At 58.4% G+C, this 115,343-nt stretch carries 77 protein-coding genes and 1 tRNA gene (1 of these 78 running past the window's edge); 33 read left to right on the top strand and 45 right to left on the bottom strand.

Going from position 1 to position 115,343, the window contains the following annotated elements:
- From GSQ80_RS20445 to GSQ80_RS20435, 3 genes are all read right to left on the bottom strand, one after another.
- Positions 1-806 carry the beginning of an amidase gene (locus GSQ80_RS20445; RefSeq protein WP_254059821.1) on the bottom strand. 1,156 nt of this gene lie to the left of the window's left edge, so the window shows 806 of its 1,962 coding nt (coding positions 1-806); it begins with the start codon at positions 804-806; its stop codon lies beyond the left edge, outside the window.
- Positions 807-867: 61 nt separating this feature from the next.
- Positions 868-2,256: a cytochrome P450 gene (locus GSQ80_RS20440; RefSeq protein ID WP_158789514.1), complete on the bottom strand. Its 1,389-nt coding sequence runs from the start codon at positions 2,254-2,256 to the stop codon at positions 868-870.
- Between the two features lie 130 nt (positions 2,257-2,386).
- On the bottom strand, positions 2,387-3,547 hold the full coding sequence (locus GSQ80_RS20435) for a fatty acid desaturase (RefSeq protein ID WP_158789513.1): 1,161 nt from the start codon (positions 3,545-3,547) through the stop codon (positions 2,387-2,389).
- A gap of 541 nt (positions 3,548-4,088) precedes the next feature.
- Here GSQ80_RS20435 and GSQ80_RS20430 point away from each other — a divergent pair.
- On the top strand, positions 4,089-7,406 hold the full coding sequence (locus GSQ80_RS20430) for a fatty acyl-AMP ligase (RefSeq protein ID WP_158789512.1): 3,318 nt from the start codon (positions 4,089-4,091) through the stop codon (positions 7,404-7,406).
- Here the strand turns inward: GSQ80_RS20430 and GSQ80_RS20425 are convergent.
- A complete protein-coding gene (locus GSQ80_RS20425) occupies positions 7,393-8,028 on the bottom strand; it encodes a hypothetical protein (RefSeq protein WP_158789511.1) in 636 nt (211 codons plus the stop codon). The two genes, GSQ80_RS20430 and GSQ80_RS20425, sit on opposite strands and share 14 nt — an antisense overlap.
- A gap of 293 nt (positions 8,029-8,321) precedes the next feature.
- Here GSQ80_RS20425 and GSQ80_RS20420 point away from each other — a divergent pair, with 293 nt between their 5' ends.
- Positions 8,322-10,550 (top strand): MMPL family transporter, encoded by a 2,229-nt coding sequence (locus tag GSQ80_RS20420; RefSeq protein WP_158789510.1) that lies wholly within the window; start codon positions 8,322-8,324, stop codon positions 10,548-10,550.
- A 200-nt stretch (positions 10,551-10,750) separates the two neighbouring features.
- The gene (locus GSQ80_RS20415; protein ID WP_158789509.1) at positions 10,751-13,561 is read left to right on the top strand and encodes a carbohydrate-binding protein; all 2,811 of its coding nucleotides are present in this window, start codon (positions 10,751-10,753) and stop codon (positions 13,559-13,561) included.
- An 83-nt stretch (positions 13,562-13,644) separates the two neighbouring features.
- On the opposite strand, the gene GSQ80_RS20410 is transcribed toward GSQ80_RS20415, so the two are convergent.
- Genes GSQ80_RS20410 through GSQ80_RS20400 form a run of 3 tightly spaced genes read right to left on the bottom strand, consistent with a single transcriptional unit; the run spans position 13,645 to position 18,610 of the window.
- The gene (locus tag GSQ80_RS20410) at positions 13,645-14,862 is read right to left on the bottom strand and encodes a glycoside hydrolase family 105 protein (protein ID WP_158789508.1); all 1,218 of its coding nucleotides are present in this window, start codon (positions 14,860-14,862) and stop codon (positions 13,645-13,647) included.
- Positions 14,859-16,073, bottom strand: coding sequence for an alginate lyase family protein (locus GSQ80_RS20405; RefSeq protein WP_158789507.1), 1,215 nt, complete (start codon positions 16,071-16,073; stop codon positions 14,859-14,861). The genes GSQ80_RS20410 and GSQ80_RS20405 overlap by 4 nt, the downstream gene beginning before the upstream one ends.
- Complete coding sequence (locus GSQ80_RS20400) at positions 16,070-18,610, bottom strand: glycoside hydrolase family 2 TIM barrel-domain containing protein (protein WP_158789506.1); 2,541 nt, start codon at positions 18,608-18,610, stop codon at positions 16,070-16,072. Before GSQ80_RS20400 ends, GSQ80_RS20405 begins: the two co-directional genes overlap by 4 nt.
- 214 nt (positions 18,611-18,824) lie before the next feature.
- On the opposite strand from GSQ80_RS20400, the gene GSQ80_RS20395 reads away from it, so the two are divergent.
- The 4 genes from GSQ80_RS20395 to msrB all read left to right on the top strand — a co-directional run bounded on the left by GSQ80_RS20395 (position 18,825) and on the right by msrB (position 26,867).
- Positions 18,825-20,114, top strand: coding sequence for a hypothetical protein (locus GSQ80_RS20395; RefSeq protein ID WP_158789505.1), 1,290 nt, complete (start codon positions 18,825-18,827; stop codon positions 20,112-20,114).
- Between the two features lie 294 nt (positions 20,115-20,408).
- Positions 20,409-23,984, top strand: a complete 3,576-nt coding sequence (locus GSQ80_RS20390) for a TonB-dependent receptor domain-containing protein (RefSeq protein WP_158789504.1) — start codon at positions 20,409-20,411, stop codon at positions 23,982-23,984.
- 449 nt (positions 23,985-24,433) lie between these two features.
- Entirely contained in the window at positions 24,434-26,197 is a 1,764-nt protein-coding gene (locus tag GSQ80_RS20385) for a cytochrome c biogenesis protein DipZ (protein ID WP_158789915.1), read from the top strand.
- A 43-nt stretch (positions 26,198-26,240) separates the two neighbouring features.
- Complete coding sequence (gene msrB / locus GSQ80_RS20380; protein WP_158789503.1) at positions 26,241-26,867, top strand: peptide-methionine (R)-S-oxide reductase MsrB; 627 nt, start codon at positions 26,241-26,243, stop codon at positions 26,865-26,867.
- Between the two features lie 237 nt (positions 26,868-27,104).
- Here msrB and GSQ80_RS20375 read toward each other — a convergent pair whose 3' ends face one another.
- Positions 27,105-27,446, bottom strand: coding sequence for a CHY zinc finger protein (locus tag GSQ80_RS20375; RefSeq protein WP_158789914.1), 342 nt, complete (start codon positions 27,444-27,446; stop codon positions 27,105-27,107).
- A 332-nt stretch (positions 27,447-27,778) separates the two neighbouring features.
- Here GSQ80_RS20375 and GSQ80_RS20370 point away from each other — a divergent pair, with 332 nt between their 5' ends.
- Positions 27,779-28,030, top strand: a complete 252-nt coding sequence (locus GSQ80_RS20370; RefSeq protein ID WP_158789502.1) for a hypothetical protein — start codon at positions 27,779-27,781, stop codon at positions 28,028-28,030.
- A 150-nt stretch (positions 28,031-28,180) separates the two neighbouring features.
- Positions 28,181-31,744 (top strand): TonB-dependent receptor, encoded by a 3,564-nt coding sequence (locus tag GSQ80_RS20365; protein WP_254059820.1) that lies wholly within the window; start codon positions 28,181-28,183, stop codon positions 31,742-31,744.
- Between the two features lie 186 nt (positions 31,745-31,930).
- On the opposite strand, the gene gyrB is transcribed toward GSQ80_RS20365, so the two are convergent.
- The 4 genes from gyrB to GSQ80_RS20345 form a co-directional block, all read right to left on the bottom strand.
- Positions 31,931-34,597: a DNA topoisomerase (ATP-hydrolyzing) subunit B gene (gene gyrB / locus GSQ80_RS20360; RefSeq protein WP_158789501.1), complete on the bottom strand. Its 2,667-nt coding sequence runs from the start codon at positions 34,595-34,597 to the stop codon at positions 31,931-31,933.
- A 231-nt stretch (positions 34,598-34,828) separates the two neighbouring features.
- Complete coding sequence (gene aqpZ, locus GSQ80_RS20355) at positions 34,829-35,581, bottom strand: aquaporin Z (protein ID WP_158789500.1); 753 nt, start codon at positions 35,579-35,581, stop codon at positions 34,829-34,831.
- A gap of 162 nt (positions 35,582-35,743) precedes the next feature.
- Positions 35,744-37,801, bottom strand: a complete 2,058-nt coding sequence (locus tag GSQ80_RS20350) for a M13 family metallopeptidase (RefSeq protein ID WP_254059819.1) — start codon at positions 37,799-37,801, stop codon at positions 35,744-35,746.
- A gap of 198 nt (positions 37,802-37,999) precedes the next feature.
- Positions 38,000-38,086, bottom strand: a tRNA-Leu gene (locus GSQ80_RS20345).
- Between the two features lie 202 nt (positions 38,087-38,288).
- On the opposite strand from GSQ80_RS20345, the gene GSQ80_RS20340 reads away from it, so the two are divergent.
- On the top strand, positions 38,289-38,546 hold the full coding sequence (locus tag GSQ80_RS20340) for a hypothetical protein (RefSeq protein ID WP_158789499.1): 258 nt from the start codon (positions 38,289-38,291) through the stop codon (positions 38,544-38,546).
- 57 nt (positions 38,547-38,603) lie between these two features.
- On the opposite strand, the gene dacB is transcribed toward GSQ80_RS20340, so the two are convergent.
- Positions 38,604-40,262, bottom strand: coding sequence for a D-alanyl-D-alanine carboxypeptidase/D-alanyl-D-alanine-endopeptidase (gene dacB / locus GSQ80_RS20335; RefSeq protein WP_254059818.1), 1,659 nt, complete (start codon positions 40,260-40,262; stop codon positions 38,604-38,606).
- Between the two features lie 60 nt (positions 40,263-40,322).
- Here dacB and folP point away from each other — a divergent pair, with 60 nt between their 5' ends.
- On the top strand, positions 40,323-41,315 hold the full coding sequence (gene folP, locus GSQ80_RS20330; protein ID WP_254059817.1) for a dihydropteroate synthase: 993 nt from the start codon (positions 40,323-40,325) through the stop codon (positions 41,313-41,315).
- 52 nt (positions 41,316-41,367) lie between these two features.
- Here the strand turns inward: folP and frr are convergent, their stop codons facing one another.
- Positions 41,368-41,952, bottom strand: coding sequence for a ribosome recycling factor (gene frr, locus GSQ80_RS20325; RefSeq protein ID WP_158789498.1), 585 nt, complete (start codon positions 41,950-41,952; stop codon positions 41,368-41,370).
- A gap of 304 nt (positions 41,953-42,256) precedes the next feature.
- Between frr and GSQ80_RS20320 the strand changes: the two genes are divergently transcribed.
- The 3 genes from GSQ80_RS20320 to bamA all read left to right on the top strand — a co-directional run bounded on the left by GSQ80_RS20320 (position 42,257) and on the right by bamA (position 47,446).
- Complete coding sequence (locus GSQ80_RS20320) at positions 42,257-42,448, top strand: PExPT-CTERM protein (protein ID WP_158789497.1); 192 nt, start codon at positions 42,257-42,259, stop codon at positions 42,446-42,448.
- A gap of 80 nt (positions 42,449-42,528) precedes the next feature.
- Entirely contained in the window at positions 42,529-44,169 is a 1,641-nt protein-coding gene (xrtJ, locus tag GSQ80_RS20315) for an exosortase J (RefSeq protein ID WP_158789496.1), read from the top strand.
- Between the two features lie 229 nt (positions 44,170-44,398).
- Positions 44,399-47,446 carry an outer membrane protein assembly factor BamA gene (gene bamA, locus GSQ80_RS20310; RefSeq protein ID WP_158789909.1) on the top strand — a complete coding sequence of 1,016 codons (3,048 nt, stop codon included), beginning with the start codon at positions 44,399-44,401 and terminating at the stop codon, positions 47,444-47,446.
- Positions 47,447-47,540: 94 nt separating this feature from the next.
- On the opposite strand, the gene GSQ80_RS20305 is transcribed toward bamA, so the two are convergent.
- Positions 47,541-48,353 carry a hypothetical protein gene (locus tag GSQ80_RS20305; RefSeq protein WP_158789495.1) on the bottom strand — a complete coding sequence of 271 codons (813 nt, stop codon included), beginning with the start codon at positions 48,351-48,353 and terminating at the stop codon, positions 47,541-47,543.
- Between the two features lie 374 nt (positions 48,354-48,727).
- On the opposite strand from GSQ80_RS20305, the gene GSQ80_RS20300 reads away from it, so the two are divergent.
- A complete protein-coding gene (locus GSQ80_RS20300) occupies positions 48,728-49,573 on the top strand; it encodes a septal ring lytic transglycosylase RlpA family protein (RefSeq protein ID WP_254059816.1) in 846 nt (281 codons plus the stop codon).
- A 3-nt stretch (positions 49,574-49,576) separates the two neighbouring features.
- On the opposite strand, the gene GSQ80_RS20295 is transcribed toward GSQ80_RS20300, so the two are convergent.
- Both GSQ80_RS20295 and GSQ80_RS20290 read right to left on the bottom strand, forming a co-directional pair.
- The gene (locus tag GSQ80_RS20295; RefSeq protein ID WP_158789494.1) at positions 49,577-51,217 is read right to left on the bottom strand and encodes a metallopeptidase TldD-related protein; all 1,641 of its coding nucleotides are present in this window, start codon (positions 51,215-51,217) and stop codon (positions 49,577-49,579) included.
- Complete coding sequence (locus GSQ80_RS20290; protein ID WP_254059815.1) at positions 51,217-53,055, bottom strand: metallopeptidase TldD-related protein; 1,839 nt, start codon at positions 53,053-53,055, stop codon at positions 51,217-51,219. Before GSQ80_RS20290 ends, GSQ80_RS20295 begins: the two co-directional genes overlap by 1 nt.
- 185 nt (positions 53,056-53,240) lie before the next feature.
- Between GSQ80_RS20290 and GSQ80_RS20285 the strand changes: the two genes are divergently transcribed.
- The 4 genes from GSQ80_RS20285 to GSQ80_RS20270 all read left to right on the top strand — a co-directional run bounded on the left by GSQ80_RS20285 (position 53,241) and on the right by GSQ80_RS20270 (position 58,492).
- Positions 53,241-54,587, top strand: a complete 1,347-nt coding sequence (locus GSQ80_RS20285; protein WP_158789493.1) for a M48 family metallopeptidase — start codon at positions 53,241-53,243, stop codon at positions 54,585-54,587.
- A 23-nt stretch (positions 54,588-54,610) separates the two neighbouring features.
- Positions 54,611-54,961, top strand: coding sequence for an HIT domain-containing protein (locus tag GSQ80_RS20280; protein WP_158789492.1), 351 nt, complete (start codon positions 54,611-54,613; stop codon positions 54,959-54,961).
- 338 nt (positions 54,962-55,299) lie between these two features.
- The gene (gene msrA / locus GSQ80_RS20275) at positions 55,300-55,917 is read left to right on the top strand and encodes a peptide-methionine (S)-S-oxide reductase MsrA (protein ID WP_158789491.1); all 618 of its coding nucleotides are present in this window, start codon (positions 55,300-55,302) and stop codon (positions 55,915-55,917) included.
- Positions 55,918-56,044: 127 nt separating this feature from the next.
- Entirely contained in the window at positions 56,045-58,492 is a 2,448-nt protein-coding gene (locus GSQ80_RS20270; protein WP_254059814.1) for a patatin-like phospholipase family protein, read from the top strand.
- Positions 58,493-58,574: 82 nt separating this feature from the next.
- Here the strand turns inward: GSQ80_RS20270 and GSQ80_RS20265 are convergent, their stop codons facing one another.
- Genes GSQ80_RS20265 through GSQ80_RS20255 form a run of 3 tightly spaced genes read right to left on the bottom strand, consistent with a single transcriptional unit; the run spans position 58,575 to position 62,039 of the window.
- On the bottom strand, positions 58,575-59,354 hold the full coding sequence (locus tag GSQ80_RS20265; RefSeq protein WP_158789490.1) for a metallophosphoesterase: 780 nt from the start codon (positions 59,352-59,354) through the stop codon (positions 58,575-58,577).
- A 43-nt stretch (positions 59,355-59,397) separates the two neighbouring features.
- Positions 59,398-60,333 carry an ABC transporter ATP-binding protein gene (locus GSQ80_RS20260; protein WP_158789489.1) on the bottom strand — a complete coding sequence of 312 codons (936 nt, stop codon included), beginning with the start codon at positions 60,331-60,333 and terminating at the stop codon, positions 59,398-59,400.
- Positions 60,306-62,039, bottom strand: coding sequence for a hypothetical protein (locus GSQ80_RS20255; RefSeq protein ID WP_158789488.1), 1,734 nt, complete (start codon positions 62,037-62,039; stop codon positions 60,306-60,308). The genes GSQ80_RS20260 and GSQ80_RS20255 overlap by 28 nt, the downstream gene beginning before the upstream one ends.
- 168 nt (positions 62,040-62,207) lie before the next feature.
- Here GSQ80_RS20255 and GSQ80_RS20250 point away from each other — a divergent pair, with 168 nt between their 5' ends.
- A complete protein-coding gene (locus GSQ80_RS20250) occupies positions 62,208-63,299 on the top strand; it encodes an LLM class flavin-dependent oxidoreductase (RefSeq protein WP_254059813.1) in 1,092 nt (363 codons plus the stop codon).
- 10 nt (positions 63,300-63,309) lie between these two features.
- On the opposite strand, the gene GSQ80_RS20245 is transcribed toward GSQ80_RS20250, so the two are convergent.
- A complete protein-coding gene (locus tag GSQ80_RS20245; RefSeq protein WP_158789486.1) occupies positions 63,310-64,038 on the bottom strand; it encodes a TIGR03435 family protein in 729 nt (242 codons plus the stop codon).
- A gap of 220 nt (positions 64,039-64,258) precedes the next feature.
- On the opposite strand from GSQ80_RS20245, the gene GSQ80_RS20240 reads away from it, so the two are divergent.
- Positions 64,259-65,524 (top strand): geranylgeranyl reductase family protein, encoded by a 1,266-nt coding sequence (locus GSQ80_RS20240; protein WP_158789485.1) that lies wholly within the window; start codon positions 64,259-64,261, stop codon positions 65,522-65,524.
- A gap of 3 nt (positions 65,525-65,527) precedes the next feature.
- Here GSQ80_RS20240 and GSQ80_RS20235 read toward each other — a convergent pair whose 3' ends face one another.
- From GSQ80_RS20235 to GSQ80_RS20220, 4 genes are all read right to left on the bottom strand, one after another.
- The gene (locus GSQ80_RS20235) at positions 65,528-66,574 is read right to left on the bottom strand and encodes a hypothetical protein (RefSeq protein WP_158789484.1); all 1,047 of its coding nucleotides are present in this window, start codon (positions 66,572-66,574) and stop codon (positions 65,528-65,530) included.
- A gap of 46 nt (positions 66,575-66,620) precedes the next feature.
- Positions 66,621-67,604 (bottom strand): VTT domain-containing protein, encoded by a 984-nt coding sequence (locus GSQ80_RS20230; RefSeq protein WP_158789483.1) that lies wholly within the window; start codon positions 67,602-67,604, stop codon positions 66,621-66,623.
- Positions 67,605-67,741: 137 nt separating this feature from the next.
- Positions 67,742-68,731, bottom strand: coding sequence for a VTT domain-containing protein (locus tag GSQ80_RS20225; RefSeq protein WP_158789482.1), 990 nt, complete (start codon positions 68,729-68,731; stop codon positions 67,742-67,744).
- Positions 68,732-68,821: 90 nt separating this feature from the next.
- Positions 68,822-70,552, bottom strand: a complete 1,731-nt coding sequence (locus GSQ80_RS20220; protein ID WP_158789481.1) for a TonB-dependent receptor — start codon at positions 70,550-70,552, stop codon at positions 68,822-68,824.
- A gap of 157 nt (positions 70,553-70,709) precedes the next feature.
- Here GSQ80_RS20220 and GSQ80_RS20215 point away from each other — a divergent pair, with 157 nt between their 5' ends.
- The 3 genes from GSQ80_RS20215 to GSQ80_RS20205 all read left to right on the top strand — a co-directional run bounded on the left by GSQ80_RS20215 (position 70,710) and on the right by GSQ80_RS20205 (position 73,653).
- The gene (locus tag GSQ80_RS20215) at positions 70,710-71,606 is read left to right on the top strand and encodes a serine protease (RefSeq protein WP_158789480.1); all 897 of its coding nucleotides are present in this window, start codon (positions 70,710-70,712) and stop codon (positions 71,604-71,606) included.
- Positions 71,607-71,938: 332 nt separating this feature from the next.
- Positions 71,939-72,721, top strand: coding sequence for a hypothetical protein (locus GSQ80_RS20210; protein ID WP_158789479.1), 783 nt, complete (start codon positions 71,939-71,941; stop codon positions 72,719-72,721).
- A 203-nt stretch (positions 72,722-72,924) separates the two neighbouring features.
- Positions 72,925-73,653, top strand: coding sequence for a hypothetical protein (locus GSQ80_RS20205; RefSeq protein ID WP_158789478.1), 729 nt, complete (start codon positions 72,925-72,927; stop codon positions 73,651-73,653).
- Between the two features lie 125 nt (positions 73,654-73,778).
- Here the strand turns inward: GSQ80_RS20205 and GSQ80_RS20200 are convergent, their stop codons facing one another.
- Together GSQ80_RS20200 and GSQ80_RS20195 are read right to left on the bottom strand one after the other, a co-directional pair.
- Complete coding sequence (locus GSQ80_RS20200; RefSeq protein WP_158789477.1) at positions 73,779-76,814, bottom strand: hypothetical protein; 3,036 nt, start codon at positions 76,812-76,814, stop codon at positions 73,779-73,781.
- 490 nt (positions 76,815-77,304) lie between these two features.
- The gene (locus tag GSQ80_RS20195; RefSeq protein ID WP_158789476.1) at positions 77,305-77,874 is read right to left on the bottom strand and encodes a hypothetical protein; all 570 of its coding nucleotides are present in this window, start codon (positions 77,872-77,874) and stop codon (positions 77,305-77,307) included.
- Positions 77,875-77,960: 86 nt separating this feature from the next.
- On the opposite strand from GSQ80_RS20195, the gene GSQ80_RS20190 reads away from it, so the two are divergent.
- Complete coding sequence (locus GSQ80_RS20190; RefSeq protein ID WP_158789475.1) at positions 77,961-78,518, top strand: hypothetical protein; 558 nt, start codon at positions 77,961-77,963, stop codon at positions 78,516-78,518.
- A gap of 83 nt (positions 78,519-78,601) precedes the next feature.
- A complete protein-coding gene (cas1, locus tag GSQ80_RS20185; protein WP_158789474.1) occupies positions 78,602-80,182 on the top strand; it encodes a CRISPR-associated endonuclease Cas1 in 1,581 nt (526 codons plus the stop codon).
- 297 nt (positions 80,183-80,479) lie between these two features.
- On the opposite strand, the gene GSQ80_RS20180 is transcribed toward cas1, so the two are convergent.
- Complete coding sequence (locus GSQ80_RS20180; protein WP_158789473.1) at positions 80,480-80,728, bottom strand: KH domain-containing protein; 249 nt, start codon at positions 80,726-80,728, stop codon at positions 80,480-80,482.
- Positions 80,729-80,792: 64 nt separating this feature from the next.
- On the opposite strand from GSQ80_RS20180, the gene GSQ80_RS20175 reads away from it, so the two are divergent.
- From GSQ80_RS20175 to GSQ80_RS20155, 5 genes are all read left to right on the top strand, one after another.
- The gene (locus tag GSQ80_RS20175) at positions 80,793-82,148 is read left to right on the top strand and encodes a tyrosine-type recombinase/integrase (RefSeq protein ID WP_158789472.1); all 1,356 of its coding nucleotides are present in this window, start codon (positions 80,793-80,795) and stop codon (positions 82,146-82,148) included.
- The gene (locus GSQ80_RS20170) at positions 82,145-83,113 is read left to right on the top strand and encodes a tyrosine-type recombinase/integrase (RefSeq protein ID WP_158789471.1); all 969 of its coding nucleotides are present in this window, start codon (positions 82,145-82,147) and stop codon (positions 83,111-83,113) included. The genes GSQ80_RS20175 and GSQ80_RS20170 overlap by 4 nt, the downstream gene beginning before the upstream one ends.
- A gap of 91 nt (positions 83,114-83,204) precedes the next feature.
- Positions 83,205-83,534 carry a hypothetical protein gene (locus GSQ80_RS20165; protein ID WP_158789470.1) on the top strand — a complete coding sequence of 110 codons (330 nt, stop codon included), beginning with the start codon at positions 83,205-83,207 and terminating at the stop codon, positions 83,532-83,534.
- 91 nt (positions 83,535-83,625) lie between these two features.
- On the top strand, positions 83,626-83,895 hold the full coding sequence (locus tag GSQ80_RS20160) for a hypothetical protein (protein ID WP_158789469.1): 270 nt from the start codon (positions 83,626-83,628) through the stop codon (positions 83,893-83,895).
- Positions 83,896-83,962: 67 nt separating this feature from the next.
- Positions 83,963-84,739 (top strand): DUF2971 domain-containing protein, encoded by a 777-nt coding sequence (locus tag GSQ80_RS20155; protein WP_158789468.1) that lies wholly within the window; start codon positions 83,963-83,965, stop codon positions 84,737-84,739.
- A 3-nt stretch (positions 84,740-84,742) separates the two neighbouring features.
- Here the strand turns inward: GSQ80_RS20155 and GSQ80_RS20150 are convergent, their stop codons facing one another.
- From GSQ80_RS20150 to GSQ80_RS20135, 4 genes are all read right to left on the bottom strand, one after another.
- Complete coding sequence (locus GSQ80_RS20150; RefSeq protein ID WP_158789467.1) at positions 84,743-86,533, bottom strand: tetratricopeptide repeat protein; 1,791 nt, start codon at positions 86,531-86,533, stop codon at positions 84,743-84,745.
- Between the two features lie 114 nt (positions 86,534-86,647).
- A complete protein-coding gene (locus GSQ80_RS20145; protein ID WP_216850492.1) occupies positions 86,648-88,579 on the bottom strand; it encodes a carboxypeptidase-like regulatory domain-containing protein in 1,932 nt (643 codons plus the stop codon).
- Positions 88,580-89,082: 503 nt separating this feature from the next.
- Positions 89,083-93,180 carry a carboxypeptidase-like regulatory domain-containing protein gene (locus GSQ80_RS20140; protein ID WP_158789465.1) on the bottom strand — a complete coding sequence of 1,366 codons (4,098 nt, stop codon included), beginning with the start codon at positions 93,178-93,180 and terminating at the stop codon, positions 89,083-89,085.
- A gap of 297 nt (positions 93,181-93,477) precedes the next feature.
- On the bottom strand, positions 93,478-96,903 hold the full coding sequence (locus tag GSQ80_RS20135) for a TonB-dependent receptor (RefSeq protein ID WP_254059812.1): 3,426 nt from the start codon (positions 96,901-96,903) through the stop codon (positions 93,478-93,480).
- Between the two features lie 324 nt (positions 96,904-97,227).
- Here GSQ80_RS20135 and obgE point away from each other — a divergent pair, with 324 nt between their 5' ends.
- Positions 97,228-98,364: a GTPase ObgE gene (gene obgE, locus GSQ80_RS20130; protein WP_158789464.1), complete on the top strand. Its 1,137-nt coding sequence runs from the start codon at positions 97,228-97,230 to the stop codon at positions 98,362-98,364.
- 326 nt (positions 98,365-98,690) lie between these two features.
- Here the strand turns inward: obgE and GSQ80_RS20125 are convergent, their stop codons facing one another.
- From GSQ80_RS20125 to acnA, 12 genes are all read right to left on the bottom strand, one after another.
- Positions 98,691-100,160: a serine hydrolase gene (locus GSQ80_RS20125; RefSeq protein WP_158789463.1), complete on the bottom strand. Its 1,470-nt coding sequence runs from the start codon at positions 100,158-100,160 to the stop codon at positions 98,691-98,693.
- Between the two features lie 132 nt (positions 100,161-100,292).
- Positions 100,293-101,177 carry a prephenate dehydrogenase/arogenate dehydrogenase family protein gene (locus tag GSQ80_RS20120; RefSeq protein ID WP_158789462.1) on the bottom strand — a complete coding sequence of 295 codons (885 nt, stop codon included), beginning with the start codon at positions 101,175-101,177 and terminating at the stop codon, positions 100,293-100,295.
- Positions 101,174-102,508, bottom strand: coding sequence for a glutamate-5-semialdehyde dehydrogenase (locus tag GSQ80_RS20115; protein WP_158789461.1), 1,335 nt, complete (start codon positions 102,506-102,508; stop codon positions 101,174-101,176). The genes GSQ80_RS20120 and GSQ80_RS20115 overlap by 4 nt, the downstream gene beginning before the upstream one ends.
- Entirely contained in the window at positions 102,505-103,335 is an 831-nt protein-coding gene (gene proB, locus GSQ80_RS20110; RefSeq protein ID WP_158789460.1) for a glutamate 5-kinase, read from the bottom strand. Before proB ends, GSQ80_RS20115 begins: the two co-directional genes overlap by 4 nt.
- A gap of 19 nt (positions 103,336-103,354) precedes the next feature.
- Positions 103,355-104,398: a 3-deoxy-7-phosphoheptulonate synthase gene (gene aroF, locus GSQ80_RS20105; protein ID WP_158789459.1), complete on the bottom strand. Its 1,044-nt coding sequence runs from the start codon at positions 104,396-104,398 to the stop codon at positions 103,355-103,357.
- A gap of 86 nt (positions 104,399-104,484) precedes the next feature.
- Positions 104,485-104,748 (bottom strand): chorismate mutase, encoded by a 264-nt coding sequence (locus tag GSQ80_RS20100; protein ID WP_158789458.1) that lies wholly within the window; start codon positions 104,746-104,748, stop codon positions 104,485-104,487.
- 166 nt (positions 104,749-104,914) lie between these two features.
- Positions 104,915-105,691 carry a tryptophan synthase subunit alpha gene (gene trpA, locus GSQ80_RS20095; RefSeq protein ID WP_158789457.1) on the bottom strand — a complete coding sequence of 259 codons (777 nt, stop codon included), beginning with the start codon at positions 105,689-105,691 and terminating at the stop codon, positions 104,915-104,917.
- 1 nt (position 105,692) lies between these two features.
- Positions 105,693-106,064, bottom strand: a complete 372-nt coding sequence (locus GSQ80_RS20090) for a nuclear transport factor 2 family protein (protein WP_158789456.1) — start codon at positions 106,062-106,064, stop codon at positions 105,693-105,695.
- Positions 106,061-107,311, bottom strand: coding sequence for a tryptophan synthase subunit beta (gene trpB, locus GSQ80_RS20085; RefSeq protein ID WP_254059811.1), 1,251 nt, complete (start codon positions 107,309-107,311; stop codon positions 106,061-106,063). Before trpB ends, GSQ80_RS20090 begins: the two co-directional genes overlap by 4 nt.
- Positions 107,312-107,535: 224 nt before the next feature.
- The gene (locus GSQ80_RS20080) at positions 107,536-108,216 is read right to left on the bottom strand and encodes a phosphoribosylanthranilate isomerase (RefSeq protein WP_158789455.1); all 681 of its coding nucleotides are present in this window, start codon (positions 108,214-108,216) and stop codon (positions 107,536-107,538) included.
- The gene (gene trpC, locus GSQ80_RS20075) at positions 108,206-109,036 is read right to left on the bottom strand and encodes an indole-3-glycerol phosphate synthase TrpC (RefSeq protein WP_158789454.1); all 831 of its coding nucleotides are present in this window, start codon (positions 109,034-109,036) and stop codon (positions 108,206-108,208) included. The genes GSQ80_RS20080 and trpC overlap by 11 nt, the downstream gene beginning before the upstream one ends.
- A gap of 111 nt (positions 109,037-109,147) precedes the next feature.
- Positions 109,148-112,006: an aconitate hydratase AcnA gene (acnA, locus tag GSQ80_RS20070; protein WP_158789453.1), complete on the bottom strand. Its 2,859-nt coding sequence runs from the start codon at positions 112,004-112,006 to the stop codon at positions 109,148-109,150.
- Between the two features lie 398 nt (positions 112,007-112,404).
- Between acnA and GSQ80_RS23520 the strand changes: the two genes are divergently transcribed.
- Positions 112,405-114,147: a hypothetical protein gene (locus tag GSQ80_RS23520; protein ID WP_254059810.1), complete on the top strand. Its 1,743-nt coding sequence runs from the start codon at positions 112,405-112,407 to the stop codon at positions 114,145-114,147.
- A gap of 96 nt (positions 114,148-114,243) precedes the next feature.
- On the opposite strand, the gene GSQ80_RS20060 is transcribed toward GSQ80_RS23520, so the two are convergent.
- On the bottom strand, positions 114,244-115,343 hold a 1,100-nt coding region (locus GSQ80_RS20060), incomplete at its 5' end, for an Nramp family divalent metal transporter (RefSeq protein WP_158789452.1).

The following is a 115,343-nucleotide window of genomic DNA, read 5'->3' as shown; positions in this document are numbered from 1 at the left end:
GCATCGAGACGCTTGACGACTTCGGCGTCTTCATCGAAGGTCTGGGTCTCGAAACCCGCCGCGCCCCAGGTAGTTGGGTAGCCTTTGACGGCGAGAAGGTCTTTGGCTCCCCAGGGGATGCCGTGCAGCGGGCCGCGGTCATGGCCTGCGGCGAGCTCGCGATCGGCGGCGGCGGCCTGTGCGAGAGCGCGGTCTTCGGTGAGGGTGATGACGAAGTGCAACGTGGGGTCGTAGCGCTTGAGGCGCGTGAGATAGAGCTTGGTTAGCTCGACCGAGGTGAGCTTGTGGTGGCGAAGAAGCTCGCCGATCTGACGAATGGTGGCGAAGGCTACCTTCTCCTCTTCTGACGCGGAGAGACCGGCGATGGAGGGTGCTGGACCGAGCACGACGGGGCGCGCGGGCGCGGGTTGCGGGCCGGGAGTTCCAGCCGGGACAGGATTGAAGACGGCGGTGGGGGCAACGCTGTTGGGCAGGTGCAGGTCGCGGACGCGGAGCGCGGAGTTGCGCTGGCCGAGAACGTCGTCGAGCAGCATCTTGATCTGCTCGGGCGTGACCTTGATGGCGGCGATGGTTGCGGCCGCCTCGATCATCTCCGGGGTGATGGCAGGCCAGCCGCGGAGATCGGTTTGTGTGGGCGCCTGCGCGGCGGAGGCGTTAGTAGCCAGGGCGAGCAGGGCGCCGGGGAAGAGCGTTCCGCCGAGACCGGCGGCGGCGGAAGCGGCTAGAAGGCGGCGGCGAGTGGTGTGGAGATGCTGAGTGGCTGGAAGGGTGGGCGGCTGGTTCGAGCTCATTTCGGCAGGATACATGGAGACAGTTCGGCGTTCGCTGCTGATCGCGGCGGGGGGCGGGCGAGGGAGGTTGGTTTGGTTAGTAAGGACAGCCGGCGGGTACTGGGACTTGGCTCGGTACCGTGTCGGTGAAGGACATGCGGATGCCGTTTTTGGGGCGGAGGATGACCATGGCGCGGGGTTCGATCGTTTGCCCGGGGGGCAGCTCGAGATCGTACTTGCCGAGGAGCGTGCTGAGGATCATTAGGATCTGCAGCATGGCGTAGTTGCCGCCGATGCAGCCGCGCGGTCCGCCGCCGAAGGGCAGATGCGTGAAGGGCGGCTGCGCCGCACTATTCTCTTTGGTGAAGCGGTTGGGGTCGAAGGTTTCGGGATTCTCCCAATAGCGCGGGGCGTGGTGGGCTCCGTAGACGTACACGATGACGGTTGAGCCGGCGGGGATGACTGTATCGCCGACACGATCGTCGGCTACGGCTTCGCGATCGATCATCCAGAAGGGCGGGTAGAGGCGAAGCGCTTCGTTGATGACTTGGGTAGTGAAGACGAATTTCGGGACGGCGGTGAAGTTCAAGGGTTCGCCGTGGAGGATCTCGTCGAACTCGTTGCGGACGCGGTCGAGGACGTCGGGATGGGTGCTGAGGAGATAGAGCAGCCAGGAGAGCGCGTTCGACGAGGTTTCGTGGCCAGCTACTAGCAGCTGCATGCTTTCGCTGAGGATGAGGGAGTCGGGCATGCCTTCGCCGTCGGCGTAGCGGGCGTCCATTAAGGTCTGGAGCAGGTCGCTGCCGGGCTCTTCGTGGCGACGCATGCGGATATATTCGAGAAGAACGTTGTCGGCGGTGGCGCGCATCTCTTCGTGCTTGCGCAGCTCGCCGGTCGCCGCGAACCACGGGTTCAGGTAGGGCTGCAGCGTTTGCCGGACGATGAATTCCTGGACGGTGGAGATGGTGTGGCTGATGAGGTCGATGTCTTCGTCTTTGAGGCGGGCTCCGAAGAGCGATCGCGCGACCATGGCGAAGGTCATCTTCATCAGGTGGGGATAGATGTCGACAGGGCCGTTGTGGATCTGGCTGTCGAACTGGCGTAGCGAGTCGGTGAGCGAGTCTTGCATGATCGAAGACAGGGCTTCGAGCTGCTTGCGGTCAAAACCTTTTTGGATGAGGCGGCGCTGGGTGCGCCAGGCTTCTCCGTGGGTGGTGAGGAGCCCCTTGCCAAGGAAGTGACCCATGCGCTTCACCTGGATGTCCGACTTCTTGTAGTTCTCAGAGTTGGTCTTCAGGACGTGCTGAATGACGGCGGGATCGATAGTGACGATCGCCTCTTTAATGCCACCGAGATAGAAGCGGAAGGTGTCGCCGAATTCCTGATTGTATTTCTGCAGGACTTCGACGGGATTGGCTGCCGTCGCGCGCGAGTCGGCGAAAGAACGAAAGCGGGAAACGGCGGGAATTGATGAGGGCAATGTCATGCCTTGCTGTCCAGATTGTTGCAGAGAACAGTGAAGACTCTCGTGGAATTGTTTGAAGGCCTGGGGTCGTCAGCGGTTTCGGATCAGGCGGACGCAAGAGGCAAACGGATCAGGCAAACCGGCCAGGCAATCAAAGGGAATCCTGGTTGCCCAGTTGCTTCAAAAGGATCAGGTGACGAACGATGGCTCGGCTCATCGTGGGGTGTTGCCGATAGGGTACACCAAACTCCGCTGCCGTCTCCTTCACGATGCGCGTGAGTGGCGCGTAATGGGTGTGGCAGACGAATGGACAGAGGTGGTGCGCGATGTGGTGATTGAGGCCGCCGGTGAGCCAACTGACGACCGGGTTGTCGGTTGCGTAGTCTGCGGTGGTGGCGAAGATGTGATACACGCCGTTATCAAACTCGCCGCGTTCGGCTGGAAAGTAGGTGGTGTCAACGGTGTGGGTGGTCTGGAAGACGAGCGATACGCTCAAGCCGACGACCAGATGGACTAACAGGAAAGCGCCGAGTACCTGCAGCACGGGCATGTGCAGCAGCACTACTGGCAGAACAAGCATGTAAGTGAGGTAGAACGCCTTGCTCGCGAAGAGAATGACGTACTCGCGCAGGGGGTGGCGGGTGCGCTTGATGTAATCGTGCTTGGGAAAGAAGAAGGCCTCGAAGTCTCTGACGAAGACGTAATCGAGCGAGAACATGGCGTAGAAGAGCAGACCGTAGATGTGCTGAAAACGATGCCACTTAGCGCGCGGTTCATGGGGCGTGAAGCGGAAGATGCCACGGCCGGTGAGGGCGTCGTCTTCGCCATGCAGGTTGATGCAGGAGTGGTGGCCGCGGTGGTGCAGGATGCGCCACATGTAAGAGTTGATGCCGCAGAGGTCGAAGGCATAGTTGAGGGCCTTGTTGACCAGCGGGGCTGAGGAAATCGCATTGTGATTGCTGTCGTGCGCGATATTCAGCAAGAGAAATGTCTGGGCGAGGCCTCCCAGAAGGTACAGGCTAATGAAGGCCCAGGAGTTCGGGTGGAGGGCATAGATGGCGATCCAGCTGCCGAAGAGGACGGCGGTGCCAGTGGCAATCTTTGTCCACATCATGGGATTGGCTTTGGGGGAGACTTTGTTTTCGGCAAAGAATCTGTCGAGGCGGCGGCGCAGGACTTTGGGAAAAGAAGCTGCGGCGGCAAGGTCGCTGTGAGGCTGCTGCAGGGCGGCCTCAGAGGGTACAAGGTCTTCTATATCCGGCGCTTGGGTGTCTCTGGAAAGGGTAAGCACCGCTTCGGTATAAGGCGTCAACGGCTACTCCGCGAGGTTGTCATGTAGATCCTGTCCTGTTGGCCCATGCGGGCGGGAAGCAGCGGTTGGGTGATGGCATGGGCCTGCGCTGCGGCTGTCAGCGGTAACCTTGATGGTAGCCCGGGGTAGGACGCTGAATCAAGAGAATTCGGACCGAATGGGGCCGCGAGGGCGCATCGTTTGGACGAGCCACGGTTGATTCAGGGCGCATTGAAATGCTCCTGCTCTGCTAACATAACGTGAAGGATCAGTTAACAGCGAAATGCTCTGTCAGGGGTGATAGGCAGCCCCGGCCGGGACCTCGTACGACCTGACCGTCTCGTGCGTTCGATCGCCCGGGGAACCTGCAACGAAGCGGAGTTACGAACGTATACATAGAGGGCGCTTACCCCATCGTTCTGCAATCGGGCCTACACTATAATCCGATCTCCGGCAGTGCAATGGAATGCGCGCCAACGGCACACAAGGTGCTGCAAGGCGTGTAGAGTTTCTTGGAAACCGGATTTTCCGTATTCAAACCCGAGGGCATTACTGATCAATTATGGTATCGATTTTGGACCAACTCGATAGGCTGGGGAATGAGCACCCGCACAAACTCCTTTATTCGTACCTTGACCTGAACGGCAATCAAATCGAGGGCTATACCTACTCCGAGTTTCTGGAGCGGACAAAAGCGATCGCTTCGCACCTGCTGCGCAATGGGCAGTTCGTTGCGGAGGATCGGCTTCTGCTCGCGTATCCTCCGGGCCTGGAGATGATCTGCGCGTTCTTTGGGTGCGTGCGCGCCGGATTGATTCCTGTACCTGTGTATCCTCCCGGGTCTCGCGGCTTTCAGAGCGCCCTGTACAAGATGGTCCACATCGCCAAAGATTGCCAGGCGGCGGGAGTTCTGACCAGCAAGGACTATCACGGGTCGCTAAAGACGAATCTCGCGAGGAATGGGGTCTCGACGTCGGGTGTGGATGTCGATTACATCTCCGGCCTGCCGTGGATTGTCACCGAAGACTTTCACCATAGCGTTCGGAAGGAACCGTTTCCCGCGCCTTCCAAGGTTTTGTTTCTGCAATACACCTCTGGATCGACGATGGAGCCCAAGGGCGTCATTGTGAGCCACGAAAACATTTTGGAGACCTGTCCGCTGGTCATTGACCATGTGTCGCCTATCGTCGTTTCCTGGCTTCCGCAGTATCACGACATGGGATTGATTGGCTGCTATCTTTATCCAGCGCTGCGCGGCGGAACGACGTACGGCTTCGCATCGATGGACTTTATTCAGCGGCCGTCGCTCTGGTTCGAAGCGATCCATACGTATCGCGCGACGGCGACGGCGGCTCCTAACTTCGCGTATGACTACTGCCTGCGCGCGGGAAGGCTCTCCAAGGAGACGATGGAGGGCTTCGATCTGAGCTCTCTGCGCGTCCTGATGTGCGCGGCCGAGCCAGTGAAGCCGGACACGTACACACGGTTCCTGGAGACGTTTCAACCCTACGGCCTGAAAAAGGAAAGTTTTTACGCTGCCTACGGGCTGGCTGAGAATACGCTGGCTGTTTCGCTGGGCGGGCGGTCCATCATCTCCGTGAACAAGCATGCGCTGGCGCTGGGCAAGGTTCGCAAGACCACCGAAGTTTCGGAGATTGGCGCAGCCACGCAGGTGGTGAGTTGCGGCATCCCGCTACCGGGGCTGGATGTGAAGATTGTGGATCCGGATCAGCACAATGTGTTGGCAGACGGATTGGTCGGCGAGATCTGGCTGGCGGGCAGCGGTAAGTGCCAGGGGTATTGGAACAATCCAGAGCTGACGCTGAAGCAGTTTCGCGCGCGGCTGGTGGATGACACGCCGTATGATGATGGCTTCCTTCGCACCGGCGACATGGGATTCTTCCACGACGGCGAACTGTTTGTTTGCGGGCGGCTGAAGGACATGATCATTCTGCGCGGGCAGAACTACTATCCGCAGGACATTGAAAACGTGGTCGAAAAGGCCTCAGGCTTGATTCGCCATAACTGCGTGGCTGCGTTCCAAATCAATGAAGACAGCGAGCCAGCGCTGGCGATTGTGGCCGAGGTCAAGAATCCGAAACAGCTGCCGGAGGCGCGGAAGATTGCGGCGGCCGTGCGGAGTTTCCTCAACGTGGAGACCGCGTTGATCTCCTTTATCGCGCCGCGTGCGATACCGCGGACAAGCTCGGGCAAGATCATGCGCCACAAGGCGAAGATGATGTGGCTGGACGGGCAGTTCAACGTTCTCTCTGAATTTTCGCGGGAGAAGGACGCGGGCGCCTGCGCGCCGGATACAGAGGTTCAGTCTTCGTTCGACGTGTTGAAGTCGCGCTACAACCTTACGGGCATGGAGTCCTACAACCTCGTTGAAGCGGGGTTGGATTCGCTGGATCTCGTTGTATTCATGCACGAGCTCAAGGAACTACTGAAGGACAAGGGCGCCGAGCTGCTCGCACGGCAGGTGGATATCGGTGTCATTCAGCGGGTGAGCGTTGCCGAATTATTCCAGCTTGCAGAACAGTTGGAGCGCGCCCCGGAAGAGGCGATCGATCTGTTGCGGCATTCGCTTGCGGCGTTCCGCGATGAGCAGCATGCGGCTGAGAAGGAGATGATGAGCAATGACAAGAAGCTCATCTTCACACCAGAAAAGCCAGCGCCGATGCCTAAGCATCCGGTGCTCAAGCAAGTGCTGCTTACGGGAGGCACTGGGTTCATTGGACCGTTCCTGATCAAGAGCCTGCTGGAGCAGACGCAGGCGAAGATTCATGTGCTGGTGCGTTCGTCGGATGAAGCGCAGGGCAGCCAGCGACTCAAGGCAGCGATGGAGTCGATGGGACCGTGTCCGGCCGGGCTGATGGAGATGTTCGAGGCGCGGGTGCTGCCGGTTTGCGGAGACCTTGGACAGCCGAAGCTGGGCCTCACGCAGGAGACGTGGGATTTTCTCGCCACGGAGATGGATTCGATTTACCACAACGGCGCGACGGTGAACTACCTGTTCAACTACGACCGCATGCGCGATGCGAATGTGTTGGGAACCAACGAAGTGCTGAAGCTGTGCTTCGAAGGAAAGGCCAAGAGCCTGAACTACGTTTCGACGACGTTCATCTTTGGCTGGGCATTGAAGAGTGTTCTGTACGAGACCGATTGCAACAAGGACATGGAGTTGCTGGATTTCGGATACAGCCAGTCCAAGTGGGTTGCAGAGCGAGTGGTTGAGGACGCGCAGAAAAAGGGTTTGTGCGTGCGAACGTACCGGCCAGCGCTGGTGAGCCCATCGGTTACCGGTGGCGGCAATAACTTCGATATCGCTGTGCGCCTGGTTGCGTTCATGGTGAACCACGGCATTGGCGTGGATGCGCTGAACCAGATAAGTTTTGTTCCTGCCGACGTTATCGCGAACAACATCGTGGCGATTTCAACCACACCGGGCACGGAGAACAAGACCTATAACCTGGTGCGTGACGATTACGCGAACATGATGGACATCACGAACCTGATCACCAAGTTGACGGGGCGGCAGTTCGAGATCTTCAGCATCACCGACTTTGTTCCGGAGCTGATTCGCCGCTGCCGCAAGGAAGATCTGCTGTTCCCTCTGCTCGACTTCCTGGTGGGCTCGGTGGACAACATCTCGGCGATGGAGTTCAAGCGCTACGACAACACTGAGTACCAGAAGGCGCGGAATGCTGCGACCTGGGGCGTGCCGGAGCCGACGCTCGAGGAGACCGTCAGCGGCATTCTGAAGTTCATGCATCGCAAGGGAATCATCTCGGTGGCGGCGCGCGAGCTGGACACAACGGTCACTACGGCCGATGCGCCCGTCCCAGCGACTTCCGCTACGCAGGTTACTGCTTCTTGAAGGCCAGCTTCTCGTTGATGTGCTGACCGGTTTCGAGAACGCCGGTGGTGGTGACAGTCAACTCTTGACCATCTGGAGAGACGGCCCACTTGTCCTTCTGCGTCACTTGATCGTCGCGCAGGTAGATTGCGGTGACGGTGTGCGGATCGACGAGTTGCAGCTTGACGGTATCGTTGCGGGAGTTTTTGAGGTCGTACGGCTTGCCGTCAAAGCGGGCATCGTAGCTGTAGTCCCATGAGAAGCGGACGCCGCCATTTCCATCAGGGGCGATCTTTAGGGTCAGGCCTTGGCTCAAGCGCGATTTGCTCAGGTCTTCCGTCCATTCGCCCGCGAGCGGATCGTGGGCGACCTTCGCGCCGCCGGTGCGAACCCAAACCGTGACCTCATCGGGTTGGCCTGCGATTGTCCTGGTGGTGGTTAGCTCTTTGCCGTCGGCGGAGGGCTTGACGCGAACTGTGGCGACGAGCGCGCCGTCTTTCATCTCCTTCACCTCAGACTGGCGCTTATCAAGCCGGTGGAGCTGAATTTGATTGAACCCCAGGTTGCCGGGCGCGGGCGCGGGGTGGCCGTTGGCTTTCGCGGTGAAATCAAAGTGCCGATCGCCTGACATGACGACGTGCATCTGATCCCCCACCGGGGTGATGGAGAGTTTGTTGGGAGGATCGAGGGACGCCTGGGCGGAGGTAAGCGTCCAGGAGCCGATGCGCGGGTCCTGCTGGGCGACGAGGGGAGCGGCGGCGGCGAGGCCGACGAAGATCAGCGTACGAATTGTGCCGTTGAGATTGATGGGATCAATGTAGCAGATTCAAAAGCGCTTGAAAGCTGATATATGTGCCAAACCGGGAACACCTAGCGACGAAGAATCTGCATTCCTTTCACTGTTCGTGGGGACGATTTTGTATCATCCAATGTGTGATGCATCTGCGTCGTTTCTGGGTGGCCGGGGTAGTCCTTGTTGCGGTCATTGCCCTTCTTCCCTTCTCCTTTCACGCCGAGCGTCATCTGGAGACGGCAACCCGCGTCGATGGTAGCCAGGCCGAGGTGGTCCGGCAGGAATTGGCCACGCGCTTTCATTCACCGTTCGTTGAGCGCGTGGTTCTTGTGGTTAAGGGGATTCCGCCCGCCAATTCGCCTGAAGGCGAGCAGGCGCTGACGACGATTGTGGCACAGTTGCGACAGCAGCCCGGGGTGTCGGGCGTGGTCTCGTATCTTGAGCTGCGCGATTCGATCTTCCTTGGAAAGGGCGGCGGGACGTTTGTGCTGGTGGGACTCGTGTCTACCGGAGCTCCGGTGGAGTCGCTGGTTCCCATGCTGCATCAACAGGCGCATTTGCTTGAGGACCAGCTGCGGGGGCAGTATCCCGGGGTAAAATTGCAGCTCACGGGCGAGCTTCCGCTCAACTTTGACATCCGCAAGGCGAGTTCGGATGACGTGCGGCGTGGCGAGACGCTGGTGATTCCCGCGACCTTGATCCTCTTGCTGATCGCGTTTGGAAGCGTAGTCGCCGCGATTATTCCGCTGGCGGTGGGTGAGATTGCCATCGCGACCAGCCTGGCGATTACGGGATTGCTGGCGCAGCGCCTGCACCTGTCGATCCTGGTGCAGAACCTCGCGACAATGCTTGGGCTGGGCCTGGGGATCGATTATGCGCTGCTGATGGTGAGCCGCTTTCGCGAGGCACTGTTCGCGGGGAACGATGGATATGCGGCTTCGGTGATTGCGGCGCGGCAGGCGGGTCGGACGCTGTTGATCTCGGCCTCCACAGTGGCCATTGGATTTGTGGCGCTCCTTACTGTTCCCATCAGCGAGATTCGTTCGATTGGGCTGGCCGGAATCCTGGTTGCCGGATGGAGCGTGCTGTTGACCAACACGCTGGTGCCCGCGGTACTGGGCCTGCTGGGACGGCGCATTGATGCGGGGCGACTACCGTTTACGCCGAAGCTCGATGTGGATCGCGCCGCGGCCACGGGTAATCGCTGGAGGCGGTGGGGACGGACGATTGTGGCGCATCCATGGCTGGCGCTGCTGATCGCGGGAACGCCGCTGGTGCTGCTGGCGTGGCAGGCGAAGCATCTGGACACCAGCATTCCGTCGGGAGACTGGCTGCCGAAGTCGGCTGAGTCGGTGCAGGCGCTGCATACGCTGGAGCAGATGGATCGGACCGGCATCGTGTATTCGATGCGCGTGGTGATTGAACTGCCGGGGGAATCCGTTACGCAGACAGATGCAGGGTGGAACGCGCTGAACCGCGTGGCGAAACAGATTGAGAGCGACCCACGTTGCGATCGCGTGATCTCCATTGCGACGATTGCGGGGGGAAACCAAGCGAACCTGACCGATCTCTCGCGCGAGACGAGGCGAACGTTCCTCAGCAGTGATGGGAAGGCCGCGCTTGTCGAGATCCTGCCAAAGAGCTCTCTGTCCTTACGGCAACAGGTGGACTGGGTGCGCGAGATACGCAAGGAGGGAGCGCCGGCACTCACCGGCGCTCCCGACGCCACGATGATGGTGGGCGGCATCCCAGCACTCAACGCTGATTACGAAACCATCATCCACGGCCACGTTATGCCCGTCATGGGGCTGGTAGTTGGCGGCACGCTATTGGCCCTGCTGTGCGGCTTCCGATCCCTGTTTGCCGCAGTGAAGGCCATCATCTTGAATCTGGTTTCGGTGGCCGCGTCCTTCGGTGCGCTGGTGCTCGTGTTTCAGGACGGACATGGGAGCAGTCTGCTCGGAGTGCCTGGCGGAACGGGAAGCATCTTTCCGCTGGTCCCGATTGTGGCGTTCGCGATCGTCTTCGGACTCAGTATGGACTACGAGGTGTTCCTGGTGGCGCGCGTGCTCGAAGCGCGAAGGGCTGGACTGAGTGAGATGGATGCGATTCCTGAGGGGATGGCCAGAACTGCGGGCCTGATTACGAGCGCCGCCGCGATTATGATCGTGGTCTTCGCGGCATTCACCTTCGGAAACTTTCTGGTGGTGAAGATGATTGGCTTTACGCTGGCGATCGCCGTACTGATCGACGCGACACTGGTTCGCATTGTGATTGGCCCGGCGCTGCTGCGAATTGCCGGGGACTGGAACTGGTGGCCGGGTGGGCTCGACAGCAAGTGCGAGACACCCGTAGCGGAGAGCGGCGATTAATTACTGAGCGAGCTCATTAGCCAGGCTCGCGCAATCTTCCCGTCGCGCATAACGGTCTCGGGGGATCTTGAAGGCCTCGGCCGAGTTTGGCTTTTGCAAATTATTTTTACCTGAAGGATTGACGAGCCTGCAGCGGAAGGTGCAGAATCTGTTCGCTTCTCAGTCCGGGCAAGTACGCGGCCCCAAAGGTGAGATCTCCAATGAAATCCAGGCCCATTCACACCCTCCCTCACACGCTCCTGCGCTTCAGGACAAACGTTTGTCTACTCTCCGTATCTCTACTCGTTCTCTTTGCCGCTTGTTCTCCGAATATTTGCGCGCAGACCGTGGGAGTCGTTCAGACAAATCCCGATCAATCCGCGCTCCTGACTCCGCAAACGCCGCTTACGTTTACCGATGGTACGGCTAGTGGCACGGCAATCAACGTCGACGACACGATTCACTATCAGCAGCTCGAAGGTGTAGGCGCGAGCTTCAATGACTCCGACGCATTTCTTGTCTGGAACAAGCTCACGCCGGCGCAGCGCACGCAGTTGATGAGCGATCTGTTCAGCCCGAGCGGAATTCATCTCAGCTATTTGCGGCAGTCGATGGGAGCGAATGACCTCTCGCTGAGCAGCTATACCTATGACGATGTGCCGCCGGGCGAGACCGATCCGCAGATGAAGCAGTTTTCTGTTGCGCACGATGAGGCGTACATCATTCCGACAATCAAGGCGGCCTTCGCGGCGAATCCGGCGATCAAGGTGCAGGCCCTGCCGTGGTCGCCTCCCGCATGGATGAAGACGACGGGGACGCTCGATGGCGGTAGCTTCAACACGGAATATTTTCCAGCGCTGGCACTATACTTCGCGAAATTTGTTCAGGCCTACGAGGCACAGGGGATTCCAATCAATTATGTCTCGGTGCAGAACGAGCCACTGAACGAGACCAGCGGCTATCCATCGATGTTCATGAATCCGCACGACGAGGGGCAGTTCATCGCGCAGTATCTCGGGCCGCAGCTTCGCAACCTGCGCCTGCGGAATCGCGGGTGGAACTTTGCTCGGCAGTCGCACGACCCCATGGACGCGACGCCGGGAATTTTTGGGTATGAGCATAACTGGGATAACCCGAAGTATCCGGAGATCCTCGCGGAAGATCCCGCGGTTCGGCAGTATCTTGCGGGCGTTTCGTTCCACTGCTATGCGGGCAATGTTGCCGATGCGCAGAATGCCGTGCACGACCTTGCCTGGGATGTTCCGGTTTATTTCACTGAATGCACCGGAGGGACATACGCTCCGTACTTCGGGCAGAACCTGGTGAATGATGCCGAAGGCCAGGTAATTAACGTGCTGCGCAACTGGGGTAAGTCGGTCGTGTTCTGGAACCTTGCACTGGATCAGAACAATGGGCCGACGGTGCAGAACGGATGCAACGACTGCCGCGGTGTAGTGACGATCGACGACTCGACTACGCCTGCCACTATTTCGAAGAACGTGGAGTATTACGTGCTTGGCCACCTTGCGAAGTATGTGCAGTCGGGCGCGTACCGGATCGACTCGACTTCGTTCGGCCACGGCAATGTCGAAGATGTTGCGTTCAAGAATCCGGACGGCTCAATTGCTGTGCTGGTCTTGAATGACGCACAAACGTCGAGCCAATTCTCGTTGAATTGGAAGGGCAAGATGGTCAGCTACTCGCTGCCTGCGCAGTCGGTGGCGACATTCTTCTGGCAAGGCTATATGGGCAATACGTTTGATGTGACGGCAGGGCCTGGATCGCAGACAGTCGCGCCCGGAGGCCGTACCTTCTATAGCGTCGACGTGAACGACTACGGCAACGACCATGCGAATGCCGAGCTGAGAGTTGAGGGGCTGCCTGGCGGTGCGTTTGGTGAACCGGTGCCGATTCCCTTCACCAATCAGTACCTGCTTCCGGTTGTGGCAGAGGAGAGTGCCACGAGCGGTACGTATCCTGTGACCATCCTCGGTCGCCAGGGAAATGCGACCGCTTCGTCGACCGTGAATTTCACGATCGGCGGCAAGGAGGCTCCATTCCCCGCGGGGCCGGCTGCGATTCCGGGAATCATTCAAGCCGAGAACTTCGATAATGGCGGCAACTACGTTGGCTACTTCAATCTCGATTCGACGGATCAGGGAAGCGCTCCGACATATCGGCCGGGAACGACCGTTGGCATTGAGGGTACGGGCGACGCTGGCGGCGGCTACGACGTTGGCTATACCAAAGAAGGCGAATACCTGCGCTACACCGTCAACGTAAGCACACCGGGCATCTACAACCTGCAGACCCGCGTCGCTTCGCTTGGACAGGGCGGGTACTATCACGTCTCATTCGACGACGAGAACAAGACTGGAACGCTGTTCGTCCCGGTGACGAACGGGTTCCAGACGTACACCACGCAGGTCTCGCCAGCGTTTCAACTCAGCGCCGGACGACACGTGATGCAAGTGACGCTCGATGGCAATGGACCGACCGGCGGTATGGGTAATTTCAACTGGTTCGGTTTGCAGGCGCCGACGCCAAGCAGCTCATTCACCGGAGGTCCTCAGGCGATTCCTGGTCAGATAGAGATCGAGAACTTTGATACCGGCGGTAAGGGCGTCGCGTACTGGAATGGCGCCATGGCCAATGGCGGCGGAGCGAACTATCGGCCGGGAGAGACGGTGGACATCGAGAACTCGTCGGATACAGGCGGGGGATACGATGTGGGCAATGGGCAGCCTGGGGATTGGCTGAACTATACCGTGGATATTGCTACGGCACGGAACTACACGCTGCGAGTGCGTGTGGCGACTGATGTGGGCGGCGGGGTGCTTCATCTCAACGTCGACGGCCGGCAGGTGACGCCGCATATCTCAGTGCCAGAGACGGGCGGATGGCAGACGTGGCAGACACTTGAAATTCCGGATGTCCCTCTGCCCGAAGGCGTTCATACCTTGCAACTGGTGATAGACAGTGGAGGTTTCTACAATACTGCCGGCAACCTAAACTGGTTCTCACTGAACTAAAAATGCAGATGGGGCACGGCGTTTGCCGTGCCCCGCTAGCGTTGTAGGTTGGCGAAAAATCGTCCGGATTTGCGACTTAGCCGCTATTCTCCTGGATTAGACGGGAGATGTTTCTCACGCGAAAGTCTCTCAAGTTCGGCTCCGGCAAGTAAGAATCCACCCACTCCGTAAACATAGCTCGCAGACGGTTTGAAGATGCCCGGTTGACCGTCGATGGGCTGGATGGAGCCAAGGCGTCCGTCCGCATAAATGTGGCTCAGCATGCCGGCCCACGAGCGCTCAATCACCGGGAGATATTGATTGCGATCGAGGATGTTCTCGTTAATTCCGTAGGCGATGGCGTAGGTGAAGAAAGCCGATCCGGAGATCTCGGGAAGAGGGTAGGAATCGGGGTCTAGCAAGCCAGAGCGCCACAAGCCATCCTTTCCTTGAATGGAAGCCACTTCAGCGGCCATGTCGCGAAACTGTTGGACGAACTCTGGCCGTCGGGGATCTGTCGCTGGCATGGTTTGCAGCACCTTGATTAGAGCGCCCATCACCCATCCGTTGCCGCGCGACCAGAAGATCGGCTGTCCGTTTTGCTCTTTCCTGGTCAGGTAGCGGGCATCACGGAAGTAGAGATGATGGCTCGGGTCGTAGAGGCTTTTGGTCGTGATGGCCCACTCTTGCTCCATGAAGATCCGGTATTTCGGATCGTCGGTTGCCATGCTCATGCGGGTAAGGACCGGCGGCGCCATGAACAGCGCATCGCACCACCACCAGAGGTCTTTCGCAGGATCATCCGGGCGCTGAATCAGCTTGTCGAGAATTGCCTTGGTGTCGGCGATGCGCTCGGACTTGCGCTGTTTCGGCCGGTCGGTCAAATAGAGATCGAGGTAGGCCTGGCCGAGTGCCATGTCGTCTGCGTGGGGGAAACGGTTGTTAAGAAGTTTCCATTGCTGACGGGTTGCGTAATCGATCACGGCTTGCCGGTAACGCGAATCTCCGGTGGCGGCCGAGGCCGCGATCAAGCCATCGTAGAGCGCAGCGAAGGTCCACTGCGAATTGAAGTTGGGCTCCGCGACGCGCAGTTGCCAGTCGGCCACCTTCTTGATCGCGCTGCGGATGGCGGCAGGCTTCAGTGCGGGTGATAGATCAGTTGCGAGCGGACCGGGATCGTCCGGCGCATCGCCGACATGTTCCCGCTCCACGGTTGGAGATGCGGCCGCAGGCTGTTGGACTGTCTGCGGATGGGCTAGGGGTGCAGAAATCAGGAACGCGCCTAGCAGCAGATATACAGCGGTGACGCGTGAAGGTTTCATCGTGCTTTTTGCTTTGATCTCGAAGGCGGCCTTACCCAAAGCAGCGGTTGCCGAACGGGAAAGTTGCGAATAATCTCCGGGTCGGTGGGGTCGGGATTCAGTTTGGTCCATAACTGCAAATACTCCTGGTGGTGGCATGCCAGACCGCTGAAAAGTAGGCCGGGCGAACGGACCGGCAACGATGCGAAGTGCTCGATGTCCTGCTTGTATGGCCACGTGCCTTTGTCCAAGAGGTAGGGGTAGAGAAAGGCGGCTGCTTTGCAGATGCCGCGACCATCGGGCAAGACAAAAGAATACAGGCTTGGGCCATCGCCCTCAAGCGATTGGCAAAGGGTCGCCATGGTATCGAAGTTGAAGATGGAATAGCTGTAGGGCTTGGTGCGGGCAAGCTCCTTGGGGAAGCTTCCGTCGAGCGCCATCTGGCCGGGAACGAAGAGTGTTTTGTATTGCGTGCGCACTTCTTCCCTGGTGTCCTGGTCGCCGATCAAGCGAGCGAACTCCGCAGCCTGCAGTGCCCAGCAGACTGCATGATTATTAACTGTGTCCCTTTCAGCGATACCTTTATCGCTGGTTTTCATCCAGTGGAGGTAGGCGCGGAACCAGTCTTGCAGCGCCTGTTGCTCGGTGGCATTGAGGAGGGTTGGAGAGAGGATGGAGGCGGCGCGGGCGACTTCAACAAGATGCAGCGTGTCGATAATGCCGTAAGAGCGCCCTGTAGATACGCCATGAACCCCTTGGGAATATTCGAGGTTTGGATTCATGCGGGTGTCGGGATCGATGAACCACGCGCGGAGATGGTCGCCAGCCAGTCGGCCGTAACGGCGATCTCCTGTGAGCACCCATGCCGCTGTCAGTGCCGGCATCTGAATAGATAGGGCGATCATTGCTTTGCGATGATCGTTGAAGTTGTCAGGATTGCTTTGGCCGTCTCGATTAATGTATTTGCCGCCCGGGTCTTGCGGGTTGGGCCAAAAATAATCCGCCTGGGAGAAGTAGTCATGCACTCCGCCGGGACTGCGCGAGGTTGGATAGCTCGTGATGGTGTGCGGGCGCAGATCCAAGTAGCGCGTTGCGGCTTCGATGATCCGGGTCCGGTCCGTGCGGGCGACTAGGGCGTAGCCGTCGGTAGGCTTCAGCGCATCCGCAAACGCAAAGTGGGTAAGACAAGCGGCTGTTTGACAGCAAAACATGCGGCGGGTGAGTCGAATCATTTCAAACTTCCATGCGCAGTTGTTGCGCCTAACAGGGTGATGAACGCCGGAGGAAGGTCCTGAACGGTGATGCCGACCACGCAGCTTGCGTTCTTTGCGTTCGCACTGTCTGAACCAGTATCCACTGAAATAGATGCTGTCCCGTTGGTTAGCTGCAGCACCCTTGAAGCGTGGGTTGTTCCCATGTTGTCGATGAGCTTTCCAGATCCTGCGAGGGTGAAGCGCACCTGGTTGCGCGCATCAAGGCAAAGAATGTTCGCTGCATCATAGAGACTTGCGGTGACTCTGACACGACCATCCTTGTCAGGTATTTGGGCCAAACGTAGCTCGGCAGGCGTTCCCCAGGCGTCGGTTTGGTACGTCAGATCAATCTCATCCTGCAAGGTCACATCCCCTGTTTTTGCGATCACCTGAAGATGATTCTTCCCGCTCCGAAAGATCACGTTCCAGCGCAGCCCGGCCGCTGGAAAATCCTGACTGTCACGCTGCCTGATTCCTTGCGAGGCTCCGTTCAAAAACAGTTCAGCGTGCTCGCAGTTCGAATACACCTTTACGATGCGCGGCTCATCCGGCTTACCCCAGCGAATTGGCCAACTGTGTCCATACAGGTGAACCATCGGCTTCTTCGACCAATACGATTGGAAGACGAAGTAAGACTCCTTCAGGCTAAGATCGCGCTGCACGACGCCTTTCTGATTCACGTTCGGGATTCCGTCGTCGGCGCGAAGTGGGGATGCGAAGTCTTTGAAGATCCATTGAGCTGAGCCCGTTAGCCAGTCTAGCTTCTCCTGCGTCTTCAGATGCCAGTCGAAGAGATTGCAGGCGTAGGTCTCGGACCAGTCGCCGTCTTTGGAGACACGAACGTTGCCATCCTTGTTGAGATAGGCGAGGCCACGCTCTTCAGTTCCCTTTCCGATGGGGACCCGCCGCAGCACAGCCTCAGGGTCCTCGGAGTGGCGGCCTGCCTGGCTGTCTGCTCCCCATTCAATATGGATGAACCGGTTGACGAGTTCGCGCTGCTTCAGAAGACTGTCTTCGTACTCGCGATAGTTTCCTCCGTACCAACCGGCCCAAATGGAAGGAGAATAGACGTCCGGGATGTCCCGCGCAAAGTCGCAGCGGCGAAGGGCGGTGAGCCTGGATTTGTCCAGCCGGTGAGCGAGGTCGCGCATCTCGGTCATGAAGGCGCGGATGGCGGCGTGATCGACACTTGGGTATTCGTCCGGCCAGTCGTCTTCATTGCCAAGACCCCAGAGAATGATGGATGGGTGATTGAAGTGCTGTTCGATCATGTGCGACAGCATGTCCTTCGCATTTTGCTGAAAAGATGCATCGCCGACACCGGCACGGCACCAGGGTGCTTCCTCCCAGACCATCAGGCCGAGCTCGTCACACAGGTCGAGTACCAGGCGATCCTGCTGGTAATGGGCGAGGCGAATAAAATTCGCACCCATGTCGCGGATCAGGCGCATCTCTTGCCGGACCTGGTCGTCGCTCATCGCTGCTGCAACGCCGGCGTGGTCGGCATGCCGGTGTGTTCCCTGCAGGAGAACGCGTTTGCCGTTGAGTTTGAATGGCCCGTGCTCTATGAATTCGACATGCCGTATACCAAAGCGCTCCTCCATCGAGGACGTTCCACTTGGAGTTGAAAGGGTCACCCGGCAGCGGTAGAGCGCGGGCGTCTCAGGCGACCAGAGTTGTGGACTTGGGAGGGAAGCGCTGACCGGAGCGTTGGTATCGCTCATGGGGGATATCGAGCCGGACCAGTGATGGATCGACCGACCCTGGGGATCGAAGATTTCTAGCGAAAGCTTGCAGGGAGAGGAGATGCTGCGTGGGTTATACAGCCTGCAGCGAACGGAAACGATAGCCGAGCCATCGGGGCGAAGGATGGGAAGAATGTGAACAGTGTCGAGCGCGAGAGCTGGCAGGTAGACGAGGTTCACGTGTCGATAGAGGCCACCGTACAGGCAAAAGTCGCTCAGGTCGGACGGAACGCGCTCGGGGTCCGGAGCGTTATCGCAAAGAACGGCTACCGGAATCGTGGACGCGGCGCCTTTGGTCCGCTGGAGGGCTGAGACGGCGTCGGTGATGTCAAAGACAAACTCGTCATACCCTCCTTTGTGCGTTCCGATGAACGTCGATCCGACCCAGACGCTGGAGGTCTGGCCGGCACCCTGGAAGTGGAGGATCGTGCGACCACCTTCGAAGGGATTGGCAACGGCGATCGCGGTTCGGTACCAGCCATGCCCCTGGTAGTAGGGCCGATCAGGATCGCAGGCATCCGCATGATTGAAGCAGTGAGGCAGGCTTACCGACTGCCAGAGGCCGGCCTCTTCTTCGCGCCAGACCTCCCAGACGCCCTCAAGCTGACCCCGCCGATATTGCCAGCCAGCGTCCAGTTGCGTGGGAGCCCGTACGGGATCGGCGTTGGGCGAGGAGATGCGAGTGACCGCCCGCAGGGACGGTGCGAGCAGGGCTGCGCCCCCAGCTGAGATTGCTCCTAATAAAAATTGCCGGCGGCTACTCTCAAACATCTCGACGCTTCTTCCTTGGGCGCTCGGACAATTTTCTCTCCAGTGATAGCAATGACAGACTGAGCAAATAACCGGGGTGTGACAAGTGACTCACCGTTTGGTTCATTGCGAGTGCTATAACTTATTTGAAATGTTGAGGAAACCGGCGTGAAACGGGTTGTGTCAAACGTGCCTTGCCCGGCCCTGTAATCGGTAGGTATTATCGCGATACGCAATGAACACCTTTAAATCAGGCTGGGAGACGTGGCATCCCAAGTCCCGGCAGGACGAAGAAGAGATTCTGCAGGAGATGGAGGAGGTCCTCGCCAGTCCTCAGTTCTGCAATAGCAAGCGTTACCCGGCGTTGCTTCGCTATGTCATTCAGAGCACGCTATCGGGGCATAGCGACCTGCTAAAGGAACGCACCCTGGGCGTCGAAATCTTTCATCGGCCGCCAGACTACGACACCAATGCCGATACCGTCGTCCGATATACAGCTGGTGAGGTGCGGAAACGCCTCGCTCTCTACTATCACGAACATCAGTCGCGGCTTCAGATTTCATTGCCGTCAGGGTCGTACGTTCCGGAATTCCTTTGTAATCACGAGGAGGTTGACACTCCAAGCGCAGCGTCGCGCCTGGGACAAACGGATGCGCAGCCAATCGCAAGCACGGCCTTCGAGTCCAACGCTTCTACAGGCGCGCCGGCAATGGCAGAGCATACGCAAACGTCAGATCATTCCATTCCGCTGATTGCGACTCGCAAGTGGTACGGACGGCCGATTCTTTGGATTGCGGCCTCATCCGTGGTGCTTCTCGTGCTGATCGGCGCATTCGCGTGGCAGCATGGACGTGCGCATTCGCAGGACGCGTTGCAGGAATTCTGGGCTCCGGTTTTGGGTGAATCCAACACCACACTTATCTGCTCGGGCGGCGTGGTGTTTGCTCCTGAGAGATTCTCCGGCGTGAAAACAGCGGGGAAAGACATTGAATATCCATTTGTGTCCATGCAGATTGCGACTTCGATCGCGCACATTAGTGGACACCTCGAGCGCCTCGGAGAAACGGTACAAACGCGTTCCTCGGCGTCGACGGTGCTCACTGATCTTCGCGAACGCCCCGTGGTCCTCCTTGGTGGATATAACAACGACTGGACGATGCGCCTGCTCGAACCCCTGCGGTTTCGTTTCGCTCCTGGGCCGGCGGAGGCTATCTTAGATCGCGACCACCCAGCCGCGAAATGGGAGAGGGATCCAGCGCAACCCTATTCAAGTGCCGATGACTACGCGATCGTCGCTCGCTTCCACGATGCGACTACCGGCGGCATTATCGTCATCGTTGCCGGAATTGGACGGAACGGAACAGAGGCAGCCGCTCAATTCGTTACAAGCTCCCACTACATGGAACTGCTGCGACGCCAGGTCGGAGCAAGTCTGGCAGATAAGAATGTTGAGGCGGTGCTAAAGGTTAGCGTCATCGACGGCAAAACCGGCGCCCCGTCGGTTGAGGCGGTCGACGTCTGGTAGGGACTCCTCCCTTTCCCTGGGTTGCAACTTCAAACCACCTACATCCCTGATGTGAGGCACCGTAAAGGTCCTTTCGCCGGCTCCACGGCATGTTTGTCACAAGTGTAGCGTCCATTCTAACTACTTTATTTACAAGCAGATATATTCCAGACGGTGAACCAAACCGTTAGTCACTTGCCAGCGGCATAAAGCAAGGCTGACGGTGTGCGTGCCACTCAAAGAACGAATTCCGCAGCCGGAAAGACACTTCGCAAGCGGAATCGCGTGAGGCCGCAGCACTTCAGGAGAATCGCCATGACGTCACAGAACCAAGCCAGCACGAAGCGAAATGCATCCCTTACGCGACACTCTCAAGGCCCCCGGGGACATGAAACAGGAAATCGCACTCAGCGAGCTTTCCTCTGCTTCCTGGCGGTGGCGGTGCTTCTTCTCATTGCCCCGGCGCATGCCCTTGCACAACTCTCCACGGCGACGGCGTTTGGCGATGTTACCGACTCGTCGGGAGCGGCAGTTCCAGGTGCGACGATCATTTTGACCCAGACGCAGACTAACTTCACCCGTACCGTCATTACGGACAGCCAAGGAGAATATCGCGCGGAGTTTCTGCCCCTTGGGCCTTACTCGGCTAAGGTGAGCGCGCCCGGGTTTACCGAGATCGTGCGGAACGGTATTGTGCTGACCGGCACGCAAGAGGCTGCACTGAACTATGCCCTCAAGGTGGGTTCCGAAAACACCGTGGTCACAGTTACAGAGACGGTACCGCTGGTGAACACAGCGAACTCCGTACTCGGCCGGACCATCTCCAATCAAGAGGTGGATAACCTTCCGCTGGTAAGTCGCGACGCCTACCAGCTCCTCAACCTTACGGCTGGCGTGCAGAGCGTGCAGAACGAAAACTCCATCGGTCTGCCAATGGAACACGTGATCATCAACGGTTCCTCTGACAACATGGTGGGACAGGTAACGTATTACCTCGACGGCGGCATCAACATGACAGGCGTTCGCGCCACAGGAAATTTCATTCCCAATCCGGACGCCATCGACCAGTTTGACGTGCAGACCAACAACTTCAGCGCAGAGTATGGTCGCACCGGAGCGGGCGTTGTTTCAGTCCTGACCAAGTCCGGAACCAACCAGGTCCATGGATCGGTGTACGAGTTTCACCAGGAAACGAACTTCAACTCGGACAGCTATCTTCAGACAACGCGAACCCCGCAACATATCAACCGGTTCGGCGCCACCGTCGGCGGACCCGTCCAGAAGAGCAAGATCTTCTTCTTTGGGAGCTACGGTGGACTGCGGGAGGTGACACCGCAAAACTACAACACAGTTGTGCCCGACGCGCTGCAAAGGGCTGGCAATTTCTCTGAGAATCTTCCTACGTCCACCACAATCGCGCATGGCCTTGGAGCTTGCGCGACTACTCTTTCAGCCGCGGATAAATCAGTGACGAACTACGGTGGGCGATTCATTGTCTGCGACCCGGTGAACCATCAACCAGTACCTGGAAACCGTCTTGATCTGGATCCGAATTATGTTCCCGATCCGGTCGCGGCGGCCGTGCTGGCCAAGAATGTTCCGATGCCCTCGCCCGACCGGCCGACACCGGATAATCGTTTCGTCGGAAACCAGGGCTTGCCACAAGAAAACAACGAGTTCCTGATCAAAGGTGACTTTCAGACCTTCACGAACCATCGTGTGACGCTCTCCTACTTTCAAGCGAACGGATCGCAAATCGAGCTGCCATCAGGAGGCACGCTTCCGGGCTGGGCACTCTCGAATTATGCCTTTCGTCAGCAAAATGCCAATGCCAGCGATGTCTGGACAGTGACGCCGCGCTCGGTAAATCAGGTGTGGATCAACTTCTCGCGCATGCTGGCTGGACGCATCAGTAATCCTGCCGAGACGCTTTCCGCGTATGGTTCTGACATCAATGTGCAGGGAACCCCATCCCTTCCAGACATCAGCGTCTCCAACTTTTTCACGCTTTCGAATGCCATCAGCGGGCCTCTAGCGGGCGATAACATCTACGGTTTCCGCGACGTGTTCAGCACGACACGCGGTCGGCATACGATCAACATCGGCGGAGAGGTCTATCTTGAAAAGGACCGCTTAGAGACGCTGCTGAATAATTACGGCGTCTTCAACTTTACGAGCGCGACGGTTCCAAGCACCGCATCCGGTCAATCAACCTACACCAGAACCGGCGTTGCCATATCCGACTTCCTGATCGGCCACCCCAACACCATGAGCCAGGATTCGCCCGACGACGCGAATGAAAACTACTGGAACTACGGCATCTTTGCTCAAGATGATTGGCGCGTGTTCCCTAAGCTTACGGTGAACCTTGGCCTGCGTTATGACGTTCAAACCGCGCCCACCGATACTCAGCGCCGCATCGCCGTCTTCGAGCCCGGCGTGCAGTCGACAGTTTCCCCCAACGCAATGCTAGGGCAGCTTTTCCCCGGAGATCCCGGCGTTCCCGCCGGCGGTGTCGACACGAACTATAACCACGTCTCGCCGCGTGTGGGCTTCGCGTTTGACCCCTATAACAACGGTCGAACCGTCTTCCACGGAGGTGCTGGACTCTTCTTCGATACCATCTCCGGAAATGAATGGATGCTGTCTCAGAACTTCCAGCCGTTCGCCGTCCGCGAAACGAACGCATTCACGCACGTTGTAAGTTTGCAGAACATCTACTCGACTGACTGCCAGGACTTCGCCGGCTGCACGTCTCCATTTCCCTATGTCTACGACAAGACGAATCCCCGTTACGTATCTCCGGCGTCGCTTGTCTTTGTTCAGAAAGGAATGCGTTGGCCATATAACGTCCAGGCAAACTTCGGCGTGCAGCAACAACTCACTCGCGACCTCGCCCTCGGTATCTCGTACGTCGGAGCGTTCAGCCGCAAACTTCCGCTGTTCATCGATGAAAATGCGCCCATCTACAACACCGCAAACCCGGCCTCCAACACCACGGGCGACGTCAACTGCCGCCGACCCTATGACGCAATCCCCTTTGCTACTGTGAATACCTGCGCCAACCCAGCGGTTGGATCAAAGTACATGAGCAATGCTTACGTGATCACGGATGGCCAGACAACGAACTATAACGGGCTTCAAGTCACCGTCGTCAAGCGCTTGAGCGAACACCTGAGTCTCAACGGCTTCTATATCTGGAGCAAGGGTCTGGCCAGCGCGTCGCTTCAGACAACCGGCAACATAGGCAACAGTGCTGCAACAGAGCCCGAAGATTACCACGACCTCTCATTGGAGCGGCAACGTGAAGACAACGATATGCGTCACCAGCTTGTTGTGTCGGCGGTGTGGAAGCCTGACTACTTTGGGCATGCGAATGTGGTGGTCCGAACGCTGCTCAATGGCTGGTCGATCTCGGCAATTGTCAATCTACACAGCGGCAAACCGTTCAGCATCACCACGGGTACGGATGACAATTTGGACGGCGACACGAATGATCGCCCCAATATTCTTCCCGGGCAAACAGCCCACTTGATTCCCTACCAGCGGTCCGTTCTTACCGCATCCACGGAGAAGTGGTTCAACACCTCCGCATACTGCAAAAACGGTGCAGCAGGATGCCCTGCGGGTGCTGGGCCATCGCATCTGGATGGAACAGTGCGCGTCAACGCCCTGGATGCGCCGGGATATCGGGACGTCGATGCAGCCATCTTTCGGGACTTCACGATCCACGGACGCATCAAGTTCCAATTCCGTGGTGAGGCGACCAACGTCTTCAACATGGTGAGCCTAAGCGCCCCCGCCGGTACGTTCAATAGCGGAACCTTTGGTACCATCACTGGCGCATCCGCTATGCGCGTCATCCAGGTTGGAGGTCGGCTCCTGTTCTAGCAAATCGTTCGAGCGCGACCCGAAGGCCTGATTCGCAGATTGTCCAGCGAGCGCTGGAGCGAATCGGCCTTCTGGTTTCGTGGCACTCGCGATCCTTTCAGTTGTTGGAAGCGGATGTTGCCAATAATCTTCTGTGTGTTCAAACAGATTCTGAGAGCTTCTCGATGATGGTGGTGTCATTCGAAGTAGCTGTGCGGGATAGAACCTCGCGCGCAAACGTGGGCGGTACGCGGTAGCGAGTTCACCGGGGGAAGGTCGGCGGTTTCTTGAAGAGGCCGTCCGTCTGGTGGGAGCCTTTGTCGACAATCCGCGTCTAAATGACAGCGTTTCCAAACCGGAGGCGGTTTAGATTCGTAATCTCTAAGGAAGGTTCGGGCTAAGATGGGCAGTGGTACAAGTAGATCGACGTACACCGGTCTACGGAGAGTTCGAGAGGTTCGGTGAATCTGATGTTTTTGCTATTGTTGGCGTACTTTGGTGGCATTCTTACGATCCTCAGCCCGTGCATTCTTCCGGTGCTCCCGTTTGTATTCGCTCGTTCCGACCAGCCGTTTCGCAAGAGCGGTCTTCCACTGTTGGCGGGCATGGCCGTCACGTTTGCGCTGGTAGCGAGTCTAGCGACCGTAGGTGGCGGGTGGGTGGTCAGAGCAAACCAGTTTGGTCGTATCGCCGCCTTGGTTCTGTTTGGAATTTTCGGTCTCACGCTACTCTTCTCCTCCCTCGCCGAGCGGATCTCGCGACCAATTGTGAGCCTGGGCAGCAGGCTTTCCAGAAATCCTGAAGCCGGCCCGAGCATTGCGAACTCCTTTCTGCTTGGAATTGGGACGGGGCTCCTGTGGGCACCCTGCGCGGGCCCAATTCTCGGCATCATCCTAACCACGGCAGCGCTCGGTGGCGCCAGCGCTCGCACCGTGCTGCTGCTACTGGTTTACGCCGCAGGTGCGGCAACTTCGCTCGCGATTGCCTTGCTTGCGGGAGGCAAGGCGTTTGCTGCCATGAAGCGCTCGCTCGGCGCAGAGGAGTGGATTCGCCGGGTCCTCGGCGTTGCGATCCTCGCAGGTGTTGTGGCCGTTGCGTTCGGCCTGGACCGTGGAGTTCTCTCTCGTCTTTCCCTCGCCAGTACCTCCAGCTTCGAGCAGCGGCTCGTCGACAAGTTTCGTTCCCCAGGCCAACCAACCGGAGCTCCGAATGACCAGGGCAAGAACAATGCAGCCGGTGCCATGACGGGCCCATCAGCCGTCGACGGCTCGAAAGCGCCCGCGCTTGAGAAGATTGCGGGCGCTACTGCCTGGATTAACTCTGCTCCGCTTACTGCGTCAGATCTCCGTGGCAAGGTTGTCCTGGTAGATTTCTGGACGTACTCCTGTATTAACTGTCTGCGCACGCTGCCTTACGTCAAGGCATGGAATGAAAAGTACAAGAATGACGGTCTGGTCATCATCGGTGTGCACACGCCGGAGTTTGCCTTCGAGAAGGACGAGGCCAACGTGCGCAAAGCGGTGAAGGATCTCGGTATTACCTACCCCGTCGCGATGGATAACGACTACCGCATCTGGCGCAACTTCCAGAATGAATACTGGCCAGCGGACTACCTCATCGATGCCCAGGGCCATATCCGCGAGCACCACTTCGGGGAAGGCAGTTACGACGAATCCGAGCAGCAGATTCGCAGCCTGCTCGAAGAAGCCAACCACAAGCCGCTACCCGGAGCGGCGAGTCCCATCGCTGCCGCTGGTGCCGAAGCCGCTCCCGACACCAGCGACCTCCTTTCACCCGAAACCTACATCGGCTACGAGCGTGCCGAGCACTTCGCCTCCCCGGGCGGCTTTAATCAGGACGCCCCTAAGCTCTATGGCGCCCCCACCACGCTGCAACTCAACCAGTGGGCCTTCAGTGGCCAATGGAAAGACGAGGGCATGATTGCCACGTCGCTCAGCGCTTCCGCGGCGATCGTTTACCGTTTCCACGCCCGCGATCTCCACCTCGTGCTTGGGCCTTCGAGCGATGGCAAGCCCATTCGCTTCCGCATCACCCTCGACGGCAAGGCACCGGGTGAAGACCATGGAGCCGATACCGACGCCGACGGCTACGGCACCGTCACGGACAACCGCCTCTACCAGTTGGTTCGCCAGAACGGTACCATCCGCGACCGCACCTTCCGCATCGAATTCCTTAGTCCCGGTGTCGAGGCTTTCTCCTTCACCTTCGGCTGAAACCCTTCGCCCTAACGCTCGTCAAATCGAATGAGGCACTAAAATGCAGATCCCTTCTGATAACAGTTCTCCAGTTCCAGAACTCCAGAACTCTACCCCCGCGCAGCGTACCAGCCGCCGCGCCTTCGTCATCACCGGTGCCGGCGCATGCGGCGCAGCAGCTCTATGGTTCTTGCATCGGCCATCGCTCATCAGCGTGGAGGCGAATGCGAAGCCGGGCACGGTGACCATCATTCAGTTTGCTGCCAACGGCCAAGCTACCGGCAAGGTGACGGTCCCGCGCGTGATCAAGACGGACGCCGAATGGCGCGCGCAGCTCTCGCCCATCTCTTACTCGGTGACGCGCCGCGCCGACACTGAACGACCCTACTCAGGCAGCACGTGGGATCTCCACGACCACGGAATCTTTCGCTGCGTCTGCTGCGACAACGCCCTCTTTAACTCCGACACCAAGTTCGATTCCGGAACTGGCTGGCCCAGCTTCTACCAACCCATCGCCAAGCAAAACATCGTCGAGACAAGTGATGACACGCTCGGCATGGAACGCACCGCAGTTTCCTGTCGCGAGTGCGACGCCCACCTGGGGCACGTCTTCAACGACGGACCAGCGCCCACCGGCCTCCGCTACTGCATGAACTCTGCGGCCATGCACTTCGTAAAACTCGCCTAGCAGCATGTTCATTGATTCGAGTTCAACCTTGCGCTCATAATGGTGCATGCCGCCTCACACGCCTTTGTTCAGACGTCCGATCTGCTCGCTCCTAAGGCGCCAGCTGAAGCTACATTGCCTCGGGATGAAGCGCACTTTCCTGCGGACCGAAGCTCCATCACTTATCGCAAAGGACTCGCCGCGCTCGGTCTGGGACGAACCTATACGGCCTAGACATCGCAGCCGGAAACACCCGCTCTATACGCTCTGGTCAGACGAGCCGATTGTTTCGAAGTAGAGATGAGCGTGATTCTGGCATCCGGGATTAAACGAAGCCGCGCATTGAGGGCAGCGGCTCGAACTGTCCAGGTACTGCCTTACGGTCAACTCCGTACCGCACGCACCGCATAACACCGCCTCTTGATCCCATTCGCTCAGAGGCCAAACCTTCGGAGCATGATCCGCGAGCGCGTCGTGGCATTCCCTGCACGCATAGTAAAGCCCGCAACACTTCATCCTGATTGCAACGATGTCGAGACGACTGTGGTAGTGGAGACAGCGAGTCTGCGCGTCCAGATCAATCCCGTAGACATCGGGCATATCTTCAGACATAAATGCCGCGGGATTTGACGAAGAGCACAGATATTCCTTCTATCAGGGCCCCTTGATATCAGACCATGCTTGTCGTATATTGATCTCGGACCTACTTAGTCGTATATCAATTGATCCGCCGGAGGCTAGAGACAAGCGCCTCAGACATAGACCAGATCCCCGCGGCTGACTCTTGGCAGAGACCGCGAGGATCTGGAAGACCACAGCCGTAAGCTGCGGGCTTCCCTCACTATAGGGTTCCCGCCCGCAAAACTTCAACTGTCACAATGGCCAACGATCTTTATGGCCAAGGACGAACGTGTGCGCTTTGAGGCAGGGCGATGAGTCGTAAGACATTTAGCTATGGGCGCTTGAAAGTTAGTTCTCTATTTCTTGCAATTGCGGTTTCTGTGAGCACGGTCGGAGCGCAGACCAGCGCGCCGGCACATCTTGGGCGCGGCGGTATGTCGGCTCAGGTCACGGCGAAGACGGTCGCACACGCCACGTCCGGGTTCGGACGCGGCAGAACTGCGGTCGACTGCAGCGGTGGCACGGGCACAGCCAGCGATCCCGGTCCGCCGAAAGGAACCTAGAACGTCGCGGTCACTGGAACCGCCGGGAGTGGGACTTCGCAATCCCAGGTGAGCGCGAGCGTGCCCATCACGATCGATTAACAGTTCAACGCCAACCAAATCATTCACCTTCACGAATCAGGAATAGCACAAGAAAGACTGGACAGAGTAATGAGTAGGATCATCAGGAAATTGGTTTCCGCAGGGGTAAGAGCGTTGTTGGTGGTGATTGTCTTCTCTTCTGCAATGGCATGGGCCAGCGTCGGCGGGAGCATCTCGGGCACCATCAAGGATCCCTCGGGACGAGTCGTTGCAAAGGCGAATGTGGTCGTGCGCGAAGTGAATACCGGACTCTCTTATCAGAGCCACACCGATGGCCGAGGAACCTATACCTTCCCGGTGCTGCCAGTGGGCCGGTATGAGCTCGATGTGCAAGCGACTGGATTTCGCGGATATCAGCGTACGGGGATCACGCTTGACACCAATGCTGCCCTGACTCTCGACGCTATCCTGGAAGTGGGCAGTGTTGCTGAGACGGTAATTGTGGTTGACGATGCATTGCATGTCGAGACGACGAGCACGCAAATGGGCCAGGTTATTACTGGCAGACAGATGACAGCAGTGCCTCTCGATGGCCGTAGCTTTACGGACCTTCTTTCATTGCAGGCCGGCGTAGCTCCCGCGACGTCGATTACTTCCACCACTGTGCAGGACGTCGGAGCGACCGTCCTTAATCCTTCAGGAACCCTCAATCCTGGAACAATCTCGGTCAACGGTCAAAGGGAGTTCGCCAACTACTTCAGTGTGAATGGAAGCGATACAGAAGAGGACGTAAACGCTGGTACTTCGATCGTTCCCAACCTTGATTCGATCGCAGAGTTTCGTATTGTGACTAGCAACTTCGACGCAGAGTACGGGGAGTTCAGCGGTGGTCAGATCAACGTGATCACCAAATCTGGAACAAATCGGTTTCACGGCAATGCCTTCGACTTCCTTCGCAACACGGCTCTGGATGCGCGCAACTACTTTTCGCCTACTCGTGGCGCATTCAACCAAAACCAGTTTGGCGGCACCTTCGGCGGCCCCATTCATCATGACAAAGTCTTTTTCTTCGTCGATTATCAAGGCACTCGGCAGACCCAGGGCATCGATACCGGAAACATCGGCGTGCCCTCCAATGCCGATCGCACAGGAAACCTTGCAGACCAAGCAGCGAACCTTGTCGGGACCGTCGGCGGGCCCTACTTCGCCACACTTCTTACGCAGGAGTTAGGTTATAGCGTCGTTCCAGGCGAACCCTATTACGTCGCAGGATGCACGACTTCGGCCGAGTGCGTCTTTCCCAATGCCGTGATTCCTACACAAGCGTGGTCCGTTCCGGCGCAACGAATGCTGCAGTATATTCCGGCTCCAAATACCGCCAACGGGTCATTCGCCACCTCTGCGTATAACCAGATCCTCCGCGACGACAAGGGTGCGGTTCGTGTCGACGCGCAGACCCACGTGGGTCTGCTGTCGGCCTATTATTTTATCGATGACTTCAGCCTCAACAACCCTTATCCTGTCGCGCAGAGCGGAGCCAGCGTCCCGGGTTTCAACGCGCTCACGACAGGCCGCGCTCAGCTCATCTCCCTTGGCGATACCAAGATGCTGAATGCGACAACATTCAATGAACTCCACCTCAGCTATACGCGCGACTACACGAATCTCGGCCAGCCCATCGGTGGCGTCGGCGTCAGCCTCGTCTCGCAGGGCTTTGAGAATGCGGATGGAACACCAAGTATCGTCTCTCTCGATCCGAAGGGTGAGAGTGTCGAGAATCTTAACTTCAATAGCTATTCCACGGGCGCTGCGGCAAACCAGCTCACACAGGCTAACAACACTTATGAGGTAACCGATGCCTTCTCCAAGGTGCTCGGCGCCCACACCCTCAAGTTTGGCGGCGAGACACATTTCGACCAGGTTAACGCGCATCCCATTGCCCAATTCAACGGCAGCTTCGTCTTCTCCGGACAAGAGACGGGCGTCGACTTCGCCGACTTCCTCATCGGCGTACCCAATCAATACAACCAAAGCCAGCTGAACCCGTTTTATGCGCGTAACAAATACGTTGGCCTCTTCGCGCAGGACAGCTGGCGCCTCGCGCCAAACCTTACGCTGAACTATGGTTTGCGCTGGGACCGCATCGCTCCATGGACTGAAAAGTATAACCAGATCTCGACCTTTGTTGCGGGTGCGCAGTCGGCGGTCTTCCCCGGTGCGCCGGCGGGAATCCTCTATCCGGGCGATCCTCTGCCGGGTGGCGGAACGGTACCCGATACCCTTGCGCCAATCAGCAACCGGAGTTTTGCCCCGCGTGTTGGTTTGGCATGGTCGCCAGAAGGACCGTCGGGTAGCTTGCTTGCGAAAGTTCTCGGCCCTGCCGGGACGACAAGCATTCGCGCCAGCGCTGGCATGTTCTACACCGCCATCGATGCACTCTCGATCGGAGTGCTTGCGGCCAATGCTCCATATGGAACGACCTATACGAGCCCTCTGCCCCCACTCTTCGCGACACCGTTCATTACGGCTTCTACAGGCGAGAATAATGGTCAGCCGTTTCCGTATACCTTCGCTCCGTTGGATTCATCGCGCAGCAACCCTGACGCGAATATCGACTGGGCCAACTTCGAGCCAATCAGCGGCATTCCCGGATATGACGTTCACGGCAAAGTTCCTTACACGGAGGAATGGATGCTCTCGATCGAACGCCAGGCCGGTCCCGATACCGTCTTCAGCGCGAGTTATGTCGGTACCGCCAGCCATCATCAGCGGGTGCTGATCGAGCCGAATCCCGGCGATCCCGCGTTGTGCCTGAGCCTCAGTCAGGCCAGCGAGGTAGTTGCGGGCACCCCAACTTGTGGTCCCGGTGGCGAGAACGGCGTCTACTATCCAGTGGGTGGTGGGGTTGTGAATGGAACCCGCGGACCGCTGGGACCGAACTTCGGTAGCAACGCGTTGCAATCGACGATTGGCAACGCGAACTACAACGCTCTTGAACTAAGTGTGCGCCACACCAGTGGACGGCTCGAGTTCGCCGTTGCTTATACCTATGGGAAGTCACTCGATCAATCGTCGAACCCAGCTGAGGAAGTAAATCCTTTCAACCCCGCGCTGAGTTATGCGATCTCCGCGTTCGACGTGAAACACAACGTCGTTGTCAGCTACGAATACCAGCTGCCTTTTGATCAACTCTTCCATCCGAACCGCCTGACCGAGGGCTGGTCCCTCTCTGGCATCACCCATTTTGCCAGCGGGTTTCCGGTGACGATGGTCAACAACGGCGATAACTCACTCATCGGGACAAATCCAAACGGAATCAACAACAGCAGCATCGACGAGCCTGATTACGACGGCGGCCCTCTGCAACTAAGCCATAATCCCCGCACCAATGGGAATAGTTATTTCAGCACCACAGTGTTCAGCATGAACGCTCTCGGCACTCCGGGGAATGCGAAGCGGCGTTTTTTCTATGGCCCGGGCGAGGACAACTACGACATGGCCATTGCGAAAAAGTTGAGGCTCACCGCGACAACGTCTCTCTTATTTCGTCTGGATGCCTTCAATGTCTTCAATCACACCCAGTTCAACGGCCCAAGTTCCGTGGATGGGGATATCGGCAGCTCAACATTCGGCGAAGTCATCAGCGCTGCAGCTCCTCGCATCCTTCAAGGTGCAGTAAAGTTCAACTTTTGATTCGCAGTGCTTAGGAGGTCTTCATGATGACGAAAGAGTTCGAGATCTTGAGTCGGATCTCGTACGCCTGCTCGTCACATATGACGATCGAGTCGACCGCCCACTAAACGGTCTATACCGCAGTGAGCGATCGGCTGCTACATGCTGACCTGGACGATATCGATCCGGCTACACACACTTCTCCGGTTAGATGTCTAGGTTCTTGACGTCCAGCGCGTTGTCTTCGATGAACTTGCGGCGGCTCTCGACATCTTCGCCCATCAGCGTCGTGAAGATCTCTTCGGTGGCTGCAATGTCTTCGAGCTTGACCTGCACCAACGTGCGGCGGGCAGGATCCATCGTGGTTTCCCAGAGCTGCGGTGCGGTCATCTCTCCGAGGCCCTTGTAGCGCTGGACTGAGTATTCCTTGCGACCCTGCTCGATGACATATTCGAAAACCTCGCGAGGGGTCTTCTTCTCGACCGGATCCTGCGAGACCTTGGCGGAGCGCTTGACGGGCTTCGCAACGGCCTCGACTGCAGCGGCACCGGCATCCATGGCGCCCTCGAGCTCAACCTCTTCGGTATCCTCGAGCTCCTGCTCGGCCTGCTCTTCGACAGACTTGGAGGCGGCCGAGGCGGCTTTGCCGGCATACTCGACCAGGAACGGTCCAACGAGCTGCTCGCGGATCTGCGCGTGCTTTGCCAGCAGCTGGCGCGACTCAGGTGCAGCAGCGAGCGTCCAGTCGATGTGACGGGGCGCACCCTGCGCGTCGACGTAGGTGATCGAGTAGGTGCGATGCTCTTCGTCGAACTCGACGGCAGAGACCGACTTGAACTGATACGTGCGCTCGATCGCCTTCAGGCGAGTTTGCATCTGCTTCAACTTGGCGTCGGTCTCAAAGTCCGCGCGGCGGATGGAGTCCTTGCCTTCGCTCGCGAAGATCTCGGCGAAGATGCGAACTACTTCTTCGTTGCGCAGGCGCTTAGCGACCTTGTCGAAGAAGCCGAGGTAGTCGTTGAGCGAGGCCATGTACTTGGTGAGCTCTTTGCCCTCGAGCTTCGCGCCGCCCTCACCGTAGCGAATGATCATGCCATCAGAGGCGCGCTTCACCATCACCTGCACGTACTCGCGCTCGTCCTTGATGTACTGCTCGAACTTGCCCTTCTTGATCCGGTACAGTGGCGGCTGCGCGATGAAGACGTGGCCGCGCAGAATGAGCTCCTGCATGTGGCGGAAGAAGAAGGTGAGCAACAGCGTGCGGATGTGCGATCCGTCGACGTCGGCATCGGTCATCAGGATGAGCTTGCCGTAGCGCAGCTTCGCGATATCGAAGTCGTCCTTGCCGATACCACAGCCAAGCGCTGTGATCATGGCGCGAATTTCCTCGTGTCCGAGCATCTTGTCGTAGCGGGCCTTCTCCACGTTGAGGATCTTGCCCTTCAGCGGAAGGATGGCCTGGAACTTACGATCGCGTCCCTGCTTGGCGGTTCCACCGGCCGACTCGCCCTCGACCAGATACAGCTCGCACAGCTCAGGCTTGCGCTCGGAGCAATCGGCTAGCTTGCCGGGAAGGCCGCCGCCATCGAGAGCACCCTTACGGCGGGTGAGGTCGCGAGCCTTGCGAGCAGCTTCTCTCGCTCTCGCAGCATCAATCGCTTTGTTGATGATCTTCTTCGCAATCGGGGGATTCTGCTCCAGGAAGGCACCCAGGCGCTCGTTCACGAATGCCTGCACGATGCCGGCGATGTCGGAGTTGAGCTTGCCCTTGGTCTGGCCTTCGAACTGCGGCTGCGGAAGCTTCACGCTGACGACCGCGACGAGACCTTCGCGCACGTCATCGCCGGAGAGATTCTCTTTGACGTCCTTGAAAAGCCCGAGTTGCTGGCCAGCGACGTTGATGGTGCGCGTGAGCGCGGTGCGGAAACCCGAAAGGTGGGTTCCTCCGTCGACCGTGTTGATGTTGTTCGCGAAGCTAAAGACCGTCTCGGAGTACGCGTCGTTATATTGCAGCGCAATTTCCATGACGACGTTGCCCTGCTCGGTCTCCATGTAGATAGGCTTTTCGTGCAGCACCTGCTTGCCCTTATTGAGCAGCTTGATGAACTCCGCGATACCGCCGGTGTACTTGTAGGTCTGCGACTTGGGTTCACCCTTGGCGTCGGCCTGGCGCTCGTCGGTGAGTGTGATCTCGATGCCCTTGTTGAGGAACGCAAGCTGGCGGAGACGGTTGGCGAGCGTGTCGAAGTTGTACTCGACGACGGTGAAGATGGTGCGATCCGGAAGGAAGTGAATCTTGGTGCCGCGACGCTTGGACGGGCCCATCTTGCGAAGCTCCGAGATGGGGTCGCCCTTGGAGTAGTCCATCTCCCAGGTAAAGCCGTCGCGCCAGATCTCGACCTCGAGCGCTTCGCTCAGCGCATTGACGCAGCTTACGCCGACGCCATGCAGGCCGCCCGAGACCTTGTAGTTGGAAGCGTCAAACTTGCCGCCAGCGTGCAGCATGGTGAGGACCACCTGCACGGCGGGCATGGTCTCGCCAGTGGGTAAGGTTTTATTGTCGACAGGAATGCCGCGGCCATCATCAACGACGGTAATGGAGTTGTCGACATGGATGGTGACATCGATGCGCGTGGCATAGCCAGCAAGCGCTTCGTCGACCGAGTTATCGACAACTTCGTAGACCAGATGATGCAGACCCATTTCGCCAGTTGAGCCGATGTACATGGCGGGGCGCAGGCGGACAGCGGCAAGGCCTTCGAGGATCGTAATATTTTCCGCGGAATAGCTTCCCGGATCGACTTGAGCCGCGGACGCGGCAGGCGGAGGAGGGGTCTGGCTGGCGGCTGTGGCAGGGGTAGTTTCTTCAGGCACGAACGGGACGCTCCAATGGGTTCAGGCTGGGGTCACAAAAAGTTGCAAAACCCTTGAAAATACTGGCGATTGACCAGTTTTCTCGACTCCTAAGTATAGCACGTTCCGGCCCCTTTTTGGAGGCTCGCGCGACCCATGGAAAGCACCCCTTTGGGGGTCTTGGGAGAGACGCAGAAAAGGCCCCGGAACGTGCGGCTCCAGGGCCTTTATCTGGTGCAGTTAGAGGTTCGGTCAGGCTGAGAAGGTGATCGGCTTTTCAGCAACCGGTGGCGGCAGGTGCTCGGCCAGAATTGCGTTGTAGAAGAGCCCTGCCAGCAGGCCGCCGATCAGTGGCGCGACCCAGAACAGCCACAGTTGACCCAGCGCCCAGAAATCGCCCCCCGCGGCCACCACGATCGCCGGGCCGGTAGAGCGCGCCGGGTTTACGGAGGTGTTCGTGATGGGAATGCTGATCAGGTGAATCAGCGTGAGGCAAAGACCAATAGCCAGCGGAGCGAGACCTTTCGCCGCCCGCTCGTCGGTCGCGCCGAGGATGACGAGGATGAAGAAGAAGGTGAGCAGCATCTCCGCAACCAGGCACGCGAGCAGGTTGTAGCCGCCGGGAGAATGGAGGCCGTAGCCGTTGGCAGCGAACCCGTTCAGGGCCCAGGTATCGCGGCCGGTAAAGATGATGTACAGCACGCCGGATGCGACCAGAGCTCCAGCCACCTGCGCAACCCAGTAAGGCAGAATCTCTTTGGCCGGAAAGCGCTTGCCCGCGACCAGGCCGAGCGTCACAGCAGGGTTAAGGTGACAGCCGGAGATGTGTCCGATGGCGTAGGCCATGGTGAGAACCGTAAGCCCGAAGGCGAACGCTACCCCCAGAAACCCGATGCCAAGGGAGGGAAACCCTGCGGCGAAGAGCGCTGCACCGCAGCCTCCGAAGACAAGCCAGAAGGTGCCGAAGAATTCGGCGACACAGCGATTCCTTAGAGAGACTTGCATGCTTCCTCCTAATGATCCTGAAATTTCAGTGAGACCAAGACGAAGTACGGCGAGCGCAGTCAGTCTACATCTGAAACATGCTGCAGTGATGAAAGAATCTCTGATTTCAGCGGGATACCTTTGACCGCGTCAATTCCGCGCGGTCAAACGTAACATCCCGGGCTACCAGACCTTGCAGTTGGGTTCGTGCACCATCGGTTGACCTACCTTGCAGGCGAAGGCCTTCTGAAATTCAGGAAGATTCGAGACCACGCCGTTGATGCGTGCGAACGAGGGCGAGTGCTCATCGGTGGCCGCTCGCAAGCGTTCGTCCTCCGGCCGCTCATTGGAACAAGCCCACTGCGCCATGCCCACGAAGAACCGCTGATCGGGCGTGAAACCGTCCTGGCTCGGCAGCTGCATTCCCGCCGTCTCTTTCTTCCAGGCCATATAGGCCAGCAGCGTTCCGCCAAGGTCCGCCACGTCTTCTCCGCTGGTCAGCTTGGAGGTGATGTGGATGTCGTCGACGACAACGTAACCAGCGTATTGCGTGCGCACACATCCGATGCGCTGCTCAAAGCCCTTCGCATCTTCCGGCGTCCACCAGTCGCGTAGGTTGCCCTTGGAGTCGAATTGGCGACCTTCGTCGTCGAAGGCATGCGTGAGTTCGTGGCCGATCGTTGCGCCGGTGTTGCCGTAGTTGGGCGCGTCGTCGAGCTTCGGATCGTATAGCGGCGGCTGCAGCACACCGGCGGGGAAGTTGATGTCGTTCATCTGCGGATCGAAGTACGCGTTCACGGTCGGCGGCGTCATGCCCCACTCGTCCCGATCAAGGGGTTTGCCCAGCTTGTTCCACTCGCGGGCCTGGTTGAAGCGATAGGCGCGGAGGACGTTCCCGGCATAGTCGTCCGGCTTGACCTCAAGCGCTGTGTAGTCGCGCCACTTGTCCGGGTAGCCGATCTTGTTGCGGATGGCGTGCAGCTTGCGCAGCGCCTCTTCTTTGGTCGCTGGGCTCATCCAGTCGAGATTCTCGATCTCGTGCTTCATCTCGGCTTCGATCTGCTCCGTCATCAACTCGGTCTTAGCCTTGGTCTCTTTGCTGAAGGTGCGATTCACGAACTCCTGGCCCAGCGCCTCACCAAGATTGCGGTCAATGGCGCGCGTACAGGTCTTCCAGCGTGGCGGCATCTGCGGGACGCCGCGCAGGGTGGTGGAATAGAAACCGTAGTACGCCTTCTCGTAGGACTCGGCCAGGTAGGAGGCCATGCCGCTGAGCAGATGGAAACGCAGGTAGGCGCGCAAGGCCGCCACATCTTCTGTAGACAGTTCCGTCTGCAGAGCCTTGAGGAACGCCGGCTGTGAGACGTTGAGCTTGGCCAGCCCGGGCGCGCCCTGCTGCTTGAAGTAGTCCGCCCAGTTGATCGCGGGGGTCAGCTTCTGCACGTCCGCAATCTCCATCATGTGATAGAGATTGTGCGGATCGCGCTGCTGCACGCGGGTGAGCGAGGCTTTCGCAAGCTCCGTCTCGATGTGCATGATGCTGGCAGCATCGGTGTGGGCCTGGGCGGCGGACTCTCCGCCGAGGGTCAGCATCTGCTCGATGTAGGCAACATACTGCTCGCGCAGCTTCACGCTCTTGGGGTCGGTCTTGAGGTAATAGTCGCGATCGGGCAGACCCAGACCGCCGGCGCCGACCTCGACGATGATCGTCGAGGAATCAATGGCGTCCTGCCCGGTGCCGGAGCGAAAGAAGTAGCTGCCCGGAGCGTCGTGATGCAGCGTGGCAATGGCGGCCAGCAGCTCAGATCGAGTATTGAGCGCATCGATGCGGGCGAGCGCAGCCTGAATGGGCTTGTCGCCGTCCGCATTGATAGCTGCCTTGTTCATGCAGGACTGAAAGTAGTCGCCAACCTTCTGCTGGATCGGTGTACGGTCGGTGGCCTTGGCGTCCTGTTTGAGAATGCCCCAGAGAAACTGCTGATTCTCATTGGCGAGCTTGGCGTAGACGTCCCATGTGGCCTGGTCCGCGGGGATCGGGTTAAGTTTCTTCCATCCACCACAGGCGTACTGATAAAAGTTCACGCAGGGGTCGACGGTCTTATCCATGCTGGTGAGATCGAGCGACGGCGAGTACGGCATCTCGGTGAGAGGCTGTGGCGCGGGCTGCTGGGCCGAACAGGTCGAGGCGGCGAAGAGAGCAGACGCGAGAGCGGGGAGAACGACACGCAGAAGCTTGATCACAGGGGGAATCTCCTGCGCAACATCGTACAGCAGGGGCAACCAGTGCTCGAGACATTCGGGATCAGGGGGATGCAGACTAAAACTGAAAATCCACGCCAAATGGGCGTGGATTACGCTATGTGCGCGTTGAATCTAAATTTTGGTGCCGAAAAGAGGACTCGAACCTCCACTGCTGCTTGCGCGTTGATTCTTGAAGTTTGGTGCCGAAAAGAGGACTCGAACCTCCACTCCCTTGCGAGAACGTGGACCTGAACCACGCGCGTCTGCCAATTCCGCCATTTCGGCTCACAATCAGAGGCCACCGCTGTATCCAGCCGCGCGAACTGCGTGAAGTCTTAGTCTCCCAGAGCGGGCGCTGGCTGTCAATGGTGGCGGGCTCGCGGCTGGGTTGCGCGAAGGCGGGAAGGTCAGGTTACACTGGGCGAATCCTGTGCGCAGGATACATCGTCCAACTCACTAACCTTTAACAGGAGCGGTACGGAGCCCTATGAGTGAGCCATCGACCAAGAACCAGCCGGTCGCGCAGCAGCAGATTCCTGAAGCACTTGCGCTGGAGATCCGGCGCCTTGCACATGACCTGTCCAACGCACTCGAGATCATCGTGCAAACCAGCTATCTGCTGAATATGGCCGAGTTGAAAGAGCCCGCCAGTGACTGGCTCCGCATGATGGATACCGGCGTGACCAAGGCGTTGGACCTGAACATGCAGCTGCGGGAGTACATCAAGCAACACACGCCACGATAGTTGTTAGTTGTTAGTTCTCAGTTGTTAGTGGGCGATTGCCTTTGCTGAGAACGTTCCTCACTGCGTTGCGGCGATCGCTGTGACGATCTTGTCCATGGTGGTGCGGTCGGCTGAGGTTGCGGGCGTGTGGTCGTCCACCATGACAGAGAAGATAACGGTGCGGCCGCTGGCTGCGTCGAGATAGCCGGAGAGCGCTCGCGATTCGCCCAGCGTTCCCGTCTTCGCGAAGACGTGACCCTTCACCGGCGAGTCCGGAAAGCGGCGGCTCAGTGAGCCGTTATCGCCAGCATCGGGGAGCGAGGCCTTCCACTGCGGGAACCACGGTTGCCTCGTAACATAGGCGAGGAAGCTTGCAGTGGCTCGCGGTGCGACTAGATCGTGATCGCTGAGGCCTGAGCCATCCAGAAAGAAGAAGTCATCGGGATCAACGCCCGCGTGGAGCAGATTGGCCCGAATGTAGCGCGCGCCGTCGAGCGTGGAACCGTCTCCGCAGGCGCTTTGCAGACCGAGGTTGTGGAGGAAGAGTTCGGCATGAAGATTCTGGCTGACTTTGTTGGTGAGCATAACGTCTTCGCCGAGCGGCGCGGACGTGTGCGAGGCAAGCATTGCACCGGAGGGCGTGGAGGGAGCTGAGCAGTCCGCCGTGCAAGTGCCTCCCGCGATGTTCATCGTGTCGCATGGGTCGGGCGTTAGCACTTCGGTGCGGTAGCTGCCTGGGTCGTTTGGCTTCTGGTGTTTCGCGCGGGCTTTCCCCGCGACCACGATGCCGCGCCGCACCAGCATCTGGTGCAGGGCCATGGCTGCGTACTCGGCGGGGTCAGCGATGGCGACTTCTTCGATGTCGGGGTGAGCATCCGCGGCGATGGAACCGTAGACGCGAATCACGCGTGAGCCGGCCAGCCGCTCGATTTGGATTCCGTCCGCCTGCTTACCAGCGGCCACCGTTGAGACCTCCGCCCGGACCGTGTAGTACGGAACATTCTGCTGGAGCACAACCTTGGTTGGGTGACCGGGCGTGACGACGAGTTCGAGCTGATTGCTTGTAATGCTGAGCGCGCTGACCGGGGCGCCGAAGCCCCAGATTTGGTCGTCCTGCGCCCATGACTCCGCGTAGGGCTCAAACGGATAGAGCGTGTCGTCGCCGACGATGTCGCCGTTGATGCGCTTCACTCCCTTGGCTACAAGCTGGTCCACGAGTGACTTGAGATCGGTGAGCGCTGGAGGCTGAGAAGGCGGGGGCGGTTCGCTCGCACTCTCTGAGCGGGGCTTATATGGCAGATCATCCGCGCCGAAGTTCGCATCTCCGCCGCCGACCAGCGTCAGGTCGCCCGTGATGGTGCCAGTGGCGGCGTTGAGCTTGCCGAAGATCCGCGTGTCGAACGTTTTGGCTGGGCCGAGCAGCTCCATGGCAGTGGCCGTGGTAAAGATCTTGTTGTTCGACGCGGGCCGGAAGAGCTTGCCCTCGTCGTGACCGTAGAGCGGTGTGCCATCCAGCGTGGTGACAGCGATGCCCCAGTGGGCGCGCGAGACAGACGGGTCCGCGAGCAGCGTTTCAATCTGCTGACCGAGTGCGGTGCCCGAGCCGTTAGGATAGGCAGGGTGAATAAATGCAGGGGCAGGCGGAGCCGGCGAAGTCTCCTGCGCGTGGGCAGACGTCGGCCGCATCGCCGCGACAAAAAGCAACAAAATCAGTGCAATTTGCGCAGAGATTTGCATTGCGCAAGTCTACAGAATTGGTGCAATTTATGCATAGCGTTTGGCTAAGGAGGCCTACAATTGCGCGGTAAAGTGGATGGGCTGCAAACCAACCCCGAAGTTGGGACCGAGCCGATGAATCGCAGCAACTACAGGCCGCACTTCGAGTGGCAGTTGCGCACGCGTAAGCTGGCACTGGGGCAACGCACGCTCCTGATGGCTATCGTGAACCTGACCCCGGATAGTTTTTCGGGCGACGGGTTGCTGAGCGCGGGCGGAACGGTTGGTCTGAGACCTCCAGCGGCGGTCATCAAGCTGGCCGTCGGGATGGCAATTGAGGCAGTCGATGCAGGCGCGGATATTGTGGACCTCGGTGCAGAGTCGACGCGACCGAATGCGACGCCGATTACGAGCGAGCAGGAGCAGGCACGCCTGCTCCCCGTATTGGAGCAGTTGCTGCGCGAGCGGCCCGACGCAGTGGTTTCCGTCGATACGTATCACGCGGACACGGCGCGGGCGGCGGGACGAGCTGGGGCCGAGATTATCAACGATGTCTCCGGCCTGACTTGGGATCCGTCGATGGCGAAAGCCGTCTCGCAGAGCGGATGCGGTTTGGTCCTGATGCATGCGCGCGGCCGCTCCGGGGAGTGGCAGACGCTGCCTGGGCTGGACGGCGACGCGGTAATGCCTGTGGTCTTTGCCGGGCTATGCGAACAACTGGCGCAGGCCGAAGCTGCCGGGATTCGCACCGAGCGGATCGTCGCCGATCCCGGGTTCGGCTTCGGCAAGCGCGGCGCGGAAAATTTTGCCCTGCTGGCGCGACTTGGGCGGTTGCGCGAGCTGGGGCGTCCGCTGCTCGTGGGACTCTCGCGCAAAGGATTTCTGGGCGACGCGGTGAAGCGTTTGCAGCGCAGGAAGGCAGAACCCGCCGAGGCTCGGCGCATCGCCACGGCGGCCGCGAACGTTGCGGCGATCCTTGCCGGAGCCCACGTATTGCGGGTGCACGATCTGCAGGTCGCACAGGAAGCTGCCGCCATCGCCGATGCGGTGTTGAGCGCTGCGAATCAAGACTGACGCAGAAAAGGGCGCAGCCTCTGCGCCCTTCCCGTGTCCCATCATTCCGAAGTCAGATCGTCAGAATCTCTTTTTCCTTGGCGCGGAAGAGTTCGTCGATGCGCTTGATCTCATGGTCGGTCAACTCCTGGATCTCGGCGTTGGCGCGCTTTTCGTCGTCGGCGGAGATCAGCTTGTCCTTGGCGGCCTTCTTCACTGCGTCATTACCTTCGCGGCGGATGTTGCGTATCGACGTTTTGTGATCCTCGACGGTACCCGCCAGTAGCTTGACCGTGTCCTTGCGTCGTTCTTCGGTCATGGGCGGAACGGGTACGCGGATGATCTTGCCGTCGTGCATGGGGTTGAAGCCATGCTGGCTGGTGCGGATGGCCTTTTCGATGGCCGTGACCAGGCTCTGCTCCCACGGCTGAACCAGAATCAGGTTCGCTTCGGGGGTGGTGATCTGCGCAACCTGTGAAATTGGGGTCTCGGTACCATAGTAGTCAACACGGATTCCGTCCAGCATATGGACCGATGCGCGGCCTGTGCGTACGCTTACGAGGTTCGCTCGAAAGTCATCCACCGAGCTGTTCATGCGCGCCTTGAGTCCGTCATATACGCCCGAAAGAGCCTCCATCCCTGCCATTGCCGATGCCATTGTGGTTACAACCTCCTGAATGCCGCCGGGTGCTGCGGTTACAACCCTTAGATTTTACAGCGGGATTTGCTGGCCCCGTCGATGCAATCAATGGGGGTTAGGTTGTAGACGGTTGGTGCTACCGAAAGGTGTAGCTCGACGGAGAGAATCGTTGACTTCACCCCCGCGTCCCCTATATCCTCGGATGAGATATATACCTGTACGCCTCGCACTTGCATCTCAAAGCTGAAGAGTCAGCGTGGCGGACTCAATTCATCGTTTACAGCCAAGGGCCCCCGGGTCGCGGCGGAAATAGGATCTCCCAATGAAGAAGACCTTTCTCCTCACTGCTCTCGCATTTGCAATGATCGCGGCGATTCCCGCTCGCGCCCAGGGTGGATGTGATGATTCACCGGAGAATCCCACTCTGATCTTGGCGGGATTGGCTGGTGGCGCCTACGCTATTTCGAACGTGCGCACGAAGATTCGCGCACGCCGAGCAGCGAAGAACCGTTAGGATTCCTGGCGGGCGGTAACTTGTAGTCCAGTATCCGATATTTGCGTTGCGACCTGCCCCCAAAAGGGGCGCTGAGGTTTGTGCCCACTACCCTCTCATCCCCACCGCAGTCCCTCACCTTCCAGTCTCGAACTGTCGTGGTGCTGGCCTCCTTGTGTGCAGCTGTGGGCCTTCTGACGATCTGGCCTTCTGTTCAATCCCTCTACAGCATTTGGACCACCGATGACCTCAAATCCATGGGCATGGTGGTTCCCCTTGTCTGCTATCTCTTGATTCTGCGCGCCTGGCAGAGCCTGGGCTGGGAGACGAACGGCTCCTGGTGGGGATTCGCGGTCCTGGCTGGCTCGGCGGCGATGATGTTCCTGCGCGATCAGATGCTGCTGATCGTCACCATCAATAAGAACTGGCTGCTCCAACTTCCACCGCTGCCGTTGGTTGCCGTTATCTACGCGGCCGGGATGGTGCTCCTGTTCGGAGGCACGCGCCTGCTCAAGGCAGCCTGGTTCCCGGTGCTCTTCATGTGGGCGGTCATTCCGGTGCCGCAGACGTTTAGCCGGCTTGTCGACCTGCCCCTGCAGCACGCCTCGGCTACAGTGGCTCGGGCCTGGGCGCATGCGCTCGGCCAGCAGCTTACGCAAGACAAACTTCGGTTGATGTTTACGCCGGAGTTCGGAATGTTCATCGCCCCCGGCTGCAACGGCATTCGCGGCGCGATTACGCTGGGGCTGGCGGCCGTCGTGGTCAGCTATCTCTACCGCTTCCGCTGGTATGTGTACGCGCCGGTCGTGGTGGGGGCCGTCCTTCTCGGATACCTGTTCAACTTCCTTCGACTTTGCCTGCTGGTCGTCTACTACAAAATCGCGCTGCCCTACCCCTGGCTGCAGCATCACGCGAAGATCGCCGACTATGTGATCGGTGGATGCCTGTTCGTGTGCGCCCTGGCGGTCTTCTTTACGGTCGCCAACAAGCTGCGCAATGACCCGGACACGACGACGGAACCGTCGCCCGAGCCGCACACGCCCCCTGTATCTTCATCGAGCGCCCAGCGGCTGCAAACCTCGTTGTTCCTGCGGGCCGCAGCCGTGCTGCTGATGGCAGCCATCTTCGGCGTGGATGTGCTGCATGAGCATCGGGTGGATGCTGCGCGCTTGGCAGCCCAGGTGCCGGCCGTCTTACCCGAACGTATCGGCGACTTTACCCTGGAGCGCACCTGGAATGAAACTCAGTTCGGCGTTCTGGTCTATAGCTGGGGAGAGTATGCGGAACCCACGGTGAACGGCGTCCCGGGTGCGCATGTGATGCTGGGTGTCTCGCCGCAGACCGTGCATGATGCCGAGGTATGCCATCTGGCGAGGGGTGAAGATCCGACATGGCACGGGCAGATTGTGGCTGCGACGGCCGCAGGCCCGGTGGAACTGACTGCCGCAACGTATAACGACGGCGCGACCCAGGAGCTCGAAGCCTCGACTGTCTGTGATAACGGCGCGTGCCGGCAGTACTCCGAGACCAGCCAGCATGTGACCGTGATCTATGCGCGTCCGCACCGTGGGGTTCCGCTGCAATCGGATACGACCCGGCCCATCCCCCTGATGCTGAAGGTAGAGAGCCTGGATACGATGACACCGGCGAACGTGATGGAGCCGCGCCTGGCGTCCACACTCATAACCTTCTTAAAGAGCGCCGACCTGCTTACCCTTACAGCGCCCTACGTCAAACAGTAATGCGAAGTAGAAGCTGATAGGCCGCAGGAGGGCTTTTCTGCCGTTCCAGCAGAGAAAACTTCTGCTCGCAGATCACCGATTAATGGCGAAAGCTCAAGTTTGGCAGCCCGCAGGTTCGCATGGGTTGCCGCGAGTCGCCTATAATCAAAGCTCTCCCTTCGTGTACCGCAGGGCTGGAATCAACAGCAGAATCCAACAAGCTTTGACAGATTCAAAGAGCAGTGAGGGTGTGGTTATCTTTACCGGAATCCGAGTGAGCGCAAGCTCCCTGAAGTGTACGACCCAGCCTGTGCGCACGCGCTCGAGCCGATTGGGCATCCTTGGCTTTGGCCAGAACCGCTCAACCTTGAACGCTGTTCTCCGCTGGGGCTTTTCGAGCTTGGTAATAGTTGCGAGCTTGTCTGCCGTCCCAGCGCTGATCTCGACCGCCGATGCGCAGGTCCAGGCCACGCCCCAGTTCTCCGCGGAAGCGGCACCACAGGTCCTGTGCCCGATCCAAGTGATCGGCAACCGGCGCATCCCCAAAGAGTCGATCGTTGCGCGACTGTTTAGCCGCGCCGGCGACCCGTTCGACCCGACCGTCGTTGAGCGTGATTACAATTCGCTCTGGAACACTGGCTACTTCGTTAATGTCCGCATCGAGAGAGTTCCGGGCCAGGGCTGCCTCCAGTTGGAGATCTACGTTCGTGAAAAACCTACGATCAGTGAGATCAACTACAAGGGCTTGAACTCAGTCTCCGTTTCGGACGTGATGGAGCGCTTCAAGAAGGAAAAGGTCTCCCTCAACGTCGAAAGCCAGTTCGACGAGACCCGCGTGAAGCGCGCCGAAGTGGTATTGCAGGAGATGCTCGGCGAGCACGGTCACCAGTTTGCCGTGATCCGCACCGAAGTCAAGACCATTCCTCCGGCACGCGTCGCGTTGACGTTTGTCATCAAGGAAGGTCCGACGGTCAAGGTAGGCAAGATCGCCTTCACCGGCAACCATGCGCTGACCCACCGTGAACTGGTGGCGGCGATGAAGAACCTGAAGCCCATCGGCATTCCGCACTCCATCATCCTCGAGAGCGTCTTTCCGCGCACCTTCGACGCCAGCAAGCTGGACGAAGACGCGGACCGGGTACGCGAAGCCTACCGCGACAAGGGCTACTTCAAGGCTCTTACGGGCGAGCCCCAGACCAACGTTCGCAACGCCGGCGGCATCAACCCCTTGACCCTGCATCCGTCGCACGGCAAGCGCGTCGATATCGTCATTCCGATTGAAGAGGGCGAGCGTTATCACCTGGGCGGAATCACCTTTACCGGCAACAAGTCGTACAGAAACGTAAAGGCTCTCCGTGCCCAGTTCCCTCAGAAAGACGGCGACTGGTTCAATGCGCGGATGTTCGGCAAAGGCATTGAAAATCTGCGCAAAGCCTACGGCGAAGGCGGATACATCAACATGGTGCCGACGCCGGTCCCACGGACCGATGAGGCCAAGAAGCTTGTGTACCTGGACATCGATATCGACGAGGGTAAGCAGTTTTATGTCTCGCGCATCGAGTTCACCGGCAACACGCTTACTCGCGACCGCGTTATCCGCCGCGAGCTGTTGATCGAAGAGGGCCAGGTCTACAACAGTCGGCTCGTCGATCTCTCGCTGCTGCGTTTGAACCAGCTAAGCTACTTCGATACGCTGAAGGCCGAGCAGGACGTGGAAACGCAGCAAAATGCGGACGCCGGCACCGTCGACCTGCTGATCAAGCTGCACGAAAAGGGCAAAAACTCCATCGGCATCAACGGTGGCGTCAGTGGCCTATCGGGTTCGTTCCTTGGCTTGAACTATCAGACCAACAACTTCCTCGGTCTGGGTGAAACGCTGAGCGTCAACGCGAATATCGGCGATCTCTCGCGCAACATCAGCCTGGGATTCACGGAACCTTACCTGCGCAACAAGCCGGTCTCGCTCGGTATCCAGGTGTTCGATCGCAAGACGGACTTCAATCCAGCGAAGAGCTATGCGATCACCAGCGGCCAAAGCGCCAACCTGACCAACGCGCAGAATTCGCTTCTCAACAACTACAACCAGTCGTCAAAGGGCGTGACGATCTCCACCAGCGAGGCACTGCGCAAGCTGTTCCGTCGTTCGGGTGTCGCGCGTATCGGCCTTGCCTACTCTCTGTCCAGCTCTGGAATTACGACGTTCAACCAGAACACGCTGAGCGTCTTCCAGACCCTGGCGTTCCGGTCGGGCATTGCTGGCGCAAACTCGTTGAACGGCATCGTGACCTCGATCGTGACGCCAAGCTTCAGCTTCTCGACCCTGGATCGCTCCATCGGACCGCATAACGGCAAGGACCTGAGTGTTGCCTTCCAGTTCGCGGGTGTCGGCGGCAATACCAAGTACTACGCGCCCAGCGCCTCCTGGCGCCAGTTCTTCCCGATGAAGGGCCTGAAGATCAACAAGGAAGGCCACAACGTCCTCGGCTATCGCGTCCAGGTAGCAAATATTGCTGGATATGGCGGCCAGGTCGCACCTCCGTACGCCCGTCTCTACGGCGGCGGCGAGAACGATCTGCGCGGGTTCGATATCCGCTCCATTTCCCCTTACACCTTCCTTCCGACCAAGGTCATGTTCAACCTGACGAACCCGGACGGAACCGTTGTCCCGCGCGATCCCACCAACCCAACGCTGGGCAATGTGCAGATCCCACTGCCCATCTATCGCCTCGCACCAATCGGTGGCGATACCTCGGTGACGTCCAACCTGGAGTACCGCTTCCCGATCGTCGATCAGGTTACCTTCGCGTTCTTCACGGACTTCGGGATGATCATGAACCTCGAGCCATCGCAGCTGCGTGAGAGCCCATTGGGCATCTCGGCGGTCAACAGCCCGCTCTACGGTTGCCCGCAGGTGATCAACGGAAACTGCGTCGGAGGCTATCAGCTGCCGCCGTTCTCGGAGTACCTGAAAACTGTCCCGGGAACCAACTTTGTTCCACGCATGTCGACTGGCGCGTATCTGCAGATAGTTATGCCGATCATCAACGCCCCGTTCCAGATCTACTACGCGTACAACCCGTTGCGCCTCTACAAGGACCTCCCCCAGGAGATCGTTGCTCCCGGCGCACCCGCTTGCACTGGTCCCGCGATCACCTGCTTCAAGGACTTCTTCCCGTTCGCGACTTCACCCGAGTCTGCGGCATTCAGTTACCAGCAAGCGCTGCAATTCTATGGAGCAGACTACGTCCTGCGCGAGCCGCGCAAGACGTTCCGCCTGACCATCAGCACCTCGTTCTAATCACCCGTTCCGCAATCGAACGGCAGCAGAAAAGAAAATATGGGTTGGCGAAGATCATCTCGCCAACCCATATTTTTGTGCCTGCGCTCTATGTCTATCGACCAATATGGAGAGCGTGCCAGAAATCTGCGGTGAATTCGACCAGCAGAGAGCTCAACGCAGACCCGGCGATCGACCCGGCGTACGCCTCGAGATTGTCTTTCACATTACGATTGGACGAAGGATAGTACGCATTATTCAGAGCCGTCGATGCAGCATAGCCAAGCAACTGAGCTGCATTGATTGTTCGCCGCCCGCTGTCGGTACGGGTGATCACCGGCCGCGTCGCAGCATACAACGCACGATGGAAGAAACTGTACTGCTTTCCCTGCACGTAATATCGGGGATCCTCATGCAGCAGCGGCGCAAAGACGGAGTCGGTGAAGACGCCCTGCGACGTGCCACGGATGGCGGCGGCGCCAAGCCGCTCGCCAAAGGCTCCGCTGTCCGTGCCGTAGTTCGGCTGGCCATTACGTAACTGCTCATATCCAGCCGCCACAATAATTCCGCTAAAGTTCTGGAGGCTATAGGTGCCTTGTAGACCAATGATCACCTTGTCGCGAGCCGTCAGCGTTTGAGCGCGCATATCCGGCATGATGTACTTCCTGTGAATTGGCGCGACCTGGTAGCCTCCGGGCTGATCCACAGGGATCGCATCGGACAAATCAACAGGATCGGCAGCAAGGTCCAGGGCCGCTGGTTGTGGTTGGGGCGCATCGATCTCAGGAACAGAAGGCTCTGCAGGCGTGGGATGCAACATCGCTGGAGCATCCAATGCTATTTCAGGAGGAGCCGTCACGCTCTGCGCCACAGCCGAGCAGGCGACCATACACGCCAACGGTCCAAGCAGCGCGAATGCCCTTTGCACGCGCGAACTTCTCTTCCTCAATGGTCCCAAACATTGAATTCTGCTGTGGTCTATCTGCATAGATGCGCTCAACGCTCTTACCCTACCCCTGTTCTTTTCCGCGTTTTCGCTCGTTCAGCGCGCTGCGCCTTCAGGAATAAAACGCCGTCTTTCTACGGACGCACACTAGAGCCACATGGTTGTTCACGCAATCAAATCCTTCAGAGTTATAGCGAAGAATCCGGCCAGGTATCGTCGTCACTTCCCGCGCGGGCCTCGCGAAATTACACCTGAACGCTTCTCGCCACCAGTAACCAGCTAGGCACTCGACGTTGACTCAAGCATCAACAGCACCCAATCATGAAGGTTGGATCTTCAGCGAAAGGGGCCCGTCGTTGCCGAGCATTGCGGAGAAACAGCTGCCGAGCATTGCGAACAAGCAGATGCCTGTCGATGCAGACCGACGGGTGCCAGGAATCGCCATCCACAGCGACCCACGCTCGACGCCTCCGCGGCGTTGGCCCATGTTCGCCGGAGCCACCTTCGTTGCGTTGGCGCTCACAACAGGCTGTCATCATCAAAAACACCAGGCCTACGCGCCCGCCCCACCGCCGTTGCGCACGCAACCTTCAGCCCGCCCGAACCGGCCCGACGAGACTCGCCGGGATCGCGAACCGGTCCCAGCACCCCAGGGCCGCCCGGAGTTTGTTGAGACAGGCATGGCGAGCTGGTATGGACCAAGCGGGCATCGCGCAGCGGACGGCTCATCCTACGATGGCACGGGCATGACTGCCGCACACAAGACACTTCCGCTCGGCACCATTGCCCGCGTCACCAACCTCGCAAACGGCGAATCAGTGACGGTGCGCATCACCGATCGCGGACCGTTCTCGCATGGACGTGTGTTGGACCTCTCCGAGAGCGCGGCTAAAAAAATTGACCTCTATCGCATGGGTGTCGCGCAGGTGCGCATCGAAGCCTTCGCGCCCTCCACCCCCACTGTCGAAGCCAAGTGGTGCGTGCAAACCGGAGCATTCCCGACCGAACAGGACGCGCTCGATCTCAAGAGCGCCCTTGCTCGCCGCTACGCCGGTTCCCGGGTCATCGAGTTCGCCAGCGCCACCGGCTACTGGGTGCGCATCGATCCGGTGAAGCACGATCACACGGAGGCCGCCGCCATTAAAGACTGGATCGGCACACCGCTGCCCCAGGTTGTGCCATACCTCGTTCGCGTCAACTGACGCTCAGTCCTTAGGCAGCGCCGGTGGTGGGTAGTACGGCACCTTCTGTTGCTCCTCATTGGCGCGTTTCACCGTGATGTCGGCGAACAGCAACTCCGGAGCAATCGTAGTCGCCGGTACGGTGCCTACCTGCTGCGCGATGTAAGGCTTGCCGCCGGCAGCGAGAATACCGCTGCGGATCGCGCGCTGATCGAGTTCGTCAAACACAGCACCGCGTACCAGCGTCCGCTTGCCGTCCGGAGATACGCGATATAGCAGCCGCGGCGCAAGCTCTCCTCCCAGCGTCTCCACCGAATACACGTCACGCCCCTGCTCTTTCGCGAGTGCCAGCAGCTTGGCACGCAACGCTTCGGCGGATAGAGGTTCGGACGACTTGATGATGATCACACCCGCGCGCGAATGAGCACTCTGCCCTAACGCGGCGCGTCCGTGACCGTTCGACTCCGGGAAATCCTTCACAGGCTGACGGCCAACCAGATAGTTCATCAGCTTGCCGTGGACAACGATATCCACCGGCTCAACCGGCACGCCTTCATCGTCGATCTTGTAGGCGCCGAGCAGCGCATGGCCTTCAAAGCTGCGCAGCGTAGGATCATCCACCACGGAAAGAAACGTCGGCAGAATGGGCGTCTTATAACTCGATTGATAGGCTCCCTGCGTGCGCGCAGACGTGCCGATATCAGGGCGATCCGCCTCAACGCTCGGCACGAACAGGCGATTGAAAACCTCCGCCGATGCATCGCCCGAGAAGAGCACGGGGCCGTGATAATCCTCCGCATCGACAATCGGCGCGTGACGCAGTTCATCGAAGCTGATCAGGTCGTCGATCACGCGCTTATTCAGGGCCGCGTCGCTCTCGAGGCCAGCTGCCGTGGTTGCCACCGAACCGTTGCTGCGGCCAAGGTTCATCCCATCGTCAGCCTGCCCGCCGACGCTGACTCCTTCGGTATATCCAGAGTATCCACGCCGCAACATCGTTCCATCGGTGTTCACGGTGTAGCGATTCACCACCAGCGCGCTGATGCTTGCCGAGCTGTACTGCACCGCCTCGGCGAAGCTTCGTGTTTCAGGCGACGTCGCGAAGAGACCACTGGCTTCAATCAACCGATGCTTCCAGTCATCGCGGTCCAGCGTCAGGGTTACCAGCGGCTCAACCAGCGTCGCTGCTTTCGCCAGCGAAAAATCATTCGCGGTAGGTGCGTTCTGGAAGGTCTTCAGCGTTGCCTGCTTGGTCGCATAGGCGCGCAGCGCATTCTTGTAGGCGTCGTCGGTCGCCGACCATAACGCGTACTTCAGCGCCGCTGGATCGCCATCCGCAGGAGCAAGCTCCAACGATCCGTCACCGCGCGCAGAGCTCGAGTCCGAAGTCTCGCTGCCTATGCGCACCTCCACCCGCACCACGCGCTGATGGCTCTCGCTCTCGCGCGTGAGCGCGCCGTAGCTGGCGATCGCGTCGTAAGTATGAATATCCTCCAGCCGATATTGGATGAAGTACGGCCGCAGCATGCCGGGAATCACCAGGTCCGATTTCTCGCGCGCCAACTCCTGCTGCATGGCGGTGAGAATCGGATCTGCAGGCTGCGGTACTTCCGCCAAGGCAAACGAACTGAATACAGGGAGAAGAAGCAGGGCGCGAAGTTTCATCAGCGGCCTCCCTTCGGCGAGCTCGTCATATTCGACGCTTCATCCAGGGGTGGTGGCGGGACGATCGGCGGCCGCGCTGTTCCCTGCGCCTGGCGCTGCGTCTCGATCTGCGAGACCAGCATCGCCGGCGCCACGGCACTCACCGGAATCGTTCCCGACTCCGCCCCACACAACCCGTTGAAGATCTGCGGCTGATCATCGGTCGCGACGATGCTGCGCAGCGCAGCCTGCGGTGTTCCCACGATCGACACGCCGCGCACCAGCTCGTCCGGCCTTCCATCGACATACACGCGATATACCACCAGCGGGATCACCTGGAACGCCTGTGGCGAGCGGCGCGTCGTTACCGCAAAGCCCGAGCTGATGTCCTCAAAGTACAGCCCGTAGGTCTTGCCCTGCTTGCGAGCCGCCTCCTTCAGCATTTGCCGCAGCTTTGCATCGCTCACCGCCTTGGTCGACGTCACAATCAAATTTCCTTGTCGCCCCGTCGGCATCTTGCCCGTTTCCGCGCGCCCATGTCCATTGGAGTTTGCGAATCCCGCGATCGGTAGCCGCGACATCAGGAACGTCTGCAGCACGCCGTCCTGAACCAGCTGCACTCGTTGCGCCGGCTGGCCTTCGTCGTCAAAGAGATAGTGCCCGCTCAGCGGAGCACCGTTGTACTGCGTTAGCGTAGGATCGTCCGCAACCGAAAGAAAGTCAGGCAGAATCGGCTTACCCAGCAGCTTGGTAAACGTCTCGCCCTCTTCATCGCCGCGCTGCCGCTGACCCTCCAGACGATGCCCCAGCACCTCGTGAAAGAATACTGCCGCGGCGCGCCCGGAGAGAATTGCCGGTCCGTTATAGGGCTCCGTGATCGGCGCAGTCCTCAGATCGTTGAGTCCCTTCGCCATCGCCTGGGTCTTCGCCATCACCTCTGCCTGACTCGGCAAGTGACCCGTTGAGTCCGCCTCAAACGTCTCGTCGCGGAACATGTCCATGCCGTCCGAAGCGCGCGTTCGTGCCGCGACGATCAAACGCGCCACATGATTCGGCGCTGCTACTCTCGTCCCGTCGCTCGACACAAAATAATCTGTCTCGTGGGTGGCCTGCAAAACTGCAGTGTCATAAAAAATATTTGGGTACTGGCGAAAAACCCCGGAGATCTCTCGCAGCCGCGACTCCCATGCGCTGCGATCCACGGTAAGCGGGGGCTGAGTCGGCAGGATGTCCACATGTGCCCGTTCCACGGTAAAGTCAGGCGACGAATCCTCTTCGCGCGCACGCACCTGCTGCTCCGTTTTCACCTTCTCCAGCGCATCCAGCGCCTTGCCATAACCACGATTGGTTGCATACCAAAGCGTCCGCTCAATGGCCGCACGATCGTCGGTCAACGGCAGCGCCATCGTCGTGAGCGCGCTGGTGCGGTGCGCATCATGCGTGTTGTCCTGCGCCGGCGATCCCAGCCGCACCTGCACATCCGCCGTCCGCTCATGGGTCTCGTTCGAGTTCATGATCGCCCCATACTGCGACGTGATCGTGACACTCTCCGCATCCGCCACCGAGTAGCTGATGAAGTACGGCTTCTGCGGCGGGATTTTCTCTTTGGTAGATGCCACCGGTTCAATTGCACTCCCAAGCTCGGCGATCGCGCGATGCAGCTCCGTTGCCATCGCATCCATCAGCGGCGGTTGCTGCGCAGCGGTCGCGCTTTGAGCGGGAGTCGCGTCCTGGGCCGACACCGGTGGAACCAGTGCAAACGCCGGCGCGCACAGGCTGGCGACCAGAGTGTGACGAAGTATCGTTTGGACGGAATCGAAGCGGGCAACAACGGGGCGGGGCGAATCGGGTGAGGTCAAGGAGTGGTCAACTTCCAGTCTGTGCGGATCATGGAGCGCGATATGCTTTGAGTGTATCGAATTGCCCGCATTTGCTGCTCATGCGCACGCCATCACATGGCGCAACTACTTAAGACGAGGAAGCTTGCCCGCTTGGCTACAAACGTGCAGACTTGAGCCACCAGAAATTCTCAGCAAGGAAGTCTATGAGACTGCGTCGTTTGCCCTTGGTGTTTGTCGCCTGTATTTTCCTTGTTCTCACGGTTAACCTCGCCGGCTGCGCCAGCGAAACGGCCGCCGAGCACGCCGCCAACGTCTACGCTGCGCAGGAACTGGCCGCCGCTCCGCCCCACGGGAACATCCCCGACTACTCGCTCAACCCCTCGGACCTCGCCAAAGCGCAGCACCTCAGCATCGTGCACGAAACTCTGCACTTCGGCGACGAGGCCTGGGGAATCATCAGCCTCCTGCTGCTGCTCGGCTTCGGCGCCATCGCCTGGATGCGCGACACCGCCATGAAGGTGACCGCCAACCGCTGGGCACAAGGCTACTTGTTCCTTCTGCTCTATCTCCTCGCCGGCACCCTCCTCAGCCTTCCCCTCGATCTTTACGCCCAGCATCTCTCGCTCCAGTACGGTCTCTCGGTACAAAGCTGGCCAAGCTGGTTTGGTGACCAGGCCAAGGCCTTCGCGCTCGCCTGGGTCATCGGCGGCCTGCTGCTCATGCTGCTCTTCTGGATCATCCGCAAGCTGCCGCGCAGCTGGTGGTTCGCCTTCTGGTGCGCCTCCATCCCCATCGTGCTCTTCGGCATCTTTGCCGCGCCGTATATCGAGCCGATCTTCTTCAAATATCAGCCCCTCGAGAAAACCAATCCGGCACTCGTCGCGCAGCTCGAGCAGGTCGTCGAGAAGGGTCACATGAACATCCCACCCGAGCGCATGTTTCTCATGAAGGCCAGCGCCAAGCTCACCACGCTCAACGCCGACGTCGAGGGCTTTGGCGCCTCCAAGCGCGTGATCGTATGGGATACCACGATCGCCAAGATGACGCCCGACGAAATCGTCTTCGTCTTCGGCCATGAGTCCGGCCACTACGTTCTTGGCCACATCGGCAGCACCCTCGTCTTCACCTTCGCCATCCTCTTCGTCACGTTCTATCTCGGGTACCACTTCGTGCGGGGCGCTCTCTCAAAATTCGGTACGCGGTGGGGCGTGAGCTCTCAAAACGACTGGGCCGCACTCGCCGTCCTCCTGCTCGCGTTCTCCCTTTTTGGAATTCTGCTTGAGCCAATTGAGAACACCTACAGCCGAATGCATGAGCATGCCGCGGACGTCTACGGCCAGGAGGCTGTCCACGGTCTTGTCCCCGATCCGCAGACCACCGCCATCGGCGCCTTCAACGTTCTCGGCAAAACCTCTTTCGCCGATCCGAACCCAAACCCGCTTTATGAGTTCTGGACCTACTCCCACCCCTCCATCGGGCGGCGCGCTGCTTTTGGAAAAGCGTACAACCCGTGGATTCCCGGAATGGAACCGAAGTATTTCAAGAAGTAGCCGGGCAGGTTTAGCATGCGCACATGGCTACTACTCCTGACTGCCTCTTCTGCAAGATCGCCGACGGTGTGATCCCGGTCACGCGTGTGTATGAGAACAAAGCTGTGCTCGCGTTTCCCGACATCAATCCACAAGCGCCTGTGCATATCTTGGTCATCCCCAAGCAACACTTCGCTTCACTAGCTCACACGTCCTCCACTGAAGCCGAACTCCTCAATGAACTCCTTCTCGCGGCAAATAAAGTTGCACAGCTGCAACACCTCGACAACGGTTTTCGAGTCGTGATCAACACCGGCCCCGACGGCGGACAGACCGTCGATCATCTTCACGTGCATCTGTTGGGAGGAAGGCAGATGCATTGGCCACCAGGCTAAGCATTCGACCAAGGTCATCAGAAAATGGTTACGAGATGCAGCACTGAGTAACGCACATTCTTCGTGCGAAGTAACATCACTTCGGCCACCGAGTAACTCATGAACCTTAGCGACTACTAACACTTCAAGTGTGGGATGAGGTCGAGTTAACTAGGTTGGTTCACGCTGCACAACCCGCTCGTTACGCAGCTTAAGCGTCGTTACAACTCCTGCGAGCGTCCAATGCGAAGTGATGGTGATGAGACGCGTATTGCCAGTGCGAATAGACAAGATTGTCTGACCGTTCGGTAATCGCCGGCCTGTGCGAATGTGGAAATTCTGTTGGAGGACACGCAACGATGGCATTGAAACAACCAGTTCCAGTTCCGCTCCAAGACACCACCGCTCCTGTCGGCGGATGGTCTGCGGGACATCGTGAGAAAGCCGTCTTTGCTGGCGGATGTTTTTGGGGAGTGCAGTCCGTCTTCCAACGTGTGAAGGGCGTTGAGAAAACTGTCGTCGGCTATTCGGGCGGCGATGCGGAGACTGCCAATTACCGAACGGTCTGCGGTGAAGGTACAGGGCACGCCGAGGCGATCGAGATCCTCTACGATCCTTCGCTGGTCAGCTATGGCACACTGCTGCGCGTGTTCTTTTCTGTCGTGCATGACCCCACGCAGTTGAATCGTCAGGGCGCGGATGTCGGCACCAGTTACCGCTCGGCCATCTTCTATACCGATGAGTCACAGCGTGAGATTGCACAAGCCTACGTGCAACAACTCGACGCGGAGCATATCTACCCAAAGCCCATCGTCACCCAGATCACGCCGCTCGTCGCGTTCTACGCTGGTGAGGACTACCACCAGGACTATGCCATCAAGAATCCGCACAACCCTTACATTCAAGTCTGCGACATCCCCAAGATCGCAGCGCTCGAGCAGCAGTTTCCCGATTTGTTCCAGGACTACGTCCGATAAAAGGCACATCAACTCGTCCTGCTATCCATACAGGCAAGTTTCATCCGCGTCCAACCGCCTATGCTAAAAGGTAGGTGAGCGGGCCTTGATCTCGCTCTCAAGACCATTGGAACGAATGGATGGACGAATGGGACTGTGTGCGCGACCAAGCTGCTTTCTGCCGGAAACCTATAGGTCGACTCATCAGACGGTGATGTTCAGCGCGATGCTGATCGCTGCGACGCTTTTTCTGCCTCCCCTAGCTAACGCGCAGACGGTCACGCAAACTCCTACCACTCCTGATCAAGCAGCAAAGCAGGCAGAAGCCAACCATCCTGCCAAGAAACCCGATCCAACCGGCAAAACATCGGAGCAGAAGCCACAATCCAAGGAAACTCCCGGACAAAACGGCGAAGAAGCAGCCAGCGCCACAAGGCTCGCGCTCGGGCCACTCGATCCTTCCACTCCTCCGAAGAACCTTCCCACCAACCGTCCCGTGATTGGCCTCGCGCTGGGCGGAGGCGGTGCGCCGGCCATGAGCGAGATCGGTGTCCTCCAATGGTTTGAAGACCACCACATTCCGGTCGATGTAATCGCCGGCACCAGCATGGGTTCCATCATCTCGGCGCTGTACGCCACTGGCCACACACCGGAAGAAATGAAGCAGATCCTCACCGAGGATTCCATCAACTCGGTCTTTCGCATCAACCAGGCTTACAGCGCGCAAAGCTTTCGGCGCCGTGAAGACAGCCGCGACGTTCCCAACGGCATCACGGTTGGCCTCAAGCATGGCGTTGGGTTCCGCAACAGTCTTCTCACCGAGGCCGGCCTCAACGAGCTGCTCGAAAAGCAGTTCCTGCGTTACAACGATGCGGTCGACTTCAACAATCTACCCATCCCCTTTCGTGCACAGGCCACCGACCTCACCGACGCCACGACCGTCACCTTTGCGCGCGGCTCTCTACGCGATGCTGTTCTAGCGTCTGCTTCCATCCCCGGCGTTTTCAAACCATTCCAGATGGATGGCCATGATTACGTGGATGGAGCGATCCTCGAGAACCTTCCCACGCCCGAGGTCAAAGCCATGGGCGCGAACGTCGTGCTTGCAGTGAGCCTCGAGCTCGCGCCAGTTGGCAACGGCGATCTCAATAACATCCTCGGCGTTCTGCAGCGTGCCTTTGCCGTAGGTATCGAAGTGAACGAAGCACGCGATCGAAAACTGGCAAACGTCGTCATCACACCCGACGTCGACGGCTTCAACGCGGGCAGCTATAGCAAGGTGTATCAGCTTGCTCAGCGGGGGTACGCGGCTGCCGAAGCCAACAAGGCAACCCTGCTGAAGTACTCGCTGCCCGAAGACGAATGGGAGCAATATCTGGCGCAGCGCAACGCCCGTCTTCACGGACCTCCAGGCAACGTTCTGCGCGTGGAAGTCGACGCTCCTAATGCCGCGGTCAAGGCTGCTGCCGAGCGCCTCTTCGCTCCACTCGTCGATCAGCCTGTGGATACAGACAAGATCGTAAGCCTGCTCTCGCAACTACGCAGCGACGGTCGCTACGATGCGGATTACACGGTCGGCTATGATCGCAACGTTCGAGGCCGCCCGATTCTTCTCGTCGACGTGAAAGACAAGCCTACCGGGCCACCTTTTCTCATAGCAGGCTTCAATCTCGAGGCGCAGACGTCGGGCGTCACGCGCGCCAGCGTCAACACCATCCTGCTCTACCAGGACCTGGGTGGCTACGGTTCAGAGTGGCGCACGCATATCGACTTCGGTTTCGCCTCGCGCATTGCAACCGAGTACTACCGAAAGATTAACTGGGCTGGATTTTTTGTTGCGCCCCGCGCCAACATCACGCGCACACCGTATTACATCTATAGCGGCAACACGCGGCTCTCGGAGCGTCTGGACCAGAACGCGGGGGGCGGCGCAGACTTCGGCTGGAGCAATGGAAGCACACAGGAATTTCGCGCCGGCTGGCAACTTGAGAACGTTCGCTGGTACGTCACGACGGGGTTCGATGGCATGCCCAACTATTACGGCAATGCACAGATCGGTCGGCTGCAGTACATCTATGACTCGCAGGACCGCGCGCTGGTGCCGGAGTTCGGCATTCGTTGGCAGACGGACATCGGCTATCTGTACGGAACGCCTGACAGCCCCAGGGCGCCCCAGTTGTTCAGCCAGTTCTCCGTATCCCACACCATCAGCAAGAAGAATGTCCTGCTGATGGATATGGAGGGAGGAACGATGTTGAATCGGGATGTCGCGCAACCGTTCCGCTTCACCCTTGGCGGGCCGTTGCGCCTCAGTGCAAGCGCCATCGACCAATATCGCGGTACCGACTACTTCCTGATCACGCCCGGCTATCTGCGCCGCATTAAATCTCTACCCGCACCGCTAAGCAGCAACCTCTACCTCGGCGGCTTCTATGAGGCCGGGCAGATGCGTGCACCCGACGCTTCCACCATCACGCAGCAGGACGTCTATTTCGGGCTCTTCGCAGAGACACCGTTCGGCCTTATCTCAATCGGTCCTGCCTTTGGAACGAACGACGAGCGCAAGCTGGTCTTCACCATCGGCAAGTTCTTTTAAAGAGTGCAGGGGATAGAGGATAGAGAAAATCTTTATCTTCTCTATCCTCTACACTCTAGCCCCTATCCCCTATCCCCTGTTTCTATCTCCCTGCGCTCAGTCTCACGGCCAGCCGCTCCGGCAGGTGCGCATCACGAATCGCTGTCTGCGATTCGGCGACATCATACGGCGTTCGGAAGAACGTGACCTTGGCCAGCGCCTCATCATAGATCGCGAAGGCGGCGCGCCAGTCTCCATCCCTCGGCTGCCCTACAGCGCCGGGATTGATCAGATGTCGCGAACCCAGCGGCACCTCCATGGTGTACTGCTCAACCCCTTCGCTGTTGTCAGGGTCATACGCTGGATAATCTTCCGCCCAGTCTTCATCGCATCGCGAAAACCCGCCTTGCAGATGCGTGTGCCCGAAGAATGCAAGCTCCGACGGCATCCTCTGCAGCGGCGACCACGCATCGCGCATCGAGGCGATGTATTGATCCTCATGCAGCGGCGAACCGTGTGCGCACAGGGCTCGCTCCGTCGCCTGGATGGGTCCCATCGGGAGCTCGCGCAGCCACTCCCGATTGTCCGGCCGCAGATTCTGACGAGTCCACGCAGCTGCCGCAGCCGCAACGGGATTGAAACCCTGCGAGCTGCTTAGACCGCAGCACACGCGATCATGATTACCCCGGACATGAATCGATCGCTGGGTCTCAAGCGTCCGCAGCGTGTCAATCACTTCATTGGGTCGAGCTCCGTATCCCACCACATCGCCCAGGTTCCAAAGCTGATCGAACCCTCCACCGATGCGGCTTCGCGCTACTCTGAGCACTGCTTCAAGAGCCTGCAAATTTCCGTGAATGTCCGAAATCACGAGCGCGCGCATAGACAACCAGTCTGAAGACCAAAAACAACCAGTCCGAAAATGATTAGACGCCCGACCGCACCATCGTAGCAAGAGGTCGGTCCCGAAGAGTATGCATCGTCGGCGCCGAAGCCAGAAGGTTACGTGTGTAGTCGTGCTGCGGCCGCGTCAGCACCTGGACAACACTGCCCTGCTCCACGATCTCGCCGTGCCGCATCACCGCAACGCGGTCCGCCACCTGTGCCACCACCGCTAAATCGTGCGAGATAAACAGCATCGACAGGTTGTGCTCGCGCTTCAGCGTCTTCAGCAGTTCCAATATCTGCGCCTGCACCGTCACATCGAGCGCCGTGGTGCATTCGTCTGCGATGAGCAGACGCGGTTTACAGATCAGCGCCATCGCAATCACGATTCTCTGCCTCTGGCCACCGGAAAACTGGTGCGGATAATCCTCCATCCTCCGCTCCGGATCCGGTAGCGCGACCTCACGCATCGCCGCGAGCACTCGCTCACGCACTTGTGCTCGCGGCGTTCGCGGAGCATGCGCCAGCAGCGCCTCTGCAATCTGCCGCCCCACCTTCATCACGGGATTCAGCGCCGTCATTGGCTCTTGAAAGATCATCGCAATCGATTGTCCGCGATGCCGCCGCATCGCCTCCTCGGGCAGGCTCAGCAGCTCCTCCACGGCACCATCCACGCGTAGAAATTGAATGCAGCCGCTGATCGCCGCACTCGGTGGCAGCAGCCGCAGCAGCGCTAACGACGTTGCAGACTTCCCTGAACCAGACTCACCCACCAGCCCCAGCGTCTCTCCCGGCGCAATGTCGAACGAGATCCCCCGCACGGCCTCCTGACCGGAGAAAGCGATCCTCAAGTCCTTAACGGCCAGCAGCGACGAAGCAACATTCTGTGGATCTACACTCACTCTTCGAGCATAGCGGATCGCGCGGACAATCTCGCGGAACGCTGTTCTTACTGAATCAACCGGAAGCTTCGCCATGGGCTGATCTCTACCGCGCCATGAGCGCCCACACTCCACACTCGCCATCGATAGCGGCCATTGGCATTGGCGAACTCCGCCATCACCTGCGTACGCAGCGTCGGATTGCGGTCCTCCACCAGGTACAGTCGCGCGTCGGACCACGCACCGCCCTCACCGCGCTGCCATTCCACCACCTGCAGTCCCGCACCACCACGGTTATCCCATACCAGCTGCGGTATCTGCCCCACATTCTGCCCATCCTGCGGCGAAGCCTGCGCAATACCCTTCACTCCGGAACTCTGCTCTGCGGACGTCGGCGGACTGCTCACCATCAGCGCCTGGCGCACATTGGATTGCTCGTGTTGCGGCATGTCGAGCGACATCTGCAGCACCTTCCACTGCCCATCTTTTCCTGCGCGCAGCACCACCAACGGATGCGCCACACCATACCCCCCGGGCGACGACACCACCACGCGCAGCGCAACCGCCGCCAGGCCGCCGTTCGCCGAAACTTCCGCCACCTGCACACGCACACCATCATTCGGCGCCGCCGTGCTGCCCGAAGCGCTGCCCATAATGGCCAGCATCCTCCGCACACCGCGCGAAGAGTCCATCACCAGATCCGGATCGGCCGCACCGCCCAGCGGATCGCCGTTGAGCAGCCGCTCCATGGCAGCCTTCGCCACCGTCGCCGCAGTGGCCTCTTTGCCAGCGAGACTTGCCTGCACGCATCCTGGACAGTCCGACGTTGGTTCGCTCATCCACAGCGCAAAGGCGCGCGCCGCCTGCATATGTGGCGCATGCATCAGAATCGCAACCTCCGGCTCGCCCTCGGAGTTATCCGTGACGCCATTCGGATAGAAGACTGCGGGCTGCAACATGCCTAGCCCAAAGTCCGTGTCCATGCCGCTCCACCACGCAGCGGGCAACGTTCCCAGCAGCACATCCGGATAGTCCACTGTCCCGCGCGCCCCCATCAGCCTCGCCTTCAGTTGGTCCGGATCGACCGCGATAAACCGCATCTGCAGGTCAGGGAAGGCCTCACGCAGACCCTCCTTCACCTGCTCCGCCTGCGCATTTCTCAAAGGCCCCTGCTGTTGGGCCGGCGCGACGGAATTTGCTGCCTCTGTCGGCGCACCACTGCCGTTCGTGTTTCCAAAATCCGACGCATTCTGCCCCACATTGCTCGCCGCCGTTCCATAGCGGCTTGCCTCGGTCCCATAACTCGCCGCGTTTTGGCCGGCAGTGCTGCCATTCTGCCCGTAGTTGCTCGCGGCCGTTCCATACCCCGCCGAATTCTGACCGAAGTTACTCAAATCCTTCTGCTGATATCCAATGCCGTTGGGCTTTGCGGTCGTTGCGTTCTGATCGGGTGGTATCGAAGGCGTGCTGATGGTGCGGCTATCCGCGTCCACGCCATAACTTCCTGCATTCTGTCCGAAGGTGGAGGCGTTCTGCCCAAAGTTCCCGGTACTCCGCTCGCTGTAGTTCAAGGGCGTCGCATTGTGCAAAGCAGCAATCGCATTCAGATTTGACTGAGGCGGCCGCGTAGACGCCGCCAGGTACCAGACCACCAACGGCCCATGCCGCAAGGCGCCCAACGGATCCGGGTCCTGCGAGTACAGCGCACCGGCGCACATCAGCAACATCGCCGACGCGACTCCTGCCACGCACTGTCGACTCGTCAACGAATCCTTCAACCAGGCCTTCAACGAAACTTTCAAGGCCGCCTCCAAGACGCCTCTGCAGAACAAATCATCCTGCCCGTCCAATGCAGGATTGGACGCCCTGCCCGCGCGAATGTTTCACAAATCTCACCCATTCGTCAGATGCATCCGAGATTGCCTACGAGATCGTCCCATCCGGAGCGTGCTCACCATCATCTAAGATTCATGGGCACTTCCGCCAGTCAATTCCCTCTCCGCCTCTCGGTTCTCGACCAATCTCCCGTCCCCGCCGGCTTCACGCCCTCGCAGGCGCTGGCCAACTCCCTCGACCTGGCCCGCCACGTCGACGCTCTCGGCTACACGCGCCTCTGGTACTCCGAGCACCACGCGATGGATCTCCTCGCCTCCACCGCGCCCGAGATCCTCGTCGCCCGCGCCGCCGCCGAAACCAAACGTATCCGCGTAGGCACCGGCGGCATCATGCTCCCACACTACTCCGCGCTCAAGATCGCCGAAGTCTTTCGCACCCTCCACGCCATGTTCCCCAACCGCATCGATCTCGGCATCGGCCGCGCACCCGGCGGCGGCCAGCTCGAAGCCTTCGCCCTTCGCCGCGATCGCAAGTCCCCCGTCCCCGATGATTTCCCACAGCAGTTAGCCGAGCTCCGCGCCTTCCTCCATCCTGAGCGCTTCCCCGATCTCCTCGGCACCAACCACCCCTTCGCTCGCATCCGCGTCGCGCCCGACGCCCCCGGCGCGCCCGACATCTGGCTGCTCGGCTCCTCGATGTGGTCGGCCGTGACCGCCGCGCAACAAGGCCTGCCCTACGCCTTCGCCCACTTCTTCTCACCCATCCAAACCCGCCGCGCCATCGAGTACTACCAAGCCAACTTCCAACCCAGCCCTGACCGCTCCGCTCCCGAAGCCACCCTCGCCATCGGCGTCATCGCCGCCGACACCGACGCCGAAGCCCAGCGCCTCCACGCCTCCGTCCGCCTCCTCCAGCGCCGCATCCGCATGGACGACCGCCGCCCCGTCGCCACCCCCGAAGATGCTCTCCGCGAGCTCGATGCCCTACCCGCCGCACCCAACCCACTGATCCCCTTCACCGCCGGCAGCTTTGACGCCCCCGAAGATAACGAGTGGCCCACTTACTTCGTAGGCACTCCCGACAAAGTCGCCGCCCAACTCCGCAACCTCGCCCAGGAAATCCACCTCAAAGAAATCATCATCAACACCATCACCCACGACCATGAAGCCCGCAAACGCAGCTACTCCCTCCTCGCCAAAGCCATCGGCCTAAACGCCGCCGCCTAACCCGCAACGATCAGTTCTCCGACGGCGCCTCCACATGATCAACCACCATCACATCCACCACCGCCTTACCCTGCACCAAATCAAGCCCCAAATCGCCCCTCAGCGCTGACTTCAGCACCGCCGCCGGATCGGGCCTCACATCCGATTGCTCCATGTTCACGTACGGCGTGAAGTCGATGATGAAGTCGTATCGGCCCGTAAGCCCCGTGTTGTCCGTCAGCGGAGCATCCAGCGGATCCGACAGATAGTCCGCCAACTCCTGCATCGTGATCGCTTGCGCAACCATCCCGGTTGCGCTGTTTTCGTGATGCATCTCCACGCCCGGAGCCGATGGCTTCATCTTGATCCCACTCTTCGCGACGGTGAGCGTATACACTCGCATCTCTTTTTTCTCGGCATGGAACGCCAACTTGAACCGCTCCCTCAACAACGTCCGCAGCATCTCCTGCATTTGCTCCTTGGTCGCATGCGGATCCGTCTTCGCGGTAATGTCATAGCGCGCCCCCGTCAGCGCAGCCGGCCCGGTGATCAACACCTGCGGTTTCCCATACGCCCACTGGATACAGCTGCTGATCGTGACATCGTGCATCTTCAGCGTCCCGAACGCAGCCTCGGTCTTCCCATTACGCTCGAACTTCACTTCCCCACTGCTCGGCCGAATCACCGCAACGTCAAATGCGGCCTGCGCCGACGCAGGCTTCACGACTACCAAAATGCCCAGCGTTAACAGTGCGGACACAACCGCGCGTTTCCCGATTTCACTTGCAAGAGTATTTCTGGGCATATGTCTCCGTTCTTGAGTTGCACCGGGGTGTACGGCGAGCACTTCAACTTTGTTCCCCTCATTTCGGTGCACGGCGCTATGCGACCTCGCTCACGCGTCTCCCCGGCGCGAATCAAGCCCGCGAAACAAAGGGTCGCCCATCTCCGGTCGAACGGACTAAACTCATACCAAACAAATGATTCGCGAAGTTGACATCCTCATTGCCGGGGCAGGACCCGCAGGCTGCGCCGCAGCCTACGACCTCGCGCAAGCCGGCAAGCACGTTATCCTGCTCGACAAGCGCAGCTTTCCGCGCCACAAACCCTGCGCCTGCGGCCTCACCCGCAAAACCCTCAAGGCCCTCCGCTACTCCATAGACCCCGTCATCGAGCGCGTCTGCCACGAGATCGTGCTTCAATCCGCCAGCAATCCGGGTGCCCCACGTCCCGCTTCTGGGACATGGGATTCCACGAGTCCCCCCGCAGCCGATAAGTCTGCCGACGTGCGCGTCAAAACCCGCAACCCCATCTGCGCAATGGCTGTGCGTGAGCGCTTCGACAACTTCTGCCTCCAGCAAACACTGCTCGCCGCGCGCCAGGGCGGCAGCGTCGAACTCCGCAAGGTTGAACGCATCGTTGCCCTCCACGAATCCCCCGACTTCGTCGAGCTGGACGTCGCCACTCCCCGCGGCCCCGAAACCCTCCGCGCCCCCATCCTCCTCGGCGCCGACGGCTCCAACGGCCAAACCCGCCGCCTCCATCGTCAGGACTGTCACGGCGAAGCCCCCTCGCCCTCCGCGCAGGAGGACGGCTTCGCATTAGAAGCCACCGTCCCTTACACCTCGCTCCCCGCAACCCTCCCCAACGGCGCAGCGCCCCACGACCTCGTCTTCGACTTCGCGCCCCTACCCGGCGGCTATGGCTGGCTCTTTCCCAAGGCTGACCACATCAACATCGGCGTCGGCGCGTTCGCACCCGCGACTGGCGCGTCCCACGCGCAGCTTAAGCAGGTCACTCGCGCCCTTCTCCTCGACTACGCACAGCAAAAACTCGGCGTCACCGACCTCGCTCACATCACCGGACAGCAACTCGGCATGGGTGGCCATACCTACATCCCCCGTGGCCGCATTCTACTCGTCGGCGACGCGGCCGGCCTCGTCGACCCGCTCACCGGCGAAGGCATCCATTCCGCCATCGTTAGTGGCCAAGCCGCCGCAGCCGCGATCCTCGAATGCGACCTCAACGATCACCCCAACGACGTAGCCGCCGCTTACGCCCACCACCTCGCCCCACTCCTCAAAACCCTCACCTTCTCCCACCGCGCAGCCAGAGCCTTCTACGCCCAACCAGAGCGCGGCTTCAAAGCCATGCGCCTCCCCTTCATGCGCGGCCTCATCTTAAAAACCTACGCCGACGGCCTGCCCCACACCAGCCTAATCACCGCACTGGCAAAACTCGTCTAGCATTTACCGACTATACGGATACTCCTGCACCCAATGAAATCCCCTTGTCATCAGGGGATATCCAGCGTTCGTCTCAGCAGGGCTCGTTCTCCTCTGACCCCATCGTTTGGCGTCAGCACTCACTTGCATATAGAGCAGATGTCCAATCACCAACACCCAAAGGCAGTATCCCGCTACCCTAAGCGACCTGCGTTTCGGACGCCTTACCCAGACACCGCCCAGTCGTGCATCACGTCGTCGCAGAAAAAATTGGAACAGGGCCGGCACATCCGGCAGCAGGAGAAACAGCGCCATAAGAACATACAAACTGGAATACAGTTTCACTGGCACGTCGTAGCAGAAGTTCAACAAGGCCACGTTGAGCATAACGGCAACGGCCATCAACGCCCCCAGGACCGCCGTCCGGCGAAACAACAACAGAATTCCTGGTATGACCTCAACCAAGCCCGAAAAGATCGTGTAGGGCACAGAGAAACCCACAAACGTCCACATCAATTCCATCGGCGAGGAATCTCCATATCGCTCGTTCAGCACTCGGACGCCTGGCGGTGAAAACTGCAAATCGAATACCTTCGAGATTCCGTAGGCAAACAAAATACTGACCAGGGTGAAACGCATCGCCAGCAGCAACCACGCATACAGCGTTCGATAGTCCCTTCGCCATCCGCGCCGTGCAATTCCCCACTCGCCGATCGTACTCCAGATCGCTGCCCCTGCCGCCGCAAATACGAGTAACGACAGCATCCCAATCCAGTCCAGCGCAGTATCACCCGAACCTGTAGGATGACGAGTCGCCGCAACGCCGGTCAGGTAAAACACATGTGTTGCAAACCAATCCTCGAGCATCTTAGGAGGACGCAGCAATGCAAAGACCGTCCAGGATAGAATCCACCGGTTAATCCAAGACCCAAGCGATGTAACCTGCGAAAGGACAATCGGGTTGAACAGACAACAATAGCCCCAGAATAACGCTGCAAATCGGAACAATGCGCGCTGCCACCATGCCCAGGGTCGACCGATGTTTTCTTCGACGGTGTCAGTAGAAGCCACGCGAGATTATAGCGCGCCTGAATGAAGGATCAGCACCCGCTTGCCCCTACTCAAACCGCGGCAGATGCTCCACATCTCCAAGCGGCACCGGCTCGGTAGGCCCGCCGGCCTTCACCCACGCCTTCATCCCCCCGCGAATCACCTTGGTCGCGCAGTTCTCTTTCTCCAGCATCCGCGCCACGCGCACGCTTGTCGCCTCATGCGCGCACGAGCAATAGAGATAGATCTCGCACTCCGGCTGCATGAACTCGCGCAACGCCACCAACTCTTCCTTCAGCCGGCTCGGCTCCACGCGTATCGAGTTCTTGATCCGCTGCATGCCCGGATCGTAGTACCCGTGCGAGCGCACATCCGCAATAATCAGCAGCCGATCATGCGTCGCGGTGCGCATCATCTCGAACAGATCCTGCGCCGCCACCTTCTCCACCGCCGACAGCCGCGACTCGCGGAGCGCACTCAGCACCAGCCACAGCACGTATAGCAAAATAATTGCCGCCACCGTCGCCGCCGTAAAGTGCGCTAACCGTTCGACCCCCGCAATCACCATCCGCAAAACATGCGCAAAAAGATAGCCGCCCAACGTCCACGCACTCACATACAGCAACACCCCAAACCCATCCGTTAATAGGAAGCGCCGCAGTCGCATGTTTAAACTGCCCGCCAGGATCGCCGCCACCGTCGCCAGACCCGGTATAAACTTCGCAAATATCAGCACCCGCGGTCCACGCTTGTAAAACTGCCGCGCCGACGCAAACACGCATAGCTCGGGATTCATACTGAACCTGCAGATATTCGTCAGCATCCACCATCCCGTAAAGCGCCCGCCCAGGTACATCAGCGTGTCGCCCAGCAGCGCAGAACTGGCCGCGCACAGGATCACCACCCCCAGGTTGAGCGACCCGCCATGCGCTGCCGCACCGGCCGTCAACAACACCACCGAAATCGGCATCGGCAAACCGCAGCAAGCCGCAAAGAGCGCGATCGATGTCACCGCGTACCCATGGTGAGCAATCACGTTCAACAGGTTCATCTGTACAACTCCCAGGGGTCTTGTGTGTATACGTCGATGCTACGCCGTTGGATGCATCCCCGCCCACCCGCGTCACACCCCACTACCCAAACTCAGTGCGCCCGCGTACTTTGTGTGGCTTGCCGGATTTGTACCCCTCAATCGAAGCGAGGCAGGTGCTCCACATCGTCGTGCGGCACCGGTTCCACCGGCCCTCCCGCCTTCACCCACGCCTTCAGCCCACCCCGAATGACCTTGGTCGTACAGTTTTCCCGTTGCAGCATCCGCGCCACCCGCATGCTCGTCGCCTCGTGCGCGCACGAGCAGTAAAGATAGATCTCGCAGTCCGGCTGCGGCAACATGAACTCCTGCAACACCTCGAGATCCTCCCTCAATCGACCCGGATCCACGCGAATCGAGTTTTTAATCCTCTGCATTCCCGGGTCGTAATATCCCCGCGAGCGCACATCCGCAATAATCAGCAGCCGATCCGGCCTCGCCGTCTTCAGATGTCTCTGCAAGTCCCTCGCCCTGATCTTTTCCACCTTCGGAAGCCTTGTCTCGCGCAGCAGGCTCAGTATCATCCACAACACATAGAGCACAACGATCCCACCCACCATGGCCGCGGTCACATGACCCACGCGCTCCACCCATCCAATCGCCACGCGCAGGAACCGCGCAAACACAAACCCCGCCACGCTCCAAACCGTCACATACGCCAGGATCCCCAGCCCGTCGAGCATCAGAAATCTGCGCGGCCGCATGCTCAGGCTGCCCGCCAGCACCGACGACACCTCCGCCAATCCCGGCACAAACTTCGCTACCAGCAGGGCTTTCGATCCGCGCTTGTAGAACTGCTGCGCCGACCCGAACACGCACGCCTCCTGGTTCATGCTGAACTTACAGATATTCGTCAGCAACCACCAACCTGTATAACGTCCCCCTAGGTACATCAGCATATCGCCCGCGAGCGCGGCACTCCACGCGCACACAATCACCAACCCCAGATTCAGCGACCCACCATGCGCCGCCGCACCCGCCGTTAACAACACCACAGACAATGGCAGCGGCAAACCGCAACACGCGCTGAACACAACGATCGATGTCACCGCATAGCCATGGTGACCGACCAACTCCAGCAGGTTCATAAGCCACACTCCCGACGACTTAGCTACCGGGATACTATGCCGTTACCTGCCACCTGCGCCACCAATTATCTCCATCCGACACTTCTTCCGTCAGAACTGCAGCCGCACCCCGAGCTCCAGCTGCCGCTCCCGGCTCGTTCCCGTCGTCGACGAGCTCGGCGTCCCAAACGGCACCTCCGTCGTCAGCCCTTCGATGGCAATCGCCGCCGCATTCTGAAACACCAGCGGCGTAGGCCCCGTCGCTGTGGAATTTCCGATCGTATTCGCCGTCCCCACTTGGAACGCACGCGTCTCCACGCTCGAAATGTTCTCGGCATTGAACAAGTTGAAGGCTTCAGCAAACCCATTCAAATTCATCCCGTGTCCCAGCTTCACCTCTCGCCCCAGCCGCAGATCTACCTTCCCCCGCGGCGCCAGCCGCAGCGTATTCCGACCCACGGTCGGCAGGTACGTCGCTCCCCCCGATCCATTGATCGACTCACGCCCACCCTTCAAATACGTTCCCCCAAAGATCTTGTAGCTATACGGCGCCCCACTGCTCGCCGTCCCGATCGCCGACACGCGCCACCCATCCAGCACGAGCCTCACAGCCTTGGGCCCCTTCCTTTCATGAAGCGGAAGCGCCATCACCCCCGCAAACCTCTGCGGAAACTGCTGGTTCGAAAGCCCCTTGTCATAGCCATTACGAAACGGATCGAACTGCCCATCAAGCAAAGGTGTCGCCGACGCCTGCGGCGCATAATCGATCGACCGCGAATACGTATAACTCCCGCGCAGCTCCAGCTCGCGCAGCCCAACCCACCGTAGCCCATGTGCCTGCACCTCCGCCGTCACCGCGTGATACGTTGCATTCGCATTCGATACCAGCGCCGTCACCGGTCCAACGTTCGCAATCGGCCGCTGGTCATACAACGGCACCTCAAACGTCTCACCCTCCTGCAGCCCCTTGTACCGGTTCAGCGCGCCATCCACACTCTGCAACTCGTAACTCACCATGCCCGGCGATGGCGAAATATTAATGTCCGTGGCGCCTGGCAACTGAATCGCCATCGCCATCACATAGTTCAACCGCACACTCGCGTGATGCCCCAACCCTCGCTCCACCGCGAGCTCCCCGCGCTGCACCATCGGTACCCGGTAACCGCTCGCAAACACCGTCGCGGAAGTCGTCGTCGCAACCGCTGCCGGCGGCGCCGACGTGTAGGCGCACGGATATCCAAACCCTTGCTGCACCGCTGTTATCTGTGGACAGTCCGTGATCGTCGTCGGCCGTATCCGCACGTGGGTCGTCGTCGAAGACAGTGCCGTATCCACCAGCGCCGCCCGAACCGTTGCCCCCGGAATGTGGCTATAGAACACTCCATACCCCAGACGCAAAGTGAACATCTGCCCAGTCTTCGGCTTCCATCGCTTTGGCAACCCCCACACCGCACTCGGCGACCAAACCACCGCTAGCCGCGGCCCAAAATTATTCCGATCCTCGGGAAATGTGCCGGTAGCCCCATGGATCGCGCCTCCGATCGCCTCAATATCTTCATCCAGCAGCGGATTCGCCGTCTGCGGTTTCGGCAGCAGCGTGTAGTCGTAACGCAATCCGAGCGTCACCGAAAGATCGCTCCGCACCCGTATCGCGTCCTCCACAAAGCCCGAAACATTGTGCGTCACAAACTGAGTGTCCGTTGCTCCAAAGCTCTGCGTGAAACTGCGAAAGCAAAAGTAGTGCACCGTCGCGACAATACTCGGACAAGCTCCATTGGGGATAGGAGACAGAGGATCCGGAAACTGCCCCTCCACCAAATTAGTGTTACGAAGTTCAAACAAGCGGTGCCGCTAAATTGGTTTGGCATCAACTTTACGTACAGGGGCATGACAAAGCCCGAGGGTTTTCATTACAACTCTGTGAAATAAGAGTGTCCCTAACGGCCATCATGGAATATAGTCCTTGAGCAAGCATTGAAATCTAGCTTCAAGGAATCCTGTGAACATCTTCGCGCTAAGCAGAGCATTGTGGCGACAGCACTTTTACGCGGCAGCACTCCTTCTAATCGCATCTTCAACCCTGTCAGCTCAAAAGTCCTCAGGACTGGGCGCAGGTGCCGAGGACCTGACGAGCAAGATTAAGCAATTACGTCCCTCCGTCGTGTCTATTTGGGTGGGTGGAAAGAGAAATGGGAGTGGATTTGTCGTCAGCAGCTCGGGAGACATTATGACGGCGACACACGTCATTGGTACGCCCTATGCCACGCCACAAGGCACTCTAGCAGTAAAGTACGATACTAATATCGAGGTTGTATTCAGCGATGGCACCAGGTTGCCCGCGACAACTGTGGATGTTCCCGTCGACATCGCCGCATTCGACGACTCCGCGATGCTTAAGGTCGACCGAGTCACCCCAAACTTTTTAAAACTTAGTACCAAAGCTCGCGAAGACGGCACTCCTGTTTTGCTAATGGGGTTCCCTTTAGATCTTCCGAATGCTGTCACCTATACAGGAACCATCGCGTCGCATTACCAGCTACCGGCGGGTACCTTGAACGGCAAAGTTTTTAGCAAAAGTATGATTCAAGTCCAAGCTCCGATTGCAAAGGGCTTCTCGGGCTCCGCGCTTGTGGATTACAAGACAAGCGAAGTAATCGGAATCGTCGAGATAAAGATCGGAGGAATCAATGAGAATCTGCAAAACGTCGCTCAACAAATTCAACGAGGACAACAAAGCGGTTCGAGTGTATCCATCATGGGGGTGGATCCTAATGCTTCGCTTTTGCAGTTGATCGGCGTCTTAGATGCATACTTGAGTGCCGGTTCCGGATCTGCGGTGTCTGTTGAGCACATATACGCCTTTGCTCAAGGGAGGTCGGCTGAAAAAACACGGTAGGCATTGACTGAACTTGATCGGTAATTCTGAATAGGGATGTGTCACATCCGTGCGTCAATGCGGACTGTATCTCGGTTTGTGCAATCGATGACTGTGCCAGAATTCCGGTTCCACACCCGAAGACAAGTACGGCTGTCAAGAGCAAGAAACGAAGTCTCATCCTGGCTCGGTTCCGATTGCCTTTTTGAGTTAAATTCAAAGATATTTTGAGACTTTCTACCTTATGTATCACGGCCTTCGCCCTCCACAATCTGCTATTCTCTAGCCGTTCACAAAATGATACCGGGACTTTAATGACAGTGCTTGCGATCTGCTATTAGCGAGGAGACCTCATGAAATGTTCGCTGCTTATTGTTCTATTCACTTTACTCTTAGCCGTTTCGCCAACACATTCTCAGAGTGCCAGGCACGGCACCACATTTGCGGTCGAACGAACTCCCGCACTTGTAGCGATCGCGATTGACAGCTCTAGTTCGACGGTGGATGCTGCAACATCAAAAGAAATACAAAACGGTCCTATTTGCAAAGTGCACATCAGCTCCGCGGTCGTATTTGTCATTGCGGGGATCTACAACTATGATTCTCACAAACATCGAGTCTTTGACGTATCTAAGACAGTAGGAAGTATCCTCGCGTCGAAAGGCTCGTGGCAACAAAAAGAACCAGTGATGATAGCTGCTCTGACTACCGGTCTCGGCACAGCGCTCGCGAGTAAAGGGGTCTCCTCAAAATTTCCGGAAGGCTCCTCAGTACTCCAGGTAGCTATGGCAGGAGCGGATTCGAAAGTTCCATATCTTCACGCAATCGAATTCATCGTTCACTATGAGGGCAACAAGGGTTTTCTGTTTCCCAAGATTGTGTCCTGCCCTGGCATATGCCCGACTGGTTACAAGAACATAACCCTGAAGCCACCTGCTATGAGAATGACCGGACACGCTGTGGACGACACCACTGGCAAAGTCGAGAGCGACATCGTCAATGAAGAAAATGTTGCTACCAAGGAGCATCGCGACAGTGAACTTATGGGTCCAGTCCAAGTCGCAACAGTAGACTCTGATGGAGATTTTCGGTGGGTGCGCCGGCCCGCTTTTTGTCCGATGGTCCCGAACGACTGATGCGTGGGTCAATGATTATGAAGGCTAGTCGTCTATTTAGTGCTTGTCTCCTCTTATTTGGTGTATGCCGCGCTTACGCGACGATTATCGTTGTCATCTATACCCCGGACGGCTATTGGATAGGTTCCGACAGTGTTCGGACGTTAGGAAACGACCGCACTCAAACGGTATGCAAAGTTCACCTAACGAAGTTTGGTTGGCTCTTGAAAAGCGGGAATACAGTGGGAACGCGCAGCGACGGCACTTTGTATTCAACAGACAAGGAGGTCGAGGACCTTCTGTCTACCACGACGCTCGCGACCGAGTTTAAGGAGCGGCTCAGATTGACTTTTAAGCGAGACATTGAAGCTGAAATGGTTTACGTGATAAACGATCCAACGGTCACGTTAGACAATCTAGAATCCACACCCTTTCAGATCCCCTTGCAAGATGAGTTCGTTGCGGAGCTTTCAAGAAGCATCGTTCTGTTACCCTCAGACCCCACCGATGGAGGTGGCGAGCTCCTGCAAGTCGAGCCCATGGGTCAACCGGTATCAAGAAACTGGCTAGGCCAGGTGCAGTACAAATATTGGGCACCATCGGTTTCAGGATGGCATCCGATTCAAGACTTGAAGCCCATCGTGAATACGCCGAATGGAACCATAACTTTCCCCCCCTCAGTCCACATGTTTGGTCACCCCGTCCAATACGATCGGCCCGACGACTGGGTCCTGCTACACCCGCATGAAGCACTAACAGAGATTCTTAACAAGGCACACGACCAAGACCCAAAGGGAGTCGGGCCGCCTTACACAATCGTCCATGTCCGGAAATCGAAAACGCAAGAAACCGGCTATGAGTTCGTCGCGAAAGAGCCTTGTCCATCCTGGACCGAAGGGATATCTTCTGAGGTTGGCCCAATGGAATTTTGGAAAAACCCAATTTCACAGTGAAGTATGATCGTGCTCTCTTCCATCAGAAACAAGATGAGAATTGATGACACTGAACGCGTGGTTTGATGAACCTCTTCTTGGTGTCGACAAGGTTTCCGTGTTCACATCCGCTGAGTTCGAGAGGCTCATTTGCCCATCCTGCAAGCAATGGAAATCAATCGCGCCCGGTTGCCCGGGTGTGACCTGCTTCGCCCTGCCCGAATATCCAGCAGTCCACGCTTAGACAACCCAGTCTCACGAATCAGCACCGCAAGGGGCATTTCCTTCAGCACCGGCAGAATTTTCAACGTCCATTCGTCGCGGCTTTTGTCGACGTATTCGGTATAGATCTCCCCGTCGGAATGCACGAGGCCAGCATCCACGGACTCCAGCTGGTTCGATTCTTTGCCGATGAACCTAACAAGTTCAACGCAGATCTGCCGACGCTGAAGCAAGCCCACCGTCTGCTTGTTGCAGGGATCTCCAGTCGCGTCAGAGCATTTGGCCTCGGGATGGAATTCGTATTCGCACAACACATCTCCGTAAGTCTTGACGAGTGCTGTTCGTCTGGTGCCGCTGTGCCTGGTTGTCGTGATTCGGTAAGTATTGCCGGAGTACTGGTCTGTCCAGTCGTTCCTAACCCATTGGGCCGGGTCATTGCTATATGGCGATATGAGATGGAAGTGTTCTGGATCCGCGCCTTTCGGAAATCCTAGTGGCTTTACCTGGCAAGTCAGCAGGAAGTTGAAAGGCTTGATTTGGTCCGGATATGCTTTGTTCTCATTCAGGCTTCTCAAGGAATGGATAACAGCCGGACTGCTCACGGTGACTCGACCGGCGGCTGGGCGGTCTTCGAATCCCAAACTTTCTACGGGCAAGCCCATTGCTTTGTGGATCATTTGTAGCCAAGCCTGAGCGATCCACTGACGATCGTCACTATCAGGATCTGTGGGGTTAAGCAGATGGCCGAGACCATGCTCAGACCAACGATCGACAGGATTGTTCACACCCTTGCGAAGGAGCTCCGGAGCTCCCCGTTTACCTTTGAGAAAGAGCGCGTATCGTTTAGCCGAGATGGCCAAACAGTAGAGCTGTCTTTGCTTGCCCGATTTCGGATCGAAGTTGTCATCCTCGATCTTGAGGATCGATCCGAGGATGGCTGTCTGATCGTAAGGGTTGAGGGATGCAAATCGATCTCGAATTTCCTGGACTTGCTTCCAGGACAACGCTTTGATCGCAGCGGTTTTGCGGAGCATGGATGATCCGCCTGGACACGGAATCAGCCCGCCTCGTTCTGTGGCAACGATGGCCATCGAATCGGTGTCTTCCATCGCATAGGTCCCACCCTGATCAACAATGCACCTCTCCAGCAACGCGAGCATGAGCCGTGCGCCACCCGTGATCAGGGACGCTAGCGGAGGGAAATAGTATTTCCCAGGAACTTCGGGATGCGTCACGCTGCAGGTGAATGAATCAGAATCAATTCCATGACAGGTCACCGAGACCTTTTCATCGGATTCCTGCCGGTTCATCTCGGCATAGATCCCGTAGCTCGTGGCGTTTGCAATGACCTTCAGGGCCTTGTCGAGCTTGGCTCTTTCAGCTGGTGGCAAGTCCGAGCGTCGTACGAGTCGCTTACGCTGCTCGATAACGACCTTGAAGAAGTCTTCGCAGCTCGGAACGACGTCGATCTCACTACGCAAGGAGACGCTTTTCAAGCCAGTCACCTTGCCGACAGCTTTCAGTCGAAATGCGTCGACAATCTTTGGAACGTGGCCAGTTAGGAGAACCGAGGCGACGATGTCAGGGAGTGAATACCAGAGTGCAGTTGGGTTGGCAGGGTCGCTATAAAGGTGATTGACGCCGACTTGCCAGTCATTGCTGACTGCGCTGTACTTGCTGCGCGATGGAAGGACGTCGCCATCCGGAACGACTTGGACGAAGCCGATCAGCTGTGGCCACGTTCTGGGATCAAACAGACGATCGACCGAAATTTCCTTGAGCAGTTTTGTGATGGCCTTCTCGCAATGCTCAAGGACCTTGATTTCTTTGGCGGTGACGAAAGCCCATAGCCCCATGAGACTGTTCACGGTCGGATACATTGAAAGGAAATCGGTGTACACGACTGGAACCGGGATCTTTCGTAGATGAGCGCTCGCCCGACCTCCAAAGAAAGAAGACTGTGTATAGCCCAAATATGTTTTTGGGAAATCGGACTGACGTTCGAGGATCGGTTGAATTCCCATCTTGTGCAGGTATGCCTTACCAATCGAAGCCGGAGAGTAGGCCTTGGTTGGCTGAAGATTGATGGGATGCTTGTGATATTCAGCAAGCAGTTTCACGGCTAGCTCTTCAGTAGCCAGAGTGTCGCGGCGGTTGTAATCGATATATTCATCGTTGATCACACCGTGAGTGTGGATCGTCTGTTTTGGATGTTCCACGTCGAAAGCCTCGCATGCGCTTGTGAGCGAGTACCCTCTGTCGGTCAAAGAAAACGCCAATGTTCGGAGATCCAAGAAATGACCACGAAACTTGTAGCCCTTCTCAGGATCTCCCGATTCAGAGCCTTCCGGAATCAGATCGACCTCGTCACAGCTACTCCGCCCGGTAAAACCCTTCAACGCTCGTTTGCTGTCGACGTGCTTTATTGCGATCCGTGGCCGATACTGATGTTTCACCTCGTTGCCATTTGGATCTGTGTATGACCACAGCTCTAGAGAAAATCCACCGGCAAACCGTCCGCGAGCGGCAGAGAACCCACAAGCGAGTCGGGAGAGATCGAATGGGACGTTGAAGCCGACGAGCAGACAACGCTGTTGGTACACAGCCGAATAGAATTTCTTGAGAAACTCCTTCAGTGTGACCAGCTTCAATATCTTGTTTGCGGCATTTGCCGGATGAATCCACGCATAGTTCTCTAGGATCTTGAGATCAGCTTCCAGGAGATCGGGCGCATAGAATATCCCTTCCTCAAGGCATACACCTTCAACAATGTATCGATAGCTTCCGAACGTGAGCCGCTGAGTTGGATCGACGCACGTCTCCGTGTCGAATACGAGCATCGCATTCGGTAGCCGCCATGCCTTTCGATTGATAATGCGGGAAATCCCGGACGCTGGCTCTGCGCTGGAGGCCTCTGGATAGACGCGAACGGCGATTGGGAGAGGCTTAGGATTCGACATTGTTTTCACTTTCCTTTCGAGAATCGGTTAAGGGGTGTGTTTATCCACCATTTAGGCCCGCGTTGTTCTTCCAGGTATTGACTGAGCAGTTCCAGCAACTCTGCAATCCACCGCAAGACGTGATCGATGAGATAGAGAACATAATCAGCGAAACCACGAATGCTCCCAGCTGCTGATATGAGCGGACAGCCGTGGGGATTCTCGATTGTTTTTCGGGGCCATAACCGTTGAGCCTCGCTGAGCGCTCGGTGATCGTTCACGTCAGTAGGCACTGTCACCGAGCTATTATTCTTTCCTGCTACATGATGGTCGTCCAAAGTGTTTTTCCTTTCCTTTCTTCGTTGGCATCGCATGCACACTCCGGTGTTCGCGATGAGAGTTTCTATTCGTGATTCGCCACACACGCAGCGAATGTGCTTTCCAGCGCTTCGCGTCTTTACGGCCTTGCGTCGAGTGACTGCAAACGGATCGAATTGTGCTTCGTGCTGATTCATGTGGTCCTCGCGTAGATGGATTCAAACGACAACACACCGGCAGATCCCAAGTGATTCAGAGCAGCTGGATCGACCAGCAGGGGAATCTCTACACCACTTGCATCTGTGATCTTTTGACCGTGAAACTCTCTCAGCCTTGAGGTGTCACCGGTCTGGAGATAGCGATGAACTGCGTTCCAGTACTCACCGAGGAGACTGGCTTGCTTTGATCCGCGTACTGCAATTGATTGCGGTCCGTTGACTGTTGGGATCGAGAGGATTCGGAGAAGATTGTCGTTTTTCGTGACGACGTACTTTCCACTCTTACCCTTGCGCAATGCTGACTTTCCATACTTGGTCACAGTGCGAGGACTGACACGTGCTTCACGCGCAGCTTGAGTGAGCGAAACCCTCCCATTACGCATCTTCGAAATGGCTTCGATGACGCGCTCCCAGGTATCTTTGAAGGTCTCTGGCTTAGCGAGATATTGCGCTTCGTTTCTGGGTGCAGTAGGTTTCTTTCCTGCACGGCGGCGGGTGGCAGGCTTCTTAGTCGCTTTACGTTTGACTGATCTATTAAGGCCCATTTGCAAAGCTTGGCCCGGTGCACTCGGTTGTACAAGGCGAGCGTTTTAGCTAAGTTTTGCCTAAACTGGTGGGGGAGTTTTCGCAAATGGATCCTGAACGGCTCGCGAGACTGAGAATCAGGTTTGATGAGGTGATCGGCTGCATTAGCCCGGCGGGGGGGATTAGCGTGGATGACGGCATGGCCATCCTCGAACCTTATATTCGGCACCAAGACCCGTTCTTGATTGCGATCTTGTCAGCTAACTTGCGAGCTATGGTTCCAACCGGACAGGAGTTCGTCTCACCAGAGTTTTCCATTGAGAATTTCGAAAAGATCAGCACGAAGGAGAAGATCTTTTCATTGTTCGCAGCCATGCCGGACGAGGCCGAACCGGCAATTCAAGGTTTCTTCGACCATCTTCTAAAAAAAGCCTTGCCTGATCAGCGGAAGGATCTAGAGACATTAGCCGCACATCGTCCGCACGATCCGGGAGGAAGGCCGACGAAGTGGCCAAGCGAAGAAGTGTGCAGGGAGATTTGTGACAAGGTTAGCGCTCTGCATCGGGCTGGCGTAGGCATGGCAATCGCCCAACAACGTGCGGCAGACGAGCACGGTCTAAACATTTGGATGGTTCATAAAATATGGGGGAAGCGGCCCAAATAGTTGATAAAATGTAACTTATACCGGGCTCGCCAACTGTTACTAGCAGTCGACAAGCCCTAACAACCAAGGGAGGTTGGACTCCAATGGCAGCTACTCAGACCGTAGCGCAAGCTTCGCCGTTCCGCAAATCTGGCAGCGGTGTCCCCCTGCGAATCAAGCCAACCGACCGCGCCATCCCCAGTGTGATGCGACCGCGTCGAGGAGTAATCGTGCTCTATGGCTACGGCTCGAGCGTTCGTGTTGAGCGTGGACATTTGATTGTCGAAGATGGAATTGGGTCGGATCGATTTAAGGGCCGCTTCTCCCGGGTCGGGCACGGGCTTGAGCGGCTGGTCGTAGTCGGCGCTAACGGTATCGTCTCCCTGGCAGCAGTACGCTGGCTTGCAGACCAAAACGCATCGTTCGTTATGCTCGAGCGCGATGGAACAGTTCTAGCTACGACCGGTCCGGTGCGACCATCCGATGTGCGATTGCGGCGCGCCCAGGCGCTGGCGCATCAATCGGGCGCGGCTTTTCGAATTAGCCGCGAGCTGATCGATAGAAAACTTGCGGGCCAAGAGCGAGTGGTACGGCAGTCACTCGCAGATTTCACGGTGTCCAAGCTCATTCACGAAATTCGCTCAGAACTAGCTGAGGTCGAGACCATCGACGCGATCCGCTCAGTGGAACCTCGGGCTGCCAGAGTCTATTGGAAAGCGTGGCAAGGTGTCCCGATCAACTTCCCTGAAAAGGATCTGCCACGCGTGCCTGAACACTGGCGTAGTTTTGACACGCGCGCATCCACTCTTTCGGGCTCACCTCGACTTGCCGCTAACCCTGTGAACTCGATCTTGAATTATCTCTATGCACTATTGGAAGCGGAGTGCCGACTTGCCTGTGCAACCTTGGGGCTGGACCCAGAGATGGGTGTACTCCACATGGACAAGCCCACGCGAGATAGTTTCGCTTGCGATCTGATGGAGGCAATACGTCCCGAAGTCGACGCGTATGTGCTCAACTGGATCACACGGCAGCCTCTGAAAAGAAGTTGGTTCTTTGAGGAGCGAAATGGGAACTGCCGCCTGATGGCGGACTTGGCCACCCAGCTCGCCGAAACAACTTCGACCTGGGCTCGCTTGGTTGCCCCTGTCGCGGAATGGGCCATGAAAGAGATTGCCTCAACGACCCGGACTAGGAAATCCATTTCGACGACTCGGCTGACGCAGAATCACAGGCGCGCTGTATCCGGTGGGGAGGTTCGGCCTGAGCCCAAAGCTAAAGTCCGTCAGCCCAATATGTGCAATGTATGCGGCAGTGAAATTGCCCGTCGCCAAAAGAGCTGCCTCGCCTGTTCGTTGATCCCGTCAACTGAACGAATTACAGCGGTCGCTGCGAAGGGTCTGATCGCGTCCCATACTCCCGAAGCCCAGGCGAAACGATCGAAGAAGCATCACGCTCTTCATACCGCCCGCCGCGCGTGGTCAGCCTCAGATCAGCCCGACTGGTTGACGCAAGAATTCTATTTGTCGAAGATGCAACCCAAACTTGCCGCTCAGTCGAGTAGGGGGATTGCCCGGGAACTCCATGTTTCGCGTAGCTATGCGATTCAGATCAGGCATGGTCGCGTCGTGCCGCATCCCCGGCATTGGCAAGCATTGGCAAAGCTTTTGATGCTACCCAAATAATTACAGACGTGTATGGGACTTGACGACCTCAAACGAAGCGCTGAGCAATATTGAACAGACCCAAGACAGGCAACGGCCTAGGCTTCACCGCATGAGAGACTACGTATCGATCATCACAGCGAATCGAGACGGCGACGATGGTCTCATAGTGACATTTTCGGATGGCACGATAACGGGATACGTGGCGGAAGAGTTGCTCAGGTTGAGACCATGTCGAGAGGCAATCCCTCTTATTGCCGACTTATCTGAAACTACGAAGTCAGCAACAGCGGCTCGCCCGAGCAGGAGGAGCGTCGCCTAATCCTGTATGTCCAGGTTAATCCGTAGCTTCGCGGCCATACCCATCGCGCTCGCCAGCACACGCAAGGATCGTGCAGTGCGGCCTTGTTGGCCGATAATCTTACCTAGATCCGCTCGAGCTACAGTAATGCGCAGCGATGCTCCACCTTCAGTCGGGCTGCACTCGACGATGGCATCTTTTGGGTTGTCGACCATGAGTTTCACGCTCGCTCTGACTGCGTCCGTGATGTCGGTTAGCCGATCCATAGTCGAAGTCTAACTCCCGTCGTCGTTGGCCTTGGTGATACTGATCACTCAAGAAGTTGGCATCATGGGACAACCTTTAGGTGGTAACTCATTGACTCACAAGCTATCTGACCCTGTAAAGCTCGCTCCAAAAGCAATCCCGAAGCGCCGTAATCCGCCTATACCAAATGCCTCCGGTCTGGAACTCATCTTTTCGTTCAATAGCTCCCTGATCCGCCATCGAGAAGCGCCGCTACTGGAATCAAGAGAGAAATTCCTTTCCCACATGATGGCGCAAGGAACCAGCGTTCGACGTTTGCGATCTATCGGGACCATGCTGCTTCACATCATTCGATTAATGGACCTAAAGGAAGCGCGACCCGTAGAACTTTCCGAAGTCAAAGAAGGTGCCGTCAAATGGGCTCACGATATTGAGTTCCGAACTAAGAACGGTCATGCGAAAACGGGAAGGCACTTCACATACATCGCGATAAAGTGGCTGCGCTTTAGTGCTATGTACGTCACGAAAATAATACGGGTTGAACCGGACGACTCTTACGCTGAGCAGTTTGTGCACTTCATTCAGACCGTGCGAGGCATGGGCACGCTAACCGTGCGTGCCCATCGTCTTCGCGTTCGAGCATTTCTGAAGTGGAACACCGAGTGTGGACGACCTCTTGCAGCCCTCACATTGATCGACGTTGACGGCTATATCTTGCTCAAATTGGAAAGCGGGCATAAGCCCGCTTATGTCAGGTCCATTTGTCATTCACTGGTGCTGTTCTTCCAGTTTGGGGAGATACGAAAATGGACTCAGCCCAGAATAGCGGAGGGAATAAGCCGTCCACGTATCCCTCGAGTTGATTCAGCTCCCAAGGGGCCGGAGTGGGCGGATGTTCGGAGACTCCTCGATCACGATTTCGGGTCGAATCCTGCAGCGCTACGAGCATCCGCGATTACAGCACTTGGATCCATCTACGCATTGCGCAGTAGTGAGGTCGTGAACTTGAAACTTGGTGACTTCGATTGGCGCAACGAGATCATTACGATTCGTCGTTCGAAAAATGCCCGCGTCCAGCAATTCCCAATCCAACTGGAGGTTGGCAACAAAGTCATCCGTTATCTCAAAGAGGCTAGGCCAAAATGCAAACATAGAAATCTTTTCGTTTCTCTGAACCCACCTTACCGCGAAGTTGACTCGACTACTTTATGGGTGATCGTGGCGAACAGATTAAAGCTTCTCGGAATCTCTTCGAAAAACTACGGTGTGCATGCTCTTCGCCATGCATGCGCGACGCATCTGCTGCACCAGGGAACATCGCTAAAAGATATCGCTGACTTCTTAGGTCACAGCAATCTAAGATCCGTCAGCATCTATGCCAAGCACGACATGGAAGCTCTCAGGAGAATTGCTGCAATCGACCTGAAAGGAATTCTATGACGCTGTCTTTAGCGATAGATCAGTATTTGGTGTGGAAACGAGCTAACGGGTACAAATGCTGGAAGGTTGAAGGCGTTCTTCGTCAGATGGTGAAGCATCTTGGAAACATCGAAGTTGCCGATATGACACCCGACCAGATGCTTAGCTGCCTCAATCGAATATCAATTGCAAACTCGACTTGGGTGGGGAAATATTGGATGTACCGTCGATTCTTCGAGCATTGGCTTGCGCGCGGTGTAATTCGCACCTTTGAAATGCCACCGCCGAGAGTCAATCCCCGCAGGACCTTCGTGCCCCATGTTTTTACAACCCCGGAGATCCGGTCACTATTAGATGCTACAAAACGCAATCGGCGGTGGGATTATGTTGTGGATCAGCCAACGCTACGCACAATCGTTGTACTTCTGTATGCGACGGGATTGCCCGTTGGTGAAATCCCTACCATCCTCGAGTCGGATCTAGACCTGGACGGCGGATTCCTTCACATTCGTAGCGAACAACCTCACCGAAATCGGCGAATTCCAATTGGGTCCGACCTGTGTGGGGTTCTTCGAGAGTACAAGGCCATTAGGGCCGAGCCAAATGCCGGAGGCCCCTACTTATTTCTGACCAGGCGAGGTAAGCCACCAACCAGCGCACGCATTTCAATATCGTTTCGTGCACTTCGCCTCGCTTCCGGCGTTCGTCGTCGAGTTGGGAGTCGCCATCAGCCTTGCATTTCAGACCTTCGTTTCACATTCGCGGTGCACAGAATTTCAGCCGGTATCGAAAACGGTGATGATCTAAACCGCTTGCTTCCCGCCCTCGCTGCTTATATGGGGCAGGTGGGCTTGGGGTCGACGGCCCGTTATCTGGCACTGGCTCCGGAGCGTTTCAGGAAGGATCTCGATAAGCTCAGCCCACGAGGAGAATCGGGCCATTGGAAGGACGACCCCGAACTGGTCAGGTTTCTAGAAAACCTCTGATACAGGTCTGCTGGATCGCAATATGTGCTCGTGTGCTCATCCACAATGCCTATATAGGAATACTATTGAGGCCTCGTTGCAGGGAGCCACGATGAGAGTTGAGTTTGTGCATCAGATGCCAAGCGTGAAGGCAGCTTATCGAGTTGCACTCGAATTAGATGATGAAGCTCCCCGGTTGATCTTCGGATCCGGGATCATCCTGCTTATCCGACAGGACGGAACGCCGGACTGGTACTTTTATGTGGACTTGGAAGATCCAAGGGCAGAAGATAAAGGCCGAATCCTAGGCGTTATGGACAGGGCAGGTACGCGAACTGACCAGCGACTCGATGATCTCTTATTGAATCCACATCTCGGAGCCTGCTTCTCAGGAGATGCAAAGCGAGTGGCGGATGGTTTGGGAGAGCTCGTGAAAGGCTGAGTATAAGACTTACGAGTGAAGGTTTATGTCCTTCCCATGCGAACGACAAGGACGCTATAGTAGGCATCTCGAATATTTTGAGGGTTCGACCATGTCGCTGAAATCGATAGTCTTGGCCACCGCAATTTTCCTCTCAACTCTATATCCCGCCTATGCAAACCCAACTCCTACTCCTCATTTTCGTACGGAGCAAGAGGCCCAGCAGCACTGTCCACGAGATGTGGTTGTCTGGGTGAACACCAAAACGGGCGTTTATCACCTAAAAGGAGAGCGCTGGTATGGAGCCACCAAAGACGGTGCGTATGTATGCCGCAATGAAGCGGATGCCGAGGGCGATCGAATGACCAGAAATGGCCAGTAATATCCAGGTCCCTACGGCGAAGTTATCGCTAGTGGCATTTCGCAACCGACTCGCCGGAGATTATTGAGTGCGCTTCTATAAGTTTCGTGCAGTCGGCAAAGATCTAGTCGGGGATCATTCACTCGATGCTTTGCTAAAGTCCTACGCTGTCTTTTCAAGCAGAACAAATTTCAACGATCTCTTCGACAGCAAAATTCATACTCCACGCCCCACCCCTGGGCAGATCGAAGACTTGCTTAAACGTTCTGGCGTCAAAGGTTCTACAGACTCAATGAAGAGTTGGGTGTCTTCAGGCCAATTCACCCCTCTTGGATTATCCGCGCTTGAGAGCTTCGAGGGAGCGTTCAATGAAACGATCGATAGTTATCCCATATATTGCGTGAGCACATCCAACAACTACGATCCACTGTGGGCCCATTATGCAGCGTCTCATACCGGGTTCTGCATAGAATTTGAATTCCCAGGCGCTCAACCAACCCAAGTCCAGTATCGCGACCAATTGGAAACGATTCCGTTGCTCGACTTCCTCTCAGCCTTTTATCAGTTTGGATCGACAGATCGCGGACTCGGCAATCGCATTCTTGATGCGTTGCATGTGAAACTCAACCGTTGGTCAAGTGAAAATGAATATAGATTGATCGCAGGCAACGAGATTGGGAAGCTGCCTAAAGGTTCCAAATTTATGAAAGTTCCATATGACCCCACATGGGTCAAGGCAGTCATCTTTGGCTGTCGCACGTCCGATGATGTCAAGGCTTATATAAAGAATAACCTTCCCTTCTCGACAGAGTTCAAACAGGCCATTGCAGTGAAAGATCGCATCGAATTGGTTTCCGAAGCCTGAGGCTTACGAGGTCGAGTTCGAGCCTTCCGGAGCTGTTGTACTCTCGCACGAGGCCTCCCATAGGTATTCACCGAATGTATCGGGAATGACTCCATCCCATACGCCAGAATCCTCCTTGTTCTTGAGATTTCCATCCCTGTCGTAGGTATAACTTGATGCTTGCTTGATCCGCCGCGCATCGCAGCCGATCGAGAAATTTATGACGGAAGTCGCACCAGATTTCTCAACTTTCTTCACCCAAAGATTAGCTGTTTTATCTGCGATGCTTGACGTCTTCACGTCCAAAAGATAGTTATCGAATCCCAAACTTCTCCACCGCTCCAATGAACTCGCCATGTTCGGTACACCTTCATAGATTCGCCTGAAATCCCTGAGTGCCAACGGGTAGTTCTTGCTTTGCAAATAGGAGTCGCCGCGCTTCTCATAGAGATTGCTTAAGATGAATGACACCTCCCATGACGACTTCTCTCCCGATATCAGCTTATCGAAATCTTCTTCCTTTTCAGTTGGCGCGAAGCCCTCATACAGTACGTGCAAAAAGGCCTTGTCAGATAGATAGTGGACCTCCGGATAGAGAGAACGTGTCTGAGCGAGAGTCATCAGGATTAATTGTCTTCCTAATGTGAGGCTGATGGCATTGGTGTAGTCATCGATCGCCTTCGAGATGTCCTTTACTGCGAGGTAAGCGTCGCCTCTATTTTCGTAAAGATCATTGAGATATACATCCCCAGTCTTCAATTTCAATTGAATCGCATCCCCGAAATCGCTGATAGCGGAGTAATAGTTATGATTGTCTTCGTATGCAATCCCTCTGTCAGCCAAGGCAGAAGAGTTTTCAGGCTCCCTCTTGAGGACAACCGTGAAGTCCCGAACTGCTTGAACTTGATCCTTAGCCTCAAGAAACGCCTCAGCTCTTCCCAGATAAGCCAGCGTTAGTCCGGGGTCTCTTCGAATAGCATCGGTAAAGGCTGGAACGGCTTTGAGATACTCGACTCGCCTTTCCTCAGGCGATCGCATACTCTTCTCAGAAAAAAGTGCCATCTTGGTCTGGATGTCCCCGAGAAGGTATTCAGGCACCGCTGACCGAGGGTTTATTGACGCGGATTTTCGATACTGTTCTATCGCCTTCGCGAAAATGGCTTGATCTGTCAGATTTACGAGTGACGAGTAGTAAACACCACGTATCAGAGCTACTCGCCAATCGTTCGGTGATGCGTTGGCCATCGTGTCGAAATCGGAAAGTCCCCAGGTACACAACGATGCGTCATTCTGTTCGATCTTTCCGGTCTTGCTTTGTAAAAGATCGTTCGTATTTTTAAGGTTGTGAGCAATTGCGTCGGCGAGGACGGCAATTGCTTCTTTAGGCCTGTTTAGGCGGAGATCGGCTTTCGCTAGAATAGCTACGGAATTGGTTCCAAAGTTTAGGGTGCCGGACGGCAACTTAAGAGCGCGATTCGCATCTTCGGAAGCCTTCTCGATATCTGGCTGAGCCGCTTCGCACCCATATTCAGAGGCTCTCAATGCATATCCCGAGCCGACCGTGGGGTACTTGGAGATGAACTCGGAAATCGTTTTGACGGATGCTGCTTCGTCCTTCGCGTCTAGTTTGGCAACCGCACTCAAGAGAGCTTGTTCGTTCGGCGTGAGTTTTGATGGGGGCTGAAATAGTTCGGGTCGGGTCAACTCAGCGGGCAGTCGCTTAGCGATGGCAGATTGAGAGCTAGCGCTGGAGGAAAGCAACGAAAATAGAATGGCACAGGTCGCGACTGATTCAAGCGGCGAACGCAAACACATGGAGAACCTCAGCGTGTTGAATACCAGAGTACAGTCTGCGACAAGTCTGGAGGAAGTTTGGTAAACGCAACTTTTTCGTTGAATCCATTTGCAAGATCAGTTTAGTGTTTTGATTCAATGGGGCAGTTTCCAAGCCCTCTGTCTCCTATCCCGACAAGCTCCATTGGGATACGCATGCACGCTGAACGTGTAGTCCGTAATCCAATCCACCAGCCCGCCATCCTTGCCATTGGTCGTCCCACTGTCATAGCTGAACGCGCCCTCCTCCGCGCTCAGCGTGTCGATCCGATCATGTATCCGGCTCCAATCCGCACCCACAATCAGCACATGCCGTCCTATGTGCCACTGCAGCGTATCTGCCAGCTCCAGCCGCGTCTCATCCGGATACGCACTTCTTCCCCCTGTCGCTCCCGGCGCCAGGCTCGACGGCGTTCCAAACGAAAACCCATTCGGCGCAATCGATACCTGCGGCGCATACCCATATGGTCCAATCGCCGGCTCCTGCGGCAATGGCGCATGCGGTGTCTGGTAGTCCAGGTCATGCGCAACCTGCCCTCGCACCTCGTTGTTCAGGTTCTTTGAAAAGCTGTGCAACCAGCGTCCACTCCCCACATCGACATGCACCACGCTATCGCCCAGGCTTCCCGTCCCGCGCGCCACCACTGCATCCGAAGCCTGTCCCAGCGCTGCACCCGACGGCGAATCAAACCGATTGCCCGCGTAGCTCGCCGTCAAATGGTCTCTCACAGTCGGCGACGCATCAAGCCTCACCGTCCCCATCACCCGATACGCATGCCGCTCCGTCGTTCCCGTCAGGCTCTCCAGGTACTCCAGCGCCGCATTCGTTGCTGCGCCATCGACGCCGCGATTCGCCAGCAGCGCCCTTTGATCATCCGACAAGTTGTAAAAATTCGCTGTTGCCGGAGTCGACACAATATGATCGTCACGCAGCACCGCCTCCACCGACGCAAACAGCGAAAGCGGCTCGCGGCCCTCCATCTCGCGTTGAAACCGCGATCGCCCCCGTCGAGACTTCGCGCCGCGACTCTTCCCCAGCGGTACTCCCACCGACCCACCAAACTGGAGCTGTGATCCCTCGGGCTTCACCACCTCACTCATCGCCACGCCATTGTTGTAGTCCGAAGCAATCGAGAACGGATTGGTCGCCGCCCACGCACTCTCGCGTGCCCGCACGAACGCGGCTCCATGCAGCACCGAACTCGCCTCGCGCGTAATCACCGCCATCCCGCCTACCATCCCATACTGCGCAGAGAAGTTTCGCGGCAACACCCGAAAGCTCTTCACCGATCCCTGGTTATAGCTCGCCCCCGAACTAGCGCCGCCGGTCGCTGATCCCCTCGGCCCCGCGCGAAAGCTCTGATCCCCCGACAGTCCATCCAGCGAAAACTCTCCCTGCGTCGACGACAGCCCCGCATAACTCAGCCCCGTAGCCGTCGCTCCATCCCGCGCGCTGACTCGGCTTGCCGGATCGCCCTCATCATCGCTTGCACTCTCAACCGTCTGTGTCGCCGAAGTCTCTTCACTCGACTCGGAGTCCAGCTCCAGCAGGTCCTCCCACTGCCGCGACTCCAGCGGCAACGAGTCCAGTTGCTTCGCCAGATCCAGCGCCGCCGGATCATACGATTCCCCACCGAGTCCAGTCAACGACAGCCCCGGCACACCCGCCTGCGCACTCAACCGAGGCGCACCCAGCGTCAGCGTCACCTCGTCAAGATCTCCACCCTCCAGATCGAGTCGCGCAACCGCAATCCCTCCGATCCCTCGCTCGCCCTCCATCCGCGACGTCGCCCTCAACTCATACTCCCCCGGCGGCAACCGCAGCAGCAGAAAGTCTCCCTCGCTATCTACGTTCACATCGCGTTCCACGCCCTGGTCCGGCGACGTCAGATGCACCCGCAAATCTCCCGCCAAGCATCGCTGCGGATACGACCCACATACCGCCGAGACGTGCCCGCGAATCGCACCATCCACCGGTCCCTGCGCCCACAGCCGCATACTCACCGCCGTCACTCCTGCGATCAGCAACCACCGTACGCAGTCACGCACACGCAGTGCGGCATGCGCGTGTGACACCGCGCAAACGCGACCACACACGCGACCACACACGCGACAAAGACGAGCAGGTTTTTGCTTGGATTGCGCAGCCGAAGCCGCGACGCAGCGAGCCAGAAAAACCACAGCCGAACTCCGCTCCGGGGAAGGCCGGAGCTCCTGAAACGCAGAGGGGAGTGACCGAACATGTGTAACCGCCTGGGCAGACAGGCGATCAAAAGATAAGAAAATCCAAAGAGTCTAGATCAACAAAATCCGTAGTCCGTAGACCAACGAAATCCGTAAAGTCTAAAACTATAAAATTCCGTGTACTTCGAGCCTAACGAACTACGACCAATATGGGAAGCGAGCTGGGATTCCCATTTCGGGAATTAAACCATCGTCATGCACTCATAGGCCTTGACCAACGCACCCGCCTTCGCAAAAAGAATGGGCGGCAGCCGAAGCTGCCGCCCACGTACGGTTTGTACGTTGAGTTAGAACGTCACGTGCAGCGCCATGGTGATTGCCCGGTTCCCGCCAATCGTCCCCGTGACCGACCCAAAGTTCGCGCCGTTGTTCGGGCACGTTCCGCTGAGGTCGGCGCCAAACGCGGTGCAGGATCCCTGACCCGGATTGAGGGTGGTAGGAATCGTGGTTGTCTTCCCTGAACCATTGAAAATCGGCTTCTGGTCCAGGTTGGTCAAAGCAGTCTGTTGATCCGCCGTCGCCGGACTGGTAGCAATTTGTCCGAACCCCAAAAAGCCCGCCGCGCAATTGTTGTCTTCGATCGCATTCGCCGTGGTCGAACAGGCAAAGCTCTGGCGAATCTGCGTCTGGTTCTGCGGGATGTCCAGGCTGGTGGTGTTGAACAAGTTGAAAATGTTGAACTCGTACTGAATCGTGATCCGGTCACTTACACGGAAGTTCTTGCGGATTGAGATATCCAGGCGCTTCTGCATGGCCTGCCGGAAGATGTTGCGCTGGTTCCCTGGCGAGAAATCCGTCTCGTAGATGTCCACCGGATCGCCTTCATTACCTTGTGCCGCGGTCGGAACGCCCTTGCTGCCTGGCGCGAGGTAGTTGATGGCAATATCATCCGGGTTGACCGTCGGAATGTAGTCGCCACCCGTACCGCGGAAGTCGCCCGGATTGCCGGTCAGGCCGGATGTCTTCGCTGCCTTTGGATTCGCGATCGGGAGGACGGGGTTCATCAGCGTTGGGAAATTGCCGAAATACGCGCTGCCCACTGCACCATAGAATTCATATAGTGAATACGGCTCGCCACTCTGCACAACCGCAAGACCCGTCAAACTCCAGTCGTTGACAAAATAAGACATGACGGAATGCTCCTTGGCGAAGTTTGGAAGCATCGCCTGGAAGTTCATCGTGAACGTGTGCGTGCGATCGAAGTCAGACGATGCGTACGACTGATGCAGATCATTCGGGTTGTTGCCCGTGAAGAACAGACCAATATCGCTCTGCTCGTCGAGCGCATGGCCCCACGTGTAGCTCACACCGCCTTGGAAGTGATGCGAGAGCCGCTTCTCCACATGAAACTGCAGTGAGTCATACGCTGAAGTTCCTACTGATTTGAACAACGCCGCGTTGGGACTGAATCCAACATACGGAGCGCGGAAGTCCACGTTGCCACCGTCTTCCGTGTCCCACGGCTCACTGCCAATCGGCGCATAGTTGTAACCAATAAATGAGTTTTGGTTGAGGACTTCAAAGCCATACGTGTCCGTCTCACCATGGATCGGGTTCGTTGCCGTCGCAAGGCCCGGCTCGTTGAACGGAATAGGAATGATCGAGTGGCGACCGCGGTTGCCGCTATAGCCAATCGTGATGGCCAGATCGTTGGTCGGCTGCCACTGGATGTTCAACGCAAAATTGACGGTGTACGGCAGCACGTTGTTCTTGTCGTACGCGCCAAAGTTCAGCGCGACCGAGCACGTATAGTAGGTGGAATTCTGTTGATTGTTGCCGCCGCAATTGGGGCCCGCGCCGGGCGTCGTGCCCGTCATCCCATTCAACGTATCCTGCAGCGCTATGTTGATAACGCCAGGGTCTGAAGTCGGGGGTGGGGCAGCCGCATATGCGCTGCCGATCGGATCCGCCAGAGTCGTTCCCGCGCCAATAATGTAGCTGGCTAACGGTGACGACTCGGTCACACCAAACGGCCCACCGTTGCCGCTACCCGCGGGCTGAGACAGATAAGTGAATAGCTCGCCGCGATCGTAATACATGCCCGCGCCGCCGTTGATGACTACCTTGTTGCTCAGCGCCTTTGGCGTATAGGCAAAGCCCAGCCGCGGCGAGATGCCCCACTGCCGACCCGTCAACGTTGAATTAGACGTCCCCGGCGTCGGGTGGTACTTGTTATTGCCTGCAATCACAAAGCCGGCATTCTCTACAGTGAAGCCAGTCGTCGAAGTTCCCGTTACGTCATAAGCGCTCGGATCGAAGTTGAACATGTTGCCGTACTTCTCCGTGAGCCCGCCATGATAGTCGTAACGAACGCCCGCCGTAATGCTCAGGTTCGGCAATGCCTGCCACTTGTCCTGCACATACCCTGCGATCTCATTGGAACGATAGTAGCGGTTCGCATTGTTTCGCGGTGTGCTGCACTGTGGGGCCACGCAGTCTGATTCGAGAATCGCAGAGCTCTTTGACTGATCCTCCAGGAAGGTCTCGAAGTTCTTTGTCTTGATCTGCGCAATGCCCGTCCGGTTATTCTTGATGTTCAGCTGCGTGTAGCTATACCCGCCGCCAGCGACGATCGTATGCTTGCCCAGCGCGAAAATCACGTTGGTCGAGGGGTTGATCCGGTTTTGGAAAAAGCCGGTGTTCACAAACGCGCTATCCGGCCCCGTCGCCAGCGAGGGCGAATCCGGATTATCATACGCAAACTCCACTAGATCCAGTCCAGCCAGGCCAGGAGCATACTCTCCGGGCGAGCCTTCCGAAGCAACGCCATAGTTCGCGCCGAGCGCTGGGTCCGGTGGAAGAGTCTGCCGGAAGAAGCTGTACGATCCCATACGATCGAAGCCCAGCCGCTGCTCCCAATTGATCTTCGACCCGATCGTGATCGTGTTGTCGAGAGCGAACACCTGCGCGCCATTGCTCTGCGTCACAGGAAAACCGCCCGTCTGCGAAAACCCGTACGGCTTATTTACCGGATCGTTCTGGTAGTAATACTTTGCCGATAGTCGGTCGGTCTTCGTCACGTCGTAATCCACGGCGACGTTCGCCTGGTCGGCAACCAGCGTCGAGGTGCCAAGCAGCGTCACGTTCGGCACGCCATACTGGATCGCCTGCCCCGGAGCCTGGTTCGACGGAATCAGGTATTGCCCATTAGGCAGCTTGGCATTCATCAGTGCAGTGGCGATTGGCCCAATCGGGCTGGTGAAACTACCTGAGCCCTTCCATGAATTTGCTGCAGCTTCAAGACCCGCAGTCGATCGGTCGTCCGTCAGATCCTCCGGCACCGTCATCTGTGAGAGCCCAGTTGACTGATCGCTGTTATACCGGTGCTGATACGCCACGAAGAAGAACAGCTTGTCCTTGACAATAGGGCCACCGAGCGTGAAGCCCGTAGACCAACGATGCAACGCCGGGTTTGCCAAACTCGCCGGAAACGCGCCTACGCCAATGGTTGCAAGCTGCGCCTGCTGGTTGAAGAAGAACGGTGAGGCATTCAGCGAGTTGTTGGCAAACGACCCATACACCTGGCCATGAAAATTATTCGTTCCGCTGTTCGTGTTCGCATCGATCTGCGCGCCGCTCGTCGCGCCCTGCTGCGCGTCATACATCGACGTATTCACGCGCAACTCCTGCAAAAACTCCGGAGGAGGAGAAGGCAAGCTGTTTCCGTTCGAGCCATACACCGACGTGCCCACGCCCGCCGCGCCACCCACAGCAGAACTCTGTCCAATATTGAACGCATACCGCTGCGAGTTCGATCCGCTCGAGCTCTTGCCGTTGAAGAGATTGGTTGCGTCCACACCATTCACCTGGAACGTGTTCGACGTATCCCGCTGCCCATTCGCCCAGATCGGTTGGTTACCCAACCCCGAGTTCGTATCCAGGTTGCTCAAAAGTTCCGCGCTCACGCCCGGGCTCAGCACTGCCAGCTGCGTAAAGCTACCCGTCGCCAATGGCGTCAAGGCAATCTGCGCTTTATCCAGCGTGTATCCGTTGGTATCGTCGGTCGCATTCAGCAGCGGTGTCGCCGTCACAGTTACTGAGGTAGAAACATTACCCACCTTGAGCGCCAGGTTCAACGTCTTCGCCCCGGCCTCCTGTACCTCGACGCCCGCCAGCTCCGTCGTCTCGAAACCTTCATGCGTAGCCTTCACCGAATAGGTGCCCACCGGCAAGTTGAATATCTGGAAAAATCCGTTCGACTGCGCCTTGGTCGTGCGCGTCACGCCGATCGCCGCGTCCGTCGCGGTCACCGTGGATCCCGGAACCGCCGCGCCCGAGCTGTCGAGCACTGTTCCGTTCAGCGAACCTAAGGTCTGCTGCGCCTTCGCCGCTAAACCCGGGGCCAGAAAACAGCAAAACAACAGCAAAGAAAGAAGTTTGCGCATAGGTCTGACTCTCCTGGAGGTGATTAAAGCTGGCCTCGATACATGCCGTATCGGTAGCGTTTAATAGGTGCCGACTCTCGTCTGAAAGCAGAAATGTCAATGCGTCGAAATGCGCATCATCCCGCTAAGGTAGGTACAAGGTCTTTGAATACTATGACTGTACATCATGTCAGTCCTGTAAATGGCAACTTATTTGCGCGCTTTTTATCGAAGTGCCGGCCTCGAACTAACATTTCTGCACAAAAAACAGGGCGATAGCCGAAGCCATCGCCCTGCATTGCTTACGCTCTAGTTACTTTAGAAGGTGAAACGGGTGGCAATCTCTATCTGACGAGGAGTGTAGAGAAAACCACTGTTGTTACTGCTCGTTGGTACCTGGAAGGTAGGTGCCTGGAAGGTAGCCGTGCCCGTCGTAGCTCCCGTACTTGCCAGCTTGTACGCGGTCGTACCCACTCCATCGATGTTCTGATGGTTGGCCACGTTGAACATGTTCGCCATGAACTGCAGGTTGTATTTACCCGCGAAGGTAAACTCCTTCTGCACACGGAGATCGTCCACGATCTTGCGAGGCGTCTTGTACGTATTGATGCCAAGACCCGGAATGATTGACAATCCACCCGAACCATTCCAATCGGAAACAATGCCATTGCCCGCAAAGCTGCTTACATTGGCGCTATAAGGCAACCCACTCTGCATCTGGAACGACGTATCCACGCTCCATCCATTGCTCAGATAGGTATACCAACTGTGCCCGCTGAGTTGTGGAAGTTTGTAGAGAACATATCCGACAAACCGGTTAGGTACGTTATAGCCGGAGTTGCCGTAATTGACACGCGGGTTGGAATACGGGTCATACCAGTTATTCCCCGTAACGGTTGTCGTAGCATTCTGGTTGAAGTCCAGCGCGTGAGACCACGTGTAGTTGAAGTCAAACTGCAGGTTGCGGATCGAGCGGTTCTGAATTTCAAACACTGCGGCGTTGTAGCTGGAATTGATGTTGCTGGTTACCTGTGTGATCGACTGGTATGCAGTGGCAGTTGGTCCAAACAGAGCCTGGTTACCGTATTTGGTGTAAGTCGGCACAACAAATGTTGTATTAAGTTTTACAGCAGGCCCCAGCGAAGGAAGGCTGGCGCTATATGGCTGAAGCGTGATCGTTGTGGGTGTGACTGTCGTCGGATCGAGATTCACATCAAGGAAGTTAGGCAGTTCCCGGCCCATCGCTCCGAGATAGCTGACAGAGAACACCGTGCCTCTTCCCATCTGCTGCTGAACGATCAGATCGAACTCATGCACCATCGGATTCTGAAGATTCTTGGCAAGATAGTACGAACTCGGCTTCGGTGCCGCACCTGCTTGAACAATGTTCGGAAGCAACGGACCAGAACCCGACAGCGTGTTGCTGCCAGTACAAGCCACGGTGGTTCCATTGCAATAGTAAGTATTCTTATACGTCGTCGTGTACTGCCCATTCGGGCTACCCGTGTTCAGCAGCACATTCAGCAGAACGCCATTGGTGACACGGCCATAGAACATGCCATATCCCCCACGGACAACCGTCTTCCCATCTCCGAAAGCGTCGTAAGAGAAGCCGACGCGCGGCCCAATATTGTTCTTGTCACTCGGGTGATTGCCCAATTGCGCATACGGCGTGAAGCCGGTTGTTGGAGTAATAAGGTTGGGTACTGGCGACGGCAAGAACTCGTAGTCATAACGCACGCCAAGTTCTAGAGTGAGCCGTGGAGACACCTTCCAGTTGTCCTGCACGAACCCGCTGTAGTCCAGCGTACTGATCGCAAACACTGGATTTCCGAAACCTTGATAAAAATTCGCGTAGCAGGGTAGCTTACCGACAGCCTGCGCCGCAGTCGTGGTGGAGCTGGAGGTTTGGGATGTAGAGGAACCGCAGGTGGAGTTCGACGTGCCAGCGGTCTTATTCAACAGATCATTGAAGTACGTACCGAGATAGGTGTAGCTGTAATCCCCATTGCTCTCATACGTATTGTTGATCAGGTCGTAGTTGTGAACCACATCGCCACCGAAGGTGAAGGTGTGATTACCGCGGTTGTAGTGCAGCACATCCGCGACCTGCCACTTGCGTTCATCCGGCAGCGCCTTGCGGTAGGAATAATAAGGAGAACCGATGTTCGCAAACACGCTCGTATCGATCGATACCTCTGGAACATTACCCGCCGAGTTTCCGCTTCCGACCAGATTCGCCAACGTGTAAGCACTGTAAGGCTGCTGACTTTCGTTATTCAGCTCGCGCCCATACTGATACAGCAACTCATTGCTGATGTTCGTTGAGACCAAGCTGGTCAGTTTGGCCACACCGTAATCTAGTTTCACGTAGTCATTGCCCCACGTGTCGACACCATAGTTGTCCGTGGCCGCAGTCTGCACACCACCGGGAGAGTCCCAACGCAGACGGTGATAAAGGAAGCTGACATGTTCCTTGCTATTGACCTGCCAATCAAGCTTCGGCGTATTAATCTCTTGATCGCCAACACGAGGAACGGTTCCGAGGTCGCTATTCAGACCGCTAATGCCGTTGTCCCAATCCGTTGCCGCCTGTGCATAGCTGATCCCCTGACGGGCTGCCAGCAAGCAGACTTGTTGATCAATTGAATTGGTATCGCCTGACAAGTAGCCGGTCGTCTGGCTACAGCTTGCAGCCGGCGCGAGCGTCGCATTCGGCAGCGAATAGAACGTACTCGGCGAGCTCGGCACTGCAACACCAGGGAAGGTACGGTGATGCTGATCGAAGGTGTACACCCAGAACAGTTTGTTCTTGATGATGGCGCCGTCAACGGTGAAACCGTAAATCTTGCGCAAGTCTTCAGGCTTCAACGGATTCGCGACGTACTTCCCTGTCGTCGGATCCAAGGTCGTGATTGTGCTGAAAGAATTGTAAGCATTCCATTTGCTCTCGCGGTCGTAGAAGTACGCCTCGCCATGCAACTGGTTGGAACCGCTTGTGGTCACCGAGTTGATCACCGCGCCCGCCGCCCGGCCATACTCTGCGCCATACACGCCCGTGTTCACCGCGAACTCACGCACCGCGCTCGCCGAGGTCGAATACGCCTCACGCGTACGTCCACGCTCTTCCGAGTAATAAGCCTGGTTGTCATCCGCGCCGTCGATCAGCACGTTATTCAGAATCGGGCTGATGCCGCGAACGCTGACAAGTCCAAATCCATTCGAGTCCGACACCACACCCGGCGTCGTCATCGCAAGACTCGACCACCGGCGGTTGTTGATTGGAATATTGTCCAGGGCCTGCTTGTTCAGATTGGACGAAAAGTCCGGCGACTCAAGATTCACCAACGGAGTCTCCGCCGAAACCTCTACCGTCTGATTCGTGGCGCCCGCCTTCAAATGCGGTTCCAGAGATGTAACCTGGCCGACCTGCACAATCACCGAGCTCGACCTGAAATCGCCAAACCCCGCGGCCGAAACTGTCACCGTATAGGTGCCCGGCTCCAATAGTGGAGCCTTGAAGTAGCCGCTGCTATCTGCTGTCAGATGCTGCTCTGCATTGGTCCCGTCATTATGAACGGTAATGGCCGCGCCGGGGATCACCGCGCTTGTGACGTCTTCCACCGTTCCTGCAATGCCGCCCTGGGTCGTCGATTGGCCATTCGCCATCATGCCCGCAAAGCCAAATACCGCGGCTGCGCACCAAGCTGAAAGCTTGTGCGAAACACGTATCCTTAACAACATTCGGTTCCTCCTGAAATTGTGCTGCGACGTAGTCCTGAGATTCACTCTGCGACCCGACATTCCGTCTGGTGCCGCGACGATCTCCCAGGAGCGTTCCCCAATGGGGTTTTCGATTAAAAAGCCTTGCTTGCTTCCCCGCAAACAAGACAGCTGGCGGCGCTGCTCACCAGCGTGATGGATGAATGTCTTAACCTTACGCGACGGGCTTTGGAAATCCTGTGAACGAACTGTAATTTTTCACTCTCCCCGTCCCATCCCGCTCAACTCCGGCCGGATACCGCCCAACCACCCTCCTTTCTGTAAACTTTGAGTTGAGGCACGTTAATGTTCATCGATGAAGCACGAATCCGGATCAAGGCAGGCGATGGCGGCAATGGCTGCATGGCCTTCCGCCGCGAGAAATTTGTCCCCCGCGGCGGCCCCTCCGGCGGCGACGGCGGCCACGGCGGCGACATCCTCATGCGCTCCTCGCTCTCCCACAACACCCTCGTCCACTTCCGCTTCAACCCCGAATGGAAATCCGAGCGCGGCGGTCACGGCCTCGGCTCCAACATGTCCGGCGCCGCCGGCGAACACACCGTGCTCAAAGTCCCCGTCGGCACCGTCCTCTACGACGACGACACCGGCGAGGTCATCCACGATTTCACCCACCCCGACGACGAGATCGTCATCGCCCGCGGCGGTCGCGGTGGCCGTGGCAACCAGCACTTCGCCACCTCTACGCATCAAGCCCCGCGCGAACATGAGCTCGGCCGCCTCGGCGACGCCCACAACTATCGCCTCGAACTCCGCCTCCTCGCCGACGTCGGCCTCGTAGGCTATCCCAACGTCGGCAAGTCCACGCTGATCTCGCGCCTCTCCGCCGCCCGCCCCAAGATCGCCAACTACGCCTTCACCACCCTCGAGCCCAACCTCGGCGTCGTCCAAATCGGCGACGCTCCCTATGAGCGCAGCTTCACCGTAGCCGACATGCCGGGCCTCATCGAAGGCGCGCACCTCGGCGCCGGCCTCGGCGTCCAGTTCCTCAAACACATCGAGCGCACCAGCGTCCTCGCCCATCTCATCGACGTCTCCGACGCAGCCGACTCCACCAGCGGCAGCGCCCGCCCCGACCCCGTCGCCGACTACAACGTCATCACCGCCGAGCTAAAATCCTTCGACCCCGCCCTGGCCGCCAAGCCCACCATCCTCGTAGCCGCCAAGGCCGACGTGGCCAACCCCGCCAAGCTCAAAAAGCTAACCACCTTCGCCAAGCGAAAGAAGCTGCCGCTCTATTTAATCTCAGCCGTCACCGGCGAAGGCATTGAAAAACTAAAGTACGCCATGGCCGACGCGGTCGAGGCCCACCGCACCATCGACCTCACCGCCAAGCCCGACACCGAGCCAGCCGTCTTCAAGCCAGCCAAGCGCAGACCCAACTACCCACCCCCAGCCCCCAGCGCCAAAACGCGTTCCCGCTAAGACTCCTGGGAGACAAATCAGGCCAGAGCACACGTAGCTCTGGCCTTTGCTTTTCTTGCTGTCATTCCCTTCGGGAATCCGCTTCTCCACGCATGCCCTGGGCGCTAAGCCCTGAGCCCGTGGCCCCTAGTACGACGGGTGAAACAGTACCAAAATCCCCACGCAACAAACCCCAAACGTGATCACCAACAGCGGCCACCAACGATCAATCCAAGAATCCTTCTTCGAGCTCATCCCAACACCAACCTTCCCTCCCGAAATTCTAACCCAATCCCCCGCTTCCTTAGTACCGCCACGCGAAGCGCCCTCGCCGTCCGCGCAGGACCCTACTTCTTCATGGCCTTCATGTTCCGGCCGCCCGGGTTCAGAACAAGGTAGGTCACCTTCCCCTGCGCATCCGGAACGAACTCGAACTCTGCGCCAACCTCCGGCACCAGGAACTTCGTCGGCGACTCCGCAATTACCGCCGCCTCGCTCTCCCCCGTCGCGCTTGCCACCAGGTGTCCGACCTTCATCGCGAGCACAATTTCAAACCCCGGCCGCACCTCATACGTCCCCACATACTCCGCAAGAATCTTCGGATCTACGGTCACCGCGGTCCGCACCTCCGGCTTCAAATCGGCCCACCCATACTCCGCGGCAATACTACGCATCACTTCATCGGCCAGCCTTCCTCCGCCCTGCGCATTGGTCATCACCACTGCGCCCTCGCCACCTTTCTCATACGCAGTAAAGTTAGACTCGAAGCCCTCATTCACCCCGCCATGCGCAAAGTACGGATCAGTCTTGCTCCCGCCGATCTGAACTCCCAGCCCCCAATCGCCCATGCCCGGCGTAAGCATCTGCACCGTCATCTCTTTCGACAGCACATGATTCGCCTCCCCCACCAACGACCGCTCCACCTCAATCTCATACTTCGCCAAATCCGTAGGCGTCGTCCATAATCCAGCCGCCGCCATCTCCGGATACGTATGCGCTCCCCCTACAACCGGCGTCCCATCGTGCTCGTACGGGGTCGCCGCCATCGCTTTCCAATCCTCCGGCAGCGGCTGTTGATACGTACTATGCGTCATCCCAATCGGCGCCAGCACAGTATCGTGCAGCAGTTTCGGAAACGCCTCACCGCTCGCGTCGATCATCATCAACTGCATGATCGTGATCCCACCACCCGAATAATTCCACCTCGTCCCCGGCTCCGCCTCCACACGAATCGCCGGAGTGTTCGCCGGCTTCTCCCCATTCAGCACTTGCACCAGCGTCGGCACCGGCTCCCCAAGCGCATACCCGGGAAACCCGTGCACCGTAGTCCCGCCGGTATGCGTCAGCAGCTCCCTCAGCGTCACCACCTTACCCTTCGCCTCAGGTCCATACGGCAGCTTCCAACTCTTCAGCTCCGTATTCACATCCGCATCCAGCGATAGCTTCCCCTCCTGCACCAGCTTCAACGCCGCCATCGCCGCCACCGGCTTGCTGATCGACCCAGCCTGGAACAACGTCTCGGCCGTCACGGCAGGCCCACCGACCTTCATCACCCCGAACCCCTGCGCCCACTCAATCACGCCATGATGAATCACGGCGATGCTCACCCCCGGGACATGCAGCGCCGCCATCCGTTCCTGCAACGTGTGCGCAGCATGCGCATCGCCCTTCAGAATGACCGGCTCCACCAACCCCGCCTCCACCCGCTCAATGTGCCGCCGCGTCTCAGCAGAAGGCGCGGCCGTCTGCGCCACAAGAGCAGGAACCCCCGCCCACAAGAAAACCGCCGCCAACCCTCGCCCGCATCCCAAACGCATAAGCTTCACTCCGCAAAATCAGGATCTGTTCGCAGCGCCCAACTATCCACTGCATTGGCGCACCAATTCTAGCCGCCTCTCTCTTCCGCGGTCTCACTACGTGAAGTCCGTCACCGTCCGCGCAGGACCCCGTTAGCTGCGCGTCGCTCGAAACTTGTTCGCCTTAGCAAACTCATCCCGCAGCTCAGGAGTCTTCAAATTCTCGCGCACATGCGCCAGACGTTGTTCGAGCGCCCCCAGCGTCTCCGCAATCGCCTTCGTATTCGTCATCGCCACATCGCGCCACATGCTATACGGGCTAGCTCCCAGCCGAGTCATCTCCCGCAGCGCCCGCCCGCCAATCGCCTGCACCGCTGCCATCCCCTCGCGGTCATCCGCAAATCGGTCTTGAAGCTCAGCAGACAGCGCAGTAGCCAGCATCTGCGGCAGATGGCTCACCCATGCGCACACCTCGTCGTGCCGCGCCGGATCCAGCTCCCGCATCACCGCGCCCATCCGCACCACCCACTTCCGCCACTCCATCTCCAACTCACCCCCGGCCATCCATCCCGCGCCCGAGCAAAACAGCCAAGTCGCCCCGCGAAACAAATCCGCCTCCGCCAGCGCAGCGCCGCCCGACTCCTTCCCCGCCATCGGATGTCCCGGCAAGAACCGCGCCCGGCCAGTCTGCGCGCCTTCAGGTTGATTGAACAGCTTCCCCGCCAACGCAGTAATCTCGCCCTTCGTGCTCCCCACATCGGTCACCAGCTGCGTCTCCTTCAGCTTCGGAGCCAGCTGCTGCATCCAGTCCAATATCGGCAGCACCGGAGTGGCCAGCACGACAACATCCGCGTCCGTCTCCAGCACGGCCTCACGCCGCTCCAGCGCCCGATCAATCGCCTTGCACTCGAGCGCCTTCTTCAACTCCTCCGCGTTCGCATCCCACCCCGCGACCTCACCCTCAAATCCATTGGCCTTCAGGGCCAATCCCACGGAAGCCCCAATCAATCCTGTCCCCACAATCAGCACCTTGTTCATCGCGCCTCCCGCCTGTGAGTGAACGCCTTTACATGCTCACCCGTCTCTTTCGAGACCCGATAATCTCCCGCAACCTGACCCTTCCCACGCAGCACATACTTATATGTCGTCAATCCTTCCAACCCAACCGGCCCGCGCGCATGCAGCTTGCTCGTGCTGATCCCCACCTCCGCGCCGAACCCATACCGAAACCCATCCGCAAACCGAGTCGACGCGTTATGCATCACGCTCGCCGCATCCACCTCGCGCAGGAACCGCTCCGCCACAACCGCATCCTCGGCGATAACACTCTCCGTATGCGACGACCCGTGCGCATGAATGTGCTCCATCGCGCCCTCCACCCCCGTCACGACCCCCAACGAAACCGCCAACTCGCCATACTCTGTATGCCAATCCTCGACCGCCTCCACCTCGACCCCGCGCAACAACTCCCGCACCGTAGCATCTCCGTGCAGCCTGACGCCCTTCGCCCTAAGATGCTCTGCCAGCTTCGGCAGAAACTCAGCCGCAATCCCGCGATGCACCAGCACGGTCTCCACCGCATTGCACGCCGCCGGATAGTCGGTCTTGGCATCCTCAATCACCTGCAGCGCCAGCGCCTCATCCGCGCTCTCATCCACGTAGATATGGCAAACTCCCTCTGCATGCCCCAGCACCGGTATCCGCGTGTTCGCCTGCACATACTCCACCAACTCCTTCGACCCGCGTGGGATCACCAGGTCCACCAGCCCATGCATCCCGAGCAACTCCTGCACTCGCTCCCGTCCCACCACCAGCGACACCGCATCCGCAGGCAATCCCTCCCCCACTAGCGCTTCGCGAAGCACCCGCACCAGCACGCCCGCCGTCCTCTCCACCTCTTTCCCCGCCTTCAGCAACACCGAATTCCCGCTCTTAATCGCCAGCGCCACAATCTGCGTCACCGCATCCGGCCGCGCCTCAAAGATCACGGCCAGCACTCCCAGCGGCACGCTGATCTTCGTAAGATTAAGCCCTTCATCCAGTTCGATTGCATCCAGCCTTCGCCCAAGCGGATCAGGCAACCGCGCCACCGACCACACCTGCTCCGCCATCTCCGCAAGCTTCGCGGCATCCAGCTTCAGCCGCGCCAACGTAGCTGCACTTAAACTTCCACCCTCAGCCCGCACGTCCTCCGCATTCGCAGCCAGCAACTCCGCACTCGCACCTTCAACAGCCAGCGCCATCTCCTCGAGCGCAGCATTCCTCTTCGCTCCATCCAGCGCCGCAAGCACTCGCGAAGCACCCTTCGCCGCCTCGGCCATCGCGCGCACACCCTGCCCGCTCCCCTCCGAAGAAGCCGCCGCGCTCATCGCGCCACTTTCTCCTGCGACGGCTCCTGCATCTTCACCGCCGCAAACAGCGTGCCCACCCTCTCACCCGCAACAATCCGCTCCAGCACATGCGGCGTCCGGCCATTGGCAATAATCACCTGCTTGCCCGCATGCAGCACAATGCGCGCCGACTCGAGCTTCGAGATCATCCCTCCGCGCCCACGCCCATTCACCCCATCCGCCAGCGCCAGAATAGCGTCGTCGACCGCATCCACCTGCTTCAACACCACTGCCCCGGGCTCCGTCGGATTGCGGTCATACAACCCATCCACATCCGACAACAGCACCAGCAGATCCCCACCGATATGCTTCAGCAGCAGCGCCGACAGCTTATCGTTGTCCCCAAAAATTCTCTCCCGCGGCCGCAAATCCGTTGCCCGATCCAGCTCAATCGTCGACACCGTATCGTTCTCATTCACAATCGGAATCACGCCCATCGTCAGCAGCGCATCCAACGCCGCGCGCAGATTCGCATGCCGCGTAGCATCGCGAAAATCATCCTCGGTCAGCAGCACCTGCGCAATCGGACACCCCAGCCGATCGAACGCATCGTCATAAAGCGACATCAGCCGCGACTGCCCAATCGCCGCGCACGCCTGGATCTGCGCCACCACCGTAGGTCGCTCCAGCAACCCCAGTCGCTCCATCCCCAAGCCGACCGCGCCGGAGCTTACCAGCAGCACTTCGATACCCTGCGCGCGCAACTCGGCAACCTGCTCTACCAGCCCGCACAGCAGCCCCAGCGCAACTTTGCCGTCGTGCCGCATGATCACATTCGTTCCAAGTTTGACGACAATCCGATGCAAGGCCTTCTCCTAATAATTCCTACGCATGGATCTGCGAAACAGCCGGTGCAATCGTTCGATCGACAATCGGCGCCAGCCGCCGCAGCTTCTCCACCAGTTTCGTCAACTGCTCCGGATACAACGACTGCGCACCATCCGACAGCGCCTTATCCGGATTCGGATGCATCTCCATCAGCAATCCATCCGCACCCGCAGCCACGCTCGCCAACGCCATCGGCGGAACCAAATCGCGCTTGCCCACGCCGTGCGACGGATCGCCCAGCACCGGCAGATGTGTCAACTTCTTCAGCACCGGAATCGCCGACACATCATACGTATTCCGCGTGTACGTCTCGAAGGTACGAATGCCGCGCTCGCACAACATCAAATCGTAATTGCCGCCCGACAGAATATATTCCGCGCTCAACAGCACCTCTTCAATCGTCGCCGCAATGCCGCGCTTCAGCAGCACCGGCTTGCGCACATGGCCAAGCTCGCGCAGTAGATTAAAGTTCTGCATGTTGCGCGCGCCTACCTGGAAGCAATCGATGTACGGCAGCATCAACTCAATCTGCGAGATCTCCATCACCTCGGTGATCACCAGCAGTCCAAATTCATCGGACACTTCGCGCAGCAGCTTCAGCCCTTCCAAACCCATACCCTGGAAGCTGTACGGAGAGCTGCGCGGCTTGAACGCGCCGCCACGCAAAAACTGTGCGCCCGCCGCAGCCACCTGCTGCGCACTCAGGCGAATCTGCTCGCGACTCTCGACCGAGCACGGCCCGGACATGATGACGACCTCATCGCCACCCACCACCAGCCCATTCGGAAACGTAATCCGCGTTCCCTCCGGCCGGAATCCGCGTCCCGCCAGCTTATACGGCGACGAGATGCGGTAAGCCTGGTGCACGCCCGACAGCACCTGGAACTCCGTCACCTCAAAGTGCGCCGGCGTTCCCACGCCCGCAAGAATGGTCTGCGTCTCACCCGTTGTCCGGTGGACATTGAATCCCAACTCAACCATCCGCTCAATCACATGCTGAATCTGTTCATCGGTGGCTTGGTCCTGCATCGCGACGATCATCACTGGATCCCTCTGTAGTCCTCAATAAAATTTTCACTGCTTGGCAGCGCGGCCAACAACCCAGGGCCGCGTCCGCACATCTCAAATCAAGGCTGCTGACGCTGTAACGCACGCATCACGTCCATCACCCGTTCATAAATGTCCTGCACCTGCGCGTCCGTAAGCGGTCCCGGATTCACACTCCGCACGTGATCAAACACAGTCTGCTCCCGCATCGGTTCGTAGATCGGAACGTTGATCTTTGCCTTCAACTTCCCAATCTCAACCGCCGCTGCCGCTCGTTGAGAAAGCAACCGGACGATCTGCTCATCCAGCCCATCAATCTTGTCCCGCCAATCCGAAATGTCCATGCTGCCTCATGCCGCGAGCGCTCTCTGCTCGCAAAGATAGTTGTGCCTGCAAAGCTAGTCTGGAAGTGACGCCCTGTAGTTGCTTTCCAGACTGGGTTAAGGCGCGGAACCAACAGCCGCCGCGCGTTCAATGGCCTGACATAATGATACGTGTTACACGCCGCTCTCATGCGCTTTTCACTCCGCCGCACAAGCTGCGAACAAACTCTCCAACCGCCCGCGGCGCCTCAGTCGCTGGCGTCTTCTCTATCAACCCCACAATCGCGCTGCCCACTACCGCCGCATCCGCAAACTCTCCCACCGCCCGCACATGCCCCGGCGTCGACACCCCAAACCCCAACGCAATCGGCAGCTTCGTAAACTTCCTTAGCCTCTCGACCAGCCCCTTCGCATCCGACGCCAGCTCCGTCTGCGTTCCCGTAATCCCCACCCGCGAAATTGCATACACAAACCCCTGCGAGTTCTCCGCAATCGCCTTCAACCGCTCATCCGGCGAAGTAGGCGCCGCCAGGAACACCGGCATCAGCCCCGTCGCGTGCATCACCTTCAAATACTCCTCGGCCTCTTCGACGATCATGTCGGTCAGCAGAACCCCATCCGCGCCCGCCTCTTTCGCCGCCTTCGCAAACTTCTCCAGCCCCATCTGCAACACCGGGTTCAAGTAGCTGAACAAAATAATCCCAGCCTCAGCTCGCGCCGCGCGAATCTCCCTGCAGATCCGCAGCACATCGGTAAGCCGCGTTCCTTTCGCAACCGCCCGCTCACTAGCCCGCTGAATCACCGGCCCATCCGCCAGCGGGTCGCTGAACGGCACCCCCAGCTCAATCACATCCGCCCCATTGTCGATAGCCGCAATCGCCATCTCGCACGTAGTCGCCAGATCAGGATCACCCGCCGTAAAGTAAATCACCAGACCTGGACGCTTTGAGAATCGAATCGGCATATCAGGCCTGCGCCTCAAGATAGTAAGCCTTCACTGCGATGGCCTTCCCTTCTTCGTTTAATTCCACAACGTCGAGGACGCGGTTATCGTTATCGCGGCGGTAGAGCGCTGCGTATCCGCTGGGAGCAGTAAACACTTCCTCCAACTCGAAGTGCAGCGTCGGCGCCAGCCCCAGTCCATGCCGAAAATGTTCTCGCAGTTCAGCCGCGCCATGCAATCGACCATCAGGCCGATTCCAACGCGACACCACGGTGCTCGCTTCAAACACAACGCCGTCCGCATAATGCGTCATGATGCCGTCCAGGTCGCGCGCGTTCCAGCTTTCAATCCATCCAGCCACAAGAGTTCGCGTGTCATTGCTAGCAGCGGTCATCGACGTACCTCCGCTCCATCCAATTTCATCTCGCGCGTCAAAATCCCGATGTCCTTATCCCCGCGCCCGCTAACATTCACAATCACAATCTTCTCTTTCCCCACCTTCGGAGCCAGCTTCATCACCTCGGCAATCGCATGCGCGCTCTCAAGCGCCGGAATAATCCCCTCCGTCCGCGACAGCACCTTCACCGCCTCCAGCGCCTCATCATCCGTCGCACTCGTGTACGTAGCCCGCCCCGAGTCATGCAGCATCGCATGCTCCGGCCCCACACTCGCATAATCCAACCCCGCGCTCACCGAGTGCGTAGCCGCAATCTGTCCCGCCGCATCCTGCAGCACATAGCTGTACGTCCCCTGCAACACCCCCGGAACGCCGCCGCCATTGGGCGCAAACCGCGCCGCATGTTCGCCCAGCGCCGTCCCCCGACCACCAGCCTCCACACCAATCAGCGCAACATTCGGCTCCGGCAAAAACTCATAGAACGCACCAATCGCATTCGATCCCCCACCCACGCAAGCAATCACCGTATCGGGCAACCGTCCTTCATGCTCCAAAATCTGCCGCTTCATCTCCTTCGAAATCACACGCTGAAAATCCCGAACCATCGTCGGATACGGATGCGACCCAAGGGCGCTCCCCAAAATATAAAAAGTAGATCGGACATTGGTAACCCAGTCCCGCATCGCCTCATTGATCGCGTCCTTCAACGTCGCCGACCCCGACGCAACCCCACGTACCTCAGCGCCGAGCAGCCGCATCCGAAACACATTCAGCTCCTGCCGCCGCATGTCTTCCTCGCCCATGTAGACCACGCATTCCAGCCCAAACAGCGCACACACTGTCGCCGTCGCCACCCCATGCTGCCCCGCGCCCGTCTCCGCGATAATCCGCTGTTTCCCCATTCGCCGAGCCAGCATCACCTGCCCCAGCGCGTTATTAATCTTGTGCGCGCCCGTGTGTAGCAGATCTTCGCGCTTCAAATAAATCTTCGCCCCACCCAGCGTCTCCGTCAGCCGCTTCGCAAAGTACAGCGGCGTAGGACGCCCGCAATAATCCTTGAGCAACCCATCTAACTCCGCATGAAACGCCGCATCCGCCTGTGCCTCCGCATACGCGGCATCGAGCTCCAGCAGCGCCGCCATCAGCGTCTCCGGAACATACCGCCCGCCATACGCGCCAAACCTTCCCGGCGTACTATTCGCCGCCACACCCGCCGGCCGAGTCATCGATGCAGTAGTGCCCATAACGTTTTCATCCTCATCACAACCGCTGCCACAAAACACGAAAGCCGCAACCTTTAGGGTCGCGGCTCGGGGAATCTAGAGATCGCAGGTTCTACGCTTCAGTCCGTGCGAAACTACTCCACCGATGCCGCTACGATAGGCCAGTAGCGGTACGACGGGGTAAATCGCGGGCTGAAGAAAAACTTCATGGGTTTCAATGTACACCGGCAACCAAAGCTCTGCAACTAGCTATCTCGTTGTCCGGCCGCCCTCGCCGCCGCCACAAACGCCCGCAGCCGCTCCGGATCCTTCTTCCCCGGCGCACTCTCCACCCCACTCGCGACATCCACGCCCCACGGCGCAAACGCCTCAATCGCCTCGCCGACATTCTCGGCATTCAGCCCTCCGGCCACGATCACCCACCCCCCCGTCGCCTCCTGCACCTCCCGCACCACCGCCGCCGTGCGGTCCCAGTCAAAGCTCATCCCCGTCCCTCCCGATACACCCCCATGCGAAGCATCTAGCAACGCCACCAGCACATAGGGGTGCGACAACACCGCCGTCAACACCCACTGCAGCTCCTCCAGATCCATTCCCACCTGAACGTCGACCACTTGCACCACGTGCAACGCACTGCCACTCCCAGCATCAATCGCATCCACCAGCTTCGGATCAAACCTGCTATGCAACTGCACCGCGGTCAACCCCGCAACCCTCGCTGTCCGCACAATCTCTGCCGCATCGGTCGACGTAAACACACCCACCTTTGCCAACTCCGCCGGGAGCTCGCGCGTAATCTCCGCCACCTGCTCCGGAGTCACCCGTCTCTTGCTCGCCGCAAACACAAACCCTACCGCATCCACGCCAAGCTCCGCCGCCAGGCGCGCGTCTTCCAGGTTCGTATTGGCACAGATCTTAATAAACATTGACTTGGTTCAGACCGCCACGCAGTAGACTCGCCAGGGCCCCACCCGGTCGCGACTCCCGCATCAGCGACTCGCCAATCAAAAACGCCTCGTACCCCGCCGCGCTCAGCTTGCGCATGTCCGCCTGCGTATGGATCCCGCTCTCCGCCACGCGCACAGCACTCTTCGGCAGCTTCTCGGCCAGCTCGCATGCGCGTTCGAGCGACACGTCAAACGTTCGCAGATCGCGGCTATTCACGCCGACGCACTCACATTCCAGCTCAAGCGCGCGATTCAACTCTTCCGCGTCATGCACCTCGCACAACACATCCAGCCCATACGACCGCGCACTCGCCCGCAGCCTTTTCAACTCCGCATCTGTAAGCGCCGCCACAATCAGCAAAATCGCATCTGCTCGATTTGCCCGCGCCTCCAGCATCTGAAACTCATCCACCATAAAGTCCTTGCGCAGACACGGCAGCCAAACCGCCGCACTCGCCCGTCGCAGATTCTCCAGTGACCCCTGGAAGAATTTCTCATCGGTCAGCACCGACAGCGCCGTCGCTCCGCCTGCCTCCAGCTGCAGCGCAATCTCTACCGGCTCAAACATCTCCCGGATCAGCCCCTTCGACGGCGACGCCTTCTTCAACTCCGCAATCACCGCCGCCCCACGCCCACTGCGCGCCCGCAGCGCCCTCGCAAACCCACGCGGAACATGCCGCGCCGCCGCCGCCTCCAGCGAACGCATGTCTGCCGCCGCCTTCCGTTCCGCCACCACCGCGCGCGTATGCGCAAGAATCTCCGGCAGATACAGCGTCGGCTCTGAGCTATCCGTCAGCATTCCCTCCATGCTACCCCTGAACGCGGTACTCCCCCAACGGAAAACAGCGAGCCCAAGCCAAGCTCGCCGTCCGTTCCCTACATGGTTATTTGCGACTCTGGTTACCGCCCCTTACGCCTTCCCCGCCAACTGCCGCAGTACGTACTGCAAAATCCCGCCGTGCTGGTAGTAGAGGATCTCCTGTGGCGTATCAATGCGCACCATCGCCGGGAACGTCTTTTTCGTCCCATCGGCCGCCGTCGCAACCACCGTCAGCGCCTTGCCGCCCCCAAACTTCGAGTCCAGCATCGCCTTCAGTTCACCCGTCTTCGTGCCCAGCGTAAACGTCTCCTCGCCCGTCAATCCAAGCGATTCCACGCTCGCGCCCTCCTCAAACTGCAGCGGCAGAATCCCCATGCCCACCAGGTTCGACCGGTGAATGCGCTCATAGCTCTCCGCAATCACAAACCGAATTCCCAGCAAACACGGACCCTTCGCAGCCCAATCTCGGCTCGACCCCGACCCATACTCCTTGCCCGCCAGAATCGCCAGCGGCGTTCCGCGCTTCGCGTACTCAACACTAGCGTCGTAAATCGACATCCCCGTCCCCTCAGGCAGCAACCGCGTCACGCCACCTTCCGTTCCCGGAGCCAACTTGTTCCGGAGCCGCACATTGGCAAACGTTCCACGCACCATCACCTCATGGTTCCCGCGCCGCGAGCCATACGAATTGAAGTCCGAAGGCTTCACCCCATGCTCAGTCAGATACTGCCCCGCCGGCCCGTTCAGCTTGATCGATCCCGCCGGAGAAATATGGTCCGTCGTCACCGAATCGCCCAGCACCGCCAGCACCCGCGCGTCGACAATATCCTTTACCTCGGCCGGCGTCGCAGGCATGCCATCAAAGTAAGGAGCCTTCCGGATATACGTGGAATCCTTCTCCCACCCATACGTCTCGCCCAGCGGAAACTTCAAGTGCTGCCAGTTGGTATCGCCATCGCTCACCGTCGCATACTGCGTCCGGAACATAGTCGAGTCAATGCAGCTAGCCACCGTATCCGACACCTCTTTCTGCGACGGCCAGATGTCCTTCAGGTAAACCCGCCGACCATCCTTGCCTGTGCCCAGCGCATCATGATCGAAGTCATGCGAGATATGTCCAGCCAGCGCATACGCCACCACCAGCGGCGGACTCATCAAATAATTCGCTCTTACCTCCGGCGAGATCCGTCCCTCAAAATTCCGATTCCCGCTCAACACTGACACCGCAACCAGCCCATGCTCTTCAATCGCCTTCGACACATCCGTAGGCAGCGGTCCCGAGTTGCCAATGCACGTCGTGCATCCATATCCGACCACGTTGAACCGCAGCGCCTCCAGGTACGGCAGCAGCCCCGCCCGCGTGTAGTAATCCGTCACCACGCGCGAACCCGGCGCCAGCGACGTCTTCACCCACGGTGGCATCGTCAATCCAGCCTCGACAGCTTTCTTCGCCAGCAATCCCGCCGCCACCATCACGTACGGATTGCTCGTATTCGTACAGCTCGTAATCGCCGCAATCACAATCGAGCCATCGGTCAAATACTTCTCCGGATTCACACCGAACCGTCTCTCCACCGAGTGCATCGCATCGTCGTCGCCTTCCGCCTCCATCACGCCAACCGAGCTCTCCAGCTCGCCGCCCTTCGACGCATGCCCGCCCTCGCCCTCCCAGCGAACCATCTGCCGCACCACGCTCTTGTTCGCATTCGGACCCTGCAGCTCGGCCAGTTTTGAAGCAAAGCTCTTCGGAGTCTGCGACAACAGCACCCGATCCTGCGGCCGCTTCGGCCCCGCCACGCTCGGCTCCACCGTGCTCAAATCCAAATTCAGCGTAGCGCTGTACTCCGCCTCCGGAGCACCCGCCGTATGGAACAATCCCTGCGCCTTGTAATAAGCCTCGACCAGCGCAATCTGCTCGTCGCTCCGCCCCGTCAGCCGCAGATACTTCAACGTCTCCGCATCTACCGGGAAGATCCCGCACGTCGCCCCATACTCCGGGGCCATGTTCGCAATCGTCGCGCGATCCGCCAACGGCAGCTCGCTGATGCCCGGCCCATAGAACTCCACAAACTTGCCCACAACACCATGCTTGCGCAGCGCTTCCGTAACCGTCAGCACCAAATCCGTGGCAGTAGTCCCTTCCTTCAACTTCCCTTCCAGCCGGAAGCCAACCACCTGCGGCACCAGCATGCTTACCGGCTGACCCAGCATCGCAGCCTCTGCTTCAATGCCGCCAACGCCCCACCCCAGCACACCCAGCCCATTGATCATCGTCGTGTGCGAGTCCGTCCCCACCAACGTATCCGGATACGCCGTCACGCTTCCATCGGCCTCAGTCTTCGTAAACGTAACGCGCGCCAGGTACTCCAAATTCACTTGGTGACAGATCCCCATCCCCGGCGGCACTGCAGAAAAATTATGGAACGCCGTCTGCCCCCACTTCAGAAACGCATAGCGCTCGCGGTTACGCGTAAACTCCAGCGCCGCATTCAAGTCATACGAGTACGGGCTGCCATACTCATCCACCTGCACGCTGTGGTCGATCACCAACTCGGCCGGCACCAGCGGATTGATCTTCTCGATCTCCGCCTGCCCGCCGCCCAGCGCCTTCATCGCATCGCGCATCGCGGCCAGATCCACCACCGCGGGTACACCCGTAAAGTCCTGCATCAGCACACGCGCAGGCATGAACGCAATCTCACGCGACGGCTCCGCCTTCGGATCCCAGCTCGCCAGAAAGCGAATGTCGTCCGCCGTCACGGTCTTGCCGTCTTCGCAGCGCAACAGGTTTTCCAGCAATATCCGCAGCGAGTACGGCAGGCGCGAGAGATTCACTCCCTCAAGCGCGCTCAGTTTGTAGTAGTTCACCTTCTTCGCGCCGCTCTCCAGTGTGGCGGCGGCGTTGAAGCTGTTCGGGTGCGTGGTGTTCGCATGCGTCGTGTTCGGCATTGCTCTCTTCTCCTGTTTGGCTGGAACGAATGGATGTGCGTCGCGTTTCGTGGCGTACCAGCGCACCGCAAAATCGCGCGCGGCTGGAATTCATCTTGTGCGGGAGAGGGTCGCGCTCAACAACTGCGCGGTCTTAGCAGGAACGGCCGCGATCACGCCGGCCCCGTAGAAACCGCTTCGCCTTGCGTGACCGGGTCACGTTATAAGCGCGTATCTGGAGGACACCATCGTGCATGCAAGGAATTTTACGCTCACAGCCTCACCTTTGGCATGGCCCTCGCATCCCATTTCCCCGCAAAATGTTGCCAACAAACAGCCTCAGCCCAAATCTCGGCATCTCACTGACAATGCGCGCCCGCCAATAGAAACTTTTGCGCCGCGCCGGAGTTAGAACGATTATGGAAAACCGCACGATCCTACGTACGTTTGGCCTCATCAGCGCCTCCGCCTTGCTCGCCGTCTGTTTTGTAGGCTGCAAGAATAGCTCGGCCAACGCCGCGAACACCGCCGCTATCAACGACGGCACTGCTCCTCCCAGCGGCGACGCAGACCCCGCCGACGCCAACCTCGCGCCAGCCTCCAGCACCGCGCCGGCCTCCAACACCCAGGTTCTCGCCGCCAACTCCTCCTACACTCCTCAGCAGCAGGGCGAAACCTATCAACAGCAGCAAGCGCCGCCGCCCGAAAACTACCAGCAGCAAGCGCCCGCCCCTGTCGTCCAGGGCTATAACGACCAGGATCAATCTGCTGAATACGCTGGCGAAGATGCTGTCGCCGAATACGCCGACCAGCCCCCGCCGCCGCTGCCCCAGTACGACCAGCCACCCGCTCCCGAACCCAATTACATGTGGACGCCCGGCTACTGGGCATGGGGTCCTGGAGGCTACTACTGGGTTCCCGGCGTATGGTGCCCGCCCCCTTACTACGGCGCCCTCTGGACCCCTCCCTACTGGGGCTATTACGGCGGTCGCTATGGCTTCCACCACGGTTATTGGGGCGCCCACATCGGCTACTACGGTGGTGTCGACTACGGCTTCGGCTACATCGGCATCGGCTACTTCGGTGGCTACTGGAACCACAATAACTTCTACTACAACCGCAGTGTGACCAACGTTGGCCGCGTCGGCTACGTCTATAACCGCCCAGTTGTCTACAACAACGTCACCTACACCGGCCGCATTCACAACAACGTGAGCTACAACGGCGGACGCGGCGGAATCAACGTCCAGCCACGTCCCTCGGAATTAGCTGCCCGCGGCCAATATCGCACCGCGGCTCTGCCAGAGCAGCGTCAAATGGCTCAGAGCGCTGCGCAGAACAAGCAGCAGTTCTACTCAGCCAACCGCGGCAGACCGGCCGAGGCTGCTATGGCCCGACCCATCGCCGCCACTCGTCCCATCGCGGCGACACCCCCAGCCGTGGCACGCGAACAGCAGCAAGCCCAGCTGACGCGCCAGAACATGGCCCGACCCGTCAATGGCGGTCAGCGCCCAGGTCAGCCGGTAAATGAGCAGCGCCCCGGCCAACCCGCGACGCAGCCCACCCGCCCCGGCCAACCCGGAAATGAAGGCCGTCCGATGCCCGAGACGCGCCCCACCCATGGCCAACCCGCAATCCAGCCCGCACGTCCCTTACCTGGCCAACCCGCAATCCAGCCCGCACGTCCCTTACCTGGCCAACCCGGAAACCAGCAGCGTCCCGTAAATGGCCAACGCCCGGCACCGGGAACTCCGGAACAACGCCCCGGCCAGCCAAACCCCGGCGCCCGTCCGGAAACCCGCCCAGCCCCTCAGCCGCAAACCCGGCCCACTCCCCAGCCGCAGACGCGCCCCATACCCGAGACCCGTCCTGCGCCGCAACCGCAGACTCGCCCCATGCCTCAACCCCAGACGCGGCCTGCACCCCAGCCACAATACAGACCCGCTCCCGAGGCTCGGCCCGCGCCACAACAGCAGTCGCGGCCCGCACCTGCTCCTCGTCCTGAACCACAGCAGCAGCCCCGGCCGCAGCCGCAACAGCAATCGCGGCCCGCACCCCAGCCGCAATCTCGTCCTGCCCCCCAACAGCAGTCCCGCCCAGCGCCGCAGCAACAGTCCCACCCGGCGCCGCAACAACCGCACGGCGACAACAAACCGCACTAAGCCATCACGTCAACTTAATTCAACCAGGAAGGGCTCGCCACCAAGGCGAGCCCTTCGACTTTCTAACTCCTAACCCCTACCCTCTATCTCCTGCCCTCACCCCATCGCCATCTCCACCAGCAGCACCGCATTCAGCGCCAAGATAATCCCCGCCACGGTCCATCCCGCAACCTTCATCCGCACCGCGCTCCGAAACTCTCCCATCACCCCAGCCCGATTGGTCAGCAGCAGCAGCGGAATCAGCGCCGCCGGCAGCGTAAAGCTCAGCAGCACCTGCGAGTCATTCAGAATCTTCAGCGGATCGCTGCCCACCCCAATCACGATCAGCGCCGGAACCACCGTGATAAACCGCCGCAAAAAAATCGGAAATTTAATCCCCAGAAATCCTTCGATAATCACCTGCCCCGCCATCACCCCCACCGTCGAGCTGGACAGCCCCGAGCACAGCAGCGCCACCGCAAACACCACCGCCGCACCCCGCCCGAGCAGCGGCCCCAGCGTGTGAAACGCATCCTGAATCGTCGGGTAATACGCCGGCCCCTTATACATCACCACCGCCGCCATGATGATCATCGCGGAGTTAATCAGCCACGCCCCATTCATCGCCACAAACACATCCACCAGCTCAAACCGAAGATACTTCCGCAGCATCCCCGGCCGCGCCTTTTTACTCGCCGGCTCCAATTCGTTCAACCGCGGCTGCACCAGTGCCGAGTGCAAATAGATCACATGCGGCATCACCGTCGCACCCAGCATCCCCACCGCCGCAAACACGCTGCCCCTGAGTGCGAAGGCCCCATGATGCATATCGAACGTCGGCAAAATCGTCGCCACAAACGCGCGATGCCAGTCCGGATGCACCAGGAAAACCTCAAACCCGTAGCACAATCCAATGATCCCAACGAACGCCATGATGCCGCGCTCCAGCCACTGAAACCCCATCAGATCCAGCGCCAAAATTCCAACCACCGCCACCGTCGCAATCAGCGCCGACACAAACAGCCCACCCGTCAGCGAAATTCCATGCGCCATCAACGCCGGCCCAATCAACAGATCGAGCCCCAGCGCCGCGCCCAGAAATTCCGCCAAATCCGTCGCCACCGCAGACACCTCGGCGCACAGCCACAGGCACACACTCGCCTTCCGCGAAAAATGTTTCCTGCAGTTCTGCGGCAGCGTCAACCCGGTCACAATCC

Source organism: Granulicella sp. L46 (assembly GCF_009765785.1).
Lineage (GTDB): Bacteria > Acidobacteriota > Terriglobia > Terriglobales > Acidobacteriaceae > Granulicella.
Note: the sequence above shows the minus strand (reverse complement) of the source record. Positions and strands in the feature narration are given on the sequence as shown.

Excerpts from the sequence above, each read along its gene's own strand:
- aqpZ (WP_158789500.1), bottom strand. The coding sequence starts at position 35,581 with ATGCAAGTCTCTCTAAGGAATCGCTGTGTCGCCGAATTCTTCGGCACC.
- GSQ80_RS20385 (WP_158789915.1), top strand. The coding sequence starts at position 24,434 with ATGTTTTTGCTATTGTTGGCGTACTTTGGTGGCATTCTTACGATCCTC.
- GSQ80_RS20410 (WP_158789508.1), bottom strand. The coding sequence starts at position 14,862 with ATGAAACCTTCACGCGTCACCGCTGTATATCTGCTGCTAGGCGCGTTC.
- GSQ80_RS20340 (WP_158789499.1), top strand. The coding sequence starts at position 38,289 with ATGAGTGAGCCATCGACCAAGAACCAGCCGGTCGCGCAGCAGCAGATT.
- GSQ80_RS20175 (WP_158789472.1), top strand. The coding sequence starts at position 80,793 with ATGGGACAACCTTTAGGTGGTAACTCATTGACTCACAAGCTATCTGAC.
- GSQ80_RS20135 (WP_254059812.1), bottom strand. The coding sequence starts at position 96,903 with ATGTTGTTAAGGATACGTGTTTCGCACAAGCTTTCAGCTTGGTGCGCA.
- trpC (WP_158789454.1), bottom strand. The coding sequence starts at position 109,036 with ATGCTGACGGATAGCTCAGAGCCGACGCTGTATCTGCCGGAGATTCTT.
- msrB (WP_158789503.1), top strand. The coding sequence starts at position 26,241 with ATGCAGATCCCTTCTGATAACAGTTCTCCAGTTCCAGAACTCCAGAAC.
- aroF (WP_158789459.1), bottom strand. The coding sequence starts at position 104,398 with ATGATCGTCGCGATGCAGGACCAAGCCACCGATGAACAGATTCAGCAT.
- GSQ80_RS20180 (WP_158789473.1), bottom strand. The coding sequence starts at position 80,728 with ATGGATCGGCTAACCGACATCACGGACGCAGTCAGAGCGAGCGTGAAA.
- GSQ80_RS20170 (WP_158789471.1), top strand. The coding sequence starts at position 82,145 with ATGACGCTGTCTTTAGCGATAGATCAGTATTTGGTGTGGAAACGAGCT.
- GSQ80_RS20405 (WP_158789507.1), bottom strand. The coding sequence starts at position 16,073 with ATGATTCGACTCACCCGCCGCATGTTTTGCTGTCAAACAGCCGCTTGT.
- GSQ80_RS20280 (WP_158789492.1), top strand. The coding sequence starts at position 54,611 with ATGGCTACTACTCCTGACTGCCTCTTCTGCAAGATCGCCGACGGTGTG.
- GSQ80_RS20125 (WP_158789463.1), bottom strand. The coding sequence starts at position 100,160 with ATGCGTTTGGGATGCGGGCGAGGGTTGGCGGCGGTTTTCTTGTGGGCG.
- GSQ80_RS20115 (WP_158789461.1), bottom strand. The coding sequence starts at position 102,508 with ATGAGCGCGGCGGCTTCTTCGGAGGGGAGCGGGCAGGGTGTGCGCGCG.
- GSQ80_RS20285 (WP_158789493.1), top strand. The coding sequence starts at position 53,241 with ATGAGACTGCGTCGTTTGCCCTTGGTGTTTGTCGCCTGTATTTTCCTT.
- GSQ80_RS20190 (WP_158789475.1), top strand. The coding sequence starts at position 77,961 with ATGGATCCTGAACGGCTCGCGAGACTGAGAATCAGGTTTGATGAGGTG.
- GSQ80_RS20260 (WP_158789489.1), bottom strand. The coding sequence starts at position 60,333 with ATGGCGAAGCTTCCGGTTGATTCAGTAAGAACAGCGTTCCGCGAGATT.
- msrA (WP_158789491.1), top strand. The coding sequence starts at position 55,300 with ATGGCATTGAAACAACCAGTTCCAGTTCCGCTCCAAGACACCACCGCT.
- GSQ80_RS20295 (WP_158789494.1), bottom strand. The coding sequence starts at position 51,217 with ATGAAACTTCGCGCCCTGCTTCTTCTCCCTGTATTCAGTTCGTTTGCC.
- GSQ80_RS20365 (WP_254059820.1), top strand. The coding sequence starts at position 28,181 with ATGAGTAGGATCATCAGGAAATTGGTTTCCGCAGGGGTAAGAGCGTTG.
- GSQ80_RS20400 (WP_158789506.1), bottom strand. The coding sequence starts at position 18,610 with ATGTTTGAGAGTAGCCGCCGGCAATTTTTATTAGGAGCAATCTCAGCT.
- GSQ80_RS20100 (WP_158789458.1), bottom strand. The coding sequence starts at position 104,748 with ATGGACATTTCGGATTGGCGGGACAAGATTGATGGGCTGGATGAGCAG.
- GSQ80_RS20120 (WP_158789462.1), bottom strand. The coding sequence starts at position 101,177 with ATGAACAAGGTGCTGATTGTGGGGACAGGATTGATTGGGGCTTCCGTG.
- acnA (WP_158789453.1), bottom strand. The coding sequence starts at position 112,006 with ATGCCGAACACGACGCATGCGAACACCACGCACCCGAACAGCTTCAAC.
- GSQ80_RS20425 (WP_158789511.1), bottom strand. The coding sequence starts at position 8,028 with ATGCACGTCGTCATGTCAGGCGATCGGCACTTTGATTTCACCGCGAAA.
- GSQ80_RS20415 (WP_158789509.1), top strand. The coding sequence starts at position 10,751 with ATGAAATCCAGGCCCATTCACACCCTCCCTCACACGCTCCTGCGCTTC.
- GSQ80_RS20230 (WP_158789483.1), bottom strand. The coding sequence starts at position 67,604 with ATGAACCTGTTGAACGTGATTGCTCACCATGGGTACGCGGTGACATCG.
- GSQ80_RS20140 (WP_158789465.1), bottom strand. The coding sequence starts at position 93,180 with ATGCGCAAACTTCTTTCTTTGCTGTTGTTTTGCTGTTTTCTGGCCCCG.
- GSQ80_RS20225 (WP_158789482.1), bottom strand. The coding sequence starts at position 68,731 with ATGAACCTGCTGGAGTTGGTCGGTCACCATGGCTATGCGGTGACATCG.
- GSQ80_RS20200 (WP_158789477.1), bottom strand. The coding sequence starts at position 76,814 with ATGTCGAATCCTAAGCCTCTCCCAATCGCCGTTCGCGTCTATCCAGAG.
- obgE (WP_158789464.1), top strand. The coding sequence starts at position 97,228 with ATGTTCATCGATGAAGCACGAATCCGGATCAAGGCAGGCGATGGCGGC.
- GSQ80_RS20240 (WP_158789485.1), top strand. The coding sequence starts at position 64,259 with ATGATTCGCGAAGTTGACATCCTCATTGCCGGGGCAGGACCCGCAGGC.
- GSQ80_RS20270 (WP_254059814.1), top strand. The coding sequence starts at position 56,045 with ATGGGACTGTGTGCGCGACCAAGCTGCTTTCTGCCGGAAACCTATAGG.
- GSQ80_RS20420 (WP_158789510.1), top strand. The coding sequence starts at position 8,322 with ATGCATCTGCGTCGTTTCTGGGTGGCCGGGGTAGTCCTTGTTGCGGTC.
- dacB (WP_254059818.1), bottom strand. The coding sequence starts at position 40,262 with ATGCAAATCTCTGCGCAAATTGCACTGATTTTGTTGCTTTTTGTCGCG.
- GSQ80_RS20265 (WP_158789490.1), bottom strand. The coding sequence starts at position 59,354 with ATGCGCGCGCTCGTGATTTCGGACATTCACGGAAATTTGCAGGCTCTT.
- GSQ80_RS20440 (WP_158789514.1), bottom strand. The coding sequence starts at position 2,256 with ATGACATTGCCCTCATCAATTCCCGCCGTTTCCCGCTTTCGTTCTTTC.
- GSQ80_RS20395 (WP_158789505.1), top strand. The coding sequence starts at position 18,825 with ATGAACACCTTTAAATCAGGCTGGGAGACGTGGCATCCCAAGTCCCGG.
- GSQ80_RS20430 (WP_158789512.1), top strand. The coding sequence starts at position 4,089 with ATGGTATCGATTTTGGACCAACTCGATAGGCTGGGGAATGAGCACCCG.
- GSQ80_RS20375 (WP_158789914.1), bottom strand. The coding sequence starts at position 27,446 with ATGCCCGATGTCTACGGGATTGATCTGGACGCGCAGACTCGCTGTCTC.
- GSQ80_RS20370 (WP_158789502.1), top strand. The coding sequence starts at position 27,779 with ATGAGTCGTAAGACATTTAGCTATGGGCGCTTGAAAGTTAGTTCTCTA.
- GSQ80_RS20160 (WP_158789469.1), top strand. The coding sequence starts at position 83,626 with ATGTCGCTGAAATCGATAGTCTTGGCCACCGCAATTTTCCTCTCAACT.
- frr (WP_158789498.1), bottom strand. The coding sequence starts at position 41,952 with ATGGCATCGGCAATGGCAGGGATGGAGGCTCTTTCGGGCGTATATGAC.
- cas1 (WP_158789474.1), top strand. The coding sequence starts at position 78,602 with ATGGCAGCTACTCAGACCGTAGCGCAAGCTTCGCCGTTCCGCAAATCT.
- GSQ80_RS20195 (WP_158789476.1), bottom strand. The coding sequence starts at position 77,874 with ATGGGCCTTAATAGATCAGTCAAACGTAAAGCGACTAAGAAGCCTGCC.
- trpB (WP_254059811.1), bottom strand. The coding sequence starts at position 107,311 with ATGGGCACTACTGCATCGATGACTCGGCCGGCGGGTGTGGCGGCGAAT.
- GSQ80_RS20210 (WP_158789479.1), top strand. The coding sequence starts at position 71,939 with ATGAAATGTTCGCTGCTTATTGTTCTATTCACTTTACTCTTAGCCGTT.
- GSQ80_RS20390 (WP_158789504.1), top strand. The coding sequence starts at position 20,409 with ATGACGTCACAGAACCAAGCCAGCACGAAGCGAAATGCATCCCTTACG.
- GSQ80_RS20165 (WP_158789470.1), top strand. The coding sequence starts at position 83,205 with ATGAGAGTTGAGTTTGTGCATCAGATGCCAAGCGTGAAGGCAGCTTAT.
- GSQ80_RS20080 (WP_158789455.1), bottom strand. The coding sequence starts at position 108,216 with ATGTTTATTAAGATCTGTGCCAATACGAACCTGGAAGACGCGCGCCTG.
- GSQ80_RS20250 (WP_254059813.1), top strand. The coding sequence starts at position 62,208 with ATGGGCACTTCCGCCAGTCAATTCCCTCTCCGCCTCTCGGTTCTCGAC.
- GSQ80_RS20150 (WP_158789467.1), bottom strand. The coding sequence starts at position 86,533 with ATGTGTTTGCGTTCGCCGCTTGAATCAGTCGCGACCTGTGCCATTCTA.
- trpA (WP_158789457.1), bottom strand. The coding sequence starts at position 105,691 with ATGCCGATTCGATTCTCAAAGCGTCCAGGTCTGGTGATTTACTTTACG.
- GSQ80_RS20090 (WP_158789456.1), bottom strand. The coding sequence starts at position 106,064 with ATGACCGCTGCTAGCAATGACACGCGAACTCTTGTGGCTGGATGGATT.
- GSQ80_RS23520 (WP_254059810.1), top strand. The coding sequence starts at position 112,405 with ATGGAAAACCGCACGATCCTACGTACGTTTGGCCTCATCAGCGCCTCC.
- GSQ80_RS20320 (WP_158789497.1), top strand. The coding sequence starts at position 42,257 with ATGAAGAAGACCTTTCTCCTCACTGCTCTCGCATTTGCAATGATCGCG.